This is a genomic window from Mucilaginibacter limnophilus (genome assembly GCF_004005815.1).
GTDB classification, from domain to species: domain Bacteria; phylum Bacteroidota; class Bacteroidia; order Sphingobacteriales; family Sphingobacteriaceae; genus Mucilaginibacter; species Mucilaginibacter limnophilus.
Genome location: NZ_SACK01000007.1, coordinates 173,015 through 257,316, shown reverse-complemented (window position 1 = coordinate 257,316; position 84,302 = coordinate 173,015). Strand labels below are relative to the sequence as shown.

78 protein-coding genes (1 of these 78 cut by a window edge) are annotated in these 84,302 nt (G+C 43.4%); 20 read left to right on the top strand and 58 right to left on the bottom strand.

Going from position 1 to position 84,302, the window contains the following annotated elements; genetic code table 11:
* Positions 1–108: 108 nt before the first annotated feature.
* The 4 genes from EOD41_RS16035 to EOD41_RS16020 form a co-directional block, all read right to left on the bottom strand.
* A complete protein-coding gene (locus tag EOD41_RS16035; protein WP_127706762.1) occupies positions 109–309 on the bottom strand; it encodes a hypothetical protein in 201 nt (66 codons plus the stop codon).
* Between the two features lie 73 nt (positions 310–382).
* Positions 383–1,126: a hypothetical protein gene (locus EOD41_RS16030; protein WP_164849953.1), complete on the bottom strand. Its 744-nt coding sequence runs from the start codon at positions 1,124–1,126 to the stop codon at positions 383–385.
* A gap of 159 nt (positions 1,127–1,285) precedes the next feature.
* A complete protein-coding gene (locus EOD41_RS16025; protein WP_127706758.1) occupies positions 1,286–2,122 on the bottom strand; it encodes an aminotransferase class IV in 837 nt (278 codons plus the stop codon).
* Positions 2,123–2,207: 85 nt separating this feature from the next.
* Entirely contained in the window at positions 2,208–3,245 is a 1,038-nt protein-coding gene (locus tag EOD41_RS16020) for an RluA family pseudouridine synthase (RefSeq protein WP_127706756.1), read from the bottom strand.
* A 71-nt stretch (positions 3,246–3,316) separates the two neighbouring features.
* Here EOD41_RS16020 and EOD41_RS16015 point away from each other — a divergent pair, with 71 nt between their 5' ends.
* The 3 genes from EOD41_RS16015 to EOD41_RS16005 all read left to right on the top strand — a co-directional run bounded on the left by EOD41_RS16015 (position 3,317) and on the right by EOD41_RS16005 (position 6,330).
* A complete protein-coding gene (locus EOD41_RS16015; protein ID WP_127706754.1) occupies positions 3,317–4,201 on the top strand; it encodes a 1-aminocyclopropane-1-carboxylate deaminase/D-cysteine desulfhydrase in 885 nt (294 codons plus the stop codon).
* A gap of 162 nt (positions 4,202–4,363) precedes the next feature.
* Positions 4,364–5,695, top strand: coding sequence for an L-lysine 6-transaminase (gene lat / locus EOD41_RS16010; protein ID WP_127706753.1), 1,332 nt, complete (start codon positions 4,364–4,366; stop codon positions 5,693–5,695).
* A 200-nt stretch (positions 5,696–5,895) separates the two neighbouring features.
* Positions 5,896–6,330, top strand: coding sequence for a hypothetical protein (locus tag EOD41_RS16005; RefSeq protein WP_127706751.1), 435 nt, complete (start codon positions 5,896–5,898; stop codon positions 6,328–6,330).
* A 3-nt stretch (positions 6,331–6,333) separates the two neighbouring features.
* On the opposite strand, the gene bshB1 is transcribed toward EOD41_RS16005, so the two are convergent.
* The 3 genes from bshB1 to EOD41_RS15990 are packed head-to-tail and all read right to left on the bottom strand — an operon-like array spanning position 6,334 to position 8,176.
* On the bottom strand, positions 6,334–7,053 hold the full coding sequence (gene bshB1, locus EOD41_RS16000) for a bacillithiol biosynthesis deacetylase BshB1 (RefSeq protein WP_127706749.1): 720 nt from the start codon (positions 7,051–7,053) through the stop codon (positions 6,334–6,336).
* A 1-nt stretch (position 7,054) separates the two neighbouring features.
* Entirely contained in the window at positions 7,055–7,561 is a 507-nt protein-coding gene (locus EOD41_RS15995) for a glutathione peroxidase (RefSeq protein WP_127706747.1), read from the bottom strand.
* 3 nt (positions 7,562–7,564) lie between these two features.
* A complete protein-coding gene (locus EOD41_RS15990; protein WP_127706745.1) occupies positions 7,565–8,176 on the bottom strand; it encodes a DUF4294 domain-containing protein in 612 nt (203 codons plus the stop codon).
* Positions 8,177–8,287: 111 nt separating this feature from the next.
* Between EOD41_RS15990 and EOD41_RS15985 the strand changes: the two genes are divergently transcribed.
* The 4 genes from EOD41_RS15985 (at position 8,288) to EOD41_RS15970 (ending at position 13,875) form a co-directional block, all read left to right on the top strand.
* Positions 8,288–10,510, top strand: coding sequence for a RelA/SpoT family protein (locus EOD41_RS15985; protein WP_127706743.1), 2,223 nt, complete (start codon positions 8,288–8,290; stop codon positions 10,508–10,510).
* Between the two features lie 131 nt (positions 10,511–10,641).
* Positions 10,642–11,109, top strand: a complete 468-nt coding sequence (locus EOD41_RS15980; RefSeq protein WP_127706741.1) for a Fur family transcriptional regulator — start codon at positions 10,642–10,644, stop codon at positions 11,107–11,109.
* A 34-nt stretch (positions 11,110–11,143) separates the two neighbouring features.
* Entirely contained in the window at positions 11,144–12,421 is a 1,278-nt protein-coding gene (locus tag EOD41_RS15975) for an adenylosuccinate synthase (RefSeq protein ID WP_127706739.1), read from the top strand.
* Positions 12,422–12,600: 179 nt separating this feature from the next.
* A complete protein-coding gene (locus EOD41_RS15970) occupies positions 12,601–13,875 on the top strand; it encodes an anthranilate synthase component I family protein (protein WP_127706737.1) in 1,275 nt (424 codons plus the stop codon).
* Here the strand turns inward: EOD41_RS15970 and EOD41_RS15965 are convergent.
* The 5 genes from EOD41_RS15965 to EOD41_RS15945 are packed head-to-tail and all read right to left on the bottom strand — an operon-like array spanning position 13,838 to position 17,406.
* The gene (locus EOD41_RS15965; RefSeq protein WP_127706735.1) at positions 13,838–14,581 is read right to left on the bottom strand and encodes a YqjF family protein; all 744 of its coding nucleotides are present in this window, start codon (positions 14,579–14,581) and stop codon (positions 13,838–13,840) included. The genes EOD41_RS15970 and EOD41_RS15965 overlap by 38 nt on opposite strands.
* A 41-nt stretch (positions 14,582–14,622) precedes the next feature.
* Positions 14,623–15,426, bottom strand: a complete 804-nt coding sequence (locus EOD41_RS15960) for a M48 family metallopeptidase (RefSeq protein WP_127706733.1) — start codon at positions 15,424–15,426, stop codon at positions 14,623–14,625.
* Between the two features lie 5 nt (positions 15,427–15,431).
* A complete protein-coding gene (gene plsY / locus EOD41_RS15955) occupies positions 15,432–16,079 on the bottom strand; it encodes a glycerol-3-phosphate 1-O-acyltransferase PlsY (RefSeq protein WP_127706731.1) in 648 nt (215 codons plus the stop codon).
* A 46-nt stretch (positions 16,080–16,125) separates the two neighbouring features.
* Entirely contained in the window at positions 16,126–16,968 is an 843-nt protein-coding gene (nadC, locus tag EOD41_RS15950; RefSeq protein WP_127706729.1) for a carboxylating nicotinate-nucleotide diphosphorylase, read from the bottom strand.
* Between the two features lie 45 nt (positions 16,969–17,013).
* Positions 17,014–17,406, bottom strand: a complete 393-nt coding sequence (locus tag EOD41_RS15945; protein WP_127706727.1) for a DUF4783 domain-containing protein — start codon at positions 17,404–17,406, stop codon at positions 17,014–17,016.
* 99 nt (positions 17,407–17,505) lie between these two features.
* On the opposite strand from EOD41_RS15945, the gene gpmI reads away from it, so the two are divergent.
* Together gpmI and EOD41_RS15935 are read left to right on the top strand one after the other, a co-directional pair.
* Positions 17,506–19,026 (top strand): 2,3-bisphosphoglycerate-independent phosphoglycerate mutase, encoded by a 1,521-nt coding sequence (gene gpmI / locus EOD41_RS15940; RefSeq protein WP_127706725.1) that lies wholly within the window; start codon positions 17,506–17,508, stop codon positions 19,024–19,026.
* On the top strand, positions 19,013–19,549 hold the full coding sequence (locus tag EOD41_RS15935) for a hypothetical protein (protein ID WP_127706723.1): 537 nt from the start codon (positions 19,013–19,015) through the stop codon (positions 19,547–19,549). Before gpmI ends, EOD41_RS15935 begins: the two co-directional genes overlap by 14 nt.
* Here EOD41_RS15935 and EOD41_RS15930 read toward each other — a convergent pair.
* Complete coding sequence (locus EOD41_RS15930) at positions 19,543–20,172, bottom strand: tetratricopeptide repeat protein (protein ID WP_127706721.1); 630 nt, start codon at positions 20,170–20,172, stop codon at positions 19,543–19,545. The two genes, EOD41_RS15935 and EOD41_RS15930, sit on opposite strands and share 7 nt — an antisense overlap.
* Before the next feature lie 351 nt (positions 20,173–20,523).
* Between EOD41_RS15930 and lon the strand changes: the two genes are divergently transcribed.
* Positions 20,524–22,998: an endopeptidase La gene (gene lon, locus EOD41_RS15925; RefSeq protein WP_394342471.1), complete on the top strand. Its 2,475-nt coding sequence runs from the start codon at positions 20,524–20,526 to the stop codon at positions 22,996–22,998.
* Between the two features lie 70 nt (positions 22,999–23,068).
* On the top strand, positions 23,069–24,028 hold the full coding sequence (locus tag EOD41_RS15920; RefSeq protein ID WP_127706717.1) for a lipid A deacylase LpxR family protein: 960 nt from the start codon (positions 23,069–23,071) through the stop codon (positions 24,026–24,028).
* Here EOD41_RS15920 and arfB read toward each other — a convergent pair.
* Positions 24,025–24,435, bottom strand: coding sequence for an alternative ribosome rescue aminoacyl-tRNA hydrolase ArfB (arfB, locus tag EOD41_RS15915; protein WP_127706715.1), 411 nt, complete (start codon positions 24,433–24,435; stop codon positions 24,025–24,027). The two genes, EOD41_RS15920 and arfB, sit on opposite strands and share 4 nt — an antisense overlap.
* A gap of 60 nt (positions 24,436–24,495) precedes the next feature.
* On the opposite strand from arfB, the gene cmk reads away from it, so the two are divergent.
* Positions 24,496–25,173, top strand: a complete 678-nt coding sequence (cmk, locus tag EOD41_RS15910) for a (d)CMP kinase (protein ID WP_127706713.1) — start codon at positions 24,496–24,498, stop codon at positions 25,171–25,173.
* Here cmk and EOD41_RS15905 read toward each other — a convergent pair.
* Positions 25,160–25,630: a deoxycytidylate deaminase gene (locus EOD41_RS15905; RefSeq protein WP_127706712.1), complete on the bottom strand. Its 471-nt coding sequence runs from the start codon at positions 25,628–25,630 to the stop codon at positions 25,160–25,162. The genes cmk and EOD41_RS15905 overlap by 14 nt on opposite strands.
* A gap of 84 nt (positions 25,631–25,714) precedes the next feature.
* Positions 25,715–27,190, bottom strand: coding sequence for an MFS transporter (locus tag EOD41_RS15900; RefSeq protein WP_127706710.1), 1,476 nt, complete (start codon positions 27,188–27,190; stop codon positions 25,715–25,717).
* Between the two features lie 176 nt (positions 27,191–27,366).
* Here EOD41_RS15900 and EOD41_RS15895 point away from each other — a divergent pair, with 176 nt between their 5' ends.
* Positions 27,367–28,023 (top strand): LysE family translocator, encoded by a 657-nt coding sequence (locus EOD41_RS15895; protein WP_127706708.1) that lies wholly within the window; start codon positions 27,367–27,369, stop codon positions 28,021–28,023.
* A 252-nt stretch (positions 28,024–28,275) separates the two neighbouring features.
* Here the strand turns inward: EOD41_RS15895 and EOD41_RS15890 are convergent, their stop codons facing one another.
* The 26 genes from EOD41_RS15890 to ubiE form a co-directional block, all read right to left on the bottom strand.
* Positions 28,276–30,183, bottom strand: a complete 1,908-nt coding sequence (locus EOD41_RS15890; protein WP_127706706.1) for an amidophosphoribosyltransferase — start codon at positions 30,181–30,183, stop codon at positions 28,276–28,278.
* A gap of 208 nt (positions 30,184–30,391) precedes the next feature.
* Positions 30,392–31,699 (bottom strand): ammonium transporter, encoded by a 1,308-nt coding sequence (locus EOD41_RS15885; RefSeq protein WP_127706704.1) that lies wholly within the window; start codon positions 31,697–31,699, stop codon positions 30,392–30,394.
* A 98-nt stretch (positions 31,700–31,797) separates the two neighbouring features.
* Positions 31,798–33,300 (bottom strand): NADH-quinone oxidoreductase subunit N, encoded by a 1,503-nt coding sequence (locus EOD41_RS15880; protein WP_127706702.1) that lies wholly within the window; start codon positions 33,298–33,300, stop codon positions 31,798–31,800.
* Positions 33,301–35,166, bottom strand: a complete 1,866-nt coding sequence (locus tag EOD41_RS15875; RefSeq protein ID WP_127706700.1) for a mucoidy inhibitor MuiA family protein — start codon at positions 35,164–35,166, stop codon at positions 33,301–33,303.
* Between the two features lie 83 nt (positions 35,167–35,249).
* Positions 35,250–36,851 (bottom strand): complex I subunit 4 family protein, encoded by a 1,602-nt coding sequence (locus EOD41_RS15870; RefSeq protein ID WP_127706698.1) that lies wholly within the window; start codon positions 36,849–36,851, stop codon positions 35,250–35,252.
* A gap of 5 nt (positions 36,852–36,856) precedes the next feature.
* Complete coding sequence (locus tag EOD41_RS15865; RefSeq protein WP_240663449.1) at positions 36,857–38,914, bottom strand: NADH-quinone oxidoreductase subunit 5 family protein; 2,058 nt, start codon at positions 38,912–38,914, stop codon at positions 36,857–36,859.
* Positions 38,915–39,232, bottom strand: a complete 318-nt coding sequence (locus tag EOD41_RS15860) for a hypothetical protein (protein WP_127706696.1) — start codon at positions 39,230–39,232, stop codon at positions 38,915–38,917. It abuts the gene before it with no gap.
* 1 nt (position 39,233) lies between these two features.
* A complete protein-coding gene (nuoK, locus tag EOD41_RS15855; protein ID WP_127706693.1) occupies positions 39,234–39,539 on the bottom strand; it encodes an NADH-quinone oxidoreductase subunit NuoK in 306 nt (101 codons plus the stop codon).
* Entirely contained in the window at positions 39,536–40,084 is a 549-nt protein-coding gene (locus EOD41_RS15850; protein WP_127706691.1) for an NADH-quinone oxidoreductase subunit J family protein, read from the bottom strand. The genes nuoK and EOD41_RS15850 overlap by 4 nt, the downstream gene beginning before the upstream one ends.
* Positions 40,081–40,671, bottom strand: coding sequence for a NuoI/complex I 23 kDa subunit family protein (locus EOD41_RS15845; protein WP_394342472.1), 591 nt, complete (start codon positions 40,669–40,671; stop codon positions 40,081–40,083). The genes EOD41_RS15850 and EOD41_RS15845 overlap by 4 nt, the downstream gene beginning before the upstream one ends.
* A gap of 77 nt (positions 40,672–40,748) precedes the next feature.
* Positions 40,749–41,819, bottom strand: coding sequence for an NADH-quinone oxidoreductase subunit NuoH (nuoH, locus tag EOD41_RS15840; RefSeq protein WP_127706687.1), 1,071 nt, complete (start codon positions 41,817–41,819; stop codon positions 40,749–40,751).
* A 190-nt stretch (positions 41,820–42,009) separates the two neighbouring features.
* Entirely contained in the window at positions 42,010–42,837 is an 828-nt protein-coding gene (murI, locus tag EOD41_RS15835) for a glutamate racemase (RefSeq protein ID WP_127706685.1), read from the bottom strand.
* A gap of 62 nt (positions 42,838–42,899) precedes the next feature.
* Positions 42,900–43,409: an OmpH family outer membrane protein gene (locus EOD41_RS15830; protein ID WP_127706683.1), complete on the bottom strand. Its 510-nt coding sequence runs from the start codon at positions 43,407–43,409 to the stop codon at positions 42,900–42,902.
* 55 nt (positions 43,410–43,464) lie between these two features.
* Complete coding sequence (locus EOD41_RS15825; RefSeq protein WP_127706682.1) at positions 43,465–43,998, bottom strand: OmpH family outer membrane protein; 534 nt, start codon at positions 43,996–43,998, stop codon at positions 43,465–43,467.
* Positions 43,999–44,012: 14 nt separating this feature from the next.
* Positions 44,013–46,553: an outer membrane protein assembly factor BamA gene (gene bamA / locus EOD41_RS15820; protein ID WP_127706680.1), complete on the bottom strand. Its 2,541-nt coding sequence runs from the start codon at positions 46,551–46,553 to the stop codon at positions 44,013–44,015.
* Positions 46,554–46,615: 62 nt separating this feature from the next.
* Positions 46,616–47,353, bottom strand: a complete 738-nt coding sequence (locus EOD41_RS15815; RefSeq protein ID WP_127706774.1) for an isoprenyl transferase — start codon at positions 47,351–47,353, stop codon at positions 46,616–46,618.
* A gap of 204 nt (positions 47,354–47,557) precedes the next feature.
* Entirely contained in the window at positions 47,558–47,806 is a 249-nt protein-coding gene (locus EOD41_RS21080; RefSeq protein ID WP_240663445.1) for a hypothetical protein, read from the bottom strand.
* Between the two features lie 17 nt (positions 47,807–47,823).
* Positions 47,824–48,075: an ExbD/TolR family protein gene (locus EOD41_RS21075; protein WP_240663444.1), complete on the bottom strand. Its 252-nt coding sequence runs from the start codon at positions 48,073–48,075 to the stop codon at positions 47,824–47,826.
* A gap of 109 nt (positions 48,076–48,184) precedes the next feature.
* Entirely contained in the window at positions 48,185–48,964 is a 780-nt protein-coding gene (gene porG / locus EOD41_RS15805; RefSeq protein ID WP_127706678.1) for a type IX secretion system protein PorG, read from the bottom strand.
* Between the two features lie 9 nt (positions 48,965–48,973).
* Positions 48,974–49,855, bottom strand: coding sequence for an NAD kinase (locus tag EOD41_RS15800; RefSeq protein ID WP_127706676.1), 882 nt, complete (start codon positions 49,853–49,855; stop codon positions 48,974–48,976).
* 9 nt (positions 49,856–49,864) lie between these two features.
* Positions 49,865–50,524 carry a CBS domain-containing protein gene (locus EOD41_RS15795; RefSeq protein WP_127706674.1) on the bottom strand — a complete coding sequence of 220 codons (660 nt, stop codon included), beginning with the start codon at positions 50,522–50,524 and terminating at the stop codon, positions 49,865–49,867.
* A gap of 1 nt (position 50,525) precedes the next feature.
* Positions 50,526–51,287 carry an alpha/beta fold hydrolase gene (locus EOD41_RS15790; protein WP_127706672.1) on the bottom strand — a complete coding sequence of 254 codons (762 nt, stop codon included), beginning with the start codon at positions 51,285–51,287 and terminating at the stop codon, positions 50,526–50,528.
* 108 nt (positions 51,288–51,395) lie between these two features.
* Positions 51,396–51,845 carry a GatB/YqeY domain-containing protein gene (locus EOD41_RS15785; protein ID WP_127706670.1) on the bottom strand — a complete coding sequence of 150 codons (450 nt, stop codon included), beginning with the start codon at positions 51,843–51,845 and terminating at the stop codon, positions 51,396–51,398.
* 126 nt (positions 51,846–51,971) lie between these two features.
* A complete protein-coding gene (locus EOD41_RS15780; RefSeq protein WP_127706668.1) occupies positions 51,972–52,733 on the bottom strand; it encodes an SDR family oxidoreductase in 762 nt (253 codons plus the stop codon).
* A 69-nt stretch (positions 52,734–52,802) separates the two neighbouring features.
* On the bottom strand, positions 52,803–53,531 hold the full coding sequence (gene porT, locus EOD41_RS15775; RefSeq protein WP_127706666.1) for a type IX secretion/gliding motility protein PorT/SprT: 729 nt from the start codon (positions 53,529–53,531) through the stop codon (positions 52,803–52,805).
* On the bottom strand, positions 53,532–54,263 hold the full coding sequence (gene ubiE, locus EOD41_RS15770) for a bifunctional demethylmenaquinone methyltransferase/2-methoxy-6-polyprenyl-1,4-benzoquinol methylase UbiE (RefSeq protein WP_127706664.1): 732 nt from the start codon (positions 54,261–54,263) through the stop codon (positions 53,532–53,534).
* 107 nt (positions 54,264–54,370) lie between these two features.
* Here ubiE and EOD41_RS15765 point away from each other — a divergent pair, with 107 nt between their 5' ends.
* Positions 54,371–55,072, top strand: a complete 702-nt coding sequence (locus EOD41_RS15765) for a 3-keto-disaccharide hydrolase (protein ID WP_127706662.1) — start codon at positions 54,371–54,373, stop codon at positions 55,070–55,072.
* Positions 55,073–55,125: 53 nt separating this feature from the next.
* Here EOD41_RS15765 and EOD41_RS15760 read toward each other — a convergent pair whose 3' ends face one another.
* From EOD41_RS15760 to EOD41_RS15740, 5 genes are all read right to left on the bottom strand, one after another.
* Positions 55,126–55,623 carry a VOC family protein gene (locus EOD41_RS15760; RefSeq protein WP_127706660.1) on the bottom strand — a complete coding sequence of 166 codons (498 nt, stop codon included), beginning with the start codon at positions 55,621–55,623 and terminating at the stop codon, positions 55,126–55,128.
* A gap of 67 nt (positions 55,624–55,690) precedes the next feature.
* Entirely contained in the window at positions 55,691–57,157 is a 1,467-nt protein-coding gene (locus EOD41_RS15755) for a glycoside hydrolase family 130 protein (RefSeq protein WP_127706658.1), read from the bottom strand.
* A gap of 145 nt (positions 57,158–57,302) precedes the next feature.
* Entirely contained in the window at positions 57,303–58,220 is a 918-nt protein-coding gene (locus EOD41_RS15750; protein WP_127706656.1) for a DUF58 domain-containing protein, read from the bottom strand.
* A 72-nt stretch (positions 58,221–58,292) separates the two neighbouring features.
* Positions 58,293–58,610, bottom strand: coding sequence for a thioredoxin (gene trxA, locus EOD41_RS15745; RefSeq protein WP_127706654.1), 318 nt, complete (start codon positions 58,608–58,610; stop codon positions 58,293–58,295).
* A gap of 209 nt (positions 58,611–58,819) precedes the next feature.
* Positions 58,820–60,532 (bottom strand): amino acid permease, encoded by a 1,713-nt coding sequence (locus tag EOD41_RS15740; RefSeq protein WP_127706652.1) that lies wholly within the window; start codon positions 60,530–60,532, stop codon positions 58,820–58,822.
* Positions 60,533–60,612: 80 nt separating this feature from the next.
* Between EOD41_RS15740 and EOD41_RS15735 the strand changes: the two genes are divergently transcribed.
* Positions 60,613–61,281, top strand: coding sequence for a phosphatase PAP2 family protein (locus EOD41_RS15735; protein ID WP_164849952.1), 669 nt, complete (start codon positions 60,613–60,615; stop codon positions 61,279–61,281).
* A 44-nt stretch (positions 61,282–61,325) separates the two neighbouring features.
* On the opposite strand, the gene EOD41_RS15730 is transcribed toward EOD41_RS15735, so the two are convergent.
* The 7 genes from EOD41_RS15730 to EOD41_RS15700 all read right to left on the bottom strand — a co-directional run bounded on the left by EOD41_RS15730 (position 61,326) and on the right by EOD41_RS15700 (position 68,047).
* Complete coding sequence (locus EOD41_RS15730) at positions 61,326–61,976, bottom strand: hypothetical protein (protein ID WP_127706648.1); 651 nt, start codon at positions 61,974–61,976, stop codon at positions 61,326–61,328.
* Between the two features lie 93 nt (positions 61,977–62,069).
* On the bottom strand, positions 62,070–63,404 hold the full coding sequence (locus EOD41_RS15725) for an alpha-L-fucosidase (RefSeq protein ID WP_127706646.1): 1,335 nt from the start codon (positions 63,402–63,404) through the stop codon (positions 62,070–62,072).
* Positions 63,405–63,474: 70 nt separating this feature from the next.
* Positions 63,475–65,178 carry a M3 family oligoendopeptidase gene (locus EOD41_RS15720; protein ID WP_127706644.1) on the bottom strand — a complete coding sequence of 568 codons (1,704 nt, stop codon included), beginning with the start codon at positions 65,176–65,178 and terminating at the stop codon, positions 63,475–63,477.
* 139 nt (positions 65,179–65,317) lie between these two features.
* Positions 65,318–66,169 carry a UbiA-like polyprenyltransferase gene (locus EOD41_RS15715; RefSeq protein ID WP_127706642.1) on the bottom strand — a complete coding sequence of 284 codons (852 nt, stop codon included), beginning with the start codon at positions 66,167–66,169 and terminating at the stop codon, positions 65,318–65,320.
* A 140-nt stretch (positions 66,170–66,309) separates the two neighbouring features.
* Positions 66,310–66,702 (bottom strand): endonuclease domain-containing protein, encoded by a 393-nt coding sequence (locus EOD41_RS15710; RefSeq protein WP_240663442.1) that lies wholly within the window; start codon positions 66,700–66,702, stop codon positions 66,310–66,312.
* Complete coding sequence (gene yihA, locus EOD41_RS15705) at positions 66,699–67,319, bottom strand: ribosome biogenesis GTP-binding protein YihA/YsxC (RefSeq protein ID WP_127706640.1); 621 nt, start codon at positions 67,317–67,319, stop codon at positions 66,699–66,701. The genes EOD41_RS15710 and yihA overlap by 4 nt, the downstream gene beginning before the upstream one ends.
* A gap of 107 nt (positions 67,320–67,426) precedes the next feature.
* Positions 67,427–68,047: an OmpH family outer membrane protein gene (locus tag EOD41_RS15700; protein WP_127706638.1), complete on the bottom strand. Its 621-nt coding sequence runs from the start codon at positions 68,045–68,047 to the stop codon at positions 67,427–67,429.
* Positions 68,048–68,199: 152 nt separating this feature from the next.
* Here EOD41_RS15700 and gyrB point away from each other — a divergent pair, with 152 nt between their 5' ends.
* On the top strand, positions 68,200–70,158 hold the full coding sequence (gene gyrB, locus EOD41_RS15695; protein WP_127706636.1) for a DNA topoisomerase (ATP-hydrolyzing) subunit B: 1,959 nt from the start codon (positions 68,200–68,202) through the stop codon (positions 70,156–70,158).
* Positions 70,159–70,260: 102 nt separating this feature from the next.
* Here the strand turns inward: gyrB and EOD41_RS15690 are convergent, their stop codons facing one another.
* From EOD41_RS15690 to EOD41_RS15680, 3 genes are all read right to left on the bottom strand, one after another.
* The gene (locus EOD41_RS15690; RefSeq protein ID WP_127706634.1) at positions 70,261–70,686 is read right to left on the bottom strand and encodes a retropepsin-like aspartic protease; all 426 of its coding nucleotides are present in this window, start codon (positions 70,684–70,686) and stop codon (positions 70,261–70,263) included.
* 127 nt (positions 70,687–70,813) lie between these two features.
* Positions 70,814–73,096, bottom strand: a complete 2,283-nt coding sequence (tamL, locus tag EOD41_RS15685) for a translocation and assembly module lipoprotein TamL (RefSeq protein WP_127706632.1) — start codon at positions 73,094–73,096, stop codon at positions 70,814–70,816.
* A gap of 3 nt (positions 73,097–73,099) precedes the next feature.
* On the bottom strand, positions 73,100–78,247 hold the full coding sequence (locus EOD41_RS15680; protein ID WP_127706630.1) for a translocation/assembly module TamB domain-containing protein: 5,148 nt from the start codon (positions 78,245–78,247) through the stop codon (positions 73,100–73,102).
* A 237-nt stretch (positions 78,248–78,484) separates the two neighbouring features.
* Between EOD41_RS15680 and dnaE the strand changes: the two genes are divergently transcribed.
* Positions 78,485–82,075: a DNA polymerase III subunit alpha gene (gene dnaE / locus EOD41_RS15675; protein WP_127706628.1), complete on the top strand. Its 3,591-nt coding sequence runs from the start codon at positions 78,485–78,487 to the stop codon at positions 82,073–82,075.
* A gap of 211 nt (positions 82,076–82,286) precedes the next feature.
* On the opposite strand, the gene EOD41_RS15670 is transcribed toward dnaE, so the two are convergent.
* A complete protein-coding gene (locus EOD41_RS15670) occupies positions 82,287–82,709 on the bottom strand; it encodes an RNA-binding S4 domain-containing protein (RefSeq protein WP_127706626.1) in 423 nt (140 codons plus the stop codon).
* Between the two features lie 120 nt (positions 82,710–82,829).
* Between EOD41_RS15670 and EOD41_RS15665 the strand changes: the two genes are divergently transcribed.
* The 3 genes from EOD41_RS15665 to EOD41_RS15655 all read left to right on the top strand — a co-directional run.
* On the top strand, positions 82,830–83,297 hold the full coding sequence (locus EOD41_RS15665) for a hypothetical protein (RefSeq protein ID WP_127706624.1): 468 nt from the start codon (positions 82,830–82,832) through the stop codon (positions 83,295–83,297).
* Between the two features lie 76 nt (positions 83,298–83,373).
* Positions 83,374–84,189, top strand: a complete 816-nt coding sequence (locus EOD41_RS15660) for a 2,3,4,5-tetrahydropyridine-2,6-dicarboxylate N-succinyltransferase (RefSeq protein ID WP_127706622.1) — start codon at positions 83,374–83,376, stop codon at positions 84,187–84,189.
* Positions 84,190–84,279: 90 nt separating this feature from the next.
* Positions 84,280–84,302, top strand: the beginning of a protein-coding gene (locus tag EOD41_RS15655) for a glycosyltransferase family 9 protein (protein WP_127706620.1). It continues 964 nt past the right edge of the window; 23 of the gene's 987 nt are visible here — the first part of the coding sequence; its start codon is at positions 84,280–84,282; the stop codon falls past the right edge of the window.

The window sequence follows — 84,302 nt, the reverse complement described above, 5'->3', positions numbered from 1 at the left end:
TCAGCAAGCAGCAGGGTCTTCAATCTTTTGATAGGCAGGCACGCCTTAAAAGTAACATAAGAACATCCTGCTGCTTTTGGTTACTACTTCTTTAACAAAATAACAAGTCTAAGGGAAAGTAACCAAAGAAAACCTGCCGGCTGCACCTGAGCCTTTTAACGTTTCTGCTATGGGTTTGCCTGTAATTTCCGCCTCAGCTGATGCCGGAATTAGCAAGTGAACGGTGGGTTCTTCAGGCTCTATGAAGTTCATGTAATACTGGACTTGTTCAGCATTTACGTTCATCCATGATGATAGAACTAATTCCACTTGAATCCTCGAAGGGCACGTGTGAATGCTTGGTTCGCTTTTACAAATTTAAAGACAACATTAAATAGCATGCTTATGATCCCGTCCTGCCTTCAGGCTCAGCGCTATATAACGTCCGTATAACTGCGTCTTCGTGGATTGGTTGTTTAATAAATACAAAGCCGTTTAAGCGATAAATATACAGGAATATCATTGATGTGGCCACAGCCCCGAAGGTGTGCCATAAAAAATGTGTACCCATAGGCAGGTAAGCTTCGGTATCAACCAACCTGAAAAACAGTGCCATACCAAAAGCTGTAAAGGCGCCCGCTACCAGCCAGCCATTCTTCCACCGGGTTTTAACCAAAAGCAGCAGCAGCGGTCCAACAATCATCAGCACCATTAACAGGTAATTGAGGGTGAACATTACATGTTTATCATAAGCATAATATAACTCCTGTAATATCAGCTCAACTGCCGCAAAGGCAACCAATACGCCTACCCCATAAACCTTATTACCTGTAACCCTGAAAATAAAGTATATGCTGGCCATCATGCATAATAATGCAATAGGCACCCAATCCATATACATAAAAAAGCTCCACCGCCTTAAACCGTGGTAAACCGTGCTGCCTATGCATCCCGTAAGCAGCAACCAAACTGCTACACTTAAAAAGCTATGCCTTTTATCAAAACCCTTAAGTTTAATTATCCAGTAAAAAGCAGGTATCAGGAATAATGCCGAAGTAACCATATTCCATGGCTCGGGAAAAAAGTGCGCCATGTTAGTCTCAGTGTATGGCATTGAGCCATCGGGGGGCAGAATTTGTAACAGCATGAAGTATTCGGTTTTACTTTACAACATAAATACCCTGTTAAATGTTGGGCAAAATCTTTATTTATAACCCATGCAAATAAAGATTATTGCCTGCAAACTTACTTCGCTCATCGCAATCTACTCTGAATGAAAAGTTTACGATTTACTTTAACAAAAAATTTACAGTTTGTTCAGCTCATCCATAAGCCCTTTGCTGAGGCGGTTGAAATAACGCTTTACACCATACCCCATAACTGACTGTATGCCGCGTACTGCGTTAGTTAAAAACACCTCGTCGGCTTCGTATAGTATTTCAGGGTTGATCTGGGCTTCAGTTACAGGGATATTACTTTTTTTGGCGATATCTATTATCACTTTTCGCATTACGCCTTCTACACAGCCTTCGCTTAGGGCTGGTGTGTATAAATGATTTTGATACCAGATGAAAATATTTGAACTGCTGGCCTCGCACAAGTAGCCATTTTGATTAAGCAGGAAAACATCATCAAGATTATTTTGCGCCTTGTAAATGCTCGCCATTACATAGATAAGCGAGTTGCAGGTTTTTATATTCGACAGGTAGTTGGATGGCTTAGGCAGATCGGTAAACACATCCATAATCAGTCCCTTTTCATTCAAGAAGTACCGGGGCTCGTCCATAGGCTGGAGCTCAAGGCAGTAGCTCATTTTGTTCTGCGTAGGCGCATATAAACCTTCGGAATCACGAAATACGGTCAGCCTTAGCCGCGCATGTTTTACTTTGTTACGAATGGCCAGTTCTTCAGCCTTATTTTTCAGGAACCAGGCATCAGTTTGCGAGTAGCCATCAATCTTCAATGCCTTCATCCCCCGCTGCAGGCGGTCGGCATGCAGGTCAGGAAACTTCAGATGCCCCTTCATCATGCGCATGCTTTCAAACAAGCCGTCGCCATACCTGAAGGCGCGGTTATCCGCCGCAAACACTTTTGAATCTGCAGGAACAACTTCACCATTAAAGTTGATGTATAAAGGCATCATTTAGATTTGAGATAATCAGTTGTTTTATTGAGATAGTTAACGATTAAAGAGTTGTTAAGGTATATTTTTGTCTCAAATCTCACAGCTATTGTTTCACATCTGTAGCCACATACTTACGCCATTTTTGCAGCACACTTTCAAAATCTTCCGGTAAGGGCGCTTCAAAAACAAGTTCTTTTTTTTGCGACGGATGTTTAAAGCCCAGTACCTGCGCGTGCAGCGCCTGCCTCGGCATCATCTCGAAACAATTATCAACAAACTGGCGATATTTGCTAAAAACGGTCCCCTTCAAAATCTTATCGCCACCATAAATTGCATCACTAAACAGCGGGTGACCAATGCTTTTCATATGCGCGCGTATCTGGTGTGTACGCCCGGTTTCCAGCTGACATTCTATCAGCGTAACATAATTTAAGCGCTCAAGCACCCTATAATGCGTAACTGACCATTTGCCCTTTTCTTCGGTATCATAAACGTCCATCACACGCCTGTCTTTAAGGCTTCGCCCGATAAAGCCGGTAACAGTACCATCTTCGGCTATATCGCCCCATACCAGCGCGATGTACTTCCGGGTGATGGTATGATCGAAAAATTGCTTGGCCAGATAGTTCATGGCGCGTTCGTTCTTGCTGATCACTAACAGGCCTGAAGTATCTTTATCAATACGGTGCACCAAACCGGGCCGGCCATCGTTACCCGGCAGGGTTGGCAGTTGCTGAAAATGGAATACCAGCGCATTCACTAACGTACCCGTATAGTTATTGTAACCAGGGTGCACCACCATGCCTGCCTCTTTGTTCACTATCAGCACATCATCGTCTTCGTAAACAATATTTAACGGGATATCCTCCGGGTAAACCTCGGTATCGCGCGGAGGATGCGGCAGCACCACTGATATTACATCAAGCGGTTTAACCTTGTAGCTCGACTTGATAGGTTTATCGTTCACCAGCACGTTACCAAGGTCTATAGCGTTTTGTATGCGATTACGTGAAGCATTCTCAACCCTGTGCATCAGGAACTTATCAATTCGCAGTAATGATTGCCCCTTGTCAACCACAATGCGCAGGTGTTCGTAAAGGTCTTGTTCTTCCTGTTCTATTAGTTCGGTATCTTCTGCCATTGGCGCAAAAGTAATCGTTTTTTATGGTTGCATATAGGTAATATTGCAATACGGTTAAGCGCGCGTTAATTATGAAGATTGATTTACAAATACAGAGCCCGGTGCAGCAGATACACAGTCCACTGTTTGATGAGCACCGCGTTCATGTATTTGTAAAGTGCGACGACCTGATACACCCTTTTATATCGGGCAATAAATGGCGAAAATTGAAGTATCCGCTGCTTAAAGCACAGGCCGAAAATAAAACCCACCTGGTAACCTTCGGCGGGGCATATTCTAATCATTTACTGGCAACTGCCGCCGCTGCTGCAAAGTTCGGCTTTCAAGCAACAGGCATTGTACGGGGTGAAGAAGTGGATAACGATACGCTGTTTTTATGCCGAATGCACGGCATGAAACTGATGTTTACCGACCGTGAAAGCTATCGTGATAAACCAGCTCTGTTCACAAAGTACTTCGGTGATGATGAAAGCGCTTTCTTTATTGACGAAGGCGGTGCTTCACCAGAGGCCGCTAAAGGGTGTGCAGAACTGGTAGCAGAACTTGACGAACCCTTCAATCACATTTTTTGCGCCTGTGGAACGGGCACAACCGCTGCAGGTATTATTGATGGTATAAGTGAAAATAATTTACGTACAGAGTTCCACGGAGTGCCGGTGCTTAAGGGTGATTTCATGAAAGCCGAAATTGACAGGTATGCAACCGCTCTCATCCCCTATCATTTGCATAACAACTATCATTTCGGCGGTTACGCCAAAACTACTCCGGAGCTAATCAGCTTTGTAAAAGATTTTACTGCTGCCACCGGTATACTGATTGAGCCTATTTATACCGGCAAGCTTTTCTACGCTATTTTTGATCTCATCAAATCGGGGCATTTTGAATCCGGCAGCCGCATACTGGCTATACATACAGGCGGTTTGCTTAGCATTTTAGGCATGAAAGAGCGGTTTTAATACCTTTAAAATCAGAGCTGACTCGTCATACTAAAAAGAGCTTTGGTATAAATAATAAGTTTAAACAGCTTAAAGTTACTTTTTTATCCGCATCGGTTCAAAAACCGCTTAAATTTCGTTTTTTAAGGGTTTTTGTTAAATTTGTTAGAAACCGATTGTACCATGTACCACTTGCAGATACCACCTGAAAACGTTCAGCAAACTTTACAAAAACACATTTTAGCCGATGGATTCGACCTTACTTTTGACATGGAGAAAAGCAGTGGCGTGTACATCTATGATTCGAAACATAACCGCACCCTGCTCGACTTTTTTACTTGCTTCGCATCGGTACCACTGGGCTATAATCACCCCAAAATGCTGCACGACGAAACGTTTAAAAACAACCTGCTGCTGGCGGCATTAACCAACCCATCAAACTCGGATATCTACACCACGCAATACGCCCAGTTTGTTGAGACTTTCGGTCGCGTAGGTATCCCTGATTATTTGCCGCATGCCTTCTTTATTTCAGGCGGAACACTGGCTATTGAGAACGCCCTAAAGGCGGCTATGGACTGGAAGGTACAAAAGAACTTTGCTAAAGGCTACACCAAAGAAAAAGGGCATAAAGTACTGCATTTTGAACATGCCTTTCACGGGCGTTCGGGTTATACATTAAGCTTGACTAACACGCTCCCGGTAAAAACCAAGTGGTATGCCAAGTTCGACTGGCCGCGGGTTTCGTTTCCTTATATTAAGTTTCCTTACACAGATGACAGTCACGAGGACCTCCTACGGCGTGAAGCGCTTTCGGTAGCGCAGATACGCAAGGCTTTTGAAACCAATAAGGATGACATTTGCGCGATAATTGTTGAGCCTGTACAATCGGAAGGCGGTGATAACCATATGCGTAAAGAATTTGCCGAGCAGTTGCGCCAACTGGCTAACGAGTATGAAGCGCTTCTTATATATGACGAAGTTCAAACCGGCGTAGGATTAACAGGAAAATTCTGGTGTCACGAGCATTTTGGTGAGAACGCACGGCCTGATATCATAGCTTTTGGCAAAAAAATGCAGGTATGCGGCATACTGGCCGGTCCGCGTATTGATGAAGTAGAGCATAACGTGTTTAAAGTATCGTCACGCATTAATTCAACCTGGGGCGGTAGTTTGGTTGATATGGTGCGGTCAACCCGCATACTGGAGATCATTGAGGAAGATAATCTGTGCGCCAATGCCGCTGAGATGGGTGACTATCTGCAAAACTGCCTGAAAGAAGCTGCAGCAGATATACCTGTTATTACCAACGTACGGGGTAAAGGACTGTTAACGTCCTTTGATTTGCCTGACAGAGGGAAACGGGAAAAGTTAATTACTGAAGGGTTTAAGCACAATATAATGTTTTTGGGCTGCGGGCCACACACTATACGTTTTCGCCCTGCGCTGATAATGGATAAGGCTCATATTGACGCAGGTATTAAAGCGCTTAGTGAAATATGTGTTAATTTATAATAACTGTAATAATATTGCTACAGGCGTCTGTTTTTAAGCAAACAGGCGCTTTTTTTATTAGTAAAATACTATAATCGTATATAAACGTTTATATGTATGATAAAAAAATAGTTTACGAGTTACTTTTTGTATTATTAAGTAATTATTTTTATTACTAACTGAACCTTTTGCTTTGAAAAGAATTTAAACTGCTACCTATCATGAATAAACAAATGGAACGCCTGAAAAAACAACTGGCAGAGATATCTGAAGTTGTAAACACCTTTAAATCAGAGGCTGTACAGGTAAAAATCGCCGAGAAACTTTTTGATGTACTTATTGATATTGAGCGCGCCGACAGCGATGGCAACGAAGTATTTAAACGCGGACGCAGGCTTCGGCCGGATGAGGCTTTTACCGGCGTGCAGCAACGCAAAAAACCAGGTGCGACACGTGTACTTAACCAGCTGCTAAATACCGATTTTTTTGATGTTCCACGTTCTATATCATCAATTGCTTCTTATTGTAAAGAGCATTTCGATTCCGATTTTAAAACGTCAGAATTATCAGGTATCCTGTTAAAGCTATCGAACGAGAACAAACTGAGACGAGAAAAGAGTAAAGACAACAACCGTTTCGACTATATAAAGCCCTGATAATTATAACAGGCTGAATAAGTTATCTACCCCCAGCAGCTTTGCGGATGTAAAGCCTTCCGCATATTTTACGCCTATATTTTTGCCCAGTTCAATAGCCCTTGCTTCAACATTTTTAATAAATTCAGGCGAAGAAATATAGGTTTGCGGCTCCTCCTCCCACTCCGGATTATAAAACTGCGATTTAAAAGCCATAACACTTTCTACCTTTTTATCCCAGTGCTCGGTAATATCAACCATTATATCAGGCTGAATATACCTGTCCTGTATAAAATGCAAAACAAGCCTTGGCCGCCACACGTCCTGCAGGGCGCCGTTATCATAAGTTTCAATGCGTCTTAATCCCGACAGGAAAACAGATGCTTCTACCAGTTGATTAGCGCGCCCGTGGTCGGGATGACGATCGTGCAAAGCATTGGTAATAATAATTTCAGGCTGATATTTCCTTATTGCTTCAATTACCTTCAGCTGAAACTCTTTTGTGTTTTCAAAAAAACCATCGGGAAGGGCGAGGTTTTCACGTACGCTCAGGCCAAGTATCTCAGCAGCAGCCTTAGCCTCTGCAATGCGTATCTCGGCTGTACCACGTGTACCCAGTTCACCTTGAGTAAGGTCAACAATACCTGCTTTTTTGCCCATTGCTATGTGTTTAAGCAATGTGCCTGCACAGCCCAGTTCTGCATCATCCGGATGAACCGGTAATACCAATATATCAAGTTTCATATTACTTTTCGTTGTTTTCGGCCTGTAATAACCGGCTTATCTTTTTTCTGATCTTTGAGGAAGTAGGCTTAGTAAAAGGATAAAAGAAATCGATCACCTTTCCCGACCGGTCAACCAAAAACTTGGTAAAGTTCCAGCGTGGCGTAGCATTAAATATGCCGTTCTGCTTTTTGTCTGACAGGAATTTAAACAGCGGATGCGCGTAAGGCCCGCGTACTCTTATTTTGTTAAACACCCTGTAATTAGAAGCTTTTGTAGCGCAAAAGGCTTCAAGCTCGGCGCCATCCAACGGCTCCTGGCCGCCAAAGTCGTTTGAGGGGAAAGCAAGTATCTCAAAATCCTGCCCTGCAAAAGTTTCTTTTAGTTCGGCAAGATCTTTCAGTTGCGGTGTAAACCCGCACTGCGAGGCTGTGTTTACTATTAAAAGAACTTTATTTTTAAATGCCGATAGGCTAATTTCTTCACCGTTAAATTGCTCAACGGTAAAGGGGTATATGGTAGATGTCATGTTCTAATTGTACTGCTTGTCGTACCCCGCTTGCTGGATGATGGCTTCAATATCACGCTCCTGCTCCGGGTCGTACTCTTGCTTTAAATTATGGCCAAATATCCGCGCAACTGATTGCATCATGAACGCGTTGAGGCCACCCTTCATTTCCTTTAGCATAGCATAACTGCTGTTTCCTGTTTCACGGTCAATCAGCTTTATCAATACTTCGCCCTGGCTAATAGTCAGGTTTTTAATTTCGCGGTTAAACAGATCTTTTATTTGTTTTTCACAGGCTTTAACAAGCTCTTTTTGTTTCTTTTTATCAGCAGTAAGTGCAAGGTCGCGCTGCAGTTGACGGTAACGCTCACCTGCAAAACGGGCGTAAGGCATTACTTTATACACGTTATAACGCAGGCGCCGGTATTTCAAACGGTCTTCTTCGCTGGCAAAAATCCGGGTATCCACAATCTTTACATCTGCCAGTACTATCCAGGGCACCATTTCGCCGTCAAGTTCGGTCATGTACGTCTTGATGGTGTCATTTTTGCCTAATTTAACAGGTGGTGCAGATTGCGCTACCGATAATAACGGTAAACAACACAGCCATGACAATACAAAACCAATTAATTTCATATTTTTACTTGTACACAAAATTAGTGCAATTTTTCAGGTTATAACAGATAACCTGCAAGTTATAAATTTTGTTACAAGTTAATGATAAAAAGAATATTTATAATACGGTGAATGAAAGATTTAGTGATTGATCTGGAAGCTGAGAAAACCGAAATACTTAAGCGTTACCGGGCATTGCTGCGTGCATCAAAATCAACCCTGCAAAAGGGTGATAAACGCATGATACGCAAGGCTTTTGATATGGCCCTTGAAAGCCATAAGGATATGCGCCGCAAATCGGGTGAGCCGTACATATACCACCCCATTGCCGTTGCTCAGATAGCTGCCGAGGAGATAGGTTTGGGTACAACTTCAATAGTGTGTGCGCTGCTGCATGATGTTGTGGAAGATACCGACATGGGGCTTGACGATATTGAGCGTGAATTTGGTAAAAAAGTGGCTAAAATTATTGACGGCCTGACCAAAATCTCGGGCGTGTTCGATACCAACAGTTCGTTGCAAGCCGAAAATTTCCGCAAAATGCTGCTTACCCTTGCCGACGATGTAAGGGTGATACTGATAAAGCTTGCCGACCGCCTGCATAACATGCGAACCATGGAGTTTATGCCGCGCGATAAGCAGTTAAAGCTTTCATCAGAAACGGTATATCTGTATGCTCCGCTTGCGCACAGGCTAGGCTTGTATGCCATAAAATCAGAACTGGAAGATCTTTCCATGAAATACATGGAACGTGAAACTTACCAACTGATTAAAAAGAAACTGAATGAAAAAAAGGCCGAGCGCGAAAAGTTTATCCGCGACTTTGTTGAGCCGATAAAAAAGGTGCTGCAAAGCCAGGGCCTTCATGCCGACGTATTTGGCCGGCCAAAATCTATACACTCGATATGGAACAAGATGAAGAAAAAGTCTATTCCGTTTGAGGAAGTGTATGATTTGTTCGCAATCAGGATAATACTGGATAGTCCGCCTGAACATGAAAAGGCTGATTGCTGGAAGGCATACAGTATTGTTACCGACTTATATCGCCCCAATCCCGACCGCCTGCGCGACTGGGTATCATCTCCGAAGGCAAACGGTTACGAATCATTGCACACTACTGTTATGGGCCCTAAAGGCCAGTGGGTGGAAGTACAGATACGTACTAACCGCATGAATGAGATTGCCGAAAAAGGTTTCGCGGCGCACTGGAAGTACAAAGAGTCAAGCACCGACAGCGGGCTTGACCAATGGGTACAAAAAGTACGTGAAATGCTGAAGAATCCTGACACCAACGCGCTGGATTTTATCGACGACTTTAAAATGAACCTCTTCTCTGACGAGATCTTCATTTTTACGCCGAAGGGTGCCTTGATACAACTTCCGCTGAACGCTACTGCGCTCGATTTTGCTTTTGAAATACACAGTGACGTGGGTGCAAGCTGTATCGGCGCCAAAGTAAACCACAAACTGGTACCACTAAGTTATAAGCTGCAAAACGGCGATCAGGTAGAAGTGATTACCTCGAGCAAGCAAACACCTAAAGAGGACTGGTTGAACTTTGTGGTTACCGCTAAAGCGAAAGCCAAGATTAAATCGGCGTTAAAAGAAGAAAAACGGAAGATCGCCGAGGATGGCAAAGAGATACTGGAGCGTAAGCTGAAGTCGCTGAAGATCACTTATAACTCAGAAAATATCCATAAGCTGAGCTACTATTTTAAGCTGCAAACCACGCAAGACCTGTTTTATAATGTAGCCAAAGGTGTTATTGACATAAAGGACCTGCGGGAATACCAGGTTACCGAAAAAACCATTGAAGCCAAGCCACAGGATAAAATTGAGGCTGAACAGGTACAAAGCCTTCTGCGCAGCATAAAAACCAAGGACAGTGATATACTGCTTATTGGTGAGGATATGCAAAAGATAGATTATAAGCTGGCCAACTGCTGTAATCCTATCCCCGGCGATGATGTATTCGGGTTTATCACCGTAAGCGATGGTATTAAGATACACCGCACCAACTGCCCTAACGCGGCAAAGCTGATGGCCAACTACGGTTACCGTATTGTTAAAGCCCGCTGGACAAATCAGCAGGAACTTGCATTTTTAACCGGCCTGAGAATACGTGGTATAGATGATGTTGGTTTGATAAACAAGCTCACTACCGTTATATCGAACGATTTTAAAGTTAACATGCGATCGATAACTGTCGATAGCGATAACGGCATTTTTGAAGGATCGATAATGGTGTATGTGAACGATACGCAGCACCTTGAAGACCTGGTTAAAAAACTGAAACAGGTTAGAGGCGTTACATCGGTTGAACGTTTTGATTCGGTAGTAGAGAAAGCGTCTTAGTTTTCAGAATCAGGAATTAAGAGTCAGGAATCAGGATGACATAAAATCCAAATATCTTGATTCCTGATTCTTGATTCTATAATATTCAACTCTTAAAATTTAACTACCTTTACTTTTTATTTGTAAAAACAATGCCCCAAACGGAAACCATTGCTCTGGTAAAAAAGATATTCGAGGCCTATCTGGAAAACAAAAGCCTGCGTAAAACACCTGAGCGCTTTGCCATATTGGAAGAGATATACTCACGTAGCGACCACTTTGACGTGGAATCGTTGTATATCCACATGAAGAATAAAAAATACCGTGTTAGCCGCGCTACGGTTTACAATACACTTGAGCTGCTTGTATCATGCGACCTGGTAACCAAACACCAGTTTGGCAAAAACATGGCCCAGTTTGAAAAATCATACGGCTACAAACAGCATGATCATATAATCTGTATCGACTGCGGCAAGGTAGTTGAGTTTTGCGACCCGCGCATACAACAGATACAAAGTATGATGGGCGACCTGCTTAAATTTGACATTAAACACCACTCATTAAACCTGTATGGAAATTGTGTTAAATTAAAAGAAGGCTATTGTGACAGAAAAGTTTAACTTTGCCGCCTTTCATTAATATAGCATAACATAAATGGCTGTTGACGTATTATTGGGCCTCCAGTGGGGCGACGAAGGTAAAGGTAAAATTGTTGACGTACTTAGCGCCGGTTATGACCTGATTGCGCGCTTTCAGGGCGGGCCAAATGCAGGGCACACGCTTGAGTTTGACGGTAAAAAATTTGTACTGAATACTATCCCTTCGGGAATATTTTTTGATAACACGCTAAACCTGATTGGCAACGGTGTGGTTATTGATCCTATCACCCTTAAAAAAGAACTTGATAAGTTAAAGGATGCGGGGCACGACCTGCTGGCTAAAAAGAACCTGGTGATTGCTAAAAAAGCGCACCTGATATTACCAACCCACCAGCTGCTTGACGCGGCTTCTGAAAAGAAGATGGGCGAAGGTAAAATCGGCTCGACGCTGAAAGGTATCGGTCCTACTTATATGGATAAAACCGGACGGAACGGCCTGCGTATAGGCGACATCACGCTTCCGGATTTTAAAGAACGTTACAACAAACTTGTTGAAAAACACCGCTCAATGCTGCAATCGCTGTATGGAGAGGTAGCTGATTTCAGTGAGCGCGAACAGGCTTTCTTTGAAGCTATTGATTTGATCAAACAGTTCCCGCTGGTGGATTCAGAACACCTGGTAAACGATTACATAAAACAAGGTAAAAAAGTGTTGGCAGAAGGTGCGCAGGGTGCCATGCTGGATATCGACTTTGGTTCGTATCCGTTTGTAACCTCATCAAACACCACAGCTGCGGGCGCTTGCACCGGCTTAGGCATTGCGCCTCGCCAGATAGGTGATGTGATTGGCATTTTTAAGGCTTATTGCACCCGTGTTGGCGGCGGCCCCTTCCCCACCGAACTGAACGACGAAACCGGCGAAGAATTGCGTCGTGTAGGTCATGAATTTGGCGCAACTACCGGCAGACCGCGCCGTACCGGTTGGATAGACCTTCCTGCTTTGAAATATGCTATTATGCTTAACGGTGTTACCCAACTGGTAATGACCAAAGCCGATGTTTTAAGCGGTTTCGACAAGATATACGCTTGCACCCATTACGATTATGCCGGCGAAACTATCGATTATATGCCGTATGATATCTGCACCATCGAGCCGAAACCGATACTAAAAGAAATTGACGGCTGGAATGAAGACCTGACCGGCATTACCGAACTGAACGAAATTCCGGCTAAGCTTAGCGCTTACATGGAGTTCCTTGAAGCCGAGCTTGGCGTACCGGTTAAATACCTGTCTGTTGGCCCGGACAGGAAACAGACTTTGGTGTTGCATTAAGCTTGAACTTTGACAATTTTGTAATTGTCAATCAATACATATATGTCATTTCGACGAGGTACGAGGAGAATCTTCTGCGATAAGCTGGCTACAGCCTGCTTTCAGAAGATTTCTCACTATCGTTCGAAATGGCATTTTTTCATTAATAGTCACGTTCATTTTAACCTACCTTTGCACCTGTGACGCGCACAATTACAGATATTCTCACCTTCAAACAAAAGGCCCTGCAATGGGCCGCCCAATTTGAAGTAGCATGTTATCTTGACTCTAATAATTTTACCGACCCTTACGGCAAATACAATACGTTAATAGCAGTTGGCGTGACCGATGAGTTAACTGCTAAAGCAGGCGATGCTTTTAAGCAATTAGAGCATTTCAGGCAAAAGTATAATAACTGGGTATTCGGATTTTTAGGGTACGACCTGAAGAACGAGATAGAGCAGCTATCATCACAAAACATCGACGGCCTGCAATTTCCTGACTTATATTTTTTTGTTCCGAAACACATTATCAGCATAACTAATGATTTTGTTGAGATAACCGGCGGTGATCCTGAATCATTAGTCCAGCAAATACAGAGCTTTAATTTAAGCGCAAGCAACAACCAGCCAACTATCAACTTGAAAAGTCGTTTCAGTAAGCAGGAATACGTTGACACAGCAAATAAAATAAAAGGACACATTAGCCGCGGCGATATTTATGTAACTAACTTTTGCCAGGAGTTTTATGCAGAGAATACTGAAATAAATCCCTTGCAAGTTTTTCAGTCGCTTAACGGCATCTCCCCTAACCCGTTCTCCTGTTTTTTTAAGCTACGCGATCAGTATATTTTGTGCGCCTCGCCCGAGCGTTTTTTAGCTAAGAGAGGTAATAAGCTGATCTCCCAACCTATAAAAGGCACCGCTAAGCGCAGTGCCGATAAGGTGCAGGACGAGATCAACAAAAAATCACTACAACTGCATACCAAGGAACTTCAGGAGAATGTGATGATCGTTGATTTGGTGCGAAACGACCTTACCCGCTCAGCCAAGTCCGGCACAGTAAAAACGGAAGAACTTTTCGGCGTGTACAGCTTTAAACAGGTACATCAAATGATATCTACCGTCTCCTGTGAGATAGCTGAAAACATATCAGAAGTACAGGCAATAAAAAACACTTTCCCAATGGGCAGCATGACGGGTGCGCCAAAGGTTAGCGCCATGCAACTGATGGAGCAATACGAACGCACCAAACGCGGTGTGTATTCAGGCACAATCGGATATTTTAGTCCGGATGGTGACTTCGACTTTAATGTAGTGATACGCACATTACTGTATAACGCCGAAAACAAATACCTGTCATTTCAAACCGGAAGCGCTATAACTTTTAATGCTGATGCTGAAAAAGAATATGAAGAGTGCCTGTTGAAGGCAAAAGCTATACTTGAGGTACTTGGAGCACCATCAATCGGGTAGCGGCGCGTACATTAATTTCTGAACCTTCTGCAAAGAAAACCGAATAAGGCTTAACGGTTAAATAAGGTTCGAAAACGTCGCCGTATAAATTCTTTATATCCGCCTCAAAAATACTGTCCTTAACTTCAGCTATCCGCCAGGGCACATGCTCCACCTGGTACTCCATCGAGTTAACATCAGTAAGGCGGTTGTAACCCCAGTAATGTTCCAGTATAAACTCTTCAGCACTTCCGGCTTCAATCGGTACAAAGTTGTTGTTAACCGTTGCGCCAAGCTTGTTCCATTTGCCATCAAGCTTCCATTCATACAGATAGTTTGTATAATCAGCGTCAACTTTTGTAATGGCATGGCGCATAGGCAGCTTTCGGTAATGTTCTTTATACAATGTGTTGGCAATTAGCGGTATCATACGCTTGGGCACCAGCTCGCTTACAAATACAGTCCCGCGCTTCCATTCGGTACCGTTGAAATGACGTACGTAAAAGCGCAGGTTTACTTCTTCAAAGTTGACATGGCCCGGCCACTTCACGCCTAATACCCGTGTGTCGTTAAACAGAAATCCTACCATGCTTACCAGCGCTTTTCCCTGCCACAGGTCGAGTTCGGTTGCGGCAGGCAAATAAGGTTTTAATATTGCAGGATCAACTTCATAGTTCAGCATTACCAGGTTTTTCCAGTATGCTGTAAGGAACTTTATTTTGGCCATATAAAAAGAAAATCCCGCCGAAGCGGGATTACATTATCTTATTATTTTTTGTAGTATTTCATTGCTTCAGGTATCCTGTTTTGCAGGTTTTTTATACGAGTGGCGTCAGAAGGGTGAGTGCTTAAAAATTCAGGTGGCGAACCGCCTGCTTGTTTTGATGCTGCCATACGTTGCCAAAAAGCAACCGCTTCGTTAGGGTTATATCCGGCCATAGCCATAAATATAAGGCCCAGCCTATCGGCTTCCGACTCGTTATCCCTTGAATATTTAAGCATGGCTAATTGTCCGCCTACACCATATAACTGGCCAATTACCGCTTGTGTAGCTTGAGATTGTCCGCCAGCTGCAGCGCCAATTACTGCGCCGCCTGCTTCGGCAGCCATTTGTTTCGACATTTGCTCGGCCGAGTGGCGTGCAATAGCGTGAGCAATCTCATGACCCATAACTACGGCAAGGCCCGCCTCGGTTTTAGTAACGGGTAATATACCACTATAAACAGCTACCTTACCCCCCGGCATACACCATGCGTTTATTTCCTTGCTTTGTATAAGGTTAAATTCCCATTTAAAGTTATACTGATTAGCATAACCGTTGTCGTTTAGATATTTTTCAATTGCTGTTGCCAGCCTGCTGCCGATGGTTTTTACACGTTGCGCGTCGCTGGTTCCAGATATCACTTTGGTTTGAGGGTCAGACAGTAACTGCTGATAGCTTTGAGCGGCAGCCTGGTTGATCTGATCGTCACTTACCAGGCTAAGCTGCTTGCGGCCTGTAAGCGGTACTGTTGAGCATGAGTAAATTGCAGTAACGGCGATAACTGCAAATAAAGGTTTAAATAGTTTCATAGCGTCTAAGTTGTTTTTCTTTTGAATAAGTTTACTTTCGACTCTTTGCCTTTCAATAAGCGCTCAATGTTTTTTTGATGCGTTACCAATATCAGCACACATATGCACATGCCGTAAATAATGACCGATTTTACATACACCGGGAAAATAAATGTTACACCGATGGGATACATAAAACCCGCCAGAATAGAGCTTAATGACACATATTTGGTGACAAGCAGCACAACAATAAAAACCAGAACACACAGCAGAGCCGCATGCAGGTTAATAGCTAATATCATTCCAAACAGTGTGGCAATGCCTTTACCGCCCCTAAAACCTGCAAAAATTGGGAATAAATGTCCCATAACTGCTGCAATTCCCAAAGCCAGCTGATAATTAGTAAACGCTACCGAATTATAAGGCCCTGTAGTAGTTACGCCTATCATGTAGGCAAGGTTGGTGGCTGTCCAGCCTTTTAATATATCTATAAGCATTACAGGTATGCCTGCCTGCTTGCCCAATACTCTGAATGTATTGGTAGCACCCGCGTTACCACTGCCGTATTCGCGCACATCAATGCCATAAAACGATAATCCTATCCAAACAGCTGTTGGAATTGACCCGCATAAGTAGGCCAGTATAAGCGCTGAAACTGAATAGATGGATATCATATATCCTTAGTATGGTTTAAGTGATTAATAACGGTTATTTCCCTCATTATTTAACAGCTTTTAAGCTGAGATCCAAACTTTTTACCGAATGCGTAAGCGCGCCAATTGAAATATAATCAACACCGCAAGCTGCATAGTCACGTACATTTTCAATAGTGATACCACCCGAAGCTTCTGTGATATACCTGCCGTCAACCATGTTAACGGCCTGCTTCAAATCAGTAAAGTTGAAATTGTCAAGCAATATACGGTCAACCCCGCCGGTTTGCAAAACCTGTTCCAGTTCGTCAAGGTTGCGCACCTCAATTTCAATTGCAAGTTTTTTTGTACCGGCAACATATTCAAGGGCATTTTTTATTGCTTGGCTGATACCGCCCGAATAATCAACATGATTATCCTTAATCAGTATCATATCATACAAGCCAAAACGGTGGTTAACACCACCGCCAATACGCACTGCCCATTTTTCGAGATAACGCAAGCCTGGCGTTGTTTTACGGGTATCAAGCACTTTGGTACCTGTACCTTCAAGCAGGTCAACAATCTCATGTGTGCGGGTAGCTATGCCCGACATACGCTGCATGCAGTTAAGCACAAGCCGCTCGGCCTTCAAAATGCTGTGTACGCTTCCTTCTACCTCAAAAGCTATATCTTTAGGCTTTACCTCAGCGCCGTCATGTAAATAAATAACAACTTTAAGTGTTGGATCAACAATCTCAAAAATATAAAGTGCAAGTTCAACGCCTGCCAAAATCCCCTCGTCTTTAACCAATAATTTGGCTTTGCCAATGGTACCGGCCGGAATAGTAGAAAGCGAGGTATGGTCGCCGTCACCTATGTCTTCCTGTAAGGCATTGATAATAAATGGTGTAGTTAGTTCTTTATTCAAAAGTGGCTAAATTTTGAGCTCAAAAGTAAGAACAAATAACCACAATTAAGGTTTTTCAGCTTCAATACGCAGTTCAATTATCTGCAAACTGCCTTTAATACTATTCATGGTGAGTGATACGCGGTAGTTGCCTTTATCGGTACTAAGCAGCAATACACCAAACCGGTAGGTGTTGCTGGTGTTTACACGGTGCAGTACCTTAACTGCTTTAGGCTTATTTTGCTCAAAGAATTTCTTTAATACAAGTTCAGCCTGGGTTTTTGAGTAAACGTTCTCCTCTTTAAGTAAGGTTACATCAAGAGATTGAGCGAAATGCTTTGACAGTTCGGCAGAATTTCCAGATTTAAACAGATCGGCAATAACATCAATTTCCGCGGCTGTGGTAAGCAGCGGCAGCATAAACAATATCAGCACCGGCAAAAATCTGCGTTTAGTCATGGCATTTTACTGAAAGCAATTTAGTAACAAATCATTATAAATAAAAACTTATGGCAAACTATAGATATAAAGTTAACCTGATGCCTTTATATTTGCGTCGTGGAAAATAAAAAATTAACACTTATTATATTAGACGGTTGGGGATATGGCCGTCAGGATGCGTCAAACGCGATATATACAGCCAACACACCTTTTTTTGATTCGCTGCTGCAAAAATATCCAAATGCAAAGCTTGAAGCTTCGGGCACCGCGGTAGGTTTGCCTGCCGGACAAATGGGCAACTCGGAAGTTGGCCACATGAACCTTGGCGCCGGTCGAGTGGTTTACCAGGAACTTGGCCGCATAAATAAAGCGGTTGACGAAAAAGAACTTGGCAGCAACCCGGTTATCAAAGAAGCTTTTGAATACGCTAAACAGAACAACAAAGATGTACACTTCATCGGCCTTGTGTCTGACGGTGGGGTGCACTCGCATATTTATCACCTGAAAGGTCTGGTTGACGTTAGCCAGGAATTCGGCTTGGATAAAGTTTACATACATGCCTTTTTGGACGGCCGCGATACCGACCCGCAATCGGGACTTGGCTTTGTAACCGATGTTGAACAATATATTCAGGGCAAACCGGTAAAAATTGCTTCGGCAATTGGCCGCTACTATGCTATGGACCGCGATAACCGCTGGGAGCGCGTTAAAAAAGCGTATGACGTAATGGTTCACGGCGAAGGTAAAACCACGCAAAGCATTACTGATGCCATTAAAGAATCGTACGCTGAAGGTGTTACCGATGAGTTTGTTAATCCGGTAGTGAATGTGAATGCAGATGGCAGCCCTGTTGCGGTGATAAAGGAAGGCGACGTAGTGCTTTGCTTTAACTTCCGTACAGACAGGGGCCGCGAGATAAGCCTTGCGCTTACTCAAAAAGCCTACCCTGAGTACAACATGCAACCGCTTAAGATAAAATACATCACTATGACACCTTATGACGAAACGTTTAAGGATGTGCAGGTGGTATTTAATAAAGAGGATCTGACCAAAACCATTGGTGAGGTGCTGCAGGATGCCGGCAAAAAACAAATCCGTATTGCCGAAACTGAAAAATATCCGCACGTAACCTTCTTCTTCTCAGGTGGTCGAGAAAAAGAATTTGAGAACGAAAAACGCTTGTTAATCCCTTCACCAAAGGTAGCTACTTACGATCTTCAGCCTGAAATGAGCGCCGAAGGTATTCGTGACGCCATCATTCCGGAACTGGAAGCCGAATGGCCTGATTTTATATGCCTGAACTTTGCCAATACCGATATGGTAGGCCACACAGGCGTATTTGAAGCCGTTATAAAAGCCGCAGAAACAGTTGACGCCTGTACACAGGCCGTTGTAGAAACCGGACTTAAGCATGGCTACTCGTTCATCATAATTGCCGATCATGGTAATGCCGATTACATGATTAACGAAGACGGCTCTCCAAACACCGCTCATACTACCAACCTTGTACCATGCATTGTTATCGACAATGACGTTAAACAAGTGCACGATGGTAAATTAGGCGACATTGCACCAACCGTTTTAAAAATATTAGGCGTGGAAAAACCAGCCGAAATGAGCGGTAATGTATTGGTATAAAAAACTGTCAATCATATCTGTACTGGTAATTTCGGGCTTGCAAAGCTGCAAGCCTGAAATTGCTAATAAGGGTAACGCATATTTTGATTTGAAGGGATACTTTAAAAAGGAAGCCGACAGGCTTTCTGTAAGCAAACCTTCGGTTTATAAATCAGCTTCACATAATAATATTGCACAGGATAAGTCAATCATTATTACCGATTGGGAAGGTGAGCTGGCATTGTTCAGCGGATCAGACATAAACAAACCTGCCTGGCGTGGCGAGTACACGGTTACCGAAACGCCGGACTCTATCGTTTACAAAGCTAAAAAGCCTGAGCTGAAAGTTCGTGAGGTAAACATTAAAAGAAAAGGTAAAAAGATCATTGGTATCTTCATTGTTAACAAAACAAAAAACATACTGTATCATAGCACTGAAAAGCTTGCTTATTACCCTGACTCGTTATACAGGATAGATAAAAAGCAGGATGTAAACCTTATTGGTGTGAATGATTACCGTATCGAAGGGAAATTTGCTCAATGATGGCCCAGTGCCGACGCCAGCTTTTCTTTAGACAGATCGATCAGCATGGAAATATCGCTGCGGTCGGGGTTGTTACTAAGCACTTTTTCCAGATCAGCAACTGAAGCTCTTAATGAATTTAATCCGCGGCTTTTATCGTTTGGCTGGGTTGCATGCTGTAATTTAAAAATGCCATACTCCCGATAAGCTATACCCCTGTTTTGGAAAAGTTTCACATCGTTCGGGTCGGCACTTACCGCTATGGCCTTTGTCAGGTCGTGAATGGCGCCTAACAAATATTTTTCCTTATCGGCATCCGGCACCTGGCTATCTCTGCCTAAAAAGCTTTTTGCCCTTGCTCGATAATAATATGCAGAAGCATCCGCAGGTTTTATAGCGATCACCTTGTTATAGGCGATTATTGATTTTTTGTAGTTCTGGCTATGGTAATATGAATAGCCCAGCATCCACTGCGCATTGGCGTTACTTGAGTCGACAAGGCAGGCTTTTTCAAGCTGTTTTACCGCGGCTTTAAAGTTTCCGTCCATAAGCGCCTGTTCGCCCATTTTTATGTACGAATTTTGGGCCCATGAACTTTCAATAGACGACACAATTAAAAACGGTATCAACGCTGTTAATCTCATTAACCGGGAATATGCTGCAGCTAAATTAATATTACAATAACTAACTTTGCACTAAATTATTATGCATTTATAAAGGTCTGCTAAAATTTATAATTGGTATAAATAGTGTAATTGGTTGCAAGCTAAAGTATGACTTTTTTTCACTGATAATCACATGTGCAATCTCTATACCAATTTATTCTATTAATTTTCAACAACTTAAACTATTAGCTGTATAGTTACGTATAATAATTATAGAGTTGGCATAGGTGTTGACCATATATGTACGCGTTAATAATTTGTTATGTAATAGCGGTTTTATACACCAATCATGACAAATTGACGTTTATTTTCTCTTAAAATTTAACATTGATGAGTTTCGACCCATTTGACTTTAAAAGCGCACTACCCATTATAAATGAAGACTCGGAGTTTTTTCCGCTGATGTCATCTGATGATGAAGCGGAAATGAATAACGAGGAAGTTCCGCCATCATTACCCATACTGCCGCTTCGCAATACTGTATTGTTTCCGGGTGTGGTTATTCCTATCACAGTTGGCCGCGATAAATCTATTAAGCTTATCCGCGAAGCTAACAAAGGCGACCGTATAATTGGTGTGGCTGCGCAGCAGGACGTAAATATTGAAGATCCGACATTTAACCAACTGCACCGTGTAGGTACAGTGGCTCTGATTGTTAAAATGCTGCAAATGCCCGACGGTAACACTACAGTGATACTGCAGGGCAAAAAACGCTTTGTACTGAAAGAAGAGCTTCAAAGCGAGCCATACATAAAGGCAACTATTGAGCCTTTCAGGGATGTAAAGAGCAAAGAAGATAAGGAATTCAAAGCCATGATCTCAACCATAAAAGATATGGCTATGAGTATCATCCAACTGTCGCCAAATATACCGAGCGAGGCAGGCATTGCTATTCGTAATATCGAAAGCACACCTTTTCTGATCAACTTCATCGCCTCAAACATGAATGCCGATATGGCAGCCAAGCAACGCCTGCTTGAGGTAGCTAACCTGCGCGACCGCGCCAACATTGTACTTGAGCATTTGACGCTCGACCTGCAGATGCTGGAGCTAAAAAACCAGATACAAACAAAGGTACGGGTCGATCTTGACAAGCAGCAACGTGATTATTTCTTGAACCAGCAGCTTAAAACCATACAGGAAGAGCTGGGCGGTTCATCACCTGATCTGGAAATAGAAAACTTAAGGCAGCGCGCGGCTAAAAAGAAATGGGCTGATGAGGTAAAAAACCATTTTAATAAAGAAATTGAGAAACTGGCCCGCACCAATCCGGCTGCAGCCGATTACTCGGTACAAATCAATTACCTTGAGTTACTGCTCGACCTGCCGTGGAACGAGTTCACTAAAGATAACTTTGACCTGAAACGTGCGCAAAAAATACTTGATAAAGACCATTTCGGGCTTGATAAGGTAAAAAAACGCATTATTGAATACCTTGCTGTACTTAAGCTTAAGCGCGACATGAAGGCGCCTATCCTTTGCCTGGTTGGCCCTCCGGGAGTTGGTAAAACTTCCCTTGGCAAATCAATAGCCCGGGCTTTGGGCCGTAAATACGTGCGTATGGCATTAGGTGGTGTGCGTGATGAAGCTGAGATTCGTGGTCATCGTAAAACGTATATCGGCGCTATGCCGGGCCGTATCATCCAGTCGGTTAAAAAAGCAGGCGCTGCAAATCCTGTTTTTATCCTGGATGAGATTGATAAAGTAGGTAACGATTTCCGTGGCGACCCATCGTCTGCATTGCTTGAGGTGCTTGATCCTGAACAGAATAATACTTTTTACGACCATTATGTAGAGGTTGATTTCGACCTGAGCAACGTGATGTTCATCGCTACAGCAAACTCACTGAGCACCATACAACCTGCCCTGCTCGACAGGATGGAGATCATCGAGGTGAATGGCTACACTATTGAAGAAAAGATAGAGATAGCCAAGCAGCACCTGCTGCCCAAGCAACGTGAAGCACACGGCCTTAAACCTAAAGACGTTGTGATGAAGAACGACGTAATAGAAAAAGTGATTGAGGATTATACGCGTGAATCGGGCGTGCGGTCGCTGGAGAAAAAAGTAGGCTCTGTGGTACGTGGTGTGGCTAAAAGTATTGCTATTGAAGAACCATACAACACTTCTGTTACTAAACAGGATGTTGAGACCATACTTGGCCCTCCCATTTACGATAAAGACCTGTACGAAGGAAACGATGTAGCAGGTGTGGTAACCGGCCTGGCCTGGACACAGGTTGGCGGCGATATCTTGTTTATAGAAGCCAGCTTAAGTCCTGGTAAAGGAAAGCTTACCCTTACCGGCAGCCTTGGTGATGTAATGAAAGAGTCGGCTATAATAGCCCTTGCCTACTTGCGTGCGCATGCATCGCAGTTTGATATCAACCCGAAATTATTCGACCAATGGGATGTGCATGTACACGTTCCTGCGGGCGCTACGCCGAAAGACGGGCCATCAGCAGGTATAACCATGCTTACCGCGCTAACATCAGCCTTTACGCAGCGTAAAGTAAAACCAAACCTGGCCATGACAGGTGAAATCACCCTTCGCGGACGTGTACTCCCGGTAGGTGGTATAAAGGAAAAAATATTGGCTGCCAAGCGTGCCGATATAAAAGAGATCATTCTTTGTAAATCGAACCAAAAAGACATACTGGAAATTAAGGAGAGTTACATTAAAGACCTCAAATTCCATTATGTTACCGATATGCGCGATGTGATTAAACTGGCGTTACTTGATGAAAAAGTAAACGAACCGCTCGATCTTACCATAAGGGAAGAAGAAAGACCTGTGTTCAATTAATTAGAAAATACCATAACTTTGAAGCCGGGCATAAAGTCCGGCTTTTTAATTCCACCACAATCCACCACTAATGCGCAGAAGTTTTTTGCTGATGGTATGTTTATGCGTTACCTTCAGCGTTTATGCCCAAACCCACCGTTACGAATTCGGCTTTCAAAGCGATAACGATTCATTTCTTGGATCAGGTTCCGATCGTTATTATACCAACGGACTTTTTGTGTTTTTACGACATGGCCTGCAAATAAAGCCCGCCGACAGTCTTAAGGTTAAAAATAAGGTATTGGGATTTGAGCTTGGTCAAAAGATATTCAATCCAATCAGCGGCAGCATACCTTCACGACAAATGATCGACAGGCCTTTCGCAGGGTACTTGTACGCAGGTTCATCGTTAAACTTTCTGTATGCTAATGAAACGAATTTGAAACTATCAGCACAGGTAGGTGTGATCGGCCCCGACGCGCTGGGTGAAGAAGCGCAGAATGTGATACACGATACTTTTGGCTTTTACTCACTTCAAGGATGGGAGTATCAAATTGAGAACAGCTTCCAGCTAAACTTCGCTGCCGAATACAACCGCCTGCTTGCCCGTACCAATGGCGCCGATGTTACACTTAATACTTACGCCCGTTTAGGCACAGGATTTACAGGTGCTGCAGCAGGAGCGCTTATTCGTTTAGGCGATTTTAACCAATTATTTAACTCGGTAAGTACACAAAGTACCGCTATAAATAACAGACAATTTGTACCGCTTGAAAAAAGGGAGCTATTCTTCTATATAAAACCACTGCTTAATTATGTGGTTTATGATGCTACAATTGAAGGCAGCTTGTTTAAAAAGCATGATGAAGCCGGCAGCCAGGAAGTAACGCTTACTCATAAACCGCTGGTTTTTATGCAGCAGTTTGGCGTGGCTTACGGTGGCAGCCGATGGATAGTTGACCTGGCAGCTACCTTTAGTACAAAAGATGTGAAAGAGATGTCACGAGCGCATCAATGGGGATCGGCAACGCTGCTTTACCGCTTCAACTAAATATTAAAGTTCTTACGGCGACTTTCTTTTTTGTCCGATTGCCGCCTTTTACTTTCCAGCCGTGCCGCTTTAGCGGCTTTACTTACTTTAGCTGCTTTGCGAATTTTAGGGCGGTGCAGTGCAGTAGTTAATAATACAATAAGCTTTTCAACCGCTTTTTCCTTATTAAGATATTGGCTGCGTTCTTCGTCACATACTATTTGCACCAGTCCATCTTTGTTAAACCGGGTTTGTAGTTTTTCTGCTATCAATTGCTTTTCTTCATCAGTGAACAATAAAGAGTTTTCAACAGAAAACAGAAGTTCTACTTTAGTGGAAACCTTGTTAACGTTTTGTCCGCCTTTACCTCCGCTGCGTGATGTTTTATACGTGATCTCTTTTTGAAGATCGGTTTTGTTGAAGTTCATTTTTGTCAAATATACTGTTCGGCGGCTTAAAAAAGTATTGTTTTTTGTACCTTCGATACCATGAATAACAACCTGGTAGTAGCCATTGACGGTTACTCATCATGCGGAAAAAGCACCATAGCCAAAGCACTGGCAAAAAAACTCGACTTTGTTTATATTGATACCGGCGCGATGTACCGCGCTGTAACGCTGTATTTTCTGCGTAACAATATCGACCTTACCGATGTCTCTGCTGTTGAACAGGCGTTAAATGATATCAGCATATCGCTGAGGACGCAAAACGGCCTTGCACAGGTGTTTTTGAATGGTGAAGATGTTTCGGATGAGATCAGGCAGATGCCGGTGGCTTCGAACGTGAGCAAAGTTGCTGCCATAAAGGCAGTAAGGCAGGCCATGGTACGCCAGCAGCAACTGATGGGACAATCGGCTAATATTATTATGGATGGCCGTGATATAGGCACTACCGTATTCCCTGATGCGCAGGTAAAGTTATTCATGACCGCCGACCCAATGATCCGAGCGCAGCGTCGCCACAAAGAACTTGTAGCTCAAAACCCTGATATCACTATTAATGAGGTATATGAAAACCTGGCTCTGCGCGATCATGATGACACTACCCGTGAAGAAAGCCCCCTGGTACAGGCGCCTGACGCTATTGTGTTAGACAACAGCTATCTTACTCCGAAAGAACAGCTTGATTTCGCGCTCAGCAAAATAACGCCTTTTATTCAGTCTTAAGTCCGGCGTCGAAACGTTCGGCTATAACGCCGAAGTGGTTCAGAAAGTCAACGCCTTCGTCGCTGGGCAGGCCTTTGTATGCAGCATATGATTTGCTGTAGAACACATGTTTTATCCCTGCTGAAAATATCAGCCGTGCACATGGTAAACATGGAGATAATGTGGTGTACAAAGTCGCTCCCTGTAGGTTAGCTCCGTTTTTTACTGCATACAGGATGGCGTTTTCCTCGGCATGTAACGCAAGTGAACAGCTACCCCTTGCATCGCGCGGGCAGCCCGTTTCAGGCCATTCCTCATCACAGTTATGCGTACCCGAAGGGGGGCCGTTATAGCCTATGGAAATAATTCGTGTATCCTTTACCAGCACCGCCCCTACATGAGCCTTTACGCAATGCGACCGCAAAGCCAGGTCGGCAGCAAGGTTCATGAATATAACGTCGAAGCTGGGTTTAGCCATCGTTGATGGAGAGATTAGTTGATTGATGATTAGAGGTCAGATTATTTCTCTGATCTCTAATCATCAATCTCTATTAACTAATATTTAGTGTCCGCCTTTAACTTCCAGTTCGTCAAAGTTGATACCTTGTTTTTTAAGAATGCTTTGTGCTTTAAGAGCGTAGAAAGCCAGGTAAGTAAAGCAAGCCACCCCTACCAGGTAGGACCATTGAATACCCAGGAATTTATCGTCGGCAAGTACACCTTGCAACAAGCTGATAAAGCCACCGCCCATAATCATCATGATCAGGAAGCCTGAACCCTGGTTGGTGTATTTACCTAAGCCTGATACCGCCAGTGTATAGATACAAGGCCACAAAGTTGAGCAGAATAAACCTACGCTGATGAACGCGAACGCGCTTAGCATACCCGAGGTAAGCATACCGATGAACAACGCGATAATAGCCATTGCCGAGAATATGAACAGCAACCTTGCAGGGTTACCCTTGCTTAGCATATCTCCCACTATCATGGCAATAATCACAAAGCCGTAAACATAAAAAGGTGTAACATCATGCTGTGCCAGCTTATTAACAAACAGGAATACCCCAAAAGCCAGATACGGCACCAGTACATTCAAAACTTTCTTCATACTACCGCTTACATTGAATGCACCTATTGAGGCTGTCCAGCGGCCTATCATCAAGCTTGCCCAATATAATGACACGAATGGCGCGATGTTGTGCGTTGCCACACCAAGCTTTTTCGACATATACTCAGGCAGGTTACTTGCCGTAGATACCTCGACACCTACATACAGGAAGATGGCAATCATACCCAGCGATAATTGCAGGTAATTTAATGCGCCGTTCTTTTCACCATGAGTTGCTACGTTTGACACGTCGGTTGGGCTGCTCAGGTCAATAGTATCTTCTTCCGTTTCTATTTTGTTAGGGATGTTTGAAAACTTAAATACAAGCGCAACTACAATAAATAAAGCGCCCAGTATAAGGTAAGGAACCTTTACCGCGCTGATGCTGGCAACAGATGAACTTGCAGTTACCGAACCGAATATGGCCAAACTTACCAATAGCGGACCAATGGTAGTACCAAAGTTGTTTACACCACCTGCAAGACTTAAGCGTTGCGCACCCGTTTTTGGATCGCCAAGGGCAACTGCAAGTGCGTTAGCAGCAATTTGCTGTAACGAAAAGCCTAAACCTACAATAAACAAGCCGGTGATCATAATATAAAATGAAGCAGTTTCGGCAGCAGGATAGAACAATAAAGTACCCAGCGCAGAAATAACCAAACCAAGTGCAATACCATTACGGTAACCAATACGATTAAGGATATCACCACCAATTTGCTTTGATATGAAAGTATAAATTATAGAACCTACGGTATAAGCCACGTAGAAGGCAAATGATATCATTTGCGATTGCCATTGCTCAAGGTTAAGCTTTTCCTTAAAAACAGGGATCAGAATGTCGTTACTTGCAGCTACAAAGCCCCAGAAAAAGAACACGGTAATAAGCGTGTACAATGCCGAACCGTAGCTTTTTGTTTTGTTTTGTTCCATTGTATGTATTGGTTGTACTTAGGGAATATTTTTAAAGCCCCTAACTTAAATCAATTTTTATAATTTCCTGTTATAAGATTTACATTAAATAGGGCATGCATATTATTTTTTTGTTTCGTAAGATAAATTGCATATTCGTATGCTCAAAAAACAATAACTGACCTAACAAGTAGTTAATGATAGATGCTATATTTTCAGGGATAGGTTTTGGATTGGTTTTAACCTTCATAACCGGCCCTGTATTTTTCGCCTTAATAAAAACCAGTATCGAGCGGGGCTTTCATGCCGGTGTGGCTTTGGCGCTGGGTATAGTTGCCAGCGATGCAGTATTTGTCGGCGCCATCCTTTTCGGTTCACAACTGGTAAGCATAACCCCACAAACCAAAACCAACGTTGGTATAGTAGGCTGTATAATTTTACTCACCGTAGGCGTTTACTATCTCTTCAAAAAATCAGACATAAATTATAATAATACTACCCCTTCAAAACTTAAGCGTACAGGTTACTTTTTGAAGGGTTTTTTAATGTGTATTTTCAACCCTACCATCTTGTTTCACTGGATAACCATTATCGGTTTTGCCAGCACCATTTACCATGAGGGCGTTAAGGATCATCATTTAAAAATAGGTATTATGTTTCTCACTATCCTTATTGTACAATTCGGGCTTGATACGGTGAAAGCATTTTATGCTAATAAGCTGCGTCAACGACTTTCAGTAAACTTTGTACATAAACTTAACATAATTGCCGGCTGGGCGCTAATTATCGCGTCTATAGTACTTTTCGACAGGCTTGTTACACATTATGTGTTCTCGGCGCCGTCAGGTGCTTAATTTTAGATAGTGTTTTTTTGAGCATGCCTTGGAATTACGCAGATTTGCCCAACCCAAAGCTTTGAATTAGCCTGCCATATCGACGAGGTACAAGGAGATATCTTCTCTAAGCAGCAAGCAGAATACATTTCAAAAGATTTCTCCCTGCGGTCGAAATGACATCTTTCTGATTTCCTTTTCAACTTAAACAAAAAACGCCCCGTAAAACGGAGCGTTAATATTCTGTCCCCCCTTCCGGGGGTCAGGGATTTCTTACATGTAAGCCCTTTGGTTACGGCCTTCCATCCAGTTAACAAAGGCGCGATTGACTATCTTGTTACCACCCGGAGTTGGATAGTCGCCTGAGAAATACCAGTCACCGGTATGGTCGGGGCAGGCAGTGTGCAGGTTATCCAGAGTTTGGTAGATCACCTGTACTTCAGCTTTGATGTCTTTCGGTGTGATAATCTTGGCAATACGGTCAGATACTTCCTGATCTGTAAACGGCTCATAAATAGCTTTTACATAATTCTGCACTTGTTCTTTCGGCAGTTTTTGGCTGTCTTTGCATTGCTGATATACCTTCAGGATAATGTCTTCCTTACCGGCATCTTTCAAAAGGCTAATAACTGCTTCAAACGCCACAAACTCACCCATGCGCGACATATCGATACCGTAACAATCAGGGTAGCGTATTTGGGGAGCAGAAGATACCACGATGATCTTTTTTGGACCCAGCCTGTCTAATATCTTCAGTATACTTTGCTTTAACGTAGTACCGCGAACGATGGAGTCGTCCAATACCACTAAAGTATCGGTGTTCTTATTTATAAGACCATAAGTAGTATCATATACATGTGCCACCATCTCGCTGCGGTCGGCATCCTGAGTGATGAAGGTACGCAGCTTAACGTCTTTAATAGCGATCTTTTCAACACGGGGGGCCAGCTGCAGAACTTCGGTCAGTTCTTCGTCTGAGATCTTATCCTCACGATTAAGCAGCCTGTCGCGCTGGTATTGTTTGATGTATTTGTGTACGCCCTCAACCATTCCGTAAAATGCCACTTCAGCAGTATTAGGGATATAGGAGAACACAGTATTTCTTATGTCGTGATCAACAGCGTTTAATATCTGTGGGCACAATAGTCTGCCTAATTGCTTACGCTCACGGTAAATAGATGAATCGCTGCCGCGCGAGAAATAAATACGCTCGAATGAGCATGATTTCTTTTCAAGCGGTTCACTGAACTGCTCTTCGCTTACATCGCCATTCTTTTTAACAATAAGCGCATGGCCGGGCTTAATTTCCTGAATCTGATCAACAGGTATGTTAAAGGCGGTTTGCAGTGCAGGTCTTTCAGACGCCGCTACAACCACCTCATCATTATAAAAATAATACGCCGGACGGATACCAACCGGGTCGCGCATTACAAAGGCATCGCCATGACCTAATATACCGGCAATGGTATATCCACCATCCCAGTTCTTGGCCGATTTCCGCAAGATCTTTGCAACATCCATATCATTAGCTATCAGCTTGCTGATCTCCATATTATCGTCCAAACCTTCGCGCTTATACTGATCAAACAAGCCCTGCACCTCGGTATCAAGGAAATGGCCTATCTTTTCCAATACAGTAACGGTATCAGCTTTTTCTTTTGGATGCTGGCCTAGTTCGTACAATTGCTGCAGCAGTTCGTCAACATTGGTCATGTTGAAGTTACCGGCAATAACCAGGTTACGGGTTTGCCAGTTGTTTTGTCTTAAAAACGGGTGGCAGCTCTCGATACTGTTTTTACCATGGGTGCCATAACGCAGGTGACCTAAAAGAACTTCGCCCGTAAAGCTCACATTTTCTTTCAGCCAGTCGGCATCGGCAAGTTTTTCGGGCGCTTCCTTTTGTATGTCGGCAAACTTTTTCTGAATGTATTCAAAAATGTCGGCAACAGCATTTGAGGCCATTGAGCGGTGGCGGCTGATGTAGCGCTTGCCGGGTTCAATGTCCAGTTTAATGGTAGCAACGCCCGCGCCGTCTTGCCCGCGGTTGTGCTGTTTTTCCATTAAAAGGTAAAGCTTGTTTAAACCATACAGCGCAGTGCCGTACTTTTGCTGGTAATATGAAAGTGGCTTTCTTAAGCGGATAAACGCCACACCGCATTCATGCTTGATCTGATCGCTCATGAGTTGTAATGAGGTTGCAAAAGTACAACTTTAATGTTGGAACTTCCTATTATCATTGTCATAACAGTGCATTAAAATTTATCACTAATTTAACATTAAGTTAGCTCAATAATAGGCTTACTACGTATAGTTCTAAGTTATGGTTACTGCGATATAATTTTTAATACAACAAAAAAGCCCGGTTAACCGGGCTTGTATCTGAATTATATTATAATTTTTCTCCGTGCTGACTGATATCTAATCCGGCGATCTCCTCTTCAACAGAAACCCGCAGCGGCGATATCATATCCGTTATTTTAAGCAACAACAATGAGCCAAAAAAAGCGAATAGTGAAGTGCCCACCAGTGCTAATAGTTGAATAAGAAATAAATGCGTTTCGCCAAAAAACAACCCGTTACCGTTTGCTATACCGGGATTTACGTTTTTGTGGGCAAAAACACCTGTAAGCAGCATACCTACCATACCACCTACGCCGTGGCATGGGAATACGTCGAGCGTATCGTCAATTGAGGTGCGTGTACGCCATTCAACCACCAGATTACTTATTATAGCTGATATTATGCCGATAGCCAGCGAGTGTGGCACCGATACAAAACCTGCTGCCGGTGTGATGGCCACTAAACCCACAACGGCACCTATACAGGTACCCATTGCCGATGGCTTGCGTTTACGCAGCATATCAAAAAATACCCAGGTTATACCTGCAGCCGCCGAAGCAGTAGTACTGGTAGCCAGCGCAGTAACCGCTAATGGATTAGCGCCAAGGGCTGAACCTGCATTAAACCCAAACCAACCAAACCAAAGTAAACCCGTACCAATTATTACATAAGTGATACGTGCGGGTGAGTGATTAGCCTCATTACGGCGTTTCAAATAGATAGCCGAAGCAAGAGCAGCCCACCCTGCAGACATGTGCACTACCGTACCGCCTGCAAAGTCAAGCACACCCATTTTAGCCAAAACACCATCAGGGTGCCAGGTTGAGTGCGCAAGTGGTGAGAATATAAATATTGAGAATAATACCAGGAAAATGATATACGAGTTAAAGCGGATACGTTCGGCAAAGGCACCTGTAATAAGCGCCGGGGTAATGATAGCGAACTTCAGCTGATACATGGCAAACAGCAGCAGCGGAATAGTTGGCGCTAATGGCCAGGTGGCGGTGCCTAACATACCTTTCATCATAAAAAACGTTGAAGGATTACCGATAACGCCACCAATGCTTTCGCCAAAGGCTAAGCTAAAACCGAAAATTCCCCAGATCACGGTGATGATAACCATACAAACAATGCTTTGCAGCATGGTTGATATCACATTCTTTTTATTTACCATACCGCCGTAAAAGAACGCCAAACCGGGGGTCATAATCAGTACCAACGCGGTCGACATCAGCATCCAGGCTATGTCTCCTTTGTCAAATTGAGCAGGACCTGCATCATTCAGTTCAATTGAAGGAAAAATAAAAGTTAGTACTAATGCAACAACGATAAGTAAAAAAGGAAAAACGCGTTTCATCAATGTTTAGTTAAAAATGTGGCGTGAAAATATGATTTTTATTATAAAAACCACACTATTCATGGCAATTTTCAAAAAACTAACTCATTTTTCTCTCTTTAAAATAAATTATAGAGAAGATTTGGAAAAAACCCAAGTAAAATTACGATAACAGCAATTACAATTGATAATATAAGAATATTTACACCTCCATATCCTGAAACAATGCCATTGTTTGTCTTTTTCAGAAATAGATTTAGAGGTATTTTAATGTAGTAGAAGAGTGAAAGTACGGTTGTGACAGCGCCCGTTATCAGCATTGCGAGTAATAATCCTTCGTGATTTTGCTGATAGGCGCCATAAGCAGTTGAAAAAACAAATAATTTACCGGTAAATCCTGCGGAAATCGGAATTCCGGTTAAGGAAATCAATATAATTACGAAACAAACTGACGCCACCGGATATTTAAAGCCTAAACCTTTGTAACCGCTTATTATTTCGGCGCCGGTAGCATTGGTAAAATATGAAGCCAGCACCAAGGCGCCAATATTTGCAATGCTATAAACCGCTAAATAGTATATTAACGATGTTAAACCCTGCGGTGAAAAGGTAACAATTGCCATTAACGCAAAACCGGTATGCCCGATACTTGAATAGGCCAGCATACGCTTTACATTATTTTGAGCGATGGCAGCAAAATTGCCCGCTATCATGGTAACAATGCCGATAACACCAAGTACCAGTCGTAAATTTACCGGCGCCTGCCCCATCGCTATAAATGGGGTAAGGAAATTCACGAGTAAAGCGAAGGCGGCAATTTTGGGTACGGTTGATAAGTACGCCGTGATAGGCGTTGGAGCACCTTCATAAACATCGGGTACCCAAAAATGAACAGGAACAAACGATAGTTTGAAGCCTATGCCTGCTAATACTAATGCCAAAGCAAGTACAGCGGCCGCCGAATTTGCACCTGTTAACTGCTCTATAAAACCATCGTTAAACAAGTCGAGCGTGCCGGTAAGTCCATATAAAAGCGATATGCCATATAGCAATACTGCGGATGATGCCGCGCCGAATAATACATATTTCAATCCCGCTTCGGCACTCAGCGCATTTTCTGAACGGTAGGCCACCAACAGGTATGATGCTATAGATACAAACTCGATACCCAGGAAAAGCGACATCATGTTCATCGCCATTACCATTAAATGCAGACCTAATGCCGAACCGATTACAATAGTGTATAAGTCGGATAAGCCTTTGGGGTGTGCCGCCAACTTTTCATCCCACGAAAAATAGAGAACCAGCGCCACCAATAACACATCGATGATTATTTTGAACGACAGTGCCTGCGAATGCAGAAACAGCATATTGCTAAGAATCGGAAACACATCGCCTTTTTTAGTTAACAATGCATACTGTTCATAATCTTTAAACAGCACGATCACCAATCCTGCTATGGCGATGGCTTTGCAGTAAGCGGCAGAGTTTTTACCGAATAGTAAATCAGCCAGTAAAACCACCAAGAAAAGCACACTAAAGTATATCTCAGGGATAAAATATTTAATATCCTCAAGGATCTGGCTTAGCTGGCCTTGTATTGATGGTAACAGTTCGTGCATTTATTCTACTATAACCGTTTGATTTTTGGGATAACTTACCAGGTATTTTAATCCGGCTTTTTTATCCTGCTGCGAATTTAATATAAAACTCCAGGAAAGTTTACCGGTTGCGTTATCCATTTTTGCACCTGATACATCCTGCACCTCTACATTAATAGATGAGTTTTGTGATACCGGAACCTGGTCTTCAACTAAAATATTTATAGGCTGGCTTTTGCGGTTTTTAACAGTGATCAGCCAATCGCGGCTTTCTTTTATGGTAGAGCCAAAGTTTTTCTTTTGTTTCAGATCTTTTTGAAGTGTGCGGGTAACCACAATATTTCTGTCGGTTCCGAGCGACAGGCTAAGGGTATCATTTGTTGAATGTGTATCAATAAGCGATTTACCTATAAATGTACCCTCGAAAAACAAGTTGGCTTCGCCGGATAAAAAACTGTATTGGTTCCAATCGGTAAGCGTAGCTGTCAGGAAGACATCGGTACTTAGTTTAGGTACTGTATAATAACGGTAATCGGCATTAATGTCAACGCTGTTTATTTCAACCAGGTATTGCTTACCGTCGCCCGGAATAGTATAAGGGTTTGTTATATCGAACTCAATATTGGTTTGCTGTTCTTGTTTTGTGACAGCAACAGGAATAGTTTGTTGTTGTATCGCAACTCCTGCAACCTTTCCGGCAAGCCTGTCTTCTACTTTGTCAGTTGCCCCGTAACCTACAACTACTACTTCGTCCAAATGTTGGGCGCTTTCTTTAAGCATCACAACTATATTAGGGCGGTCAACCTGAACCTCTTTTGTTTCAAAACCAACATAACTTAATACCAGTGTTTGTGGGCCTGCGGGAAGCTGTACGGAATAATTTCCTTTAGCATCTGTTACTGTGCCTATTGATGTACCTTTTACCCTGATGGTTACCCCCGGAAGCACCTCACCAGCATTATCAACAACCTTACCGGTAACACGTGTAATGCTACCTGTCGAGGCGTAATACATACCCGGGTTGAGGTAAAACGGATTCAGCTCGGGTTTTGAACCGCTTATGGTTGGGTTACCTGTTGATAGTGTAAGCTTAACATTTTTCCACTCCTCACCTTTCCACTCCTCACCGCACTGTTGCGAAACGTTGGCCTTGTAAGTGATGTTGACAGGGCTGTTAACATTTTTTGCGCGGATATCATACGTTGGATACCACGCCGCGTTGTTAACTACGTAATACAACATAAACACCGATTGTACCGCCGATTTTGACGATACGGTAACCAGTATATTGCTTGTTGCCTTGTTATTTGCGCCCTGCACCTCGGCAATTTGTTTATTATATTTCTGCATCTGGGCAGTCAATACAGTGATCTCATTTTTTACAGCCTGCTGTTTCTTTTTTATCTCAGTCAGCTTAGCTGTTTGAAACTCAAGCGCCTGGCGCAATTTTATCAGATCAAGGCTTCCCTGACCGGCTACATTCTGGTTCTTGAGCAGCATGTTGCTTTCTTCCTCGTATATGGCCAGCAAGTTATTCTGCATATCCAGTTTATCTTGAACTATTTTCTTTTGCGTTTCCAGTTCATTAATGCGCTTCTCTTTTACCTGCTGATTAAGGAAGTCGAGCTCATGCTTAACAGAAAGTATTGTAAACTCACCTGCTGATTTTACTTGTATGCTTTGCACATCAATATCCGGCGAAAGATCATTAAATACTAACGTTGATGTACCTGCCGGGATACTCACCGAAGCTGTTCGCGTTACCTGCGCACTGTTTAAAAAGATAGTTACTTTAGAAACTTTTGTACTTACAGTTGGCCCGTCATACGCGTAAATCAATTGAACGGTAAGTAATAAGGCGGCTAAGGTTAGTAGTTTTTTTGGCATGACCGTTAATGTTTAATAATACTTCTGTTTTTATTTATACAGAAGATGTACGATCATGCAGATTTCCATAAAACTATCTTAAATTATTTTGCTCCTACCAAATCCACTAGCGCCAGTACACTACTATTGATAGCATTAAATACCAGCGACGGCATAATTCCTAATAATAAAGCCATAGCTGCCAGTGGTACCAGTGTAATCGTTTCGCGTAGGTTAATATCTTTGAGGGCTACGCTCCAAACTTCGCCGCCCATAAATGAGGTTTTGCCAAAGAACATGCGCTGCAGTGTCCATAATAAATAAGCTGCGCTTAGTAAGATACCAACCGATCCGCCAATGGCCATCCAGTACGGCAAACCATTTGCTGCCGACGATTTGAAAGCGCCTGCCAGCGTGAACGCTTCGGCCACAAATGCCGAGAACCCCGGTAAGCCAAGCGACGCGAAAAAGGCGATCATAACAAAGGCAGTATATTTCGGCATGACGTTGCCCAGTCCGCGGAAATTATAAATATCCCTGTCGTGAACCCGGTTATATACCACGCCCACCAAAAAGAACAGCATTGATGACAAAAAGCCATGACTTACCATTTGCAGCATGGCGCCGCTTATGCCTTCGGCCGTTTGCGAGGCAATTCCCAACAGCACAAAACCCATGTGTGATACTGATGAATAAGCGATCATGCGTTTTAAGTCGCGCTGCGCAAGCGCATTCAGAGCGCCATATAATATAGATATTACGCCTATCAGTCCAAGCCAGAAGGAGCCGGATGCTGCTACGTCAGGGAAAATACTGATACAAATACGAATAATACCATAACCACCAATTTTAAGCAGAACTCCCGCAAGGATAATAGATACCGGCGTTGGTGCTTCAACGTGCGCAACCGGCAGCCAGGTATGCAGCGGAACAATCGGCACCTTTATAGCAAAAGCGATGAACAGCACTACAAAACCTATCACCCGAGCGGGAGCACCAAAGATTGTTGACTGCGACACCACTGAGAAAACCGAGCCATCACTGTAGTTGGCCGGGTTCATCATTTGCACCATGTTAAAAGTATGGCTTCCGGTAGCCGGATCGGTTACCGATAGGTAGAGGCCAATAATTACCAGCAGCATAAATACCGAACCGAACAAGGTGTACAGGAAGAATTTTATAGCCGCATATTCACGCCGTACACCGCCCCACATTCCTATCAGGAAGTACAATGGAAGAAGCATAAGCTCATAGCACAGGTAGAACAAAAAGAAATCGAGTGCGCAGAAAACGCCGATTACGGCCATATCCAGCAGTAAGAATAAAGCAAAGTAGCCCTTCAGGTTACTGGTAATTTCCCATGAGGCCAGCGTAGCAATTACCATCACGAGAGCGCTCATTACAAGCAGCGTTACCGAAATACCATCGATACCTACAAAATAATCTACCTGCATTTTGCCTAATGTGCCAAGGTCAAGACTTATCCATGGCAATTTCTGAACAAACTGAAACTGTGATTCCTGGTTAATTCCGCCAACCTCAGCCCCCGTTTTAAAGTTGATGTATATGTAAACACTCAGTGCAAGCTGCAAAACAGTAGCCAGCAGGGTAAGGTATTTGAAGCTTCCGCGCCATGCCGAAGGCAGCAGCAAAATAAGCGCCCCGAACACAACCGGAATAAATATCAATATGGTTAAAAGGTTCATTCAGGTTAAATGATGAATTTTAAAATAAATATTAACAGTACCGCGGCCAGCATACTGTATAAGTAAATTTGCACCTTGCCGCCCTGAAACAGCCGCACCAAATTACCCGTGCGCCGTACAAAAACAGTTAGCAAATATAATATGCCGTCGATAACATAGCGGTCTACCCACACGGCCAGCTCGGAAAGGGTAATCGCAACCTTACGAAACACGTTCACTATACCGTCAATAATATTTTTATCGAACCAGTATAATGCGTTACTAATCCAAAGCACAGCTTTAACAATGCCTTTGTTGTATGCTTTGTCAATATACCATTCGTTATACGATAGCCTGAACAGCGCTGTATGCTGCGGGAAAGTATAGTTACGCTTAACATACAAAGCGTAAGCGGTATACATTACCACAACGCTTAAAATGTTAACCCCTATCGGGACAAGAGTATGATATATGTTTACCCTCTCGAGAAAGTTAGAAGGCTTAAGTCCGTCAAACAACCAGGCATGCTCATAAATTAACGGATTAAGCGAGAATAATGGGAACAAACTGCAAAACGAAAGCAGTGCCAACGGTACCTTATAATACCAACCGCCATCGCTTATGTGCAGATGTATGCCGGGGTTAATATCAAGCAGCCTGAACTTTCCGAAGAAAACCTTTACAATCATCCGGCTTACATAAAACGCCGTTAGCCAGGTAGTGAACAAAGCCATCACAGGCATTACCTGGTAAATCCAGCTTTTCCCCTCGGCCCATACAAATGCCTGTATCAAAATACCGTCTTTTGACAAAAACCCTGATGTTAGCGGAACACCTATAAGTGCCAGCGCACCAACAATAGCGGCTATAAAGGTAAGCGGCAATTTTTTACGAAGACCACCCATATACAGAATATTCTGCGGATCAATATCGAGGTTATTCTCTTCACGGATGTGCTGCATTTCATGTATCACCACACCTGCTACCAAAAACAGCAGACATTTAAAAAAGGCGTGCGTAGCCAAATGAAACAGCGATGAAGCATATGCGCCTACTCCCATGGCCATTATCATGAAACCAAGTTGCGAAATGGTTGAGTAGGCCAGTATGCGCTTCAAATCATTTTGCGTTAGCGCAATGGTGGCCGCCATAAATGCGGTAAAACAGCCGATTATGGCAAGCGTATTCAGTTCGTATAAATTGAATATGGGATATGCCCGGCCAAGCAGGAACACGCCCGCGGCGACCATGGTAGCGGCATGTATCAACGCCGAAACAGAGGTTGGTCCTTCCATAGCGTCGGGCAGCCAGTTATGTAATGGGAATTGTGCCGACTTGGCAGCCACAGCCAGAAAGATGCCGCCACAGGCTATATATTGCCACAATTCAGGCATTTGCCCAACCGGCGATATCCATTGTCCATTTGTTAATACTGATTGGCTGATCAGTCCGCCTTCGCCAAAAAGCTGTACCAAATCAAACGTTTTAAACTGCGCAAAGATGATGATTATACCTGCCAGCAGGCCGATATCGCCGATACGGTTCATAATAAAGGCTTTCTTGTTGGCTTGTACCGCTTTATCGCGGGTAAACCAAAAGCCGATAAGCAGGTACGACGAAAAGCCAACTAACTCCCAGAAAGCGTAAAACAGCACCAGGCTATCAACCACTACCAGTGCCAGCATGCTGAAGCAGAAGAAACTTAGGTAAGTGAAATAACGGTTAAAACGCTCGTCGTGCTGCATGTACTTGAGCGAATAGATATGCACAGGCACCGCAATGACTGATACCAGCGCCAGCATTAAAACCGATAAATTATTTAGCCAAATGCCTGCGTAAACATTTGTGCTGGCAATGGTAAACCACAACGTTTGGGTATGCACAGTGGTAACATTCCATACCCCGGTAAAAACACCTATAGCGAATACCGCGCTTAGCAATATAGCAATGGTGGATATCCAGCCTGCTATCTTATACTTTGATGGAACAATTACACCTATTATGGCCGCCAGCAAAGGCAGCACAAGCACAACCAGCGTATGAAAGGTTTGTATATGATCGATATGTGCCTGATCGGTACCCAATTATCTCTTAGCTTTTTTCTTTTTAGTTGTTGTTACGATGATGGCGCCTTTTTCGGCAGCCTTGCCATACAGCAGCGTTGCAAGCGAATCTTCTATAATCCGTATGCTGTAGATTCTGTCGCGATTCATGTGCTTCAGTTCGGTACTGTCAATACTTATATCATCACAAATAATCAGTGGACCTTTTGTAAGATCGAGCGGACCAATGCAGTACACACCTTTAAAACCACCGGTAGTATCTCGCCTGAAAATAACGCCCTGCGCATACAGGCTGCAGGCAAACAATAAAACTGTTAAAGTGATTATTAACCTTTTCATTTTAATCGCCCAAAGTGTTTATCTTACCCGGATCAATAGTTTTATATCGGCGGTAAACGTTCAGTATTATAGCTAAAGCAACTGCTGTTGTGGCCGCTGCCAGCACAATGGCAAACAGTGCGAAAACCTGCCCTCCATTGTTGATCTTATCAAACCTGCCGAAAGCCACCAGGTTTAAAATGGCGGCATTCAGCATCAATTCAATGCCTATCAGTATTTGCACTGCATTGTTTTTTGATACCACCATATACAAGCCGGTGCAAAACAACGCTGCGCTTACTAACAGGAAATCAGTAAGCCCTATCATGCCTGCTGCTCCTTTCTGCTCAGATGAGCCGCGCCAACCAGGGCGAGTAATAACAATATCGAAATGGCCTCAAATGGCAACAGGTATCGTGTCATCAGGTTTACACCGATGTTTTCAATAAGGCTTTCGTTTGCTTTGATCACCTGTCCCGTTTGTACTGCTTGTTTTGTCCACGTCAGATTATCAGCGCCGCTGTTATAAAATACATAAGCCATTACAGCAAAAAACAGCAATGCCAGTAATACCGAGGGTAATTTACTCAGGCTGATAAACCTGTCTTTCTGCTGCTGTACGGCCTCGAGTGTTTCTTTACCCGATAGCATAAAAGCGAACAGGATCAATACCAATATACCGCCAACATAGATCACTATCTGGGTAATGGCCACAAAGTCGGCAAGCGCTATCACATACAAGCCGGCAAGGGCAAGTAATGTCACAAAGAACATAAAGATCGAACGTACCAGGTTTTTTGATGCCGCAACATACAATCCTGAAAACACAGCCACAGTCGCCATTACATAGAAAAGTATTTTTACCATGCTCATTGCCCTTCCTCCTTCTTTTTCATGGCGGCAAGTTTAGCGGCCTGCTTTTCGGCTTGTTGCTTTTCAAGTAATGCACGTTTTTCGTCGCGCTCCTCTTCAGGCATATCGGCAAACGTGTAGGTAAGATCTTTCAGCTCGAAAACGGTACGATCGTACTCATTGGTCATGGTAATACACTCGGTAGGGCACACAATGGTACACAAACCACAAAACAGGCACTTGGCCATGTCAATGTCAAAGTGGGCGGCGTACAGGCGCTTGGTTGTACCATCACTAGTTTGCCCAATGGCCTCGGTAGCTTTTATTGATTCGATGGTAATGCAATCAACCGGACAGATTTTGGCGCAAAGGTCACACACAATGCAATCGTCCATTTCTACATCCAACTGGTAACGACCAACTTCTGGTACCGGCAGCTTTTGCTTGGGATACTGGATAGTATTTGTTCCTTCAAGCTGCTTAAAATAGTTATCCTCACTAACGTGCTTTATTTCACGCTCTTTACTCGACGCAAATAAATGCCGTATGGTAAGGCCTAATCCCTTCCATGCCGTAATTAATCCATTTATTGCGTTTTTAATCAAAATATTGGTTTTAATTCTAAACTCTAAAAACTAAATTTTAAACTCAAACTACTATACCTGTCACCATGCACTTCGACAACTCACATCAACCACAACCGCCACACGCCCGATACCAGCATACATAAAAATGCAAGCGGGGTAAGCACTTTCCAGCACAGGTTCATCAACTGATCAACCCGCAGGCGAGGCAATGTCCAGCGTATCCACATTTGTACACCTACCAATGCCAGCGTTTTTAAAGCGATCCAAATAATACCCCACCATGCATTAGTTGTCCAGTCAGCCAACTTTAATACACTCATATTTGGCAAAGGTGTATTCCAGGCCCCTAAAAATAACACCACACCTATCATCGAAACCAGGAACATCATCGAATACTCGGCCAAAAAAACGAAAGCAAAACTTAATCCGCTGTATTCGGTGTGAAAGCCGGCTACAAGTTCTGATTCAGCTTCCGGAATATCAAACGGGGCACGGTTTGATTCGGCCAGCGAAGCAATAAAATATATCACAAATGCTACCAGTAAATGCGGCGCACGAAAGATGTTCCAGCTAAGTATGCCACCGGTATTGGTAACTTCCCAAAAGCCCAGAAACTTAATTTTTTCTGCAGATAGAATGCCTTGTTGTGTGGCAATATCTTGCAGACTTAGCGATTGCGCTATCATAACCGCCGATATGATGGCAAAGCCTGCAGGAATTTCATATGAAATGATCTGCGCTGCAGAGCGCATCGCCCCTAATATCGAATATTTATTGTTTGAGCCCCAGCCTGCCATCAATATACCCAATGTTTCTATTGAGATAATGGCGAACACATAATACAAGCCTATGTTAATTTTTGAAGGCACAAGCCCGGGAGCCCAGGGCATCGCGGCAAAACCCATATACACGGCTACAAAAATAATTACAGGCGCCAGCAGGAACAGCCATTTATCGGCTTTGGCAGGGATGATAAGCTCTTTTTGTATCATCTTCAGTATATCGGCAAGGGTTTGCAGTGTGCCAAACTTGCCTGTTTCTGTAGGCCCTAACCTATCCTGAATATACGCAGACACCTTGCGCTCGGCATATACGCCAAACAATGCAAAGAAAGCGGCAAAAGCGAACAGCCCGACAGCAATGGCGATATATAAAAGATAGAAATTCAATGCCCAAAAGCTTTGGGTGCAAACTTAGCAAATGCGCCGCTAATAATCGACATGTTTGGTAGATTATCGACAGTTAATCTTAATAAGGCATGTGTTGGTTAGTAATATTATTTCATCCCGAACTTGTTTCGGGATCTCTCAGGACATTCAGTTGCATGAGATGCTGAATCAGGTTCAGCATGACTTCCCGCTACTTTACCGACACATACTCCGACTGAACAGCCGAGCAGAAAAACATCGACGCGTGATGATCAAAATCCTGGGTATCATCTGATGTGGTGAAGAATTTACGACTGCCGCCTTTGCTTAGTCTCTCTTCCATCTCGGGATGGCGCTGCAGATAATCAACCAGGCTTTCGGCTACTATATCGCCTTGCGCAACTACTTTTATATCTTGCGGCAGATGTTTTTCTATCTTGTCCTGAAGCAGCGGATAATGGGTACAAGCGAGCAGTATGGTATCAATGTTTGCCGATTGCTCAAGCAACTGATCAAGATAAAGCTGAACAAAGTAGTCGGCGCCGGGATTATTGTATTCCCCGGTTTCTATTAAAGGCACCCAAAGCGGACAGGCTTGTTGGTGTACTTTTATTTCAGGAAAGAACTTTTGTATTTCGATAAGGTATGATTCAGACTGTACGGTACCCTTTGTACCGAGTACGCCAATCTCGCCGGTTTGAGTGTAGTTGCCTATTACTTCAGCTGTTGGGCGGATAACCCCTAATACCCGTTCGTCGGTATGCAGTCCGGGCATGTCTTGTTGTTGTATCGTGCGCAAAGCTTTTGCTGACGCGGTGTTACAAGCCAGAATTATAAGCGGACAGCCCTGCTTAAACAACCATTGTACACATTCCCATGTGTACTCGTGTATGGTTTTAAACGAACGGTTACCATAAGGCGAGCGTCCGTTATCGCCCAAATAGATATAATCATACTCAGGCAACTGCGCGGCAATAGAACGGAAAACCGTTAGCCCGCCGTAACCTGAATCAAAAATACCTATAGGTTTGTTTAACACGCTGCAAAAATAAAAAAGCGCGCCGTAATGCGGCACGCTTTTATGTCATAATAATTATGCTATTACTTTAAGCCTAATTTCAATTTTACCGCAGCCATCATATCGTCTGCTGTAGGAGAAACTAAAAGCTCAGTTTGTGAAGAATCAAGTACATATGAGTAACCTTTTTCTTTTGCTACAGCTGATATAGCATCTTTTGCTTTAGTAAATAACGGTTTGGTAAGTTCGTTGCTTTTTGCTTCAACTTTACCACGCGCGTCGTTTTGAAAATCCTGAATACGTTTTTGCAGGTCTTGCAGTTCGTTTTCTTTAACCGTACGAGCAGCGTCGTTCATAGTAGCACGGTCTTTTTCATAAGCCTGACCTTTAGTTTGAAACTCAGTAGCCATTGTTTGGTAAGTGTCAACAAACGTTTTTTGATAAGCGTCAAGCTGAGTTTTGATGGTTTTTGTTTCAGGCATTTGATCAATCAGCTGGTTAAAGTTGATGTGACCAATTTTTTGCGCCTGAGCCATATTGCCTAAAAACAGCATCGCACCCGCCACTAAAGCTACCTTAAATAATCTTTTCATTTTTCCTTTTTGTTCTGTTGTGTGTTTAATAATAGTTATTTTTTACTTGAAGTATTTACTTTACAAAATTACCCGGTTTTAAACCTAAGCGGGTAACTACTGCGTCACTTTTGTCATAACGCGGATTAGCATAAAGCATCAGCACCTCACTGTTCTTATCGAATATCATATCCAGATTTTCGCTTTCGGCAACAGCTTGTATAGCTTTAGACACTCTATCCTGAATTGGTTTAATCAGCGTGTTACTTCTTTGTGAAAGTTCGCCTTCAGGGCCAAATTTATCACGCTGAAAATCCTTAGCAGCCTTTTCTTTCCCAACAATTTCAGCCTCGCGGCGTTTTTTCATTTCAGGTGTCATCAGCACCTGGTCGGCCTGGTAGGCTTTGTACAAGCGGTCAATCTCCTGAAACCGCGCTTCAACCTCTTTCTGCCACTGGTCTGATTGCGCGCTAATTTGTTTTTGTGCCGATATATAATCAGGGATATGCTTCATGATATATTCCGAATCAACAAAAGCAAAACGCTGTGCAAATGCTCCTGCAAATGCAGTAAACGTTAAAACCGCTATTAAAATTATTCTCTTCTTCATCTTTATCTTTCCAATTAATTAAACCCGCCTGATAAACTTTGTGATATTGAAAAGTGGAATTGCCCTTTGTTGGCATCAGGTATACCCGGTATCCTATCGAAACCATAACCGTAATCCAAACCAAGTAAGCCAAATATAGGTAAAAAAATCCTTGCACCTACACCTACCGAACGCTTCACGTTAAACGGACTGTAATCTTTAAATCTGTTGAACGCGTTACCTCCTTCTGCAAATGCCAGCAGGAATATAGTCGCCGACTGGCTATTGATAACCGGGTGGCGAAGTTCAAGCGTAAACTTATTATATATCGAACTGCCCGGGTTATTATTTGCTGTATAATTAGAACCAACGGGTACAATTGAAAAGTTTTGGTAACCGCGCAAACCTATGATCTCGCTACCCTGCAAAAACTGGTATGTTTGCATCCCATCGCCACCAAGTTTAAAGCGTTCAAACGGCGACTCAATAAGGGAATTGTATGATCCCAGGAAGCCAAACCTTGCCTGTGACATTACTACCAGCTTGCCATAAATGCGTTGGAACCACTGTGCATCAAATTTCCATTTATGGTATTCAACCCACTTATATCTTTCGGCAGGTGTAGCAATTTTATAGTTTACATTGTTCCATAACGAATAAGGCGGTGTAGCCTGAACCGTAAATTTAATATTTGAACCCATAGTAGGATAAATAGGCGCATCCAGTGAGTTACGGCTAAGTTCCTGCGTTAATTTGATATTATATGATGTACCGTTGCTGAACAGGTATCCCGGATAGTTATCCAGATTATAGTGGTCAAAGTTAAGCGAGTAGTTTAACTGGAAATAGTTATCAGGCCAGTTTAAACGCTTACCTAAAGTAACACCAACACCGTTTATACGCAACTTGTTATAATATGGGCTTGATTTTGGATAATATTGTCCGGTTGAGCTGCCTTGTGTATAGGCCGATAAGCTGAAGAATATCGGTTTCTTACCGCCCAACCAAGGTTCACTAAAGGTGAACGAAAAGTTTTGATACAAACGACCGCTCGACTGACCTCTTAAGCTCAACCTTTGTCCGTCACCTTTTGGCAGGGGTTTATAAGCATCAAGATTGAAGATATTACGTAATGAGAAGTTATTGAACGAAAGACCTAACGTACCTACCAGTTGCCCGCCGCCGAAACCACCTGAAAGCTCAATCTGGTCTGAAGGTTTTTCAACCACATTATATTCTATATCAACTGTACCGTCAGCAGGATTGATATTAGTAGGGCGAGGTTCGGTTTTCTGCTCGTCGAAGCTACCTAACTGCGAAAGTTCACGTGTACTGCGGATCAAGAGTTCTTTGTTAAACTTCTGGCCAGGCTTTGTACGTATTTCACGGCGCACTACCTTATCATTGGTAACATCGTTACCTTTTACCAAAACGCGGTTTATAGTGTATTGCGGACCTTCATATATACGGATATCAAGATCAACTGTATCGCCATAGATACGGGTTTGAACCGGATCAGAATTATAAGTCAGGTAACCATCGTTAAGATATAATGATGATACGTCATCATTACTTGGTGTTGGGCCCGATAACCTTTTGGTTAACTCTTCCTCACTAAATATATCACCTTTTTTGATACGCAATATTCTGTTCAGATAATCGGTTGGATATTTAGCGTTGCCCGACCATGTGATGTTACCAAAATAATATTTAGGGCCTTCGTAAACTTTAATTTTTACATTTACAGTGTTATTATCATTACGTGTTACCGTATCACTTAACACCTGTGCATCACGATAACCTTCAGCCTGCATTTTTTCAACAAGCGTTTGTTTATCTTCAAGGTATTTATCTTCCTTAAATTTCTTTGAGCCAAATATGTTATAGAACTTTTTGGTACGTGTATTCTTTAAAAACTTACGTAATTTTTTATCAGTAAATGCCTGGTTACCGTCAAACTCAACGCTTTTTATTTTAACCTTTTTACCCCTGTTTACAGCGACATCCAGTATAACACTGTTTTCATCTCCCGGATCAGGGCGTTGTTTTATATCAACAGTGGCATTATAATATCCTTTCTCGTTGAAGTGCCTTAAAATAATAGCAGTTGTTGTGCTTAGCAGGTTTTCGTTAACGATCTTTCCTGTTTTATCGTTCAGCTTTTTCTGTACATCCTCTATCTGGCCTTTGCTTATACCGGTTATATGCAACCTGGACAGCCTTGGCCTTTCAACCACCGCAATTTCCAGATATACAGTATCAAGGTTAACGCGGGTTATGTTTAGTTGCACATCATCAAACAGATTTTGCTCATACATAGCCTTTACCACGCGGGCATTAGCCTCACCGGGAAGGGTTATCGATTCGCCTTTGTTGAGTTTTGATATGGTTATCAGTGCGTCTTTATCAAGGTTTTTAACACCACTTACGGTTACTCCGCCAATAATATATTGTTTGGGGTTAAGATAGCTCAACGAGTCGGGCGTTTGGCCTGCGGGAACCGTATCGGTAACCTGCGCGTTTGCCGCAACCGTTATACATAATAATGAAAATACAGCAAGAATATATTTATACATCAAGGATATTTTAGTGGGCTAAAAATAGTTTAAACAGTTGTTAAATAGTGTTAAAAGTAAAATTAGTTTAACTGCTCGCTTGTCAACCCGAAACGTCTTTCACGTTTCTGGTAGTCCAAAATGGCCTCAAACAGGTCTTCACGCCTGAAATCGGGCCACAGTTTTTGGGTGAAATAAAGCTCGGCATAGGCTATTTGCCAAAGCAGGTAGTTACTTATTCTATACTCGCCGCTGGTGCGTATCATCAGCTCAGGGTCGGGCATGTTGTAGGTATATAAGTTTTGCGAAAATACTTCATCATTAATATCATCAACACTTAACTCCCCTTTTTGCACTTTAAGCGCGATGCTTTTTGCGGCATGCAGTATCTCTCGGCGCGAGCTGTAGCTTAATGCCAGGGTAAGTACCAAACCGGTATTACCCGATGTTTTTTCAATGGCGTTATGCAGTTCGCGATTACATTTTGAAGGCAGCATATCCAAATCGCCAATGGCATTAAGGCGCACGTTATTTTGCATAAAGGTGTTTATTTCTTTATGAATAGTGCTAACCATCAATTCCATAATAGCGTTAACTTCAATCTTTGGGCGATTCCAGTTCTCTGATGAAAAAGTGTACAGGGTAAGATATCCCAAACCTAACTCGCAGGCACCTTCAACCACATCTCTTACCGCAATTACGCCGTTATGATGGCCAAAAACGCGCAATTTGCCCTTTGTTTTTGCCCACCTGCCATTACCATCCATTATAATGGCAATATGCCTGGGCATTTTCAATAAGTCTATCTGATCCTTTACCATTAAGCCGTTAAAAAAGCGGATATGTTGTAACACACCTTATTCAATTAAAAAACAGGCGCATAAGCCAACAATTTTTCAGGGTACAAAGGTAAAACTTACTTTCTATTTTTTTAGTATGATGATATAAAAGAAAATAGCCTATTTATACACAACAAAAAAGCCGGGTTATAACCTGGCCTTTCTTTGAGTTCATTATAACGCTTATTAATATATTCCGCGGTCTTTTAGCAGACTAATATCTTCGACAGATATGTTAGCAATAGCGTATGATTGCACGTCATTTATTTCCATCTCGTCTAGGGTGTTTACCAAATCACTATACACTGAAGTGTCAGCAGGTTTTATAATGGCAAACAAAAACTTGCCCGAAGCCTTGTGTGCATAATCTTTGGCCTGAATTATGGCCTTACGTAAGCCATTTTTACCATAATCGGCCACGTACGGACCAAGCAATGGTTTTTTGGTTTCCCCTACATACCATACCAGTTTGTTATTGTTACCAGGACAAATAGTAAGGTACGGCTTGCAGCAACAGGCTCGCTTGGCCCGTCGACAGGCATAGCCACCGGCATAACCTTGGGTTTATTAAGCGTTGTTGTAAAAATAAAGAAGGTAATTAGTAAAAAAGCAAGGTCAACCATCGCGGTGAGGTCAACATGAGCTGCAATGCGTTTACGGCTTTTTCTGCCCGAACGTGGGGCATCAGTATTTAATTCGGCCATGACAATAAGTATTAAGGTTAATGTTTAGTTATATAAGCTATAACGACATTAAAATACAAATTGTTGTATAAATACAGAATAAAATTTTACAATTAGTAAATATACAAAATTATCTTTCGTAATAGCACTTTTCAGTTACAAAGGTGTACGAAATGGAAATATTAAACATCAGGTACATATCGGGTGTTCTGAAGTTGCCACGTTGCGTCTTAGGCGTAGCTGTTTGACCAGGCGAGCGGTCGGCCAGTCGACGTGCCAGATCACTTTGTAAAGTAGCGGGATCAGCATACCAGCCGCTTACATCATCAAGGTAATCGGTACTGGTATAACGATAACCCAGATCACCAATCAAATTAAATTTACCGCCTATATTATATTTTATGCCTGCACCAAATGGGATAGCCATAATGTAGTTGGGGTATTGTTTTTCCTGCCCTTCAGTTCGTAACTTACGCAAGCCAATTTCACTGTCGTTTAACTTTGTTCTTGGCGCGTGCGGTGTAACACCAAAACCAACAAACACAAACGGCGTGAACTTATTTTTGCCTGCATCAGGTATGTAGTGCATAAAGTTAAACTCACCGGTTATACTCGCTTCTTTAATTGTGTTATGAAAATCAAGGTTACGCTGACGATGGTACGCATTGTTTGAAGTACTGTCGGCAGCACCAATTTTGGCGTAATTTAACGCCCCTTTTACCGACAAATACCCATTAAAATTGTATTTAAGAAAGCCAGTGAGCGAAACACCGCTTATTTGTAACGGGTTATGCTGGTTAAGATCGCCCATGTAACCTGCGCCGCCTACACCACCGCCTATCTCCCAGGTTTGGGCATGCGCAAATGCAGTAAGAAAAATAAATAGTATGGTAAGTAAACGTTTCAGCATCCGCTCAAATTAATAATTACGGGTATCAAGCCCCCACAACAGTTTATGTCTTAACGTTGAGAGATAGCTTTCATTATTCAGGCGGATAAGGTTTAATTTAAAATCAGCTTTTTGTACGTTGAAACGCACTGTGCGGTCGAGCACCACTGTACGCGAATCGGCCGATACCAGGTAGTTGGCACTGCGGCATTCAACCTCAAAACTTAGCCGGCAACTGTCGGGCAGAACCACAGGACGCACATTCAAATTATGCGGCGATATAGGAGTAACCGCTATGCTATTTGATTGAGGAAAGATGATCGGGCCACCACAACTTAACGAATAAGCGGTTGAGCCTGTAGCAGTTGACACAATCACGCCATCGCTCCAATAAGAATTCAGGAAATCGCCGTCAAGAAACGCATGTGTGGTAATCATGGCCGAATCGTCGCGCTTATGAATGGTTACTTCGTTAAGCGCAAAATTTTCGTCGCCAAATATCTTCGCTTCTGATTCGATGCTTAACAGTGTGCGGCAGTCGAGTGTAAATTGGTGGTTCACTACCGCGTAAATAGCCGCGGCAATATCCGTTTTATTAATACTGGCTAAAAAGCCAAGCCTGCCAAAGTTGATACCTATTACAGGAATATTAGTATCACGAATAAGAGTTACCGTATCCAGCAAGGTACCATCGCCGCCAAGGGTGAAGAAAATATCAATGAAATCTTTTATTGGTTGATCTTCTTTCAGCTCACTATAAGTTACCTGTTGTATTTTGTCCTGCAGATACTGGTGAAGTTTGCTGTGCACATATATATCGACATTATGCTGCGCCAGGGTGTCAAATATCTGCTGTATAAAAGGAAGTGCTTCCTGGTCGTTAAACTGCCGCCCGTAAATCGCTATCCTCATATATACAGTTTACATATTCAGGTAATTCATCAGCGAATCATACCTGTCCATTGAATTATCACGGCTGTTATGGTTAAAGGTTGCTTTTATATCATAATTATAACGTACAAAGGTTGCCGCTATTGATGATATGTCTTGTTTATTCACTTTCAGGGTGACCTCCATCCGGGTTGAATCAGGGAAGGTACGAACGTACGAACTAAGTATCTGCGCGTTGTCCGATTCAACAATCTGCGCCATGTGCGCAAGTGAATTGTTGCGGTTGCTAATTTCGAGCACAATAATACCACCCGGCGTAGCTACCGAAGTTAGCTCGGCAAAGTACTCGTTCATCGTATTGATGGATATCATGCCCAGATAGCGGTTTTTGATATCAAGTACAGGCACTACGCTAAGCCGCTGTTCATAAAACAGGCGGATAACATCGTAAATATGCTGCTCTTCTAAAACGTAAGGATTAACCAGTGATAAAGCCAGGGCACCAATTTGCGTATCATAATCCGGCTCTTCAATCAGGTCGTCTTCTGATAAAAGGCCCAGAAATTGCTCTTCGTTAACAATAGGCAAATGGCTTACACGAAACTCAGCCATCCTGTCCATCACCCTCTGTATAGTATCAGAGGTATGAACCGGGGGAATTGTATCGGCAACCATTTCTATCGCTAACATGCTATTTTTTTATTTTTTCTAAAAACAGGTTAAGCAGCTTATTAAACTCAACCGGCTGCTCCATCATGGCGGCATGACCGCATTTATCAATCCAGTGCAATTCCGAATCGGGCAGCAGTTGATTAAACTCCTCGGCAACCTCAGGAGGCGTGATCTTATCGTTACGTCCCCATATCAGTCCTACCGGTATGGTTATCTTATGCAGATCCTTTGCCATGTTATGCCTGATAGCCGATTTTGCCATAGCCAGTATTCGTATAACACGGTTACGGTCGTTAATTGTTTGAAAAACATCATCAACCAGTTCTTTTGTAGCTACCGCCGGATCGTAAAAAGTATATTCTACTTTTTCCTTCACAAAATCATAACTCTCGCGGCGTGGAAAGCTACCACCAAAAGCATTTTCATATAAACCGGAGCTGCCTGTAAGTACTAACGCTTTAACGTACTCAGGATGCGATAATACATAAATCAGCGCCACGTGCCCGCCAAGCGAATTGCCTAATACGGTGATGTTTTTCAGCTCTTTATACTTTACAAACTTATGCACAAACTTGCTAAGGCTTTTTACACCTGTAGTAAGTAAAGGCAGATCGTAAATGGGCAGCATAGGTATAATTATGCGATAGCGGTCTTTAAACTCCTCTATCACCTGCTCCCAATTACTAAGCGCGCCCATAAGGCCGTGAAGCAGCAGCAATACATCACCCTCGCCCTCATCAATATAACTAAAACCCTTTTCCTGTTTAAGTGCGAATTTCATATTATGCTGCAAATCAGTTAAAAATTTATGTCGGCTTTGTTTACTGCCGGATATTATATGCTGTAAAAATAGTTTATTGCCGTTTACTTGCAATACCATTAACAATATTTAGCCCAAAAGCTGTTTTACTACTTCTGATATAGTTTTGCCATCGGCCTTGCCTGCAAGTTCTTTATTGGCAGTTCCCATAACCTTGCCCATATCTTTTACCGATGTTGCACCAACTTTTGTAATGACAGCCTGAATATATGCTTCCAGTTCGGCACGTTCCATTTGCTTTGGTAAATAGCCTTCAATAACTTCCATTTCGGCCACTTCTATCTCGTACAGGTCTTCACGGTTTTGTGCCTTATAAATATCAGCCGACTCTTTACGCTGCTTTACCAGCTTTTGCAATACTTTTATTTCGGCTTCTTCGGTAACTTCTTCGGCAGCGCCCTTTTCAGTCTTTGCAAGCAGCAAAGCTGATTTGATAGCCCTTAAGCCTCTCAGCCTGTCGGCTTGCTTTGCCAGCATGGCTTGTTTAATATCCTGGTCTATTTGTGTTGATAATGACATTTTTTATTTCGGATTTCGAATGTTCAATTTCGGATTTAAAAACCCGGCACAAAACTGCAAATTTTTATTTCGGATTTCGAATTTCAATTTCGAATCTGGTTTGTGCTTGATCTGCACATCTGCAAATCAACTTTTTCTAAATATATTCGTCGCTGTTGCCTGCGCAGTTGGCATCACTACTATGTCGTTAATGTTTACATGCGCCGGGCGCGATGCCGCGAACCATATGGTTTCGGCAATGTCCTGCGCTACTAACGGCTCGAAACCTTCATACACTTTTTTGGCACGCTCTTTATCACCTTTGAATCTCACTTCGCTAAATTCGGTTTCCACAGCTCCCGGATGTACGCCCGTAACACGGATGCTATACTGAAGCAGATCCAGACGCATACCCTGGTTGAGCGCGTCAACAGCGTGCTTGGTGGCGCAATACACGTTACCGTTAGGATAAACTTCTTTCCCGGCTATCGAACCAAGATTAATGATGTGCCCGTAACCATTTTTTATCATCCAGCCGGAAACAATGCGGCTTACATACAATAGGCCTTTAATATTGGTATCGATCATGGTTTCCCAATCGTCGAGGCTGCCATTCTGTATTGGGTCAAGGCCCTGACTTAGCCCCGCGTTGTTTACCAATACATCTACCTGTTTCCAGTCTGAAGGCAATGCTTCAAGGGTTTCAGCAACTGCTTGTCTGTCGCGCACATCAAACTGTGATACAGCTACTTCAACATTATACTGCTGGTTTATAGCTGATGCCACACCCTCAAGCCTGTCGAGCCGGCGGCCGGTAAGTATCAAATCGTACCCTTCGCGGGCAAACACGTAGGCGCAGGCCTCACCAATGCCTGCCGTAGCGCCTGTTATTAATGCAATTTTTGCCATAGTTATAATAACTAAGGCAGCGAAGTTATGTTTTTGGGATGTACTTTCTGTCGGTTTTTGGTAACGATGTTATTCGAAATACAGGCTGAATTGCAGCGTATGCAACGCAAGTCCGCTAAGCGGCGCCGAGTAAGGATGATTTTCCTTTACCAGAATATCGCCAAAGCTGTTTGATATTTTTAATTCGGGTGACATTTTGAAGAACTCAAAATAAATATCGCAGCCTATGCCGACTTCATACGACGCATACATGCGTTTGTTTTTTACCATCTTGTCTAAAAGGCCTTTTTCGGCATCGGTAGTTTTGCGCCCTACGGCTCCCGACAGCTTGGCGCCGCCGATAAGATATCCTCTGAAATCGCCCAACCTGTCCGACTTAAGTTTTAACAGCAGCGGCATATCAATCATGGTATTGTTCACCTGCTTTTCTACCATAGTGTCGTCATTGTAGGTGTAGATCAGCTTACGGTCGGCAAAAACAATTGAGGGAGTAATCCTTGCCTCAAGATGCGATGTTAAAGTATAGCGTGCTAGTAATCCAACCGCAAATCCGGGTGCGTCGGGCGAACTGATGCTTGTAAGGCCTGGAGTAACAGGCAGGCCCGACTGAGGGTCAATAAAAGGATCTTCCCAGTAAAATTGCTTGTTTATTTTTAAATAGCTTTGCACATAACTGAACGTAAAGCCAAAGCTGAAGTCGGTTAAATCGGCACCTCCGCCCCATGCCGGTACGCGCTGGGCATAGCTTGTCCCTGCAAAACCAAACACAGCAATAAACAGCAGGTAAACGTATCTCATTTATTTTACACCGGTGTAAATTGAACAAATACCAAACGCCAAAGGCCTGCTTTTGGTATGCTTAAACCCAATTTTGTCCATCAGCGCGGTAAAACTTTTTCCATCCGGAAAGGCCGCTACCGACTCAGGCAGGTATGAATATGCCCTTGAATCTTTTGAAAAAAGCTTACCAATGCCGGGTGTTATATATGAAAAGTAAAAGTTGTACAATTGTTTTATAGGGAACGCCTTCGGCTTTGAAAATTCAAGCACAACCGCTTTACCACCTGGCTTAAGCACACGAAAAATATCAGCCAAACCAGCTTCAAGGTTTTCAAAATTGCGCACGCCGTAAGCTACTGTCACCGCGTCAAACTCATTGCTGGTAAAAGGCAAGCCTTCCGAATCACCCAGTTTTATTTCAAACTTATCACCAAGTCCGCGTTTAGCTATTTTTTGTTTGGCGATGTCAAGCATCCCCTGTGATATATCTACCCCAATAATCTTTTCAGGCTTAAGTATGGATAAGGCCTCGAAAGCGAAATCGCCCGTACCGGTAGCCACGTCCAGTATCAGTTTTGGTTTATCCTGTTTAAGTTCGCCTATTGCCTTTTTCCGCCAGATAATATCAATACCCAGCGACATAAAGTGGTTCAGAAAATCGTAGGTTTTTGAAATGTTGTTAAACATATCGGCCACCTGCTGCTTTTTGGTAGCCTGCTCGTCGCGATAGGGCGTTACAGTTTTGTTCATATCACAGTTAAGGCGGTAAAGATAGGGTTAATGTGCGAAAGTAGCTGAACAGTTGTTGTCAACATGCAAATAATTAATCAACTTTGTTGTTACCAATTTACTATATTATGAAGATCAGACTGACCTTTACCATCCTGATCGCTATTGCTGTTATATGCCTTGCTTCACATATAAAGGAGCAACAAAATGTAGGCTGGACAAGCCTTTTTGACGGCAAAACGCTTAAGGGATGGCATGCCTATAATAAATCCGGGGAAATAAAGAACTGGGTTGCAAAAGACGGCGTACTGGAATGCATTGAAACGCCCTATGAGGATGTAACCGGTGACATTGTTACCGATAAAGAATATGAAAATTTTGAGCTGATGTGGGACTGGCGCATTGGCAAGGGCAGCAACAGTGGTGTTATGTACCATGTTGTTGAAGATGCGAAATATCCTTACACTTTTTTAACCGGCCCCGAGTACCAGTTAATAGATGAGACAGGCTGGCCCGGCACACTGGAGCCATGGCAAAAAGCCGGTGCCGACTATGCCATGCATCTGCCCGATGATAAAAAACAATTAAAACCTGCCGGTGAGTGGAACACCAGCCGTATTGTTTTTAACAAGGGGCATGTTGAGCATTGGCTTAATGCCGAAAAGATTTTGCAGTTTGACGCCTGGACATCCGAATGGATCAAAAAGAAAACCGAAGGCAAATGGAAAGACGTGCCGGATTATGGATCGGCTAAAAAAGGGCGCATAGCATTACAGGCGCATGGCGGCAAAGTGGCTTTCAGGAATATTATGATTAAGGAGTTGAAGTAAGCGCCTCATCATTGCTTTACATATGAGATGCCGAAATAAACTCGGCATGAACCTTACTGTTCCTCATCAACTTCAGCCAATAACCCTTCAATATCCAGACGGCGGGTGTACATATCAACCTGCCCTTGCGCATTCAGCGGCCATTGTTCGCGTGGCCTGTCCCAGTATAGTTCAACGCCATTGTGATCGGGGTCGTCAAGGTAGATAGCTTCAGACACACCATGATCAGACGCTCCCGTGATAGGGTATTTGGCGGCAATCAATCGCTTTAGCGCCACTGCCAGATCTTTGCGCTCGGGGTAAAGGATTGCTGTGTGAAACAATCCGGCTGCATTTTCAGCGGCCGGTGGGCCACCCTTGCTGTACCAGGTGTTCAAACCAATGTGGTGATGATAACCGCCTGCGGAGATAAACGCGGCCTGGTCGTCGTAGGTCTGCATCAACTGAAAGCCAAGCAGGCTGCAATAAAAATCGAGCGCACGCTGTAGGTCGCTCACTTTTAAATGAACATGCCCAATGCGCGTTTTAGCCGGAATGATGTAGTTATCCATATTTACAAAAGCCCTGCATGTTAGCACGGCTTATTGCAAATATATCACGGTACATGTAATGCGATTGTTATATTCCGTCTTCCTTCAGCTTGTTTATCAGGTCGTCAAGGCCAACTTCTACAAATGATGTTGAATAGTCAGACAAGCCGTAAGGGATGATAAGCTTATTGTTGTTCACTATAGCGCCGCACGAGTAAATTACATTGGGTACATAACCTTCACGCTCGTCGCTGTTGGGGATAATTAGCGGCTCTTTTAACCTGCCTATTTCAACAGACGGATCATCAAGCTTCAATAAGCTTGCGCCCAAAACATACCTGCGCATTGGTCCTACGCCGTGGGTTATCATAATCCAGCCATGTTCTGTTTCTATTGGCGAACCGCAGTTACCTATCTGAATAAACTCCCAGGTAAAGCGCGGTTCCTGCAACAGCACGGGTTTTTCCCATATGTTTATCTTATCCGAATACATGATATAGTTGTTGCACCCGTCGATACGTGATATCATGGCATATTTGCCGTTTATCTTTCTAGGGAACAGCGCAAGATTTTTGTTCTGCGCACCTGCTCCATAAAGCGGCATAATACGAAAGTTATAAAAATCGGTGGTTTGCAGCAGTTTTGGCATTATCAGCGCGCCATCGTAAGCGGTATAAGTGGCATAATAAACCGGCGTACCGTCTTCTTCAATAAACTTCACAAAGCGGGCATCCTCAATACCTTTTCGTTCGTATTCGGATATCGGGAAGATAACCCTGTCAGATATATCAGTATCCAACGAGAACACAATTTCGTAATACGAGTCGGCCAGCCAAAGCACTTTATCGTATTCAAGCCTTAGCACATCGCTCTCCTGCAATTTCTGCGAATCAAGTATAATGCGGCGCAGGTTAGAATATTCAAAATGGTGATCGAGCTTTGATTCCAGCTCTTTCAGCACATCAATGTTTATCTGTGTGGCGATGGCTTTTTCAAAAAACAGCCTTTTATTATACACCGCGTTACGGATGATCTCGGCCTCATCGATGTAATTCCCGGCAGGCAAAACGGTGATATTGTTATTCTTGTCGAAAAGTGCCCGGCGGAAGGTAATGGATGATATGTGGCCCTCGCCCACTGCCCTAAAACTCATGATCACCCGGCGTTCGCCTTCTTCAAGTTCTGTTTGATCCGGATCGTCAACTATCGACGGGTTGAAGAATGCCGCCGACTCAATTGAATACTCATGTGTAAAATACGAACCAAGCAGGAGTTTACGGTAAACGGTAAGCGTATCAAAATCAATACCCAGTTCCTCAAAAAGTGGTTTTAATTTGCTGCAGTGACGATTAAGTACACGGGTAATGTTACGGTGTCTTTTTGAATACTCCTGCAGTAACGGAGACACTATACCGAAGGCAGCGTCTTCACTTATAACCATTACACGTTGTATTACCTGTTTTGCCCTGTCATTCCCGTTAAAAAAGAAGCGGGCTATAACACGTTTAGAATCGGGGTTTACTCTGATGGGTTTCCTTACGATAGGCAGTCTCATATATAAGAATAAAATATTATCAGCTGTGATTATTGATTAAGGCAATTTTAACGGATTTGTTTAAAAAAGATAAAAATATGTTAAACCACGGTTTATGTGAAGTATTTTCAATCTGCACAGACACTCCATCCCTATCATCCAATCACTAAATCATCCTGTTCCTTTTAAGCAGATAAGCTTTTAATATCTCGTTGTAACCGTCGTTAATGTTGGCATCAACCAGGTCGATATGATATTGCGCGCATTTTAGTTCGAGCTGATGACGGTACTGCTGCAGGGCGGTACGATAGGTATCGCGTATGCGGTTCGGGTGTACTTTTACTTCGTCGCCGCTTTCTATATCGATAAAATGATATGGGCGGTTATCGAAATTAAAGTCGAGTTCACTGGCTTTATCGTTCACATTAAAGATCACCACCTCATGCTTGTTAAATTTAAGATGCTGTATGGCGGCAAAAAGCTGCTGCAGTTTTTCATCGCTCATGTTATTTTCCAGCATATCGCTGAAGATGATCACCATTGAGCGTTTGTGTATCTCGAGCGCCATATAGTGCAGGGCATCGGCTATATTGGTAGTAGTGTTGGCTTTGGCATTATTGTACGCTTTTTCAAGCTCGGCAAACAGATAAAACAAATGTGTACTTGTTGAGCGGGCGGGTGTAAGCAGATTCACTTGATTGGAAAAAGTGCATAAACCGAACGCATCACGCTGTTTTTTGAACAGATACATCAGCGAAGCAATAGCATATACCGAGAATTGCAGTTTACTCATGCCCTTTTCCGGGTAATTCATTGACGAAGATGTATCCAGCAGTAGATAGCAACGTAGGTTGGTTTCTTCTTCAAACTGCTTTACAAACAGCTTATCGGTACGGGCCATCAGTTTCCAGTCGATATTTTTTACCGATTCGCCATTGTTGTACAGGCGATGCTCGGCAAACTCGGCCGAAAAGCCATGAAAAGGACTTTGGTGGAGGCCTGTAATAAACCCTTCCACTACCTGTCGTGCAAGCAGTTCGAGGTTTGCCAATTGCCGTATATGCTGATCGTCGGATAGCTGCATTGAAAACTAATATATAACAAAAAAAGCGCTGCAAAAATTGCAACGCTTTTTTATTTCGTCAAGCAGGACTAATTATACCTGCGCGTTAAGCTTGTTAGCTAAAATTGATTTTGGCACTGCGCCAATTTGTTTGTCAACTATTTCGCCGTTTTTGAAGAACAGCAATGCGGGTATATTACGTATGCCAAACTTCATTGAAATACCTGGGTTGTAGTCAACATTTACTTTACCTACTACGGCCTTGCCGTCATATTCTTTAGCCAACTCTTCAACCACCGGGCCAACCATGCGACAAGGACCGCACCATTCTGCCCAAAAATCAACTAACACTGGTTTATCTGATTTTAATACAAGTTCTTCGAAGTTTGCATCAGTTATTTCTAAAGCCATGATTTTACTTTCTTTAATTTTTGTTATACAAATATTATTAATCAAAACGCTTGCCACAAGTACCCGCCTGACAATGTGACAATAAGATTATCTTCACACGTACGGCTAACTTTAGCGTGACGCTAAAAGTAATGTTTTGTTTGAAAGTGATGAAAAAGAATTATTAACATGCACTTATGATAGCATCGATTATCAACAATTTAAAGCTATTACTCGTTTTGAGCAGATTTTCCCAACGCACTATTACGGTAACTGTATCCGAAGTAAATCACAAGGCCTATAATCAGCCATATTAAAAAACGTATCCAGCTTTCATATTCCAGTTCGGCCATCAGGTAAAAACAGCTTAGCAAACCTAATACCGGTATCAGCGACAGCTTTTTAATAACCGACAGCACGGTTAACGAGGTTGACAACAGAATAAACAGCATATACGGAAATTTCTGGTGCACATCATCAGCTGTAAACATATTCAGCATCGGTTTCCAGAACGCAATAACAGCCGCCAAAAACAGTACCGGCATAATGAATTGGGAGTTGATATAAGGAAGTTTAAAACGTCCCTGCTGCGCCTGTTCTTTTGGCAGTAATAATACCCCTCCGCAAACCAATACAAAGGCAAACAAGGTACCTATGCTGGTAAGGTTGGTTACCTCGGTAAGATTCAAAAACAAGGCCGGTATAGCCACCACAAAACCGGTTACAATGGTTGCAAATGATGGCGTTTTATACTTAGGATGGATGCGGGAGAAGGCTTTTGGTAACAGTCCGTCTCGGCTCATGCTCATCCATATACGCGGCTGGCCAAGCTGAAATATCAGCAGTACGCTTGCAGTTGCTATTACCGCGCTTATGGATATCACATAGCTTATTTTGGTTAGGCCTACCTTGGCAAATACGAAGGCCAGTGGGTCGCCAACCTGCAAATCTTTATAGCTTACCATACCGGTTAACACCAGGGCGATAAGCACGTATAATACCGTACAGATCAGCAAAGAATAGATCATACCTTTTGGCAGGTCTTTTTGCGGATTCTTGCACTCTTCGGCGGTAGTTGATATGGCATCAAACCCTATATAAGCAAAAAATACACCCGAAACACCTTTCATTACCCCGCCAAACCCATTCGGTAAAAATGGCGACCAGTTAGCCGGTGTAACATAGAAAAAGCCTAATAAAATAACCACTATTACAATGGCTACCTTTAACAAAACCATAGCATTGGTAGCCTTTTTTGTTTCACGTATCCCAATATATACCAGCCATGTGATCAGTACCGTAATAGCCAGTGCCGGAATATTGGCTATCAATTTAAAGCTACCTGCGCCTGGTGCGGTTTCAAATGCCATAGCGGCATGGCGCATACGGTCGGTTATCTCAGCAACGTTGCCTGCAGCGGTTAAGTTTGCTACCTGCTCGTGCGCCGTAAGCGCCGAGTAATAATCCATAGTAAGATACGATGGCATACTGATGTGAAACCCTTCCAGCAGGTTTACAAAGTATTCGCTCCATGATATCGCTACGGCTATATTACCGATGGCGTATTCCATAAGCAAATCCCAGCCAATTATCCAGGCAATCAGTTCACCAAACGAGGCATAAGCATAAGTGTAGGCACTGCCTGCCACAGGTATGCGCGAGGCAAATTCTGCGTAGCAAAGCGCCGAAAATCCGCAGGTTACTGCTGTAATGATAAATAAGATACTTACCCCCGGCCCGCCCTGAAAAGCGGCTTCGCCTATAGTTGAAAATATGCCCGCACCTACAACGGCGGCAATACCCATCAGGGTAAGGTCTTTTACATTAAGTGCTTTGGTAAGATGGGCCTGCGCAGTGCCCGGGTGCTCGGCGTCGCTGAAACCGCATTCAACGTCGGCTAATATTTTTGCGACAGATTTTCTACGAAAGATGTTCTTCGACATTTATTTCTTTATTGAGGCCAATCAACTCCAAACATAACCATTTTTTTGCATTGCTTAAGTATATGCTTAATTTGCACCACATGAATATAGGGGTAAAAGATGTATTAAAACGGATCAACCTGTTTTTTATCCTGTACCTGCTGCTTTTATGCGCCTGCCTTGTTGTAAAGCTTATCTACACAAAAGAAGAAATTTACTTCGCTGTAAACCGCTATTACCATGGCTTTGCCGATTTCTTTTTCAAATACGCCACTTATTTTGGCGACGGACTGCTTACTATTGCCATAGCAGTGATACTATTGTGTTTTTTTAGTTACCGCAAGGCTTTTTTGCTTGTAAGCAGCTATGCGGTCACTTCTATTTTCGCACAGATACTAAAACACTTTTTTGATGCTCCCCGACCGCAGCTTTATTTTGCTACACGATTAGGCGAAATACATTTTGTGGAGGGTGTAGAAATTTATAAACTGCACAGCTTTCCTTCAGGACATTCGGTTACGGTATTTTCTACTGCAGTAGTGCTGGCCTATTTTTCAGGAAAAAAACCTGTAAATCTGCTTTTACTCATCATAGCCATACTTACCGGCTATTCGCGTATGTATTTAAGCGAACATTTTTTCGAGGATGTAGTAGCCGGTTCGGCTATTGGCGTTTTGCTAACCGTTGTTTGGTTAAGCTGGATTGAAAGCAAAAAGTTTTTGCATGCTAAAAAGTGGAATACGGCGCTCTTTAAAAAGAAAGGCAGATAGCATAACTACCCGCCTTTCATCAAATCAATAAACTATACAATTTATTAAGACATCGCTGTCTCAGTTTTCTTTCTGAACACAAAATAACCGATCATTAATAGCACAAGCGCGCCGCCACCCCATATGGCTATCTTACCAACTGATATCCCTTCTGATGCAGTATTAGTGTACTGATCGGTACGCTGTAGCTGTGGTGAGGTATTTATCGAGCTAAAGAAAGCATTGTGCTCATCCTTAATCAGATCTTTCCTGCTTGTTGGATACAGGTACTCAAAAGTATAAGTAGCATCCTGGGTGTAAATTACCGCAAAGTCACGAATTTGAGGGCCGTTAGCATCATTTGTTTCAAGTCCGAAAACGGTAGCCTTAAGGTTTCCAATAGTAGTATCGCGCTGATTTAGCACACTGCCGTCCGACTGACCTTGTACCTTGCTTATATATTCTTTAAAAACCTTATTCAGGTCTTTTTCTTTTTTAAGCGGCTTGGTATTCGGGTTAGCGGCTTTAATTACTACCATGTAGCCCAAATTGCCATTGGCAGAAAATATTTTTTGACCTAAGGTGTCTTTTAACTGATAATCTGCCGGTAAGTTCACGCTTACCTGGTTATCTATCTTAACAGGCTTAAGCTCCTGGGCATAAGCCGATATTGTGACAGCTATAACGCTGAATATGGTTGCAATTGTCTTTTTCATAAGCATGGTATTGCCATAACCATGCCAATAAGGGTTAATTTACTTCACAATTTCTGTTAAATAAAGTTAAATTGTATCAATTAGCATACAAAATCAGTTCATTACTAATTCGATTACCGGTACAACATAAGGTGGCTTTGTTTTAGACAGATCTAAAGTGATATCGTTGTCATTTTTATGCATAATCAACTCTGAATCATCATGCAGAAACTGCGCGTATCTTACTTTGCCCTGAAAGCCTGATAGTTTTATCTTCTTATCAGGATAGTCCAACAAATGTACATACAGCCGCCTGGTAACAGGGTTATAAGTTAACCTTGTGCCATCAGGCGCTTTGAACTCAGCCGGGGCGTATGTGCAGCCATAAATGGATTTGCTGTTAGCATGCATCCAATGAGCAATGCTGTCAAGTGCGTTATTAGCGCGATAGTCGAACTCGCCGCGTGCGGTTGGGCCGACATTCAGTATCAGGTTACCGCCATTGGCTGTACTTGTTATTAAAAGGTCAAGCAATTGCCTTTGAGTTTTCCAGGTAGTTTCATCCCGGTAGTATCCCCACGATCCAGAGAATGTCTGGCAAGTTTCAAACGGCTTGCCTCGGTATTTCATTAATTCTTCAGGGCCAACCTGTTCCGGTGTTTCAAAATCGGCGCCTCCGGGCAGGTCATTAATATCAAGGCGGTTATCCAGTATAATTCCAGGCTGCAGTTTCTTAATCAGCTTTAACAGTTCAACAGAACGCCAGTCGTCACGGCCTTTGCCGTTTTTATCCGGATATGAGAAGTCAAGCCATAAAATATCAATCTTGCCATAATTGGTAAGCAATTCGGTTATCTGGTTACGCATGTACTGACGGTACCTGGCCATGTCACGCCCCTTGTTAAGCCGGGCATAATCGGCATCGGTAGCATCTTTAGGCGCTTGCGGATGTATCCTGTCGATTGTAAAGTCAGGATGATGCCAGTCTAACAACGAATAGTAGAAGCCGATCTTAATACCTTGCGCCCTGAAGGCGTCGACAAACTCACGTACCAAATCACGCTTTGCAGCAGTATTGGTTGCTTTATAATCGGTGTATTTACTGTCGAACAAGCAAAAACCGTCGTGATGCTTTGTAGTTAGTACGGCATATTTCATACCTGCCTGTTTTGCTTTTAGAGCCCAGCGCTTAGCATCATACAGGTCGGGATCGAACATGTCAAAATACACCTGATAGGTACTGTCGTTGATCTTTTCGTTATGCTTAACCCACTCGTTCCGGGCCGGCAAAGCATATAAACCCCAATGGATAAACATGCCAAAGCGGTCGTGCTGCCACCAAGCCATACGCTTTTGTTTTTGCGCGGGTGTTTCGGGCGCTAATTTAGTTTGGGCAAATACAGGCTGCAGTACTACTGCTAACAGCAAGGCACACAGGGTTTTTCTCATGATAAAAAAGGCATAATTGAGCACCTAATATAGGCACTCAAGATAAATTACACCTCTGTTTAATAAGCAATTAATTAAGCTTATCTATCTCCGCCTTAATAAAATCCGCCAGTTCCTTTACATACGCCGCGCTGAAATCAAACCTGATCCCAGCGGTTTCATAAATCTCCTTTATGGTTTTGGTATAGCCAAGTTTGAGTGCCTCGAGATATTGCTGTAAGCCTTTTTCGGGATTTTCTTTGTAATTCTTCCAAACAGCAATAGCGCCAAGTTGTGCCATGCCGTATTCAATATAATAGAACGGCACCTCAAAAATATGCAGTTGCTTTTGCCACAGGTTAGCTTCAGCATCAGGGTGTTCGCTCCAATCAACAAAGCCCGCGCCGAATGGCTCGTATATTTGCTTCCAGGCCTCACGGCGCTCTTCAGCGGTATGGTCTGGGTTGGTATATATCCAATGCTGAAATTGGTCTACTACCGCTACCCATGGCAGCGTTTTCAGTACATCGAACAACTGGTCACGTTTGGCGCGTTGCAGGTCTTCCTCATTATCAAAATACACGTTCCAGTTGTCCATTGATATCAGCTCCATCGACATGGATGCCAGCTCGGCAACTTCGCTTGGGCAGTGCTTAAAGTCATTCAGTTCAAGATCAGCGGTTAAAAAAGTATGAACCGCATGGCCTCCCTCGTGCACCATAGTGGTAAGGTCGCGGAAGGTATTTGCCGAGTTCATGAAAATGAACGGAGCGCCGGTTTCAGATAGCGGATAGTTGTAACCACCCGGCGCTTTGCCTTTACGGCTTTCTACATCAAACAGACCATTATCTTTCATAATCTCTAATCTCTCTCCCAGATAACGGTTGATGTTACTAAAGCATTGAATAGATTTCTCAATCAAATCGTCGCCGTTTTTAAACGGTTTAAGCGGCGCTTTGCCTGTGATATCCACATCAGTATCCCAAGGCTTAAGCACTTCTAAACTCAAAGCTTCCCGACGTTTCTCGGCCTGCTCATGCAGGATAGGAACTATTTCCGTTTCAATAGCAGCGTGGAAAGCATAGCAATCCTGGGGTGTGTAATCAAACCGTCCGAGCGCCTGGAACATATAATCGCGGAAGTTTTCAAAACCGGCATTTAATGCCACTTTATGGCGTAGCGAACGCAGGTGATTGAACAGTTCATCCAGCTTTTCCCTGTCTTGTAAACGACGGGCGGTGATCTTTTCCCAGGCTTCCTGCCGTTTGCTGCGGTCGGTGTCTTTTAACAAGGCCCCGGCCTGTTCAAGGGTAAACTCCTTATCGCCAATGTGTACCGACATTGAGCCGGTGATCTGCTGATATTTTTGCTGCTCAACCTGAATCTCCGTTTGCAACGGTATATTTTCTTCTCTAAAAAGCTCAAGTGCCTTTTTAATACCACGCAGGTAAACAAAATATTTATGACTGTCCAACTGATCAACATACTCGCTGTCAACCAGTTTTTTATTCAGTTCATTACTATACTGTGCAGTTTTAGGCTCGATTTCAGTAGCGAAATACTGGAATTTTTGCAGCAGTTCTTCGCTGTTGGTATCGCATGTCATACGGATATAGCGCCATGCAAAATCTTCTTCTAATGCAGCCTCGAGTTCGCTGCGGTCGTGCAACCATTGCTCTAACTCAGCAACTGAATTAATAGGCCTGTCCAGCAGTTCGCGATATATCGGCTCAAGGTTCTCCCATTTGATATCAAGATCAGCAGGGATGTATGTTCGTGTTTTTTTGTGTATCATGGTTGGATGTGCAAATATGCAGATGTGCTAATGTGCGGATGATTTTAGAATTGTCCAAATTTTGTCTGAACCGGAATTTCAGATTAATAAATTACGAATATTGAAAACTTAGTTACAATGCGGTATCGGCCAATCGCAATTACAAAGTGGCCCTATCAAGCAAAAACAACACAGCGAATACCACGCTGGCAATGCCGTTTGTCGTCATGAAAGCAAAGTTTACTCGGCTCAAATCAGTAGGTTTTACCAGCAGGTGCTGATAGATCAGCATAGCGCAGAAAAACAGAATGCCTACATAATAAAGCACACCTACATGGGTGACAAATACCGGCATTACAATAAATATAGATGAAAATACGTGCAATAGTGTCGACAGGTTCAACGCCCGCACTTTCCCTAAATAAGCAGGAATAGAATGTAATTTCTGGTCGCGGTCGAAGTCCTCGTCCTGCAGGGCATAAATGATATCGAAGCCGCTCACCCAACACAATACCGATAGCGAGAAAAAGATGGGTGTAAGTGCAAACTCACCGGTTACTACAAGATAAGCGCCTATAGGTGCAAGTGACAAGCCCAAGCCCAACACCATATGGCAAAGCGCAGTAAACCGCTTGGTAGCGCTGTAACCTAAAACCACCAGTAACGCCACAGGCGACAAATAAAAGCACAGCGGATTGATAAACCAAGTGGTAGCAACAAACAACAGGCAGTTGGTAATAGTAAATACCAACGCATTACGTGCACTGATACGCCCGGCAGGTATATCGCGCTGTTTGGTGCGGGGGTTCTTCGCGTCGATATCCCGGTCGAGGTAGCGGTTAAACGCCATCGCCGAGTTCCGCGCGAAAACCATACACAACACCATCATTAGCAGCTTTGGCCACTCAAACCTGTGATGGGTGGTAGTAACCGCCAAAAAGAAGCCGATAAAGGCAAACGGCATGGCGAATATGGTATGTGAGAATGTTACGAGAGAGAAATATTTTTTCATATTTTAAAGCTCCCCTCTTGAGAGGGGCAGGGGTGTGTTAATGAATTTTCTTTTACTGACAAAACACACCCCATTAATGTCAGTAGTTAATTTAAGTTTATGCACCCCCTCTCAAGAGGGGAACATTTGAATTGCAAAATTCAGTCGTTTTTTTGATAATCCAAAATGTACCCTTCAATGCCGCGTAATACGTTGGTCATATCTTTTCGCACCTCGTTCTCAGTAAATCTAAGAATGTTTAATCCCCATTCTTTTAATTTAACCACACGCTCAATGTCTAATTTAAATGCTTCTTCATGATTATGATAATCACCATCAATTTCGATAACAAGGGATAGTTCGTTACAATAAAAATCCGCAATGAATTCCAGCAAAGGCTTTTGACGTTGAAAATCATAACCATAGAACTGTTTATTATTGAGTTCTTTCCAAAGAAGTATCTCCCCCAACGTGCTATCATTCCTTAATTTGCGTGCAAACTCTTTTAACTTCGAATTGTATGGAATAATTTTTCGCCTCATTACACATCTCATATCCCTTTATACTCCGGCACCTCAAATCCTTTGTTCACTTCATCAATAAAACCCAGCACTTCATCGCGGCCGGTTTGCGTTTCTGATGAGGTGATGAACATCTGCGGAGCCTCTTCAAAAGTTTTCAGCAGCGCTTTTCTGAATTTGGCAACGTTCTGCTCGGTTTTTAACGCCGATTGTTTATCAGCTTTGGTGAAAACCAGCACAAACGACAGGCCTTTTTCACCCAGCCAATTACAAAACGCAAGGTCAATCTTTTGCGGTTCGAGACGGCTATCAATTAGTACCATCACACATTGCAGGCTTTCTCGCTTGTCGAGGTAGGTCCGGATAAACTTATCCCAGTCTTCTTTTTTACTTTTTGAAATACGCGCATAACCATAACCGGGTAGATCAACCAGATACCAGTTTTCATTTATTAAAAAATGATTGATAAGCTGCGTTTTACCCGGCGTTTGCGAGGTTTTAGCCAAGCCCTTTTTACCGGTGAGCATATTGATGAGTGACGACTTGCCGACGTTTGACCGGCCTATAAAAGCATATTCGGGCAGTACCGGGGGCGGGAGCTTTGAAATTTGCGTATTGCTGCAAATGAAGTCGGCAGATTTAACAATCATTTTACAAAGATAGTAATTTTGAGTTGAGCCCGATTTCAACAAAAAAGCCCTGATTATTACCAGGGCTAAATTTCATCTGCATATTTGCACATCAGCAAATCCTCACATTATTTTTTGTCTTTTTTGTACTCTTCGTTCAGGTTCTTAACCACATCAGCAGTTACATCTAAACTTGCGTCGCCATATAATACTGTTGGGTTGGTGCGCGAGTAGCTTAACACCAGTTTGTAGCCTTTATCCTTTGCGTATTTTTTAAGATATTCGGTTATTTTGTTAAAAAGCTTCTCGTTCTCGCTGCCCGATTCATTCTGGAACTGAGCGGTAGCATTTTGCTCATAACCTTGCAGTTCCTGTCCTTTACGCTGTAAACGCTGCTCGATAGGTGCACGTTGTTCGGCGCTTAAAGTTTGCGCGTTTTTTTGATATTCAGCCACTTCACGCTGAAATGCCTGCCTGCGCGATTCAACATCGCTTTGTGCCGAACGACCTTTCTTTTGCAGACGGTCGCTCATATCTTTAACATAATCATATTTAGCCAGCAAAGTATCCTGGTTAATATATACTATCTCTGCCTTTTCAGGTGCCGCAGCAGGGGTTGCAGTTGTTGCAGCAGCTGGTTTATCAGCAGTTTTGTTTTGGTTACATGAAGTGATTACGCCGGCAAGCAACAGAGCCGAAGCAGCGGTACCCAGTGTAAATTTTGTGAAAAAAGATGCTCTTTGTATCATCGTCCTTATTAAAAAAAATTTCACAAATATAAACTTTAACAATAAGTATCCTAATCATTTTCGGCAGTTGTTTCCACAGTGTCATTACTTATCAACAATGCGGCAATTCCGCATATTTTGTGTATTTTTGAAGGTTATTGTATTAATTACTTATGAGCGAAGAAAATCAGGACAGATCCAATTATTCGGCAGATAATATACAGGTTTTAGAAGGTTTGGAAGCGGTGCGCAAGCGCCCTTCGATGTATATAGGTGACACGGGGGTTAAAGGGTTGCACCATCTTGTATATGAAGTTGTAGACAACTCTATAGACGAAGCCCTTGCCGGATATTGTACCGATATAAATGTAACCATACACAAAGGCAATTCCATCACCGTTAAAGATAATGGCCGTGGTATCCCAACAGGCATTAATAAAAAAGAAGGCAAATCGGCTCTTGAAATTGTAATGACCGTGCTGCACGCCGGTGGTAAGTTCGATAAAGATACTTACAAAGTATCAGGCGGTTTGCACGGTGTGGGCGTAAGTTGCGTTAACGCGCTGTCAACCCACGTAAAAACTGTTGTACACCGCGAAGGAAAGATATTTACCCAGGAGTATGAACGCGGTAAACCGCTATTTGAAGTAAAGGAAATTGGCGAATCTAATTTAACAGGAACCATCCAAACTTTTCAGCCCGACCCTGAAATATTTACTACTACTACTGAATATAAATACGACACGCTTGCCGCACGTTTGCGTGAGCTTGCGTTTTTGAACAAAGGCATACGCTTAACGCTTACCGACGAGCGCGAGGTTGGACCGGATGGTAACTTACTTTCTGAAGAGTTTTTCTCAGAAGGTGGGTTAAAAGAATTTGTAAAGTTTTTGGATGGCACCCGTACACCTATCATCCCCGAGCCTATTTATGTAGAGGGCATGAAACAAGGCATACCTGTTGAGTTGGCTTTACAATACAACGACAGCTATTCGGAAAATGTGCACTCGTATGTAAACAACATTAATACTATTGAGGGTGGTACACACGTGGCAGGTTTCCGTATGGGCTTAACCCGTACACTTAAGGCTTATGCAGATAAATCAGGCCTGCTTAAAAACGTTAAGGTTGAAATTACCGGCGATGACTTCCGCGAGGGTTTAACGGCTGTAATTTCGGTTAAAGTAGCCGAACCTCAGTTTGAAGGTCAAACAAAAACCAAACTGGGCAACAGCGAGGTAAGCGGCGCGGTTAACGTTGCCGTTGGCGAAATATTGAGCAACTATCTGGAGGAAAACCCGAAAGAGGCGCGCATGATAGTGAACAAGGTGATATTGGCCGCTACCGCCCGTGCCGCCGCGCGTAAAGCCCGCGAAATGGTGCAGCGTAAAAACGTAATGGGAGGCTCTGGCTTACCGGGTAAACTGGCCGATTGTGCCAACAGCGACCCTGCACTTTGCGAAATATACCTGGTGGAAGGTGACTCGGCAGGTGGTACTGCTAAACAGGGCCGAAACCGCGATACACAAGCTATCCTGCCGTTAAGGGGTAAAATCCTTAACGTAGAGAAAGCTATGGAGCACAAGATCTACGAGAACGAGGAGATCAAGAATATGTTTACCGCCCTTGGCGTAAGCATTGGTACTCCGGAAGATGATAAGGCGCTTAACCTTACCAAGCTGCGTTACCACAAGATCGTGATCATGACGGATGCCGACGTTGACGGTTCACACATTACCACGCTGATATTAACCTTCTTCTTCCGTTACATGAAAGAACTGGTTGAATTTGGTTATGTGTATATCGCTTCGCCACCACTGTACCTGGTTAAAAAAGGAAAAGAGTTTGAATATTGCTGGAATGATGAGCAGCGTGATGTAGCCATTCAAAAACTTAAAGGTGCCGGTAAGGAAGACAGTGTACACGTACAGCGTTACAAAGGTTTGGGTGAGATGAACGCCGAGCAGCTTTGGGAAACCACCATGAATCCTGCTACCCGTACGCTTAAACAGGTAAGCATTGAAAACGCTGCCGAGTGCGACCATACCTTCAGTATGCTGATGGGTGATGAGGTTGCACCACGCCGTGATTTTATAGAGAAGAACGCAAAATACGCTAAGATAGACGCGTAAGTTTGATTTCGAATCTGGATTTTGATTTCGGATTTATGATAAAAGAAAGAGCCTTCCATTTTGAAAGGCTCTTTCTTTTATTTTGAGATTTTCTTTTACTTCTTAATACTTCAACTTCAGCTTTCGTTTACCATAATCTATCACCGCTTGGTATTTCATCAATACATCACCGCCTAAAACACCCAGCACCTGCGGATGATTAAGCTGTTCATAAGCGATGTTGATAGTTGACAAATCCAATACAGCGGCTTCAAATAGCTCCACCTTAAGCCGTCCGATGCGCATATCATCTATCATCATAGTAAATGACTCCATGCTGTTGGTTCCAAGTCCGGTTGAAAGTCTGTCAGTTGCCGAAATTAGTGCTTCAGCATTTGCCTGAGTAAGCAGCTCCTTATCAAGCGCGGTACGTGAAGCGCCTGTATCCAATACAAGTTTAAATTTTTTGCCGAATAGCCTGATATCTATTAATGGATGTACGCCGTCATCATGCAGGTCAATCATTTGCAACGGAATGGTAGTTTGCATGGGCGCAAAGGTAGTTTTGATTTCGGAATTCGCATGTTCGATTTCGGATTTTGAATCTGTCTAAATGCAAAAAAAGCTTCCCGAAGGAAGCTTTCTAATTTCTATTCGCCAATCACTGATCTCTACCCTAAAACGGATAACCGATAGCCAGGTTGAATATCAGGTTTTCGCTGCGCCATCTGCTGCTGCTAAAATCTATCTGGTTTAGCACCCACCGCTGTCCTTCAGGCAGCCATGGTTTACGTATCGGGAAGCCAAAGTCGGTACGCAGCACCAGAACAGTTACGTCGAAACGCAAACCAACGCCGGCATCAACAGCAAATTCCTTGTAAAAATCTTTACCAAAGGCAGCTCCAGGTTGCGCGCCGTTACCACGCATCAACCAGATATTACCGGCATCAACAAACACGGCACCGCGTACTATACTAAATAGCTTTGGACGCCATTCAATATTTCCTTCTATGCGGATATCACCGGCCTGATCGGGCAGGAAACCTACACCATCACTGTTACTGCCAGCGTAAAATGTACCAGGACCAATTGATCTTGCCCTAAAGCCTCTTAAGCTGTTGCTACCGCCAATAAAGAACTGTTCGCTATATGGCATTACCGTGGAGTTACCAAATGGAATACCTACGCCAACCATCAACCGGGTTGCAATGCTGCTGTTAACACCTGTTTTGTGGTAAAAGCGAAAATCATTTTCGAGTTTTACGTATTGATTAAATGGCGTACCGAATATCGTGGGAATTTTAAGTGCAAGAGTATCCGCACCGGTAATTAAACCTGCTATTACAGCTGAAGTTCCTATGCGCCCATTGTAAAACATTGTGTTGGTGCGGTATTCTTCAGTAGTATTGGTATAAGTATAACTATATGTGGGGCCAAATGTAAACTGCCTGTCTATAACGTGTTGTAATGCAGGGTTTTTAGTTGAATTAATGCTATCAGTATATTCTTTAGTGACATTTGCCGGATCAACGAAAGTTACACGCAGTAAATTCAACTCATGATTTTTATGGATATTCTCTTTCCAATCGTACCCAAACGAACCATGAAACGAGTTTAATGTGTACAGCTTGGTACGGTTCACCAGGGTATAACCTAGTGTTAAATTAGTATGCGGGATAAAGGCGTTGTCTGATTTAAAATCCCAAGGTGAAATAAAACGCGGCCAGGTGAGGTTCATTTCGCCACCTAACTGGTAAACATTATAACCGCCGTTCTGACCGGATATCTGTACGTCAGTACTTCCAAAAGCGGTAACACGCAACAATTCGGCACCTTTAAAGGCATTGCGGTGACGCCAGTTAATGCTCACCTGCGTACCGTTAAAGTTGGCCGATGTGGTACGTCCAAGCACTTCCACCTGTATCGATTTTTTTTGATAAGGAGTAAGGAAATAATACACATCCAGCTTCGACGAATCGGCTGACACATCCTCAAACCTGTTCTTCACAAACTTGTACGGCCCTAAATTTACAAAGCGGTTAAGCGAGTTGTTATGGCTGGTACGGTTGTACACTTCACCCGGATGAAGCAATACCGTATTCTTAAACGCAAATGGACGAATAGTCTTCTTCGGACGATCAACCACATTATACCAGCGGTATGGCTCCGCCCGATCTAAATGCAGTGAGGTATCGCGCAGCGAATAAGCCGGGTAAACGTATATTTTGTTGATGGTATATATGCGGCGATCACGGTCGCCGGTTTCAGGTTTTACCGCTACGGCAATATCAACTTGGTGCCCGGCAATGGTACTGTCTACCCGTGCGATGATATCTTCGGGCGCGAAATAGAAAAAGCCCTTTTCTTTAAGCCTTGCATCAATACGTAAACGTTCAGCTTTAATGACATCCAGATCATAATTATCACCCGGTTTCAACAACGTTTTATCGCGCGTGCCGGCAATAGCAGTGTCCAGGTTATCGGTACCTGTAGGGAAGGTTACATTACGGATTTTGTAAGCCGGACCTGTAACCGCAGTATATTCGGCACGGGCGGTTTTCTCTTTGCCAATTGTATCTCCACTTACCAGCGCCTGGAAGTAGCCTTTATTTTGCAGGCGGTTTTGTAATATATCACTGTTCTTTTCAAGGTCTACAGCGCTTACGAGTACAGGCGGCTCGCCAAATTTGGTATTCAGCCAATGCTTGAAGCCCTTGGTTTTGGTAGTACGGGTTTTATAGTACACCCAAAGCTTAAAACGTAATCCTAATATTTTCGAGTTAGGTTTTGGGCGAAGTAACCCTTTTAAATCGGCTTCCAGTTCTTTTCCCTTTTCAGGAGCTTCAACTTTTACCTTGTGCCCGGTATATAATTTTTCACCCGGCGCAAGGTACTTGGTAGTACTGCACGCACTAAATAATACAGCTATTAGTAACAGATATAATGAGTTTTTAATCATGGTTTAGTTTGAGGTTTGTTGTTTTTCACGCTGTTCCTGTTGTTGCTCCAGTTGCTCGTCCTTCTTTTCGGCTGCTTCATTCCGCCTGTCTTCTTCCTCCTTCTTGCGTTTTTGCTCCTGTTTGTATTTACGGCGTAAAGCTTTTTCTTCAGGTGTCAGCTTACGGAATATCTCGCTGAAACGGTTATAGTCCATGGTCAGTGTAAAGCCAAGGCCGGTTTCAATGATCTGCCCTTGTATCACCACGTATTCGTCGCGGCGGTAAGCGCGCAGCTGGTAACGGCCGTCACGGCTAAGCTTGTAATTAACCGCCACGTTACCCGCAATATTGCTGGCTTTTTGACCTTGCTGATTACCTTCAAGATTGAAATTATTTCCTACCGATACCGTTAGCCTGTCGTTAAGGAACCGCTTAGACAGGCCGACATTCAGGTCAGTCCGGTTTTGTGCCGTACCTGACGAATAGTCCATACCCGACGTCAACCCAAAATCAATATCCACGCCTGTTATCAGGTTACCGGCAAGGTTGTTTAACTGATCAGTTAGCAATCCGCTTACACTATTACGCACGGCGCCTTCAACACCTGTACTTCCACCCTGGCTCTGCAGCGGGTTATCACCTATAAAGTGGCCAAGTATCAGTACGCCCAGCACCTGTTTGTTCAGTTCGTTAGGGTCCTGCCTTACCTGTGCCAATTTAGTTTCAACTGTGGTTATCACATCCGTTGAAACTGAGTAGTTACTATCAGGCAATACAATATCAAAACTGATTTCAGGTTTTAACAGTTCATTACGCAAGTTCAGATTAACATTAAATGGCAGCTTCTGCTTGTACATGGTTTGCTGCTGCTGATCAAGCTGACTGCTGACCAGGTCGATTGGCGGAACATTGGCTACGTAGATCGCCGTCAAATCAACATTAGCACTTGTGGGATCGCCTGTCCAGGTGATAGTGCTTCCCTGCTTAAAGTCAAACCGGCGCTTAACCGTAGCGTACGACAGGTTGTATGAACCTCTGTTAACCGTATAAGTACCGGTCAGGTTAATCTTCCCGCTCGGGTCGATACCGCCATTAAGACTGGCCTCACCGCGGATATTTACCACATCACCGTTACGCTCATCAATCACTATATTGAAGTTGGCATTTTTATTTACGTTGATGGTAGCGGATACATCCATACCTGTGACATCGGAATTCTTTAGCGAATCTAACTGTCGTGCAAGCAATATGGAGTCAAGTTTCGGCGCGTCGTTATCAATAAACTCAACCACCCCTTTCCGATCTTCCACGCTTGGATCAGAAGTTGGCAGCACGATGGTCATGTCTGTCTTCTCATTCACGGTAAGGTTAGCATCAACCACCGGCGAGTTCATATCACCGCGCACTTTAATATTGGTGTTAATAAACAGCTGACCGTAGAACAACTTGTTATCCGCACGGGTCGAGTTCATTACCCTGAAATTCTCAGCATTTATATCAAGCCCGAAAGCAAAGTCGGTAAACGTTTTGGTATATACTGTACCGCTTATTACTGCCTTATTTCCGGTAGAGTCGATCATGGTAAAGTCGTTAAACCTGATACCCTCGTTATTAAAGCTGATCGTTTCCTGCGGCATTCTAAAATAAGAGTTCAGCATGGAGACGTTAAACCCAACCTTATTAAAGTTAACATCCCCCCGTACCGCCGGCGCGCTTGGCGTTCCCGTTATTTTTAGTCCACCGGTTATATTACCGCTGGCGTTGCGGATATTACCAAAGCTGAAGCCCTCGATACTCTTCATGTTCAGCGTAACGATATTCAGGTTCAAATCCATCCTGCTTTCAGGAGCGGTATAATACATACCTGCTAATGTAACCTGGTTGCCTTTGCCTGTAATGTCAACATTGGCTGCAAAAGCATTCTCTGTTTGATTATTTACCTTAATAGCGATATTACCTACCGTGTCACCTTTAAAGTTAAAATCACCAACGTTTATAGCCGCTGTAAATACCGGGGAAGTTTGGAAGTTGCGAATGTTTGCATCACCGTTTATTACGCCACCCACCTGCAGCGAATCCTGCTGCGCCATTTTGGTTAAAGTCTCGATCTTGAAGTTGCGAAACTGCACATCAATAGGCGCGTTCAATTGCTGCGGATTGCTGTTCACACTAAGCACCTGGTTAGCGTTGGTGATAGTAAAGTTACGCGCCAATATACCGCCCGCGCCAAACTGCAGCGCGTTATCGGCATTAACCGCCCAGGGCTGATAATCGAGCAATAATCCATTTTGCGCGAAGCTGAACTGGTATTGCTTAGGCAATACGCTTAAGGTACCGGCTATGCGGTAGCGTTCTTTTTTCTGCACATCGCGCACCTGCAAACTGGTGGTCATCTGGTTGTTTTGCAATGCGCCGGATATGGTGGTAAACAGTATGTCTATTGATGATGATACCTTCACCTCATCAACCGATACATTATAGTTAAGCGCGCTGTTGGCTGTATTTACGTTCAGCTTGAAATTACTTACCACCTGATCACCATAGGCTATTCGCGGCGCTGAGCCGTTAACCAGCAATGTACCCGCCGAGCTGTCAAAGTTTCCGGTGAATATCACAGGATCGAGTGTTTTCAACTGAGGTGCAAACTGTTCAACAAGCGGTGTCTTCACCAGCCTCATGTTAAAGGCAAACCGCTGCGGCGGATATTTAGCCTTTGGAGCAGGCTTGGTGCCGCTGGCCAGCGCGGTATTGAAGTATTTGTTTATCAGGTCTGTCATCGCCGGGGCAATACCTGTCAGGGTATATTTACCACCCAGGTGCGCAGCTAACATTGGTGTTTTAAAGTCAAGCGTGCTGCTGTCGGGCGTTGCGGTTGACACCAGGCTAATGGTATCCATTTGTATGCGCTGCGCTTTTTGCACTACCACCAGGTCGGTCAGCAATATCTTTCCATTCAGGTAATCAGGATCAGCAGTAGGCACATCTGCTACCAGCTTGCCATGCGCACGCAATGGGTCTTTGCTTAGCTTCAATGCCTGCAGGTCAAGGCTGTCAAGGTTCAGCGTAGCGTTAACCGACGGGTACTTCTTGTTCATGTTAGCTTTACCATCAAGCGAGAAGCTTATGTTAGGGTCGCGCATATGTACGTTAGCCACATAGTTGCCACGGGTAGCGCTGCCTTTTAATACCAGATTTTGATAATTATATCCTTTTACGTAAGCTCTTGCTACGTTACCGTTAAACTGGAGGCTGGCCGTTTTCGGGTCGATGCCAACCCCTTTTACATTTGCCGACAGCGTAACCATACCCACCATTTGCGGCTGCTTGGTAAGCGCCCCAACGTTTAAGTTGGCAGCACGAACATTTGCCGAATATGTTTCGCGGCCTTTGCGGTTGCCGTTCATCTGCGCTTTCAAATCAACCGCGCCATAGCTTGAGCGTAAAGACATGTTGGTATTGAACACCTTCATGCTGCCTTTAAAGGTGCCTTTCAGATTAAGATTAGCCGGAATGCTCACAGTTGCGGGAATAGTTCCCGCAGGCGCCAGGCTATAGATATCACCGCGACTGGTATTGAATTCTTTCAGGTTGACATCGAAGTAAGCCTTATTCACGTCAGGCAAACCACGCAACGCAGCAGATGCCCTGATGCGGGTGTCTCTTAACCCGCGCAATTCAAAATCTTCTATGCGCAGGTTATTCACCTTACCTTCTATTTTACCATTAATACGCAATGTTTGGTTTTGCAGCTTAGCCAGCGGACCACCACTTTTAGCCATATCAGGCATCAGCAATGCTACGTCTTTCAAACCAACACGAGTGCCATCAAGGTTGGCGCTAACACCTAACGAACCAATGTTAGTACTTAACGCGTCAATCGACGGATAAGTTAACACCACTTCTTTCTGCAGGGTAGTATTAGGTGTTTGCACCAGCAGGTCTTTAAGCGAAGCGCCTTTTGCACCATAAAAGAAATCGGTATGAAAGCGCTGCAACTCGAAGCCGCTTTTCTCGTTAAAGGTTATGGCGTTGATACGTCCTGACGAACTATCCGGCGCGTATGATACATTTTCGATATCGACGTTCAGATTGCGCAAGTGCATGTGCGCCGGGTCTAAGCCCCGTGGCAGTGCTTTCTGCGCATTGTTATCAAACTTAATGTCGTTATCAGTAATGGTGAATTTCTTAAGCGTAACCGCCCAGGCATTTTTTGTTGGTGAGGATATCAGCGTATCTACTTTTTTAACCGCTTTTTCGGCAGCTTTTACAACCGTTTGTGGCTTGGCAAATGTAACCGCGGCGCTGGTACGGTCGAGCGCTATATTGGCGATATTAACCTTTTGGTTTTTCAGGTCAATCTTATCCATTTCAACCAGCAGTTTACCCATGTCAACACTCGCGTCCATCTCCCCTGCCCGGTAATCAACTTTTATCTTGTCGAGGTTAATCTCACCAAGATCGAGTTCCATATTCAACGGTTTAACAGCGGTATCGGTAGCAGCAACTTCTGCAACAGTTGATCCCATTGGGGTTTGAATAACCTTGGCATTTACACCCGACATATCGATTTTCGGTATCGAAAAAGCCATTTTATCCAGGTCGAACTTATCTACATTGGTATCAAAGTGCCCAAGCAAAAACTTAACATCGTTACCGGTTATGTCGTCTTTATATTTAAAGTTTATACGGTCTAAAATGATCTTACCCAAAGCAAATTTCATCGACGAGGTGGTATCTGTCGGCTTTGGCTCTTTCTTTTGCTCACCCGCAAAGGCCTTAATAATATAGTCAAAATTGAAAAGGCTGTCGCGGCCGCGGCTAATGTTGGCGGTAATACCCTGCAGATTGATCTCATTAATTTCAACGGTATTATCCAGCAGTTTGAAAAGGCTGATATCTACCTTAAGTTTGTCGCCGGCTATCAGGGTATCACGTTTCTGGTCTTCAAAGTACACATCCTCCAAAACAATCAGCTTAGGCAGGCCGAGGCTCAGGTGCCCAATCTCTACCTTAGTCTTTATTTTGTTCTGTAAAAATGTTACCGCTTTGTTTTTAACGACATTTTGTACGGCGGGTACCTGTATTAAAATAACTACAAGCAGTATTAAAAAAATAACACTCGCAATTATCCACAGTACCGTTTTAAGCGCTATACGTCCAAATTTTTTCAAAATTGTAATATATTTTAGGGTGAAGCAAAAAAAGCCCGTTTATAAACAAATAGTGTGCTATACACCTGCTCAGTTTAAGTTTTTTATAATTAAAAATGGCTTTTAAAGGCCGTAGCGTTATAAAAAGAGCAGGAAATAGGTCAGCAGTTGCTATACTTTTTTCAACATACTTTAGGGCAAAGTTGTTTTTTATTAGCTTTGTGTTTCTGCGGATTTTTTGATTTTGGAGTTGTTTCTATGCCCGATTTTTCTCACTTACACGTACACACCCAGTTTTCACTGCTCGACGGTGCTGCCGATATAAGCAAGCTTTATAAAAAAGCTGCTGCCGATGGCATGAAGGCGTTGGCCATTACCGATCATGGCAATATGTTTGGCGTGTTTAAATTTGTTGCCGAAGCAGGCAAGCACAACGTAAAACCAATTGTTGGTTGTGAGTTTTATGTGGTTGAAGACAGGCACCAGAAACAATTCACCAAAGAGAAAAAAGACGTTCGACGCCATCAGTTGCTGCTGGCAAAGAACGCCGAAGGCTACAAAAACCTGATCAAGCTATGCTCGCTTGGTTATATGGAGGGTTTATACAGCAAATGGCCGCGTATTGATAAGGAACTTATCCTTAAATATCATAAAGGCCTTATTGCTACCACCTGCTGTATAGGTGCATCAGTTCCGCAGGAAATACTAAAGAATAGCGAGGAAGCCGGCGAGCGCGAGTTTAAATGGTGGCTTGACCTGTTTGGCGAGGATTACTACATCGAGTTGCAACGTCATGATATCCACGAGCAAACTATAGTTAACAACGCCCTGCTTAAGTTCGCTAAAAAGCATAATGTAAAAGTAATTTGCAGTAACGATTCGCACTACGTTGACCAACAGGATAGCAACGCCCATGACATTTTATTGTGCGTAAACACCGGCGACATGCAGAGCACGCCTATTGCTACCGACGAGGAAGGCGGCAAAGGCTATCGTTTCGGATTTCCTAACGACCAGTTTTACTTTAAAACACAGGCCGAAATGGGTAAACTGTTTCACGACCTGCCGGAATCATTAGATAATACTAACGAAATAGTTGACAAGGTAGAAGTACTGAAGTTGAAGCGCGATATCATGCTGCCTAACTTCGTTATACCTGATGAATTTAAGATACACAACACACCCGACGCGGATACACTTAATCAATGGGAATATCTGAAGCATCTTACCTATATGGGTGCCAAGGAGCGATATGTAGATATCAGCCCCGAGGTGCAGGAAAGGATAGATTTTGAGTTGTTCACCATACGTACCATGGGTTTCGCTGGCTACTTCCTCATCGTGTCCGACTTTATCAAACACGGGCGCGAGATAGGGGTATTTATTGGCCCGGGGCGTGGTTCGGCGGCAGGATCGGTGGTGGCCTATTGTACAGGCATTACCAATATCGACCCGATAAAGTATAACCTGCTTTTCGAAAGGTTCCTTAATCCCGACCGTAAATCAATGCCCGATATTGATACGGACTTTGACGATGCCGGTCGTCAAAAAGTAATCGACTACGTAGTTGATAAATACGGCAAAAACCAGGTAGCACAAATTATTACTTATGGTTCAATGGCCGCACGTACCAGTATCCAGGACGTTGGCCGCGTGCTTGACATGCCGCTGTCAGAAGTAAACGCACTTAAAAAGCTGGTGCCTGAAACATTGGGCATCAACCTGAAAACAGCTATTGAACAGGTGCCCGAGTTACAGGCTATATATAAAGCACAGGATTTAAAAGGCACCGTACTTCGTGAGGCTGAAAAGCTGGAAGGGTCAGTACGTAACACGGGCGTGCACGCAGCGGGTATCATTATTGCGCCGGATGATTTGACCAATATTGTTCCTGTAGCCACTGCTAAAGACTCTGACCTGCTGGTTACCCAGTATGACGGACGTGTAATTGAGGACGCGGGTGTAATCAAAATGGACTTTTTGGGGCTGAAAACCTTAACCATTATTAAGGATGCCCTGCGGATGATCAAACAAAACCACGGCGTTGAGATAGATATCGACTATATTCCGCTTGATGACACGCGCACTTTTGAACTTTATCAGCGCGGTGACACCAACGGTACGTTTCAGTTTGAGAGCGACGGTATGCAAATGTACCTGCGCGACCTTAAGCCCGATAAATTTGAAGACTTAATTGCCATGAACGCCCTGTATCGCCCGGGGCCGATAGAGTACATACCCAACTTCATTAAACGTAAGCACGGCCTCGAGCCCATAAGCTACGACCTTCCCGATATGGAAGAGCATCTCGGCGAAACTTATGGTATTACTGTGTACCAGGAGCAGGTGATGCTTCTGTCGCAAAAACTGGCGGGCTTTACCAAAGGTGATGCCGACGTTTTGCGTAAGGCCATGGGTAAAAAGCAAATTGAGGTGCTTAACAAAATGGAAGCCCAGTTTATGGAGGGCGCCATGGCTAAAGGGCACCCCAAAGACAAGCTTACCAAAATATGGAACGACTGGAAGGCCTTTGCGCAGTATGCGTTCAATAAATCGCACTCTACCTGTTATGCCTTCGTGGCATACCAAACCGCGTATCTTAAGGCGCACTACACCGCCGAATACATGGCAGCGGTATTGAATAACCAGAACAGCATCGACAAAATTTCTTTCTTTATGGAAGAGTGCCGCCGTATAAACGTGCCTGTGTTAGGCCCGGATATAAACGAATCGGAAGCATCTTTTTCAGTTAACAAAAAAGGCGAGGTACGCTTCGGCTTAACAGGTGTAAAAGGTGTTGGCGAGAAAGCGGTAGAAAGCATTATTGAAGAACGTGTCGAACGCGGCCCTTATGAGTCGGTTTACGATTTTGCACGACGCTCAAATGTGCGTTCGGTTAACCGTAAATCATACGAGAACCTGGTATATGGTGGCGCGTTTGATACTTTTGGTTATGCCCGTGCGCAATTTTTTGCCAAAACAGAAAACGGTTTGTTAAGCGGCGTTGAGCGCCTGATCAAGTATGCTAACGATTATCAAAACACACAAAACAGTTCGCAAGCCTCATTATTTGGCGGTGGCGTAGCCGCATATATACCCGAACCACCTATGCCTGAGGTTGAAGAGTGGCCGCTTATAGAAAAGCTGAAATATGAGAAAGAGGTTATCGGTATATATTTAACCGGTCACCCGCTGGATAATTATAAGTTAGAACTCGACAGGTTTTGTAATACTACCGTTGCTGAGCTGAAATCACTGCAAAAAGCACGCTCGGGCGAGGGCGGCGAAGAAACTATTGTCATACTTAATAACCTGCGTAAAAAAGGCGAGATATGTGTTGGCGGACTTGTAGGCAGCGTACAGCACAAGACCACCAAAACGGGTAAGCCTTTCGGGACATTTGTTATTGAGGATTATAACGAATCGTATGAGTTCGCGCTGTTTGGGGAGGATTATGTAAAATTTCGTAACCTTATGGTTGACGGCTACTTCCTGCACATTCGTGGAGTGGTAGAAGAAAAATTCAGGCAAAAAGATAACTGGGACCTGCGCATTACCACCATGAGCCTGCTTACTGAAATGCGAGATACCCGCAGCAAATCGCTGGTGGTGCCTTTGAGTTTGCATGATATAAACGCGCAGTTTGTTGATAACCTGCTGGAGATCATCAAACAAAACAATGAGCGTTACCCGGTACGCAACTGCGACCTGAAGATCACCATCAAAGATATTGAGGATGATTTGTTAGCCAGCGGTACATCAAAAATGTTCAAGGTTAATCCCAGCGATGATTTATTAGAAGGTTTGTTCACGCTGACAAGGGTACAGCCGGTGCTGAATACTAAGTAAAAGCCACTATTTTATTTTAAATCGTCATTGCGAGAAACGAAGCAATCTCTGAACTTTTTATGCTGATTTGCATGTGTAGAGATTGCTTCGTTCCTCGCAATGACGCAGTTTTACAGGTCATGCTGAACTTGATTCAGCATCCCATATGCAAAACAAGCGGAATGTCCTGAGAGATCCCGAAACAAATTCGGAATGACGTTTGATATTCTTGTTACTCCTGCTTTTCTTCCTTCTCTTCCCCACCCTCAAAAAAGCCGCCTTGCAAGTCATCAATTTCACGGCGGTCGCGTTTGGTGGGGCGGCCTGTACCTCGGTCGCGGCGAAGCACCGGTGCATGGAACATCGACTTGAAGGCATGTGTTTCCTGCACCGGGGTAAGGTCTTCATAAAAATTTACGGCAGTTTTAGCATCGGTACGGTTCTCCAGCAGGCCGGTCACTTTCACCACCTTACGCTCTATACCTTTCGACACCTGGAAGGTATCTCCTATCTTTACCTCGTAAGAAGGCTTTATATTCGCCCCGTCTTTTTTTACCCTACCGGCTTTGCAAGCGTCAGCAGCGAGTGTGCGGGTTTTAAACAGGCGTATAGCCCACAAATACTTATCTATACGGAGTTTTTCTTTTTCAGGCATGATGATGCAAAATTAATCATAAAGGTTAAAGCTGAAAAGGCATCAGCTTAAAGTAACAATACTAAAATTAACCATTCGTTTTAAAAACACATTATACCTTTGCGCTATTATTGTAATTACATGATAAACGAAGAAGAAGAATATAATAACGACAATATCAATACCGGCGAACCGTCTGACGACTATGCCGAAATATATTCAAAAACTGCTATTTTCTGGTTTACGTTGTTTCTGTCGCCTATTTTTGGTGGCATTATGCTGGCCATCAACTTAAAAAACGCAGGCATAAAAAGGGGCATCGCGCCGGTACTGCTATTTTCGGTAGCGTATTACATACTGGCTGCTGTAGCAGCTTCCACACTTCTTACAGCACTTAATTTATCGCCCGAACAAACAATGTACGCAGGTGCAGGATTAAGTTTAGTAACTAACCTTATCGGTGGAATGATACTTACCTCTTATTATTTTGCCAAGTACTTTCCTGATGATGATTATTATCCGCGCAGCATACAAGGCCCTCTGATTGTGGCGCTGCTGATATTTGTGCTGCAAAGCGTACTGGCCAGGTACTTGGGCATTGCTGTGTAATCCTGGTGTTGAGTGCCTTTCAGCAAACAAATTTCCCTAAAAATCATTTACTTTGCCAAAGTTTTAAAATACGCTAATGCAAAACCTTAAAAAATTTATTGAAGATGCCTGGGATGACAGGACCCTGTTACAATACAACGACTATATAACTGCCATTGAAACCGTTATCGAGCGGCTCGACAAAGGCGAATACCGTGTGGCTGAGCAAATTGGCGGCCGCTGGCATACTAACGACTGGATAAAAAAAGCGGTAATTCTTTACTTCCCTACCCGTGATATGGAAGAGGTAAAGGTAGGTCCGTTTGTGTTCCACGATAAAATGGCGCTTAAAACCGATTATAAAGCAAATGGCGTTCGTGTAGTACCTCATGCCATTGCCCGTTACGGCGCGCACCTGGCAAAAGGCGTTATCATGATGCCTTCATATGTAAACATTGGCGCTTATGTTGACAGCGGCACTATGGTTGATACTTGGGCAACTGTTGGCTCGTGTGCACAAATAGGTAAAAACGTGCACCTGAGCGGCGGCGTTGGTATCGGCGGTGTACTGGAGCCGGTACAAGCTTCTCCTGTAATTATAGAAGACAACTGCTTCATCGGCTCACGTGCCATTGTGGTTGAAGGCGTGCATGTTGAGGCTGAGGCTGTGTTAGGCGCTAACGTAGTGCTTACCGCTTCAACCAAGATCATTGACGTAACCGGAAGCGAACCTGTTGAATACAAAGGCCGTGTACCTGCACGCTCGGTAGTAATACCAGGCTCGTACACTAAAAAGTTCCCTGCGGGCGAATACCAGGTGCCTTGCGCGCTGATTATCGGCAAGCGTAAAGAATCGACTGATAAAAAGACATCATTAAACGACGCGCTGCGCGATAACAACGTAGCAGTTTAATTGTAGATTTGAGTAATGAGATTATGGATCGGTAAGGTTTGATCTTTTGGTCATCTCACTACTCATATCTCATTAGTTTACATCTTAAAAATGAAAATACTGATAAGGCTGCC

Bases quoted from the DNA above. Each gene is read 5' to 3' on its own strand.
- EOD41_RS16030 (WP_164849953.1), bottom strand. From the start codon at position 1,126: ATGCTGTTACAAATTCTGCCCCCCGATGGCTCAATGCCATACACTGAG.
- EOD41_RS16025 (WP_127706758.1), bottom strand. From the start codon at position 2,122: ATGATGCCTTTATACATCAACTTTAATGGTGAAGTTGTTCCTGCAGAT.
- EOD41_RS16020 (WP_127706756.1), bottom strand. From the start codon at position 3,245: ATGGCAGAAGATACCGAACTAATAGAACAGGAAGAACAAGACCTTTAC.
- EOD41_RS16015 (WP_127706754.1), top strand. From the start codon at position 3,317: ATGAAGATTGATTTACAAATACAGAGCCCGGTGCAGCAGATACACAGT.
- lat (WP_127706753.1), top strand. From the start codon at position 4,364: ATGTACCACTTGCAGATACCACCTGAAAACGTTCAGCAAACTTTACAA.
- EOD41_RS16005 (WP_127706751.1), top strand. From the start codon at position 5,896: ATGAATAAACAAATGGAACGCCTGAAAAAACAACTGGCAGAGATATCT.
- bshB1 (WP_127706749.1), bottom strand. From the start codon at position 7,053: ATGAAACTTGATATATTGGTATTACCGGTTCATCCGGATGATGCAGAA.
- EOD41_RS15995 (WP_127706747.1), bottom strand. From the start codon at position 7,561: ATGACATCTACCATATACCCCTTTACCGTTGAGCAATTTAACGGTGAA.
- EOD41_RS15990 (WP_127706745.1), bottom strand. From the start codon at position 8,176: ATGAAATTAATTGGTTTTGTATTGTCATGGCTGTGTTGTTTACCGTTA.
- EOD41_RS15985 (WP_127706743.1), top strand. From the start codon at position 8,288: ATGAAAGATTTAGTGATTGATCTGGAAGCTGAGAAAACCGAAATACTT.
- EOD41_RS15980 (WP_127706741.1), top strand. From the start codon at position 10,642: ATGCCCCAAACGGAAACCATTGCTCTGGTAAAAAAGATATTCGAGGCC.
- EOD41_RS15975 (WP_127706739.1), top strand. From the start codon at position 11,144: ATGGCTGTTGACGTATTATTGGGCCTCCAGTGGGGCGACGAAGGTAAA.
- EOD41_RS15965 (WP_127706735.1), bottom strand. From the start codon at position 14,581: ATGGCCAAAATAAAGTTCCTTACAGCATACTGGAAAAACCTGGTAATG.
- EOD41_RS15960 (WP_127706733.1), bottom strand. From the start codon at position 15,426: ATGAAACTATTTAAACCTTTATTTGCAGTTATCGCCGTTACTGCAATT.
- plsY (WP_127706731.1), bottom strand. From the start codon at position 16,079: ATGATATCCATCTATTCAGTTTCAGCGCTTATACTGGCCTACTTATGC.
- EOD41_RS15945 (WP_127706727.1), bottom strand. From the start codon at position 17,406: ATGACTAAACGCAGATTTTTGCCGGTGCTGATATTGTTTATGCTGCCG.
- EOD41_RS15935 (WP_127706723.1), top strand. From the start codon at position 19,013: ATGTATTGGTATAAAAAACTGTCAATCATATCTGTACTGGTAATTTCG.
- EOD41_RS15930 (WP_127706721.1), bottom strand. From the start codon at position 20,172: ATGAGATTAACAGCGTTGATACCGTTTTTAATTGTGTCGTCTATTGAA.
- lon (WP_394342471.1), top strand. From the start codon at position 20,524: ATGAGTTTCGACCCATTTGACTTTAAAAGCGCACTACCCATTATAAAT.
- EOD41_RS15920 (WP_127706717.1), top strand. From the start codon at position 23,069: ATGCGCAGAAGTTTTTTGCTGATGGTATGTTTATGCGTTACCTTCAGC.
- arfB (WP_127706715.1), bottom strand. From the start codon at position 24,435: ATGAACTTCAACAAAACCGATCTTCAAAAAGAGATCACGTATAAAACA.
- cmk (WP_127706713.1), top strand. From the start codon at position 24,496: ATGAATAACAACCTGGTAGTAGCCATTGACGGTTACTCATCATGCGGA.
- EOD41_RS15905 (WP_127706712.1), bottom strand. From the start codon at position 25,630: ATGGCTAAACCCAGCTTCGACGTTATATTCATGAACCTTGCTGCCGAC.
- EOD41_RS15900 (WP_127706710.1), bottom strand. From the start codon at position 27,190: ATGGAACAAAACAAAACAAAAAGCTACGGTTCGGCATTGTACACGCTT.
- EOD41_RS15895 (WP_127706708.1), top strand. From the start codon at position 27,367: ATGATAGATGCTATATTTTCAGGGATAGGTTTTGGATTGGTTTTAACC.
- EOD41_RS15890 (WP_127706706.1), bottom strand. From the start codon at position 30,183: ATGAGCGATCAGATCAAGCATGAATGCGGTGTGGCGTTTATCCGCTTA.
- EOD41_RS15885 (WP_127706704.1), bottom strand. From the start codon at position 31,699: ATGAAACGCGTTTTTCCTTTTTTACTTATCGTTGTTGCATTAGTACTA.
- EOD41_RS15880 (WP_127706702.1), bottom strand. From the start codon at position 33,300: ATGCACGAACTGTTACCATCAATACAAGGCCAGCTAAGCCAGATCCTT.
- EOD41_RS15875 (WP_127706700.1), bottom strand. From the start codon at position 35,166: ATGCCAAAAAAACTACTAACCTTAGCCGCCTTATTACTTACCGTTCAA.
- EOD41_RS15870 (WP_127706698.1), bottom strand. From the start codon at position 36,851: ATGAACCTTTTAACCATATTGATATTTATTCCGGTTGTGTTCGGGGCG.
- EOD41_RS15860 (WP_127706696.1), bottom strand. From the start codon at position 39,232: ATGAAAAGGTTAATAATCACTTTAACAGTTTTATTGTTTGCCTGCAGC.
- nuoK (WP_127706693.1), bottom strand. From the start codon at position 39,539: ATGATAGGGCTTACTGATTTCCTGTTAGTAAGCGCAGCGTTGTTTTGC.
- EOD41_RS15850 (WP_127706691.1), bottom strand. From the start codon at position 40,084: ATGAGCATGGTAAAAATACTTTTCTATGTAATGGCGACTGTGGCTGTG.
- EOD41_RS15830 (WP_127706683.1), bottom strand. From the start codon at position 43,409: ATGAAAAGATTATTTAAGGTAGCTTTAGTGGCGGGTGCGATGCTGTTT.
- EOD41_RS15825 (WP_127706682.1), bottom strand. From the start codon at position 43,998: ATGAAGAAGAGAATAATTTTAATAGCGGTTTTAACGTTTACTGCATTT.
- bamA (WP_127706680.1), bottom strand. From the start codon at position 46,553: ATGTATAAATATATTCTTGCTGTATTTTCATTATTATGTATAACGGTT.
- EOD41_RS15815 (WP_127706774.1), bottom strand. From the start codon at position 47,353: ATGGTAAAGGATCAGATAGACTTATTGAAAATGCCCAGGCATATTGCC.
- EOD41_RS21075 (WP_240663444.1), bottom strand. From the start codon at position 48,075: ATGGCCGAATTAAATACTGATGCCCCACGTTCGGGCAGAAAAAGCCGT.
- porG (WP_127706678.1), bottom strand. From the start codon at position 48,964: ATGCTGAAACGTTTACTTACCATACTATTTATTTTTCTTACTGCATTT.
- EOD41_RS15800 (WP_127706676.1), bottom strand. From the start codon at position 49,855: ATGAGGATAGCGATTTACGGGCGGCAGTTTAACGACCAGGAAGCACTT.
- EOD41_RS15795 (WP_127706674.1), bottom strand. From the start codon at position 50,524: ATGTTAGCGATAGAAATGGTTGCCGATACAATTCCCCCGGTTCATACC.
- EOD41_RS15790 (WP_127706672.1), bottom strand. From the start codon at position 51,287: ATGAAATTCGCACTTAAACAGGAAAAGGGTTTTAGTTATATTGATGAG.
- EOD41_RS15785 (WP_127706670.1), bottom strand. From the start codon at position 51,845: ATGTCATTATCAACACAAATAGACCAGGATATTAAACAAGCCATGCTG.
- EOD41_RS15780 (WP_127706668.1), bottom strand. From the start codon at position 52,733: ATGGCAAAAATTGCATTAATAACAGGCGCTACGGCAGGCATTGGTGAG.
- porT (WP_127706666.1), bottom strand. From the start codon at position 53,531: ATGAGATACGTTTACCTGCTGTTTATTGCTGTGTTTGGTTTTGCAGGG.
- ubiE (WP_127706664.1), bottom strand. From the start codon at position 54,263: ATGAACAAAACTGTAACGCCCTATCGCGACGAGCAGGCTACCAAAAAG.
- EOD41_RS15765 (WP_127706662.1), top strand. From the start codon at position 54,371: ATGAAGATCAGACTGACCTTTACCATCCTGATCGCTATTGCTGTTATA.
- EOD41_RS15760 (WP_127706660.1), bottom strand. From the start codon at position 55,623: ATGGATAACTACATCATTCCGGCTAAAACGCGCATTGGGCATGTTCAT.
- EOD41_RS15755 (WP_127706658.1), bottom strand. From the start codon at position 57,157: ATGAGACTGCCTATCGTAAGGAAACCCATCAGAGTAAACCCCGATTCT.
- EOD41_RS15750 (WP_127706656.1), bottom strand. From the start codon at position 58,220: ATGCAGCTATCCGACGATCAGCATATACGGCAATTGGCAAACCTCGAA.
- trxA (WP_127706654.1), bottom strand. From the start codon at position 58,610: ATGGCTTTAGAAATAACTGATGCAAACTTCGAAGAACTTGTATTAAAA.
- EOD41_RS15740 (WP_127706652.1), bottom strand. From the start codon at position 60,532: ATGTCGAAGAACATCTTTCGTAGAAAATCTGTCGCAAAAATATTAGCC.
- EOD41_RS15735 (WP_164849952.1), top strand. From the start codon at position 60,613: ATGAATATAGGGGTAAAAGATGTATTAAAACGGATCAACCTGTTTTTT.
- EOD41_RS15730 (WP_127706648.1), bottom strand. From the start codon at position 61,976: ATGAAAAAGACAATTGCAACCATATTCAGCGTTATAGCTGTCACAATA.
- EOD41_RS15725 (WP_127706646.1), bottom strand. From the start codon at position 63,404: ATGAGAAAAACCCTGTGTGCCTTGCTGTTAGCAGTAGTACTGCAGCCT.
- EOD41_RS15720 (WP_127706644.1), bottom strand. From the start codon at position 65,178: ATGATACACAAAAAAACACGAACATACATCCCTGCTGATCTTGATATC.
- EOD41_RS15715 (WP_127706642.1), bottom strand. From the start codon at position 66,169: ATGAAAAAATATTTCTCTCTCGTAACATTCTCACATACCATATTCGCC.
- EOD41_RS15710 (WP_240663442.1), bottom strand. From the start codon at position 66,702: ATGAGATGTGTAATGAGGCGAAAAATTATTCCATACAATTCGAAGTTA.
- yihA (WP_127706640.1), bottom strand. From the start codon at position 67,319: ATGATTGTTAAATCTGCCGACTTCATTTGCAGCAATACGCAAATTTCA.
- EOD41_RS15700 (WP_127706638.1), bottom strand. From the start codon at position 68,047: ATGATACAAAGAGCATCTTTTTTCACAAAATTTACACTGGGTACCGCT.
- gyrB (WP_127706636.1), top strand. From the start codon at position 68,200: ATGAGCGAAGAAAATCAGGACAGATCCAATTATTCGGCAGATAATATA.
- EOD41_RS15690 (WP_127706634.1), bottom strand. From the start codon at position 70,686: ATGCAAACTACCATTCCGTTGCAAATGATTGACCTGCATGATGACGGC.
- tamL (WP_127706632.1), bottom strand. From the start codon at position 73,096: ATGATTAAAAACTCATTATATCTGTTACTAATAGCTGTATTATTTAGT.
- dnaE (WP_127706628.1), top strand. From the start codon at position 78,485: ATGCCCGATTTTTCTCACTTACACGTACACACCCAGTTTTCACTGCTC.
- EOD41_RS15670 (WP_127706626.1), bottom strand. From the start codon at position 82,709: ATGCCTGAAAAAGAAAAACTCCGTATAGATAAGTATTTGTGGGCTATA.
- EOD41_RS15665 (WP_127706624.1), top strand. From the start codon at position 82,830: ATGATAAACGAAGAAGAAGAATATAATAACGACAATATCAATACCGGC.
- EOD41_RS15660 (WP_127706622.1), top strand. From the start codon at position 83,374: ATGCAAAACCTTAAAAAATTTATTGAAGATGCCTGGGATGACAGGACC.